Genomic DNA, 108,311 nt, shown 5'->3' with positions numbered 1-108,311 from the left:
CACGGCCTTTCCGGCGCCCTTTGCCACCGCCTTTCTCGGTGGCGCGAGCGGCAGCGCCACACTGCGCGTGGCACCGGTGCTGATCGGCAAGAGCCAGTCCGACGGCGGCTCCGACGTGCTGGTGGTGATGGGCGGCACGGCGGCGGCGGGCGACGTGCCGCGGCTCATCCTGTCGAGCGGCAAGTCGAGCAACATCCTGCGCCTGGACAGCACCACGGGCCTGGCCGAGGGCGACCTCGGGCTGGTGAGCGCCAACGGCACCACCGACTGCCTGATGCAGCAGGTGCACGCCAGCACGGCCTTTGCCGACAGCGCCGGCAACGACGCGCTGCCGCTGGGCGGCACGTACTACACCGCATCGGGTTCGACGACCGGCCTGGCCACGCTGGCGGCCAGCGGCACCGCCTACTTCACGCCGCTGGGCAACGTCGACGCGGGCGGCACGAACACGCAGTTCCAGCTGTTCGGCGTGGGCAGCAACAACACGCTCTACGGCTACGACCTGCTGATGCGCAACGGCACCGACGCGTCGCAGGCCATTGCCGACGGCGTGGCCGAGATGCATGCGCTGTACGGCCTGGACACCAACGCCGACGGCGTGCTCGACACCTGGGTGGACCCGGGCGCCACCGGCTACGACATCGCCACCATGATGGCCACGCCGGCCACCGCGCGCCAGGTGGTGGCGGTGCGCATCGCGCTGGTGCTGCGCAGCGCCAACCCGGAAAAGGAAAACGCGAACGGCGAGCTGCCCTCGCCCGCCTCGCTCACGCTGTTCGGCGACCTTGCCGCCTCCCTGCAGCAGAAGATCGGCTTCAGCGCCAGCGAGCAGCACTTTCGCCACCGCGTGGTCGAGACCACGGTCCCCCTTCGCAACGTACTGCTGCTGCCCACCTCATGACATCCACCCTGACCCGCGCACCGCGCCAGCGCGGCGTCGTGCTGCTGTTCTGCCTCATCGTGCTGGTCATCCTGCTGCTCGGCGGCGTGGCGGTCGTGCGCTCCATGCAGACCTCGCTGGCGGGCGCCGGCAACCTCGCGTTCCGGCGCGACCTGGCCAGCCAGGGCGAGCAGGCCGCCGCCAACGTGCTGGCGGCCTTCAGGAGCGGCACCCTGAAGACCGCCGCGCTCTCCGCGGCCAGCGTGCCCGCGGCCAACTACAGCGCGGTCGAGCTGGTCGCCGACACGCAGGGCATTCCGCTGGTGCTGCTGGCCAGCGGCAGCACCCCCAGCGGCACCGACTTCACCGGCACCACCTTCAGCCCCGCGGCGGCCGACCTGCCGGGCGGCTCGTCGGACATCGCCATCCGCTACGTCATCGACCGGCTGTGCCGCGCCGCCGGCACCGCGACCACCGCCACCTGCGTCTATGCGCCGTCGAGCAACACCGTCACCGGCGGCAGCAGCCAGCTGCCGGCCAGCCAGCGGCCGACCTCGAGCATCTCGCCGGTGTACCGCCTGAGCGTGCGCGTCACCGGCGCGCGCTCGACGCAGGTGTTTCTCCAGACTTCCTTCACCCGGCCCGAGTAACCCCGATGACGCGCTGCCCCCGTGCCTGTTCCCCTGCCCTCGCCCTCGTCCCTGCCCTCGCCGCCGCGCTGCTGGGCGCGCAACCCTCGCACGCCGTGACGCTGGCCGACCAGCCCGTGTTCGCCAGCGCCGACGTGCCGGGCAACCTGGCGCTCACCCTGTCGGTCGAATACCCCACCGCCATCAGCGTGGCCAACCTCGGCAACTACGCCGACGCCTCGACCTACCTGGGCTACTTCGATCCGCTGAAGTGCTACACGTACACGCTGAACACCACCACGCCGGCCAGCAGCTACTTCCAGCCGGCGGGGCTGGCCACGGGCACCAACCTGCACGGCTGCGCGGGCAAGTGGAGCGGCAACTTCATGAACTGGGCGACGATGCAGACCATCGACCCGTTCCGCTGGGCGCTCACGGGCGGCTACCGCAACATCGACACCGAGAGCCAGACCGTCCTGGAGAAGGCCTGGGGCTCCAGCCAGGGCTCGCAGAGCAACTTTCCTCTGCGCGGCACCGGCCAGGCCACCTCCACCGGCCACAACTTCGCGAGCTCGCTGATCTCGTCGGTCACGCCGCTGGGCTGGAGCGGCTTCAACACCAGCATCTGGAAGCGCGGCAACACCATGGTGTTCAGCGGCACCGGCAGCAGCTACAGCAACACCGGCGTCGCGGGCACCGACTGGGTGAACGCCGCCACGTCGAACACCGCCTCGGCCACCTACCGCGTGTACGTGCGCGTGAAGGTCTGCGACGCGAGCACGGCGGCCGGCGGCGTGGAGTCCAACTGCGTGCTGTACCCCAACGGCCAGTACAAGCCCGAGGGGCTGATGCAGGGCTACGCCAACAAGATCCGCTACGGTGCCTTCTCGTACCTGAACGGCGACGGCGCCACCGTGCAGGGCGCGGTGCTGCGCGCGCCCATGGGCTTCGTCGGGCCGACCTACCCCACGCCGCTGTCGAGCGCCGTCACCACCAACGCCAAGGCCGAGTGGAGCGCGGCCACCGGCGTCATGGTGACCAACCCCGACAGCGCCACCGCCAGCGCCACCACCGCCACCAGCGGCATCACCATCGGCAACAGCGGGGTGATGAACTACCTCAACAAGTTCGGCACCGCCTCCTCGTCGTACATGACGGACGACAACGTCAGCGAGCTCTACTACGCGGCGCTGCGCTACTTCCAGAACCTGGGCAACGTGTCGACCTGGACCAGCTACATCACGCCGGTCACCACCTCGTCGTCCACCACGCGCACCACGCTGCTCGACGGCTTTCCGGCGGTCACCGCCTGGAGCGACCCGATCGCCTACGCCTGCCAGAAGAACTTCATATTGGGCATCGGCGACACCAACACCCACTACGACTACAACGTGGGCGGCGGCTACCTCACCGGCACGCGCGCCAAGCCGACGGCCGTGAGCAGCGACACGCTGAACAACGCGCGCACCTACACCAACAACCTGCTCACGCTCGAAGGCCTGAGCGCCAAGGCCGACGCGTGGTGGAACAGCTCGTACGCCACCTACTACATCGCCGGCCTGGCCTACGGCGCGCACACCAACGACATGCGCGCCGACCTGAGCGGCACGCAGACGGTGTCCACCTACTGGATGGACGTGATGGAGTACCAGACCGCGGCCGACAAGAATCCTTACTGGCTCGCGGCCAAGTACGGCGGCTTCACCGTTCCGTCGGGCTACAACCCGGGCCAGACCGCCACCGCGCTCACGCAGGGCTGGTGGAACAGCAGCGGCGAAACCATCGCGATGGGAAGCGCCACCGAATACCGGCCCGACAACTACTTCCTGGCCGGCAACGCGAGCCAGATGGTCACCGGCCTCACCAAGGCCTTCTCGTCCATCGCCTCCGCCGTGAGCGCGTACACCACCTCGCTGGCGCTGTCGTCGGCGCAGGTGGCCGATTCGGGCAGCGCCTCTTACGCCGCGCAGTACGCGTCCAAGACCTGGAGCGGCGTGCTGACCGCCAGCAACGTGACCATCGGCAGCGACCTGAGCACCACCTCGAGCGTGGCGTGGACCTCCACCGCCAAGCTCGCCACGCAGCTGGCCGGCACCGGCTGGAACACGGCGCGCCGCGTCGCCACCTGGAACGGCAGCGCCGGCCAGCCCTTTCGCTACGCGAACCTCACCGCCGGCCAGAAGGCCGCGCTGGTCACCTCCTACCGCGGAAGCGACGCGTCGGACTACCTCAACTACCTGCGCGGCGACCCGAGCCAGGAAGCCGGCTCCACCACCAGCGGCAGCAGCCAGGCGTACCGCGCGCGCAGCGTGCTGCTGGGCGACATCGTGGGCTCCAGGGTGACGCCGGTGGCCGCGCCCAGCCTCACCTATTCCGATTCGATCAACCCCGGCTACGCCGCCTTCAAGAGCACCTGGGCGGGCCGGCCCACCGTGGTCTACGTGGGCGCGAACGACGGCATGCTGCATGCCTTCAACGGGTCGCTCACGGGCAGCGACGCGGGCACCGAAATCTTCGCCTACGTGCCCAGCGCGCTGTTCCAGGGGCCGGGCGGCACGCCCAACACCTCGGCCTCCGACGGCCTCACCGCGCTGGGCAACCCGGGCTACAGCCACCGCTACTACGTCGACGCCACGCCGCTGGCCTTCGATGTCGATTTCAACCACGCGGGCGGCTCGCTCACCACCAGTTCGGCCGCCACCTCCGACTGGCGCAGCGTGCTGATCGGCGGGCTCGGCAAGGGCGGCAAGAGCTACTACGCCATCGACGTCACCAACCCGGCGGGCATGACCTCCGAGTCGGTGGTGGCCGCCAAGGTGCTGTGGGAGTTCACCGACGCGACCATGGGCTACAGCTACGGCGCGCCCACGGTGGTCAAGACCGCCAGGTACGGCTGGGTGGCGGCGCTGACCTCGGGCTACAACAACAGCGACGGCTACGGCTACGTCTACCTCGTCAACCCCAAGACCGGCGCGCTGCTCGAGAAGCTCAAGACCGGCGCCGCCGCGCCGGGCCTCGCGCATGCCGCGGCCTACGTGCGCGACTTCACCGACGGCACGGCCGACAGCCTCTACGCCGGCGACCTCAACGGCCAGGTCTGGCGCTTCGACCTCACCGGCACGGCGGCTTACGCGGCGCCGTTGCTGCTGGCCAACCTCACCGACGCCAGCGGCAACGCGCAGCCGGTGACCACGCAGCCGCTGGTCGAGGTGCATCCGACTACGAAGAAGCGCCATGTGCTGCTGGGCACCGGCCGGCTGCTGTCCTCGAGCGACGTCAGCTCCACGGCGGCGCAGGACTTCTACGCGCTGACCGACGGCACATCGTCGGCCTTCAACACCGCCGCGTCGCTGCCCGCGGGCGTGCGCTTTCCGCTGGCACGCGCCAACCTCACCGCGCTGACCGACCTGACCAGCACCACGGCCCTGGGCAGCGGCTCGATGGGCTGGTACGTCGACCTCGGCACCGACAGCAGCAGCGGCGTCGCCTGGCGCATGGTCACCGCCCCGACGACCACCGGCGGCGTGGTGGCCTTCGCCTCCACCCTCACCACCACCGACGCCTGCAGCCCGTCGGGCACCAGCCGGGCCTACGCCCTCAACTTCGGCACCGGGCAGTCGGCGCTGCAGAACAGCGCGGCCTACATCGCCGAGTCGTATGCGGTGACCGACCTGCGCTTCATCAGCAGCAGCAGCGGCGGCACCACGCTGTCGGTGGGCTCCAGCACCGGCACGGTGGACAACCTGAAGGTGTCGCTGTCTTCGAGCCTGAGCCTGCGCCTGCTGAACTGGCGCGAGGTGCCGGTGGTCGAATAGCGGGCTGCACGCCTACATTCCTGCCAGATCGGGGCACAGACTCGCGGGCATGGCCGATGCATTGCACATCCTGATCGTTCGCGAGGCGCTCGCGCCGGGCGATTCGTGGCCCGCCCCGGACGCCGCATGGGCCGTGGCGTTCGCGGAGCGGGGCTTCGTCGTGCACACCGCGGGCGATGCCGTCGAAGCCCGCTTCATGGCGCGCCGGCACGGCTGCGCGCTGATCGTGCTCGACCTCGCCATGAGCGCGGTCCCCGAAGCCGTGGCGCACCTGCGGGCCCGAACCCCCGTGCCGCTGCTCGTGCTGGCAGGGCGCGGCAGCCTCCAGAACCGTCTGGCGGAACTGGCGATGGGCGTCGATGCCTACCTTGCCAAGCCGTTCGCCCTTGCGGACCTGCTGGCGAAGGTGCGGGCGCTCACCGCGCCAGGCCGTTTGCAGGCCGCCGACCGCGCCCTCGAGCAGGCCCGCGCGCACCTGCAGTCGCACGCCGACACAACCGCCCCCTTGCGGCTGGACGACCTGGTGCTCGACCGGCGCAACGGCAGCTGTGCACGCAGCGACATCGACCTTGGGCTGACCACCACCGAGTTCGCCCTGTTGTCCGCCTTGCTGCGCCAGCAGGGCCGGGTGCAGACGCGCGAACAGCTGCTGGCCCAGGTCTGGGCACGGCACGAAGACAGGTCGGCCACCGTCGTCGAAGCCTCGATCTGCCGCCTTCGCTGCAAGCTCGACGACCCCTTCGAGGCGAAGCTGCTGCACACGGTGCGCGGCGCGGGCTACGTGCTGGAGCGCCGCGCCCGCGCCTGATCGAGCGCTCAGCGCATCGCGTTGCGGTCGCTGATCATCTTCGGGCTGATGAAGATCAGCATCTCGGTCTTGTTGTTCACGCGGCTGCGCGTGCGAAACAGCGCGCCCACCACCGGCAGTTCGCCCAGCACCGGCACGCGCGACTCCGAGGTGGTGTCCGTCAGCTCGAACACCCCGCCGATGACCACCGTGCCGCCGTTCTCCACCAGCACCTCGGTCTGGATGTGCTTGGTGTTGATGGCGTAGCCCGCCGTGGTCGACTGCCCCACCGTGTCCTTGTTGACCTCCAGCGACAGGATGATGTTGCCCTCGGGCGTGATCTGCGGCGTCACTTCCAGCTTCAGGTTCGCCTTGCGGAACGAGATCGACGTGGCGCCGCTGGACGTGGCCACCTGGTAGGGCAGCTCGGTGCCCTGCTCGATCAGCGCCTTGGTCTGGTCGGCCGTGACCACGCGCGGGCTCGATACCACCTTGCCCTTGCCGTCGGCCTCCAGCGCGGAGATCTCGAGGTTGAGCATCTTCGTCAGGCTGGAGTTGAACAGCGACAGCGCGAAGGTGCCCACCGCATCGCCCGTGGTGCTGGTGGCCGGCAGGTTGACGAAGCTGGTGCTCGAGTAGGTGTTGCTGCTGGTGACGGTGGTGGTGCCGCCGGTGGTGCTGGAGCTGACCGAGGGCGTCACCCCGACCGACGAGTTGCTGTTGACGGAGCCGCCGCCCAGCTTGACGCCGATCGACTTGCTGAAGGTGTCGCTGGCCTCGACGAAGCGCGCCTCGATCAGCACCTGGCGCACCGGCACGTCGAGCTTCTGGATGAGCTCTGCCACCTGCGCGAGCCGCGAAGGAATGTCGGTCACGAACAGCTGGTTGGTGCGCGCCTCGACCAGCACGCTGCCGCGCGCGCTGAGCATGCGCGTGGCAGCGCCCGAACCGCTGCCGCCGCCCGCGCCGCCGCTCCCCGTGAGCCCCTGCCCCACCGCGGCGGCCTTCGCATAGTTGAGCTGGAAGGACTGCGTGCGCAGCTGCTCCAGCCCCTGCAGCGCGGCCTGCGCCTCGTACTTGGTCTTCTCCTTGGCGTTGAGCTCGTCCTCCGGCGCGATGCGCAGCACGCTGCCGCTCTTGCGCATGCCCAGGTTCTTCGCCTCCAGGATGATCTCCAGCGCCTGGTCCCAGGGCACGTCCTTCAGCCGCAGGGTGAGCGTGCCGCTGACCGAGTCGGAGGTGACGATGTTGAAGTTGGTGAAGTCGGCAATCACCTGCAGCAGCGAGCGGATCTCGATGTTCTGGAAGTTCAGCGACAGCTTCTCGCCGTTGTAGCCCGTGCCCTGCGTGAGCTTGTTCGGGCTGTCCTTGCGCGGGCGCACCTCCACCACGAACTGGCTGTTGCTCTGGTAGGCGCTGTGCTCCCATTCGCCGCGCGGCTCGATCACCATGCGCACGCGGTCGCCGGACTGCTGCAGCGCCACCGTCTGCACGGGCGTGCCGAAGTCGGCCACGTCGAGCCGGCGGTTCAGGCCCTCGGGCAAAGAGGACTTGGTGAACTCCACCACCAGCCCCTTGCCCTGCTGGCGGATGTCCACACCCACCTGGTCGTTGGGCAGCGTGACGATCACGCGGCCGGCGCCGTCGGCGCCCAGGCGAAAGTCGACGTCGCGCAGCGCCAGCATGTCGCGGCTGCGGTTCTCCGCGAACTCGAACGGCACGGAGGCCGCCAGCGCGATGCCCGCGGCCGGCTGAAGCGACACCAGCAGCGACTTGCCGCGCACTTCGGTCCTGTAGGCGGTGGCCTGTTTCAGGTTCAAGACGAGGCGCGTGCGCTCGCCCGCCTGCACCACGTTGACGGAACGCAGGTTGCCCTGGTTCAGGTCGATGGCCGCGCGGCCCAGGCTGCTGCCCATGCCGGGAAAGTCGAGCGCGATGCGCGCGGGCGACTGGACGGCGAAGCCGGCGGGCGCGGCGGCCAGCGGCTCGGAGAAATCGATGCGCAGCACCTCGGTGCCGGCCTGCACGGAACCGGTGACCGATTCGATGCGGTTCTGTGTCTGAACTTGCGATTGCACTTGCGCCTGCACCGCTGCGAGCGGTCCGGCGGCGGCAAGCAAAAGCACGCACGCGCGCAACCAGCGCGCGAACGCGAATGTCTGTTTTTTCATGGGACCTGCCTTGGAAACTGCGTCTTCACCTCCTCGCTGCCGGGGCTCCCTCGTGAGCGCAGCGCAAGCCCCCGCCGCCGCGCACCGCGCAACGCAGGGACCTGGCGGCAGCGCGGCCCCTCAGCCGCGCTGCCGCACCACGTCGTCAGAACGCGTGGCGAATGCCGAAGTCGTAGCCGGTCGAAGAACGCGGCACGCCCGAGAAGCCCACGCCCGCGCTGCCGTAGCCCGTGGTGCTCGCCGAGACCAGGCTGCCCGTGTAGTTGGCGTCGTTGCGGTTGCTCACGCGCGCCACCGTCGCGTACAGCGCCGTGCGCTTGGACAGGTTGTGCACGTAGCCGATGGCCAGCTTCTGCGCGCGCGGGTCTTCGCCCGTGATGCCGGCCGCGCCCTCGTTGTAGCGAACCACCGAGTACGACGCGCGGATCAGGCCCGCGCCCACCGGCACCGTGGCGCCGATCAGGTAGCCGTTGTAGCTGTCGTGCGTGTTGCTGAGCGCCGTGTCGAACTTGTTCTTCACGTTCGACAGCTCGCCGAACAGCTTCACCGGGCCGAAGTCGTACGACGCGCCCAGGTTCACCGTCTGCACCTTGCGCTCCAGCGTGGTGGTGTCCACCGCCACGCTCTGGCCCACGCCCAGCGCCACGTCCAGCGGGCCGTTGGCATAGCCGAAGCGCCCGCCCACGTAGCGCCCGGCGCTGCTGCTCGTGGCCGCCGTGGTCGACGTTGCGCTGGTGCTGGTGTTCTCGTTGAAGCTGTACTGCAGCTGGCCGTAGAAGCCGCCCAGGTTCGGCGGCAGGAAGTAGCCCACCGAGTTGCTCGCACGCACGTAGTTGGCGTTGTTGATGGTGGTGTTGCCGCTGACGGTGCTGATCACGTTGGTGCCCGAGCCGTTGGTGCCGAACGGGTCGAACACGGTGTCGTTCCAGAACGTGGGCGTGTAGTCGCGGCCCAGGCGCACTTCGCCGAAGCCACCCGACAGGCTCACGGTGGAGCGCCGCGCGAAGGTGCTGATGCCGGTGGCGCCGTCGTCGTTGGTGATGGGCGCTTCGAGCCAGAAGCTCGCAGCCAGGCCGCCGCCCAGGTCTTCGGTGCCGCGAAAGCCGATGCGGCTGGAGTTGTAGCCGGAGTTGCTCAGGCTGGTCTTGCTTTGCTTGACCGAGGCGCCCGTGAGCGGGTCGCGCGCGGTGGCCGACTGGTAGGTCACCGCGGCGTCGACGACACCGAACAGCGTGACGGACGATTGGGCAGAGGCCAGGCCACAGACGGCCAGGGCAGCGAATGCCGTGAGGGTTTTCTTCATTCAGGTTTCTCCAGTTTCAGGTCTGATGCGGCCGCTCGGTATCGACCGGCTGTACGCATGGTTTCGTTCAATTCCGGAGGAATTTGGTAGATGGGTTTTCTGCGGCGTGGAGTGTTGTGCGCGCGCGTCACGGCGTGGCGTGCGCGTGCACCGCACTCATTTCGCGGCCCTTCAAATTTCTCCCAATTCGCCTGAAAAGATCCACGCATGACGAAGCTGGAAACTCACAGGTGAAGCGCTCTGGAACCCTGATGGCCGCGGTGTGCGGTGCATTGGCGATTGCATGCGCCAGCACGAGCATCGCGATGGTTCACGCCACCTCGGTGCGGGCGGCGGGCATGTTCGCCGACCACGCCGTGCGCACGACAACGCAAGCCGCGGCGCAGCCCTGGTGGAGCGGCTTCGAAGACGCGGCGCTCGACCGGTTGATGGCCGCGTCGCACGGCGCCGCCGAATCGGGTGTGGCCGCGGCCTACATCGCGCTCAAGGTCAAGACGCTCGAACTCGTGTACCTGGAGAACACGCGCGCCGCCGTCGTGCGGCAGTCCGTGCTCCTGCGGGGCGCCGCATTGCCGCAGGACGACTTCGCGAAACAGCTCGCGGCGCGGCAGGCCGGCGCGGACACGACCATCGGCAAGCTGAAGACGCAACGCACGAGCTACATCGCCTACCTGGCGGCGCAGTGCCACATGTCTGAAGCCGCGCTGGCCGAACTGCTCGCCGACGCGCTGCAGGACAAGTCGCTGCCCCGCTTCGCGGCCGAGGTGCCGCGCAAGCTGCCGATGGCAGTGCTGGCCAACCGCAACGACATTCACCTGGCCGCCGCGCTCTACGAAGAAGACCCCGGTGCGATGCCCGCAGGAACGATCGACGCGGCCGACGAAGCGCAGGACATCGACGTGCCCGGCAAGCCGCTCTACGCCCGCGCGGTGATGCAGGCGCGCGACCAGGTCGCCGGTGCGTTGCAGCACCTGCAGATGCAGAGCGACATCGCGAACACCGCGTACGCGCGCGTCGCGCAGGCCAGGGCCGATTTCGACGCGTCGAAGGCGCGTCGCGACCGCGGCGAAATTTCCGAGGTGCAGCTCATGGAGGACTTCCAGGGCCTGCTGCTCGACCTGCATGTGCTGGCCGCCGCCAACGGCGAGCTGGCCATGGCGTGGGTGGTGTTCATGGGAAGCATCGGCAACGACACGTCGATCGATGCCATGACGCGCCCGCAGGCCACGCAAATGCCGTTTCTGCACAAAGTCTCCCGAAAGTTGCGCAATCCTTGAAGTTCGAAGGAGCCCTCCATGACCACTGCCTTGCATAAAGCCCCCGCCCGCACCGTGCTCACGCTGCCCGGCCACCCGCACGTCCACCCGAAGCCGAACGCCGCCGCGCCCGCGCGCCGCGTGCATTCGCTGGACGGCGAACAGGCCGACACCACCGCGACCACGCTGGGCATCCAGCAGCTTGCCGGTGCGTTCCAGCCCGCGTTCGGGCACATGCACGTGCTGCGGGACCTTGTCATTCCCATGTACGAAGGCAGCGCCGTGCCCACCGCGCGCTTCGACGTGGCGCTGGTGTGCGAGGCCGGCGTGTACCTGTTCGAGGTGAAGGGCTGGCGCAATGCGGTGGTGTACCGTAAGACCTCGGGCCAGGCGCTGCCGCGCTGGTTCCTGCGCCAGCACGATCATTCGCTGGCGCGCGAGGTGAAAGACCCCGCCTGGCAGTGCGGTCGCAAGACCACGCACCTGCGCAGCCTGCTGCCGCCCGACTTGCGCGTGCAGTACTTCGTGCTGCTCCCGTTCGAGGGCGTCGAGCTTCAGGGCGTGATGCCGACCGTGGTGATCACGCCGCAAGACCTGCCCTACATCGCGCGCGTGGCGCGCAACAACGGCCGCGCCGAGCAGGGCTACGCGCTGCTGGACGACGCCGCCATCGACCGCACGCAGCAGCTGTTGTCCGGGCTGCAGGGCGAGCTGACGCTCGACGACCACATGCGCAACAGCCGCGAGAAAAGCGCGGCCGGCGCGCGCGTGCAGGTCCGCCCCGCGCATCCCGGCGTGCTGAAGCTGCAATGACCCGATGAGCCGGATCCTGTGGGTGGAGGAGGGGTACGAAGCCGCCTCGGTGCTGCATGAAGAACTGCACCAGGCCGGTCATGAAATCGAGCACATCGAGGACGGTGCGGTCGCGCTGCATCGCATGCTGACCGCGCCGCCCGCGCTCACCCTGCTCGACGTGGCGCTGCCGCACGTCAGCGGCCTGCAGATCCTGGAGAAGGTGCGCGCGCGCAGCGACCATCCGGTCATCATGCTGACGTCGCGCACCAGCGAGGCCGACCGGTTGCGCGGCTTCGAGCTGGGCGCGGACGACTACGTGTGCAAGCCCTTCTCCGCGAAGGAGGTGGCGGTGCGCATCCACGTGGTGCTGCGCCGCTATGCGCAGCGCCTGCGCGTGGCGCGACCGCAAGTGCCGATCACCTTCGGGGCGGTGCGCGGCTGCGCGATCCTGGACGGGCACTACCTGCCGCTGACGCGCCGCGAGTCGCTGCTGCTGCGCGCGCTGTCGCAGGAACCCGGGCGCGTGCTCACGCGCTCCAAGCTGCTGGAGGCGGCGTTTCCCGAAGCGCTCGACGTGAACGAGCGCGTGGTCGACACGCACATCAAGAACCTGCGCAAGAAGCTCGCCACGGTGTCGGCGGCGCACGACTGGATCCGCTCGGTCTACGGCGTGGGCTTTGCCTGGGACGCGCAGGCCCGGCAGGACGCCTGAGCGCGTGACGACACGATGCTGGCGCGGCTGGCCGCTGCCGTCGATGGCGCTTTCGCTGATGCTCTTGCTGAATGCGCGGGCGACCCTGGCACAGGAAGCCTGGGTGGAGGCCCCGCTCGTGCTGCGGCGCGTGCCGCAACTGCCCGAGGCCATCGCCCCAGCCGAGCGCGGCGCGCGGCCCAGCCTGGTCGACGGCGACCGGCTCTCGGGACGGCCCGACCTCGAGGTGGTGGTCGAGGGCGACGCGTCGCTTCGGCGCGGTGACACGCACATCACGGCCGACCGGCTCGAATACCAGCCGCCGGGCGACCTCGCCACGGCCACCGGCAACGTGCACCTGAACCAGGCCGGCAACGTGTACGAAGGGCCCGCGCTGCAGCTGAAGGTGGAGAACTTCGAGGGCTTCTTCGACCACGTGCGCTACACGCTGCTGGACACCGGCGCGCACGGCGAGGCCGAGCGCATCGACTTCGTCGATGCCAAGGTGTCGGTGGCGCGGCACGTCACCTACACCACCTGCCTGCGCGAGAACTACGCGGGCTGGGCGCCCGCGTGGATGCTGAGCGCCGTGACCATGACCACCGACAGCGACACCAACCTGGCCACCGCCACCGACGCGCAGATCCGCTTCCTGGGCATGACCACGCCGTCGATTCCCTCGGTGAGCTTTCCGCTGAACAACGCACGCCAGAGCGGCCTGCTGCCGCCGGTGATCGGCTTCGACACCACCAACGGCTTCGAGTACCTGCAGCCGTACTACTGGAACATCGCGCCGAACCGCGACGCCACGCTGTACCCGGAGGTCATGAGCAACCGCGGCGTGAACCTGGGCACCGAGTTCCGCTATCTCGAGAAGGGCTACAGCGGCCAGATTCGCGTGGACGAGATGCCCGGCGACCGCCTGCGCGATCGCAACCGCTGGGGCCTGTGGGCGCAGCACAGCCAGCAGATCGACCCCAAGCCCTTCGGGCTCGATTCGCTGACCACCGCGTTCAACATCAACCGCGTGAGCGACGACGACTACTGGCGCGACTTCTCGCACACGCCCACGCTGACCTCGCGCCAGCTCACGAACGAGGCCGACCTCAACTGGACCAAGGGCGACTGGAGCGGCCAGGCGCGCACCCTGTCCTACCAGACGCTGCAGTACGCGGCCTCGCCGATCACGCCGTCGTACAACCGCGTACCGCAGGTCACGGCCAACTACAACACCTACGACTGGCACGGCCTGGACGTGTCGGGCACGCTGGACTACACGCGCTTCGAGGTCGACCCGACCTACGCGCCCACGCTCAACGGCGTGAAGCAGCCGAACGGCGAGCGCGTGGTGGGCAACCTGCAGGTGAGCCGGCCGTGGGTCACGCCGGGCGGCTTCATCATTCCGAAGCTGCTGCTGCACACGGCCTCCTACCAGCTCGACTCGGCGCTGGCCAGCGGGGCGAGCGCCATCACCAGCGTGGTGCCGACCGTGAGCCTGGACAGCGGCCTGGTGTTCGAGCGCGACGCGAGCCTGTTCGGCCACGCCTGGCGCCAGACGCTGGAGCCGCGCGCCTTCTACGTGCGCACGCCCTACCGCGACCAGAGCCAGCTGCCGGTGTACGACACGGCCGCCAACGACGTGAGCTTTGCCACGCTCTACACGGAGAACGCGTTCTCGGGCAACGACCGCGTGTCGGACACCCACACGCTGACCACGGGCGTGACCACGCGGCTGATCGACCCCGTGACGGGCGCGGAGTCGGCGCGCTTCGGCATTGCGCAGCGCTTTCGCTTCGCCGACCAGAACGTGACGCTGCCGGGCGGCACGGCGGTGACGGACCGCGCGGGCGACTTCATCTTCGGCGGGCAGGTGCACTGGAACGCGAAGTGGAGCGTGGACGGCCTGGCGCAATACAACATGGACACGGGCAAGACGACGCGCGACGCGCTGACGCTGCGCTACATGCCCGCGCAGTACCACACGCTGACGGCCGCCTTCCGCTACCAGGCGGACAGCACGGCCACGGCGAACGACGGCACGAAGACGGTGGACTTCAACTGGCAGTGGCCGCTGAGCGAGCTCACGCGCGGGCTCGTCGGCGGCAAGTCGGCCGCCGAGCCGGGGCGCTGGTATGCGGTGGGGCGGCTGAGCTACAGCCTGCACGACCGCGCGCTGTCCGACAGCCTGGTCGGCGCGGAGTACAACGCCTGCTGCTGGGTGGGCCGCATCGTGCTGGAGCGGCTGGTGTCGGGGCGCGCGACGCCGGACACGCGGTTGATGTTCCAGCTCCAGTTCAACGGCTTCGGCAACATCGGCTCGAACCCGACGAGCACGCTGTTGCAGAACATCCAGGGCTACCAGCCGTTGAACCAGCCCACGCAGGCGCCGAGCCGGTTCACCAGCTACGACTGAGCCGCACGAGCGCGCGTCAGGGCAGCAGTTCGAACTTCAGCTCGGCCAGCGGCATGACTTTTTCTTCGCGCACCATCTTGTATTCGGTGTTCGGGCCCAGCCACTTGGCCCAGATGCGGTCGAGCTCGCCCGACTTCTCCAGCGCGTAGAGCGCGCCGTTCACCTTGGCCAGCAGCGCGGGCTCGTCCTTCTTCATGCCGATGCCGATGGGCTGCAGCACCATCGGGTCCTTGATCATCTTGAGCGCCACGCCGTCGGTCTTCGACTGGTTGACCAGCTTGGTGATGGTCATGGTGTTGGCCACCATGCCGACCGACTTGTTCTGCTGCACCGCCATGAAGGCCGAACCGGTGTCCTGGAAGGTCACGGGCTCGGAACCGTTCATCTTGATGGACATTTCCGAAGTCGAGCCCTTGGTCGAGCTCAGGCGCTTGCCCTTGAAGTCGGCCTTGGCCGTGCCGGGGTCGGAGGCCTTCACGGCCAGCATTTCCTTGGCCACGTAGTACGGGTCGCTGAACTGGATCTGCTCGCCGCGGCTCTTGGTGTAGGCCAGGTTGGCGATGGTCACGTCGACGCGGCCCAGCTTCACCTCGGGCACTCGCGCCTCCACCGACAGCGGCGTGACCTTGGCGGTGAGGCCGAGTTCCTTGGCGACGGCGTTGCACAGCTCGACGTCGTGGCCCACCATCTCGCGCGTCTTGGGGTCGGGGGCGGCGAAGGGCGGCACGTCGGCGAAGGTGCCGCACTTGAGCTCCTTGCGCTGGGCGATGTCGCTCCACTGGTCGGCATGCGCCAGCAGGGACGCCGCGCCGAGACAGGCGCCGAGGGTGACGAGGCGGAAGACGGACTTGTTCGACATGGGGAGCTCCTGGGAGATTGCGAAAAGATGAACGGCGAAAGACCGGTAGGGGACTCAGTGCGCGCGCAGGTCCGACAGGAAGCGCTGCGCGCGCGGATGCTGCGGACTGCCGAAGAAGGTGGCGGGGTCGGCCTTCTCCAGGATGCGGCCCGCGTCCATGAACCACACGCGGTCGGCGACCTCGCGGGCGAAGTTCATCTCGTGGGTGACGCACATCATGGTCATGCCGTCGTGGGCCAGCCCGCGCATCACCGACAGCACCTCGCCCACCATCTCGGGGTCGAGCGCGCTGGTGGGCTCGTCGAACAGCATGGCCGGCGGCTCCATGGCGAGCGCGCGGGCGATGGCCACGCGCTGCTGCTGGCCGCCCGACAGCTGCGCGGGGTAGGCACCGGCCTTGTTCGACAAGCCCACGCGTTCGAGCAGCTGGCCGGCCTTGGCCTTGGCGTCGGCGCGCTTCACGCCGAGCACGCGCATGGGCGACAGCATGATGTTCTCCAGCACCGACAGGTGCGGGAACAGGTTGAAGCTCTGGAACACGAAGCCGATGCGGCTGCGCAGCCGGTTCAGCGCCTTGCTGCTCATGGGCGCGTGGATGTCGTGGCCGTCGAACAGCAGCTGGCCCGACTTCACCTCTTCCAGCCGGTTCACGGTGCGGATCAGCGTGGACTTGCCCGAGCCCGAAGGCCCGCACACCACCACCACCTCGCCCTTCTTCACCTCGGCGTTGATGTCGGCCAGCGCCTGGTAGTCGCCGTACCACTTGTTGATGTCGGAGAACAGGATCATGGGGTCGTCCTTGGGCGTCATGGCAATGTCGCCACGGTGGGTGCGGAGGCGGCCGTTGCGGCGCCGCCATCGACAGTCTTCGCCGGCGCGGCGCCGAGCCGCTTGTGCGCGATGCGCCGCTCCAGCCACAGCGCCAGCTGCGTGAGGCTGAAGCACACGACGTAGTACGTCAGCGCCAGGATGAAGAACACCTGGAACGGCTTGGTCAGCAGCTGGTTGTTGATCTGGTTGGCCGCGAAGGTGAGCTCCTGCACGTTGATCACGTAGCCCAGCGTGGTCTCCTTGATGGTGGAGATGAACTGGCTCAGCATGCTCGGCAGCATGTTGTAGAGCGCCTGCGGCAGGATGACGAACCACATGGTGCCCAGGTGGCTGTGGCCCAGCGCGCGCGCCGCCTCGCCCTGGCCCTTGGGCAGCGACAGGATGCCGGCGCGCACCACCTCCGACAGGTAGGCGCCCTCGTAGATCACCAGCGTGCACAGCATGGTGGTGAAGCCCGACACCTCGCGCCCGATGAGGATGGGCACCAGAAAGTACACCCACAGGATGACCATCAGCAGCGGCACCCCGCGCACCACGAACACCAGCACGGTGGCAGGCCAGCGCAGCAGCCGCCAGGGCGACAGGCGCGCGAGCGCCAGCAGCACCGACAGCGGAAAGGCCAGCACGATGCCCAGCACCGAGAGGATGAGCGTGGCGACGATGCCGCCGAGCGGGCCGCTCGGGTACTGGCCGACCAGCAGCAGCAGCCAGTTGTCGCGAAGAATTTCGTAGACGCTGTACATCGTGCGCTCCGCTTACCTGGCACCGACGATGCGGTAGCGCCGCGCCAGCCAGCCGCCCACGGCCATGATGAGCAGCGAGCACACCAGGTACAGCACGGTGGCCACGCTGTAGGCCTCGAAGGTGCGAAAGCTCTGGCTCTCGATTTCCTTCACCGCGTGCGTGAGTTCGGCCACGCCGATGGCCATGGCCAGGCTGCTGTTCTTGAAGAGCGACACGCTGTGGTTCACCAGCGCCGGCACCGCGTTGCGGATGGCCTGCGGCAGCATCACGTGGCGCATGGCGCCGATGTAGCCGTGCCCCAGCGCGCGCGCGGCCTCGGCCTGCCCCGAGGGAATGGCGCGCAGGCCCGAGCGCATGTCTTCGCTGAAGTAGGCGGCCTGGCACAGGCCGAGCGCGACGATCGACAGAATGGTCTCGGCGTTGTGCACCGACAGCCAGCCCTGCAGCGCGTCGGGCAGCAGGCTGAAGATGCCGAAGTACCAGAACATGAGCTGCACCAGCGTGGGCACGTTGCGGTGGTAGGACACATAGCCCGCCACCGCGCGCTCGGCGATGCGGTTGGTGGTGAGCCGCACCACCAGCAGCACCATGGCCATGGCCATGGCCAGCAGCCACGAGCCGGCCGCGATCTTCAGCGTCTGCAGCAGGCCGTGCAGCAGCATGGCGCCGAACTCGGGCTTCAGCAGGATCGCCAGCAGGTCGAAGTCCTTCATGCGCTGTTCCTTTGCTGGGCGTGCGTGGCTGTCATGGCACCGGGGTGTCAGGCCTGCGGCGTGGTCGACGGAGTTTCAGGCCGCGTGGTCGACAGCCCGCCCGGCACCTGCAGCGTGGGCGTGATTTCCATGTGGCCCACGTTCACCGCGATGGGCGCGGCAATGCAGAAGGCGATGGCGTCGGCGATGTCCTCGGCCTGCGGCAGTTCGAAGCCTTCGACGAAGCGCTTGTGCGTTTCTTCGGAGTCGCCGTGCACGTGCGCGAAGATGTCGGTGGCCACGCGGCCGGGGCAGATTTCGGTGACGCGTACGCGCTTGCCGAAGACGTCGATGCGCAGCTGGCGCGACAGCATGCTCACCGCCGCCTTGGTCGCGTGGTACGTGCTGTTGCCGCCGAAGTTGTAGGCCGCGGCAATGGAGCTGATGTTGACCACGTGGCCGCGGTCGCGCGCCACCATGCCGGGCACCACGAGCCGGCACAGGTGCAGCACGGCGCGAAGGTTCACGTCCACCAGCAGGTCGATGCCTTCGGCGTCGGCCTTGAGGATGGAGCCGGGGCGGTCGACGCCGGCGCTGTTGACGAGCACGTCGAACTCGACCTCTTGCGCCAGCCGCGTGACGGCGGCCAGGTCGCTCACGTCGATGGCGTGCGGAATGCAGCCGGTGCGCGCGGCCAGGTCGGCCAGCTTGTCGGCGCTGCGCGCGAGCGCGTGGACCTTCAGGCCTTCCTTGCTCAGGCGCTCGACGACGGCGGCGCCGATGCCCGAGGAGGCACCTGTCACCAGCGCGGTCTTGTAGTCGGAAAACGGCATCTTGGGTTCTTTCGTTAAGAGGCGGATGAGCGCCTGGAATTCACTGTATCGACGGCCCGTGCGCGGCGCCAAGACGGATTGACTGTGGAGCGATAAGCCGCCCTTATGTCGCCCGGCATATGTGCATATGACCCAAGGGTAAGCACCATGTTCGTGCCTGCCATGCGTGCTGTTGAGTACGCGGATCAGTTTGTCTGGCGGGAGATCGGCACGATGCGCCCCGCCTGCTCGACCACGCCACGCACGGCGCGCGCCAGCTCGACCGCGCCGGGGGTGTCGCCGTGCAGCAGGATCGAATGCACGCGCATCGGGATTTTCTTGCCGGTGTAGCTGGTGACGGTGCCGTCTTGCAGCAGCTGGCGCACGCGCGCCAGCACGGCGCCGCGGTCGTGGATGACGGCGTCGGGCAGCTTGCGCGGCACCAGCAGGCCGTCGTCGCCGCAGGCGCGGTCGGCCAGGAACACGGTGCGCACGCGCAGGCCGCAGCGTTCGGCCGCGCCTTCGATGGCGGCGCTGGCGGAGGTGCTGACGGTGAGCGAGGGGTCGAAGTCGGCCACGGCGCGCACCAGCGGCTCGGCCAGCGCGGCGTCGGCGGCGGCCATGTTGCCGAGCGCGCCGTGAAAGCTCATGTGCGTCATGCGGTGGCCGGCGGTGCGCGCCATGCCTTCCAGCGCGCTGAGCTGGTAGAGCACGCAGGCCACGAGCTCCCTGGTGTCGATCTGCATGGGGCGGCGCCCGAAGCCCATGAGGTCCGGAAAGCCCACGTGCGCTCCCACGTCGACGCCGCGCTGCCGGGCCATGCGCACGGTGCGGTCCATGATGACGGGGTCGCCGGCGTGGAAGCCGCAGGCGACGTTGGCGGAAGAAACGATGTCGAGCAGGGCTTCGTCCTCGCCCATGCGCCAGGGGCCGAAGCCTTCACCGAGGTCTGCGTTCAGGTCGATGTCCATGGGGAGTCCTTCTCTCTGTATCTCTTCAGTCAGAGGGGGTGCAGGTCGATGAGGGGCGTGCCGTAGCCGACCGCGATGCCGCTTTCCACATGGCGCGCGTCGACGATGCCGGCCTGCGGTGCGGTCACGGGCAGCAGCAGCGGGCCGATCTGGAGCAGGCCGATGACCTGGCCGGCTTCCACGCGCTGGCCGATGCGTGTCAAAGGAGCGGTCGCCAGCGGATGGCTGTGCAGGAACGCGCCGACCGAAGGGGCCTTGACCGATACGAGTTCGGCTTCGTCGTCTTCCTCTGGCAGCTCGACGATCTCGTCGCCTTGTCTGCCGAGACGCAGGGTTCCGTGGGGCGTGCGCAGTTCGAGCAGGCCGATGTCTGTGTTCGCCAGCCAGGCTGCCAGTTGGGTGACGCGTTGTGCCGTGTACTGCATGTCAGGCTTTCGGGGCAGTTCGTTCGGGACGGGTGAACAGGCCGCCGGGTGCTCCCCGATGAAGCGCCACCACACGCGCCACCTTGTCGAGCCAGCCGCGCACTTCGTCCAGCGCAGCCAACGCCTCGTCCCACGTGGTCTCGATGAAACGAACCCGGCTGCCGATGGGCGCCTGGCCGAGCCGCCACATGTCGGCCTCGATCACGGTGCCGAACTTGGGGTAGCCGCCCGAGGGCTGGGCGTCGCGCATCTGGACGATGGGCTGGCCGCTGTGGGGCACCTGGATGACGCCGGGCACGATGCCGTGCGAGCGCAACTCCATCGGCGCGATGGGGCGCAAGGCCTCGCCTTCGAGGCGGTAGCCGTAACGGTCGCTCTGGGGGGTGATCTTCCAGTCGGCGGACCAGAAGGCCTCGCGCGATTTGGGTTCGAAGGCCAGGTATTCGGCCGCGGGGAGCACACGCACTGCCGGCACGCCGTCGCGCTGCAGCGGCAATGCGAGGGCGGGAGGAACAAGGCCGAAGCCTGTGCGGCATGGCTGTGTGGCGCCCGCAGCGCGCAGCACATCGCCCCGCCTCAGAGCGCGCCCTTCGTGGCCGCCGAACGCGCCGCGCAACTGCGTGCTGCGCGAGCCCAGCACCTCGGGCACGTCGATGCCGCCGGCCACGCACAGCATCGCTCGGCTGCCGCGCTGCGCACCGCCCTGCGGCAAACCCAGCGTCAGCACCTGGCCGGCGCGGGCCTGGTGCACCCACCAGGGCAGGAGCGGCTGGTCGTCGAGCCGTGCAGCGCAGTCGGCGCCGGTGAGCGCGAAGGCGCAGTCTTCGGCGAAGCGCACCTTGAACGGGAACACCGGCACCTCGACGGCCGCCACGCTCAGTTCATTGCCCAGCAACAGGTTGCCGGCGGCCAACGCCAGGTTGTCCATGGCGCCCGAAGTGCCCACACCCCAGCGCAGGCTGCCGGTGCGGCCCAGGTCCTGCACGGTGGCGAGCGCCGCGGACGAAAGGATCTCGATCATCGGACGATGCCCTCCACGCGAAAGCGGATCATGTCGCCCGGCTGCAGCATAGCGGGCGGGTCTTGCGCCGGGTCGAAGAACACCATCGACGTGCTGCCGATGGTGTTCCAGCCGCTGGGGCCGGCCGAGGCCGACACGCCGGTCTGCGCGCCGCCGATGGACACCGCGCCGCCAGGAATGCTGAGCACCGGCACCTTGCGGCGCGGGGTGGCGATGCGCGGGTCCATGCCGCCCAGGTAGCAATAGCCGGGGTGGCTGCCCAGCGCATACACCGGGTACAGCGGCGCGCTGTGCAGCTCGACGATGGCCTCCACGCTCAGACCGGTGTGCGCCACCACGTCGGCCATGTGCGGGCCGCCCTCGCCGCCGTAGACCACGGGCAGCTCGACCACGCGGCCTTCGCGCTGCAAGGCGGTGGCGGCGGCCCAGGCGTCGTGCAGGCGCCCGCGCAGCGCATCGAGCTGGCGCGGCGGCCGGGTGAAGGTGAGCATCAGGTTGTTCATGCCCGGCACGGCTTCGCGCACCTCGGGCCAGGTCTCGGCCTCGTGGGCCAGCGCCCAGATGCGCTGCTGCGAGGGCAGGCTCATGGCGCCGGGCGCTTCGAACAGCAGCGCGGTGGTGCCGAGCAGGCTGGTGCACGGCGCGTCAGAAGGCGAGGAGGAAGATGCCTGTGCGCTCACGCCGCGCTCCTTTGCTGCAGCCAGCGTTCGAGGTGGTGGATGTCGACGCCGCCGGCGGCAAAGCCTTCGTCGCGCAGCAGCGCGCGGTGCAGCGGCACGTTGGTGGCAATGCCCTCCACATGCGTCTCGGCAAGCGCCAGGCGCATGCGCGCGAGCGCGTCGGCGCGGGTGTCGCCGTGCACGATGAGCTTGGCGATCATCGAGTCGTAGTACGGCGGCACGCGGTAGCCGGCGCCCGCGTGCGAGTCGACCCGCACGCCGAAGCCGCCGGGCACCTGCCAGCCGGTGATGCGCCCGGGCGCGGGCGCGAAGGTGTCGGGGTTCTCGGCGTTGATGCGGCACTCGATGGCGTGGCCCTGGCAGCGCACCTCGGCCTGCGCGATCTGCAGCCGCTCGCCGCGGGCCATGCGCAGCTGCTGCTGCACGATGTCGATGCCCGTGGTCATTTCGGTGACCGTGTGCTCGACCTGCAGGCGGGTGTTCATCTCGATGAAATAGAAGGCGCCGCGCTCGTACAGGAACTCGAAGGTGCCCACGCCGCAGTAGCCGATCTGCCGGCACGCGGCGGCGCAGCGCTCGCCCACCTCGGCCATCAGCGCCTCGTCGATGCCGGGCGCGGGCGCCTCCTCGATCACCTTCTGGTGGCGCCGCTGCAGCGAGCAGTCGCGGCTGCCCAGCCACACCGCGTGGCCGTGGCTGTCGGCCAGCACCTGCACCTCGACATGGCGCGGGTGCAGCAGAAACTTCTCGATGTAGACCTCGGCGTTGCCGAAGGCCTGGCGCGCCTCTTCGCGCGTGAGGGCCATGGCGTCGAGCAGCGCGGCCTCTTCGTGCACCACGCGCATGCCGCGCCCGCCGCCGCCGCCCGCGGCCTTCACGATCACCGGGTAGCCGATGTCGCGTGCCAGCGCCTGCACGGCGGCCGGGTCGCCGGGCAGCGGCTCGTCGGGGCCGGGCACGCAGGGCACGCCGGCCTTGCGCATCGCGCGCTTGGCCGAGACCTTGTCGCCCATGGTGCGGATGCACCGGGCGCTCGGGCCGATGAAGACCAGGCCGGCCTCCTCGATGCGCGCGGCGAAGCCCGCGTTCTCCGACAGGAAACCGTAGCCGGGGTGGATGGCCTGCGCGCCGCTCACCTCGGCGGCGAACAGGATGGCGGACTGGTTCAGGTAGCTCAGCCCCGGCGCGGCCGGCCCGATGCACAGCGCCTGGTCGGCCTGCGCGACGTACAGGGCGTCGCGGTCGGCCTCGGAGTGCACGACCACCGTGCGCAGGCCCAGGCCCCGGCAGGCGCGCTGGATGCGCAGGGCGATTTCGCCGCGGTTGGCAATGAGCACGGTATCGAACATGGCGCGTGCCTCCTCAGTTGAAGCGGAACAGGAGCTGGCCCGCTTCCACTTCCTGGCCCGAACGGGCGAGCACCTGCCGCACGGTGCCCGCGCGCTCGGCGCGAACCTCGTTGAACATCTTCATGGCCTCGACCACGCACAGCAGCTGGCCGGCTTCCACCGCCTGGCCCTGTTGTACGAAAGGCGGCTCGCCGGGGGCGGGCTGCAGGTGCACCACGCCGTGCAGCGGGGCGAGGCACTCGGTGCCGGCCGTGGCCGATGCCGTCGTTTCTTCCAGCGCATGTCGCGGCGCCTTGCGTGCGGCAGGCCGGCTTCGCGCGGCGGGCGCGGCGCCCGGCGCCGACAGCTTCACCAGCCGCAGCGTGCTGCCGTTTTCGCTGAACTCCAGTTCCGCCAGGTCCGATGCGGCCAAAGCGTCGATGAGCGTCTTGATCTGTTCCTGCTTCATGCCCGGGGCTGTGGTGGCCGACGCGTTCCGCGAACGCGTGACGGCATGCATGAAAGGTAACGGGCCGCGGCCACAAAGCCCAAGACGGAATGGCTGTGCCGGGATAAGGGTGGCTTATGACGGGCGCCCTGCCCTGCTCATGACAGTGCCGACAGCTCCGGCTCGGGCGTCGAAGCAACGGTGGCGGCCAGGTCGACCACCAGCTCGAGCAGGATGTCTTTCACGGCTTGCGCGGGCTCCGACAGCGGCAGGTGGTCGGACTGGCACAGCGCCAGCGGCGCCTCGATGACCGGGTCGACGATGGGGAATTGCCAGGCTCCGCAGCTCGCGACCACCTCGCGCGCCATCGACGCGGGCAGGATGGTGGCGCCCAGCCCGTCGGCAATGGCCGCGGTGAGCGTGAAGGCCGATTCGATCTCGGCCACCACCCGCGGCACCATGCCGGCGCGCACGAAGGCGGAATCCACCAGTTTGCGCACCACGTTGTACGGGCGCGGCAGAAAAAGCTCGATGTCGCGCAGGTCGACCAGCTTCACCGGCTGCGAGGGCGCGGGCATCGACGCCGGGCCGACCAGGTACAGCGGCTCCTTGAGCAGCGGCACGAACGCCAGGCCGTGGATGGCCTTGTCGCCGTACAGCACGGCCAGGTCCATGCGGCCGTTCATGATGAGCTCGCTCAGCGTGGTGCCGTAGTTCTCGTTCAGGTAGAGCAGGATGCCCGGGTGGCGCGCGCGCACGGTGCGCAAAAGCGGCAGCGACAGCGCCGAGGCGGCCGTGCCGGGTGCCAGCCCCACCGACACCTGGCCCGAGAGCCCCTCGCCGGCCGCTTCCATGTCGACACGGGCCTGCTCGCACTGGCGCAGGATGATCTGCGCATGGCGGTACAGCACCTTGCCGGCCTCGGTGGGCGTCACGCCGCGCTTGGTGCGCACCAGCAATTGCTGGCGCACCTCGCCCTCGAGCGTGGCCAGTTGCTGGCTCAGCGCGGGCTGGGCGATGAAAAGGACTTCGGCGGCCTGCGTGAGGCTGCCGATGTCCACGATCTTCACGAAATATTTGAGGCGTCGCAGGTTCACGCCTTGTCCCCAAGCAAAACCCAAGCCTAGCACCGCGCTTTGGCGGCGGGTATCGGGGATCGCCATAGTCATAAGCTGCGCCTATACGACCAGTGCAATCTCGTCTTGGCCTCGCGGGGTCGATGTGCGTACCGTTCGGTGCATGCCATCCCCAACCCAGGAAGCCGCGTGACCACCTCCCGCATTGCCGCCCGCGTGCGGCGCATCAAGCCCTCGCCCAGCACCTCGGCCGCCGACCGCGCCAACGAACTGCGCCGCCAAGGCAAGTCGATCGTGAACCTCGTCGTGGGCGAGCCCGACTTCGACACGCCGCCCCACATCCGCCAGGCCGCGGCCGCCGCCATCGAGCGCGGCGCCACGCGCTACACGCTGATGGCCGGCACGGTGGAGTTGCGCGAGGCCATCGCGGCCAAGCTGGAGCGGGAGAACGGCCTGCGCTACGCGATGAACGAGATCATCGCCACCAGCGGCGCCAAGAGCGCGATCTACAACGCGTTCGCGATCACGCTGGAGCCGGGCGACGAGGTGATCATTCCCGCGCCCTATTGGGTGTCGTACCCCGACATGGTGCTGGCCTGCGAAGGCACGCCCGTCACCGTGGCCTGCCCCGAGGCCGCCGGCTTCAAGCTGACGCCCGCGCAGCTGGAGGCCGCCATCACGCCGCGCACGCGCTGGCTGCTGATCAACTCGCCGAGCAACCCGACGGGCGCGAGCTACACCGCCGCCGAGTACCGCGCGCTGGCCGAGGTGCTGGAGCGCCACCCGCACGTGATGGTGATGACCGACGACATCTACGAGCACATCCGCTTCGACGGCGAGCCCACGCCGCACATCCTGGCGGTGGCGCCCGCGCTGCGCGAGCGCACGCTGGTGGTGAACGGTGTCTCCAAGACCTATGCGATGACGGGCTGGCGCATCGGCTACGCGGCCGGGCCGGCGGACCTCGTCAAGGCGCTGGACACGCTGCTGTCGCAGTCCACCGGCAACTGCTGCTCGGTGAGCCAGGCAGCTGCCGCAGCGGCGCTGAACGGCGACCAGGGCTTCGTGGCCGAGAGCGTGGTGGTCTACAAGCAGCGGCGCGACCGCACGCTGGCACTCGTCAACGACATTCCCGGCCTGAGCTGCGCCACGCCGCCCGGTGCCTTCTACCTGTACATCAACTGCGGCGGCCTGATCGGCAAGACCACGCCCGAGGGCAAGCGCCTGGACGCGGACGGCGACGTGGTGATGTACCTGCTCGAGAGCGAAGGCGTGGCCGTGGTCGCGGGCACCGCGTACGGGCTGTCGCCGTACTTCCGGCTTTCCATTGCCACGTCGATCGAGACGCTGGAAGAAGGCTGCACGCGCATCGCGCGGGCCGTGGCCGCGCTGCGCTGACGCGCGCCGGACTCCGTCACCCCAAAAAGAACACAAGGACAACGCCATGCCCTACAAGGCCATTCTGAAGAACCCGTCGGCACCGCAAGCAGACCCCGCCCACATCGCCGCGCTGCACGACATTGCGGTGGCCGCGCTCAGCGACAACATGCACCGCAACATCGGCAGCGTGGGCCTGCAGCCCTACCACCGCCCCGGCCCCAAGACCATGGCGGGCACGGCCGTGACCGTGAAGACGCGGGGCGGCGACAACTTCACGATGATGCGGGCCTTCGAGTTCTGCCGGCCCGGCGACGTGCTGGTGATCGACGCGGGCGGCGACGTGACCAACGCGGTCATCGGCGGCATCCTGTCGTTCTATGCCGCGACCATCGGCACCGTGGGCGTGGTGCTCGACGGCGCCATTCGCGACGTGGCCGAGATCCGCGAGCGAGACTACCCGGTGTACGCGCGCGGCGTGAACCACCGCGGCCCGTACAAGGACGGCCCGGGCGAGATCAACGTGCCGGTGTCGGTGGGTGGCATGGTGGTGAACCCGGGCGACATCGTGGTGGGCGACCAGGACGGGCTGATGGCGTTTGCGCCCGCCGATGCCGATTGGCTGATCGAGAAGGCACGCGCGCACCTGGAGACCGAGGCGCGCACGATACAGGCCATGAAGGAAGGCCGCTGGGACCGCTCGTTCCTGGATGCGCTAGAAGCGCGCTGCGCGAACTAGCACTCCCCCGGGCGTCGCGCACTTCGTGTCGCTGCGCCTTCGCTCACCAGCGCCCACAGCGCTTCCGCCACCGGCGCCATGAGCGCCTGCTGGCGGTACAGGCGAATGTCCACCGGCACGCGCCAGCCGCCCGCGCCGGCGTCGACCAGCGTGCCGCTGCGCAGGTCGTCCGCCACCAGGCTCATCGGCAGCCACGCGAGGCCGCGGCCTTCGAGCGCCATGGTGCGCAGCAGCGCGGCATGGTGCGCCGTGAACACGACCGGGAGCGAGGCGGCGAAGTCCTTGCCCAATTCGCTGTCCTGCATGGCACGCATGATCCGGCCGAGCCCCGAGGCCTCGCTGTAGGCCAGCACGGCGGGCGCCTTGCCAGAGCCCAGCGCATGCAGCGGCGCACCGTTCACATCGGCGGCGGACACCGGCACCAGCACGTCTTCGCTCAATCGCTGCACGGGGTACTGCGCCTCGTCGAGCCGGCCCGGCGCGCCCGCGTGGCCGTGGCACAGCACGAACTGCACGCGGCGCTGCAGCATCAGGTCTTCGCAGGCGAACGAGCTGTCGGAGATGGTCTGGATCGGCCCCATGCTCAAGCGCGCTTCCACGCCGGAGAGCCAGCGCGGAAAGAAGGTGAGCGACAGCACGTGCGTGGCCGCGAAGCTCAGGCTGGCCGCGTCGAGGTCGTGCGCCGCGCGGGCCTTGATGCGCGCGGCTTCCAGGCCGGCCAGCACGTCCTGAGCAGCGGCTGGAAGCGCTTGCCCGCCGCCGTGAGCGCGGTGGGGTGGGCGCTGCGGTCGAACAGGTCGACGCCCACCCACTCTTCCAGCGAACGAATGTGGCGGCTGAACGCGGGCTGGGCGATGGAGCGCGCCTGCGCGGCGCGCGAGAAATTGCCGCTGTCGGCCAGGGCCAGGAAATCTTCCAGCCATTCGAGGTCGAGGGGTCGGTTGCCGGGGCCCATGCGCTGCGCGGTTGAATAGTTGTATGCGATTCGAGTATTGGACGGCTCGCCGCCCGCCGGAAAAAGATGCACCCCTCGGCGCACTTCTCGGCGCACCTCGAACCACAACGGAGACACAGCATGCCATCCATCGCGAATTATCGCGGGATCATTCCCGCCATTTCCTGCCCCTTCACCGCCGACCACCGCATCGACGAGCCGGCCCTGCGCAAGCTGGCGTCGTGGCTCGCCGGCCATGAGGGCGTGGTGGCCGTCATGACCAACGGCCACACCGGCGAGGTGTTCTCGCTGACGCCGTCGGAGCGCGCCGAGGTGACGCGCATCGTGGCCGACGAACTGCGCGGGCGCATGCCGGTGATTTCGTCGATCGTGTGCGAAGGCCTGGCCGAAGCCGCCGAGCATGCGCGCGCCGCGCAGGCCGCGGGCGCGGCGGCGCTCGACGTGATGCCGCCGCACCACTGGCTGCGCTTCGGCTTCACGCCCGGCCATGCGCTGCAGTACTTCGAGGCGATCCACCGCGCCGCGCCCGAACTCGACCTGGTCTGCCACGTGTACCCGGCCTGGACGCGCGCCTCGTACTCGTCGCAACTGCTGGCCGAGCTGGCCCGCCTGCCCTACCTGCAGGCCTTCAAGGTCGGCCAGCGCGACATGAACAAGTACGCCCGCGACATCCAGGCGATCCGCGAGGCCGACGCGTCCAAGGCCATCCTGACCTGCCACGACGAGTACCTGCTGGCCTCCATGGTGCAGGGCGTGGACGGTGCGCTGGTCGGCTTCGCGACCTTCATTCCGCAACTGATCATCGACCTGTGGAACGCGGTGAAGGCCGGCGACCTGAAGAAGGCCATGGCGGTGCAGGCGCTCATCACGCCGCTGAAGGACGCGGTGTACGGCGGCGGCGAGCCGACCGGCGAGGCGCATGCGCGCATGAAGGGCGGCATGTTCCTGGCCGGCGTGCTCGACAACGCCACCGTGCGCCCGCCGACCGAAGCGCCGAACGCGCGCGAGATGGACGCGCTGCGCGCCGCCGTCGAACACGCCGGCCTGTCGAAGCGCTGAGCGCGCCGCGCCCGGCAACGGGCTCCGCGCACCGAAGAAAAACCACCAGGAGACAAGAGACATGCAACGCAACCATTTCCTGCGGGCCACGCTGGCCGCCCTCGCGCTGGCCGCGGCGTCCAGCGGCTTCGCCCAGACCTGGCCCACCCGCGCGGTGCGCATGGTGATTCCGTTTCCGCCGGGCGGCACGCTGGACACCATCGGCCGCCTGCTGGCGCAGAAACTGGGCGAGCAGACCGGCCAGACCTTCATCGTGGAGAACCGGGCCGGCGGCAACGGCATCATCGGCGCCGACGTGGTGTCCAAGGCGCCGGCGGACGGCTACACGCTGCTGTTCAACGCCTCGACCTTCACCACCGCGCCGATGACCATGAAGGCCGTGCCCTACGACGTGGTGAAGGACTTCGCGCCGGTGGCGCTGGTGGCCAAGGCCCCGCTGTCGGTGGCCGTGAACAAGAACCTGCCGGTGACCGACGTGAAGTCGCTCATCGCCTATGCCAAGGCGCACCCGGGCAAGATGACCTTCGCGGTCGGCTCCATCGGATCGGCGGGCCACCTGTCGACCGAGCTGCTCAAGCGCGCGGGCGGCGGGCTCGACTACCTGATCGTGCCGTACAAGGGCACGGCGCCGGCGTTCCAGGACCTGATAGGCGGGCAGATCGACGGCTTCATCGACCCCATCCTCGGTTCGCTGCAGTACCACAAGAGCGGCATGGTGAAGGTGATTGCCGTGACCTCGGCCGCGCGCGCCACCAGCCTGCCGAACGTGCCCACGGTGGGCGAGAGCATTCCGGGCTACGAGTTCTACAGCTGGTACGGCCTGTGGGGGCCGGCGAAGTTGCCGAGCGCCGTCACGCAGCGGCTGAACGCCGAGGTCAACAAGGCGCTGGGCACCGACATGCGCGAGACGCTCAATGCGCAAGGCCTGCTGCTCACGCCCGGCAGCGTGGACGACTTCGTCAAGTTCCAGGCCGAGGACATGGCACGCTCGAAGAAGATCATCGTGGAGGGCAACATCCATGTCGAATGAGCCCACCCCGCATGCCGTGGTCACGGGCAGCAGCGGCGGCATCGGACGGGCCATCGCGTCGCGGCTGCTCGAAGAAGGCTGGCGCGTGAGCGGGCTCGACCTGGCGGCGCCCACGCTGTCCCACGCGGGCTTCGCGCATGTGGCGGTGGACCTGTGCGATGCCGATGCCATCGCGCGCACGGCGGCCGCACTGCAAGACGCCGATGCGCTGGTGCACGCGGCCGGCGTGCTGCGCGTGGGCCTGCTGGGCGCGCTCGACCATGCGGGCGGCGAGCTGATGTGGCGCCTGCATGTCGACGCGGCCACCCGGCTGGCCGACGCGCTCGTGCCCGCGATGGCCGCGCGCGGCCACGGCCGCGTGGTGTTCGTCGGCAGCCGCGTCGCGCAGGGCCTGCCCGGTCGCGGCCAGTACGCCGCCACCAAGGCGGCGCTGATCGCGCTCGCGCGCAGCTGGGCGGCGGAAGTCGCGGCGCAGGGCGTGACCGTCAACGTGGTATCGCCCGGCGCCACGCAGACCTCGATGCTGCAGGACCCGGCCCGCGCGGGCAGCGCGCCGCGCCTGCCGCCCATCGGCCGGCTGATCCAGCCGGAAGAAATTGCCGCGCTGGTGGGCTTTCTGCTCTCGCCGCCGGCCGCCGCCATCACAGGGCAGGACGTCGCCATCTGCGGCGGCTCGTCGCTGCACCGCTGAACGCGTTCTTTTCCTTTTTTTCATCCACCCGAAACCGACCATGAAAATCGTCAACATCCTCGAGTCCACGCGCCCCATCAAGTCGGACATCCGAAACGCCTACATCGACTTCTCGAAGATGACGCTGAGCCTGGTGGCCGTGGTCACCGACGTGATTCGCGACGGCAAGCCGGTCATCGGCTACGGTTTCAACTCCAACGGGCGCTACGGCCAAGGCGGGCTGATCCGCGAGCGCTTTTTGCCGCGCCTGCTGGAGGCCGAGCCCGCGTCGCTGCTCGACGAGACCGGCGAGAACCTGGACCCGCACAAGATCTGGGCCCGCATGATGATCAACGAGAAGCCCGGCGGCCACGGCGAGCGCTCGGTGGCGGTGGGCACCATCGACATGGCCGTGTGGGACGCCACCGCCAAGATCGCGGGCCAGCCGCTGTACCAGTTGCTGGCCGAGCGCTACGGCACCGGCACGCCCGACCCGCGCGTGTTCGTCTACGCGGCGGGCGGCTACTACCACCCCGGCAAGGGCGTGGAAGGCCTGCAGCGCGAGATGACCAGCTACCTGGAGCGCGGCTACTCGGTGGTGAAGATGAAGATCGGCGGCGCCACGCTGGCCGAAGACTGCGCGCGCATCGAGTCGGTGCTGAAGATCCTCGGGCCCGGCCGGCAGCTGGCGGTGGACGCCAACGGCCGCTTCGACCTGGAGACCGCCGTCGACTACGGCCGCGCGCTGTCGCAGTACCCGCTGTTCTGGTACGAGGAAGCCGGCGACCCGCTCGACTACGAACTGCAGGCGAAGTTGGGCGAGGTGTACGCCGGCCCGATGGCCACGGGCGAGAACCTGTTCTCGATGCAGGACGCGCGCAACCTCATTCGCCACGGCGGCATGCGGCCCGACCGCGACTGGCTGCAGTTCGACTGCGCGCTGAGCTACGGGCTGGTGGAGTACCTGCGCACGCTCGACATGCTGAAGACGCATGGCTGGTCGCCCTCGCGCTGCATTCCGCACGGCGGCCACCAGATGTCGCTGGCCATCGCGGCCGGCCTGGGCCTGGGCGGCAACGAGAGCTACCCCGACCTGTTCCAGCCTTACGGCGGCTTCCCCGACGGCGTGAAGGTGCAGAACGGCTACGTCACGCTGCCGCCGCTGCCGGGCATCGGCTTCGAGGGCAAGGCCGATCTCATTGCCGAGATGCGGGCACTGGCCGCCTGAATCGGCGCGGCGTCAGGGCTGGAAACCCGAGCGGCGTACGACGGGCTCCCATTGCTGGCGATACGTTTTCAGCATCTGCGCGGTCTCGGCCGCCGTGCTGACCACGGACGTGATGTACAGCGCGTCGGCCGCCTTCTGCAGGCCCGGGTCTTTCATGACGTCGTGGATCGCACCGGCCAGCAGCTGCACCTTGGCAGGCGTCATCGTGCTGGGCGCGAAGAAGGTGTTCCAGCCGTCGGCGTCGATCTTCATGCCGGCCTCGCGGAAGGTCGGGATGTTGGGCGCGAAGCTCGCGCGCTTCTTGCCCGACACGGCCAGGATGCGCACCTTGCCTGCCACGTGCTGCGCATAGAGCGAGTCGAGCGTGTCGATGGCAATCGGCAGGCTGCCCCCGATCAGGTCGGCCGACAGCGGCGCCGAGCCGCCGTAGCCCTTGATCTGCGGCTGCACGCTCAGCGCGTCGCCCACCATCAGGCCGAAGAAGTGAGGCAGGCTGCCGGTGGCCGGCACGCCGAAAACGGCTTCTTCGGGGTGTGCCCACAGCCGGCCCACCAGGAACATCGCGCGGTCGAGCTGCAGCTTGTTGCCCACCGCCAGCGCGAAGTCGTAGCTGCTGACCTGCGAGACGGGCACGAAGTCCTTGTCGGGGTCGTAGCCGGCGTCCTTGAACACCAGCGGCGCCACCACCATCACGGCGGGGTTGCCGAGCATCAGCACGTTCTGCCCCGCGGGCGTGCGCTTCACTTCCTTGGCCGCGAGCCGCCCGCCTTCGCCGGGACGGTTTTCCACGGTGACCTTCACGCCGAGCCTGGGCGTCAGCCGCTCGGCGATCAGGCGCGCGATGCGGTCGGTGCTGCCGCCGGCCGCATAGCCGACCACCAGGGTCAGCGGGCCGTCCAGCGCGGGCGCCTGCGCGTGGGCGGTGTGCGCGGCGGGAGCGCAAGCGGCCAGGGCCACGCCCCATGCCATGAGTTGTCGCCTGGAAAAGAATGCGGGCATGAAGTGTCCTGCGGGCAGTTGTCGGTGTCGGGGATGGGCACGCGCGCAACGTCTTCACAGCGAGAATCACCCGCCACGTTGTGTTGCTGTTCGTGCAAATTTGTTACCGAGTTATACGGAAGCACAAACAGTTGATCTAATCCATCACCTGTTCGCCGAGGCGGGCGGACCACACTCTTGCCGCCCGTTAACCCATCCGTATGCAAGCTTTCCCCGACGCAGACGCCTTGCGCGCGCCCCGCTCCCTGGACGACCTGCTGCTGTACCGCCTGGCGCGTGCCATGCGCGCGGGCAGCGGCATGGCCACGCGGCTGGTCGAGGGCGGTTTCGGCATCACGCGGCGCGAGTGGGGAATGATCGCCACGCTCGCGCAGGAAGGCGAGATGACCTCGTCCGTGCTGGCCGCGAACCTGCACCTGGACCGCGTGCGCACGTCGCGCGGACTGCGCAGCCTGGTCGAGAAGAAGCTGGTCGAACGACGGCAGGATTCGGAAGACAGGCGCGAGGTGCATGTGCGCCTGAGCGCGTCGGGCCAGCAGCTTTTCGGCCAGCTGTTTCCGCGCATCGCGGGGCTGAACACCGGCCTGCTGGAAGGCATCGCGCCCGCCGACCTCGATGTCTTTCTGCGTTGCCTGCGGCACCTGGAACAGCGCGGCAGCGAACTGGTGGCACAGGGCGCCGTCGCGGAAAAGGCCGACCGGCGCTCGGGCGGCACGCGGCACCGGTGGCCGGAGCGCGGCTGAGGCCTGGGCCTGGCCCGGCCCCGCAGCGTCTTTTTTTGCCTTGTCAGGCTTCGACGTTGAGCGTGCCGCCGATGGGCACGCCGTTGGCGTTGGTGCGGAACGCGCTGTTGCTGTTGCTGCTGCTCGATCCCGTTTCGTTCTTCACGGCGTCGATCTGCTGCTCCGCGCTTTTCTGCATCGCCGCCGCCTGAATCGCCTTCAGCTGCGCCTGCAGCATGGCGAGCTGGGTGTTGAGCGACTCCAGCTGCTGCTGAACCGCCTTGCGCGCATCGCCTTCGGGCGTTTCGACCAAGGTCTTCTGCGTGGCGGTGATCTGCTTTTGCGTAGCGACGATCTGGCGCTGGATCTTCGCGACTTCGGCGGCGGTGCCGCTCCCTGTTCCGGCTGTGCTCGAAGCACCGATGGCGGTCAGCATGGACGTCCTCTGTTGTTGTGTGGATGAAGGACTATCGGCAGGTTCGGGGGGAAATGTAGGGGCGCACAAGCATCGGTTGGGTCGACGAGAGGCGTTGCGTGGTCGGGGCAACCCGTTTCTGCAGATTCGGCAAGACCGAGCCCGAGGTGTGCCTGAAACTGAAACGGACCCCGAAGGGTCCGTTTTCTAGAGAAAAGCCAGCGACGTTACTTGGGTGAGTAGGTCATCTTGGTCACGACCATTGGCGCCTTCGGGTCGAGTCCCTTGAGGAATTGGCCTCGATAAGGGCCTTCGGCCGCCACCCAGAACTCATTGGCGAATTCTTTTGTAAGCACCGAACCGCCAATTGTCATCTTCAGCGAAAGCTTGCACGTATCGAATGTGCCCATCGCGGTTTCCAGTTTTTCACGGCCGATGTAGGTGAGTTCGGCATTCGCTTGCAGGGAAGTCGTCGCGCCACTTCGACCGTTGAGAACCTCTTTTTTCGATACAGAAGTTTGTTGCTTCACGACCTGACCGGATTTGATGTCGACCGGAAACGAGAACGGCGGCTCATAGGTCTGGGTCACGTAAGAAGCATTTCCCGAAGGAAATACGGAAGGGAACGCGGCCGCAACTTTCGGATCGATCGTATTTTTGTAGGTTGCCGACTTTCCGTAGAGCAGGATGTTGCCGTTCGCAAAGTCCTTGTATTCTTTCTTGACAGTGCTTTGCCGATACTGCGCCGAATCGACAGTTTCCGAAGCCACGTTGAAGGCAACCGGATTGGCGCCGGCAAACGCCTCGCGGCCCTCGGTGACGGTCTTGCGGTGGAAGGAGGCCGTCGCGGGATCCGCTCCTGGCTTCACTGCGTCGAATTCCAGAAGCGTGCCTTCGCGGAAATCGGCCTCGTTGAAGCACGGCGCCGAACTGTCTACCACCGCAGGGGCCGGCTGTTCGGGTGCGGGTGAAACCGGCAATGTGGCAAATCCTTCCGGACCTCCTCCGCCACCGCCACATGCGGAAATGAATGCAGCCGCGGCTGCAATGGCAACCAGTCGCGCGCGCGGCATGTTGCTGGTATTTTCTCGGTTCAATTTCTTCTCCCTTTTTAGTGAGTTCCAATTTTGAGGGAGGCTTTCCGCTGGTTGCCGACAGCGACGTTTGGTCTGAGTGAATCAGCATTGCCCAAGCGAGAAAAAGTCACAAACTTTCTCGCTTAATCTCATGAATGGCATTCATGAGAAATGAAAATTTTCAAGTTGCCGAAAGACAGCAAAGGCGCGGTCGAATTCGAAGAGGGAGACGATCCGGTCGTCAGCAAAAGTTGGTATTTATTGGCATCTCTCGCGCTGTGCGAAACAGGCTGAGCGGTCACTGCAGGCTCGATCAACCCCAGATCAGGGCCTCGCGAGGCACGAACTCACACCCCCTGCCTACAATCGACCCCTTCTGCGGCTCGCCGTGACACCCGCAACTCACAAAGGCACCGCATGCAAGACCACTATCTCGCCTTGGGTGTCAGCAGCAGCGCGAGTGCGGCGGACATCAAGAAGGCCTACCGCCAACAAGCCGCCCGGCTCCACCCGGACCGCAACCCTGCGCCGGACGCCGCCACACGTTTCCGTGCTGCCCAGGAGGCCTACGACATCCTTGGCGACAGCGCCAAGCGGGAGACCTACGACAACAACCGCAAGCGCAACCTGCTGGACGATCCACTGCAAACCGCGCGCGGCATCTGGGCAGACTATTTCCACCGGCTCATCTAGGTCTCGATGCACGTATCCCCCTTCTTCCACAACCTGAATTCCGCGTACCTGGCTGAACTCGACGACATGCGCCACGACTCCGAGGGGCATTTCGTGCTGGAGCGGCGGCTGGCCGAGCGGCGCAGCGAGCTCGCGTTCCTGGTTCACATGCTGGAGGTCGCGCCCGAGATGGTGGCAGTCGTGCTGCACAAGGCTTTCCACTTCACGTCCATCCCGGCCATGGACCAGTTGCTCGCTTGCGAGCCCGGAGACCTGGCGGCCTGGGAGAGCCTGCGGAAGACCATCGAGATCGCACCGTGGGCCAGGCCGACCGTGCAGCTGCTGCGTGAGCAGGCCGCCGGCGACCGCTTCCTGAGCGTGGCTGCCGCGCTGGAGTACATGGCGGGCAGCCCCCGGCACGCGCCCGCCCATGCAGGCGACGAAGACGACAGCGAAAAAGACGCGACCAACGCCGACGACGACACGAACGACCGCCAGCCCCTGTCGGCCGACGACCTGGACGACGCCGACGGCCAGACCCGCGAGGACGCTCGCGCCGACTGGATGGCCGACCAGGGTTTCGACCGCAAAGACTGAGCAGACCGGCACGCAAGACATCCACCGCAATGAACCACCTCGCCCTGATCACGAAGACCCGCAGCCTGATTGCCGCAGGCGACATTGCCGGCGCCGAGTCCGCCCTCACCGAACTGGCGGACACCGAGGGCGACAGCGCGCTGATGGTGGTGCTCGACCAGCTGGCGCCCAAGGACATCCTCGCGGTGATGCGCGAGTACGACCCGTCCCGGGAGTCGGTCGTGAGCCTGCTGGTCACCCCCGCACAGTTCGCGCATGCCATCGTGATCGAGAAGCGCTACAAGGACCTCACCCACACGCACCTGCGCGGCATGGTGAACGCCATCGTCTTCCGGGAGGACGCGGACCCGGTGGCGTTCCTGACCGCTGTGGGCGATCTGGAGGGCGGCAGCGAAGCCATGGCGAACTACTTCGCCCAGAAATGGGCGCGCATCGAATCCTTCGCCCGCAGCGGGACCTTCGACACCGCGGAGGAAGACGGCGAGATGCTCTCCGAGACCGAGCTGCTGGCGTCAGCGTATGCCACCCCCCAGGTCTCGCTGGACGAGGTGGCCGACCAGGACTGGATGGAGCTGGCCTGGCGCATGCGCCACGAGTGCCCCGACCTCTTCACCGAGACCTTGCTGGTCCTGCGTGCGCAGGCACGCGCCCATGACCTCGGCGTGGGGGACGACGAAGAGACCGTTGAAGCAGAAGACACGCGCGTGGAGACCAGCGACACCGATCGGGGCCGCAGCACACCGGCGGCACGCGACGACGAGGAAGAGTCGGCGATCTGACGGCGCCAGCCACAGCGACTGAATGCACGATGCCCGCGATGCCCACGCCCCACCACACCGCCCCAGACAGCACCCCCCAGGCCATCGCGCTGTTCGACGGGCGGCCCTTTTTTGAGAAGGCCCTGCAGCATGGCGTGCGCCACGGCATCATCGGGCCCGCGAAGCTGGCCGCCATGTGCCAGGAAGCGCCCAAGGGCATGGTGCAGATCGCGCGTTATTTCGGCACCGAGTACCTGCTTCCTGACCTGGAGCGCGCCAGGGACAGGCTGATCAACCTGGTGAGCCTGTACCTGGAGCACTCGACTGGGGGCGACCTGGACCAGGCCGCCGAGTCCCTGCGGGACCACAGTCTGCTGTCGCGCTCCAAGGGCGGTTCGGACATGCTCAAGGCGCTGATCGCCATGCCCAAGAGCAGCCATTTCGGCATGCAGGCGCATGGGGTCTTCGAGACCAAGCACATCCCGTTGCTCGCCAAGTGGTCGCTGCGCAGCCTGCACGAGTACCGCGCCGAGTGCACCGCCCGCAGCCACGCGACCACCCTGGTGGAAGCTGCCGTGTGGATGGCGGCCCAGCTGGGTATGGATGCCGATGACCTGGAGGATGCCGGCAGAGATGCGGAAGCGGTGGTCCGCACGGCGCTGCTGGTGCGCGCATGCCGACGCAACACCATGCCGGACTGGGCCGCATTCCAGAAGATGGTGGTGGGTCTGCGCAAGAAACATGCACCACGAGCCGGTGACCTGGCGACGCCGGTCCCCATGAGCTTGCCCAGAGATCTGCCGGCAGCCTACCTGGAGGTGGTGCAGTCGGTGCAGGCCTCTGTCATGCAGGACATGCCAAGAATCCTGGATGCCACGCTCGACGTGTACAAACTCTTCGACCAGACGCCGGCCTTCCTGGGCCGCTATTTCTGGTTCGAAGACACCCTGGCCGACCTGGACCATCTCGAGCGCGGCAACAGCGTCTTGTGGGAGAAGGCCACCGAGGGCCACACCGACGACAGTTCGCTGCTGACACTGTTCCTGCGCATCGCCACGCACGGCAAACACACCACGCTACTCACCAGGAAGACCGCAGCCAGCCTGGTCAAGAAGATCCGGACATCGGGCCTCGATACCGATCTGCCCCGGCAGTTCGTGCTGCAGCACGCCCCCGTTCAGTTGCAGGGCGACTACCTGCACCTGTGGAATGCCTTCATCGAAGAGGCCGAGCCCCTCCTGCGCAGCGACCGGGTGCAAGCCACCGAGGATGCGCTGGCGCTGCTGCACCAAGAGTGCAATATCGCCGGGTAGGCCGAAAGCGACGTCGCCGGTGGAAGGTAACCAGCTTGGGGCCGAGCCGCGGCGCGTGCCGAGCACGAGAAGTGTGCGCAGGGCCTAGGGAAGGTCTTGTGCGGGGGCCTCCCGGATTGCGGGAACTCGTGTGCAGGCGGATATGCCTGCTGGCCCTGATGGTTTTCGCTGACGGGATTCCCATCTGAACATCGAGCTTGGCGCTCTTGTTCCCTGTCGGAGTGTTCCCGTCCTGGTCGCGCATCGCTGCGTTACACTTTGAGACATTCAAAACCAACACAACGGCGCATCCGCGTGGGCGCCCTCCGTGCTGCTGAAACCGACACCCATGCAACCCCGAAAAATCCTTGGCCTCGTGGCCTGCGCACTGCTCACGCTGAACCTCGCTGCCTGTGGTGGCGGTAGCGACCGGGCTGCGAGCGCGCCCGTCCTCCCTGCCGCGCCGAACTCGCAGGACTCGCCCGTCACCTACAAAATCGGTGGCACCGTGGCCTATGGGCAGCCCGTCGGCGGGCAGGTCGTCCAGGTCAGGGATTCAACAGGCACGGTCTGCGCCTCTGCGACGACCGCCGCCGATGGCAGCTACGCCGCGGACACCACGCGCTGCGCCCCAGGGTCTGCCGCTGTCTCCCTGCAGAACTACACGACGCCTGCAGGCGCACCGCTCGTTGCGGTCGCGGTTCCGCCGCAGGGTTTCACGGTCATCAGCGGCGTTGTCAACATCGATCCGTTGACCACGCTGATCTCGTACGCGGCCGCCGGCCTCGTCACCGACGCAGCGGTGCTCGTCGGCAATGCGCAGGTGTTGGCGCTGCTGCCGAAGGTCACTCCGGCGCAGTACCAGCAAGCGAGAACGTCGGTGCTGATCGCACCGTTGCTGCAACGGCTACAGAGTGACCATGGGGTCGACACGTCCACCTTCGATCCAGGCACGACGCCGTTCGTGGCGGACGGCCGAGGCATCGACGGCTTCTTCGATGCCTACCCGCTGACCGCCACGCCGACGAGCGTCCAGTTGCAGGCGCCCGGATCGATCGGCCCGCTGGTTCGGGTGATGCTCCCCGTCACGCCGGGCAGCGGTGCCGTCGTGACCTCGACCACGGCGTACAACATCGGCGGCACGACCACCGGACTGACGGCGGGCGATTCGCTCGTCTTGCTGCTCAACGGCGCCAACGCCTTCACGGTCGTCGCCAATGGCAACTTCACGTTTCCGACGCCTGTGGCCAGCACCTATGCGGTCACGGTGGGCACGCAGCCCGTCGGCAAGACCTGCACGGTGTCCAACGGTTCGGGCGCAGGCATCGCTGCCAGCGTCTCGAACATCGCCGTCACCTGTTCCGCGCTGACCTACAAGGTCGGCGGTTCGGTCTTCGGGCTGACCGGCACGCTCACGCTGCTGAACAACGGCACCGACGCGAAGACCGTCAACGCCAATGGCGCCTTCGTCTTCGCCGCGCCAGTCGCGTGGCACGGCGGCAGCAACGTCACGGTCGGCACCCAACCGGCTGGCCAGACCTGTACCGTGACGAACGGCCTGCAACTCAATGTCGCGGCCGATGTCTCCAACATCAACATTCTTTGCGCGACCCATACCTACACCATCGGCGGCACGGTCAATGGATTGAGCGGCACGCTCACGCTGCAGAACAACGGTGCCGATTCGCTCGTGCTCACTGCCGACGGCGCATTCGCCTTCGCGACACCGGTCGCGTCGTCGAGCGGCTACAGCGTCACGGTGAGTGCACAGCCCGCGGGCCAGACCTGCACGGTCGGCAGCGGCTCGGGTGCGAATGTCGCGGCCAACGTCACCAATGTCGTCATCACCTGCGCGACCACGCCGCAACCCGTGTTCATCTACGTGCCGGACTATGGCAACAACCGGGTGCTGGGCTACCGCCTCGACACCAACACCGGCGCCTTCCAGACGATTTCCGGCGGTCCCTTCGCTGCCGGCACCGACCCTCGCTGGGTGTCGACCGCGACCACGCCGGGCGGCACCTTCCTGTACGCCACCAACCAGGCGACCAACGATGTCTCCGGGTATCGCGTCGACATGTCCACCGGCGCGCTCACGCCGCTTTCGGGCAGCCCTTTCGCGACGGGCGCACAGCCTGGGGCGATCACCATCCATCCGGCCGGTACCTTCGCCTATGTGGCCAACCAGCAGGGAGGCAGCGTGTCGGGCTATGCGATCGATCAGGCCAACGGCGCGCTCACGCCCATGACCGGAAGCCCGTTCGCTGCGGGCACGATTCCGATCCGCATCGCCCTGAATCCGGCGGGCACCTTCGCGTATGTCGCGAACCAGAACGGAGGCAACGTCTCCGGCTACCGCATCGATCCAACCTCAGGCGCGCTCACTCCGCTTGCGGGCAGCCCGTTCGCGAATACCGGCAGCCCTCGTTCTGTCACGGTCCACCCGGGCGGTGCCTTCGCCTACGTGGCGAACGACGAAGCCAGCATCTCCGGATTCAACATCGATCCGGGCACCGGCGCGCTCACGCCCATGGCCGGCAGCCCCTTTGCCGGCGCCGACCCGACCTTCGGGTGGCGTGCGATCGCGGTCAATCCGGCGGGCACCTATGCCTATGCGAGTGCGGGCGAGAACGGCCCGCTGCTGGTGTTCGGCATCGACCCGGGCACCGGCGTGCTCACCAGCTTGCCAGGCAACACCTTCCAAGCCAATACCGGCGATGGTCCCCTGTACACGACCTTCGACGCGACCGGCGACTTGGCGTATGTCGGCAACTTCATCACGATCACGCTCGCGCTGACGCGCGTCAATCCGCTCACGGGCGCGCTGACGCCTTTGTTCGACAGTCCGTACAACATCGGAGCACGGCCTTACAACTTGGCGGTGGTAAAGCCCTAATTCGACGGCGCAGCTGCGGTCTGCCGACACCCGGCCCAGGGCCGAGTTCGGCTCTGATTCACGCCGCTCGCGTCGGGCATCACGGCAGTTCGTCGATAAACGCATTGACGGAGCCGCCGTCACGCTGCGTCATGAGTTCTGTTGCCCCCGGCGGTGCGGGTCAATTGATGGGACGTGTTGCGGCTTGCTATGGCTGCTCAGGGGCTGCAGCGTTAGGCACGCCCAAATGAAAAACACGCCGTGAGGCGCGTCCCGGCATCTTGAAAATGCTTGTCCTGGCGGAGAGTGTGAGATTCGAACTCACGGACGCTTTCACGTCGGCAGTTTTCAAGACTGCTGGTTTAAACCACTCACCCAACTCTCCGGAGCCGACGATTCTAAGCCGCCGGCGCAAGCCTCAATCGCCCTCGGGCAGGAAGATCGTCTGCAGGTCGCTCAGGAAGTCGAGCCCGCGCTCGGTCGGCCACACGCGGAACAGGTCGCGCGCCAGCAGTCCCTTGCGCTCGGCTTCTTCCAGCCCGCGCTGGATCGACGTCATCGCCAGTCCCGTGCGTTCGCTGAACTGTGGCAGCGTAAAGCCCTGCTTCAAGCGCAGCGCATTGAGCATGAATTCGAACGGCAGGTCGGCCAGCGCCACTTCGTCGCTCTGCGACACCGCGGCGCCCGCGAGCGCGTTCTGCATGTACAGGCGCGGCTCGCGGTAGCGCACCTGCCGCACGATGCGGTGCGCAAAGCTCAGCTTGCTGTGCGCGCCGGCGCCAATGCCCAGGTAGTCGCCGAACTGCCAGTAGTTGAGGTTGTGCTGGCACGCATGGCCGTCGCGGGCATAGGCCGACACCTCGTAGCGCGACATGCCCTGCGCACCGGTGCGCTCGGTGATGCGGTCGAGCATGGCGTAGGCGATGTCGTCCTCGGGCAGGGTCGGCGGGAACTTGGCGAACCAGGTGTTCGGCTCGATGGTCAGGTGGTAGATCGAAAGGTGAGGCGGCGCCAGGGCCAGGGCCTGGGTCAGGTCGGCGTCCAGGTCTTCCATGGTCTGGCCCGGCAGCGCGTACATCAGGTCGAGGTTGAAGGTGTCGAACGCCTGCGCGGCCTCTTCCAGCGCGGCGATGGCCTGCGCGCGGTCGTGCACGCGGCCCAGGGCCTTCAGGTGCGCGTCGTTGAAGCTCTGCACGCCGACCGACAGGCGCGTGACGCCCGCGGCGCGGTACGCACGGAAGCGGTCGCGCTCGAAGGTGCCGGGGTTGGCCTCCAGCGTGATCTCGCAGTCGGGCGCGAGCTTCAGGCGCGCGCGCACGTCGCTCAGCAGGCGGTCGATGGCCTGCGGCGAGAACAGGCTGGGCGTGCCGCCGCCGATGAAGATGGTGTGCACGGTGCGGCCCCAGATGAGCGGCAGCGCCGCGTCGAGGTCGGCGACCAGCGCGTCGATGTAGGCCGCTTCAGGAAGCCCGTCGATGTCGGCCTCGGTGGTGGCGCGCCATTCGTGCGAGTTGAAATCGCAGTACGGGCACTTGCGCAGGCACCACGGCAGGTGGATGTACAGCGACAGCGGCGGTAGCGCGGCCAGCTGCAGCGGGCCGGGCCGCATCCAGTGCAGCACGTCGTTGGCCTGGGGCGCGCCCGGGGGCTGCGCCGGCTGGATCGGGAAGACGGTGGCCATCGGCGCCTCAGAGCCAGCGCTCGCGCATCAACGCCAGCATGGCCTGCGCGGCGCGGCCGCGGTGGCTGTTGGCGTTCTTCACCTCGGGCGAGAGCTGGGCAAAGGTCTTGCCGAAGCTCGGCAGGTGCATGACGGGGTCGAAGCCGAAGCCGTTGTCGCCCACGGGCGCCAGCGCGATCTCGCCGACCACGCGGCCGACGGCGATGAGCGGCTCGGGGTCGTCGTGGCTGCGCAGCGCGACCAGCGTGCTCACGAGCGCGGCGCGGCGGTCGACCACGCCGTCGAGCTGCTCGAGCAGCGCCTTCACGTTGTTGGCATCGCCCTTGCCGTAGCCGAACCGCGTGGCGTAGTGGGCCGTGTCCACGCCCGGCAGTCCGCCGAAGGCGTCGACGCACAGGCCCGCGTCGTCGGCCATGGCCGGCAGTCCGGTGGCGGCGCTGGCGTGGCGCGCCTTGGTCAGCGCGTTCTCCACGAAGGTGCGAAAGGGTTCTTCAGCCTCGCCCACGCCCAGCGCCGACTGCGGCACCAGGGTGACGGACAGCTCGGCAAATAGCTGCTGGAGTTCGGCGAGCTTGCCCGCGTTGTTGGAAGCCAGAACCAGTTTCATAAGTCAAAAGAGGCTGTAACGCACGTCCGACGTACGTCAGTAGCTATTAATCCGATAGCAGCGCCTGCTGTTGCAGGGCGACCAATTCGCCGATGCCCTTTTCGGCCAGGCCGAGCAGGAGGTTCATTTCGTCGCGCGTGAAGGCCGCGCCTTCGGCGGTGCCCTGCACTTCGACGAAGTGGCCGGCACCGGTCATGACGACGTTCATGTCGGTGTCGCAGGTCGAGTCTTCGGTGTATTCGAGGTCGAGCAGCGGCGTGCCGTCGACGATGCCCACCGAGATGGCAGCCACGTGGCCCTTGATGGGCGAGGCCTTCAGGCTGCCGGCGGCCAGCAGCTTGTTGACGGCGTCCTGCGCGGCCACGAAGGCGCCGGTGATGGCCGCGGTGCGCGTGCCGCCGTCGGCCTGCAGCACGTCGCAGTCGAGGTGGATGGTGCGTTCACCGAGGGCGGCCAGGTCGAACACGGCGCGCATCGAGCGGCCGATGAGGCGCTGGATTTCCTGCGTGCGGCCGGTCTGCTTGCCCTTGGCCGCCTCGCGGGCGCTGCGGGTGTGCGTGGCGCGCGGGAGCATGCCGTATTCGGCGGTGACCCAGCCTTCGCCGCTGCCCTTCTTGTGCGGCGGCACGCGCTCTTCGACCGAGGCGGTGCACAGCACGCGGGTCTGGCCGAACTCGATAAGCACCGAGCCTTCGGCATGGATGGTGAAGCCGCGGGTGATGCGCACCGGGCGCAGCTGGTCGGCGGCACGGCCGCCGCTTCGTGTGAAAGCAGTCATTGTTTGAAACCGGAAAAGAAAAAGGGGAAAAGCCGCGCGCGTCCGCGTGTTCAGGTCTTGCGTGCGGCGGAGCGGCGAATGGCTTCGTTGATCTCGGCGATGGAGCGCTCGATGGCGTCTTCGTCGAGGTCGTCGATTTCTGCGTCGGAAGGCATGCCGGCCTGGATGGTCGAGGCGAACACGCCGTCCTCGATGGTCTCGGTGGACACACCGCTGCGGTCGTCGCCGGCGGCGGTGTCGGGCATTTCCCATTCGAGCGCGATGAGCGTGACGTTGTCGCTGTGGGCGCCGCCCTTGCGCAGCGCCATTTCGGCGAGGTCGGGCGCGGCATCGGACACCGGCTTGCCCGAGGACAGCGTGTGCACGATGAGCGCATCGTCCAGCACGCCCCACACGCCGTCGGAGCACAGCATGATGCGGTCGCCGCGCTGCAGCGGCAGCGGCGGCGAAATGTCGAACAGCGGCGTGGTCGGCGAGCCCAGGCAGGTCAGCAGCAGGTTGCGGTTGACGGGCGAGTCGGCGCCGTGCGGCTTGGGGCGCTCGGCGTGCGAGTGGTCGCGCGTGCGCATCAGCAGGCGGCCGTCGCGCACGACGTACAGGCGCGAGTCGCCGCAGTGCATCCAGGTGGCGGTGGCGTTCTGCAGCACGGCGGCGACCACGGTGGTGCGCGGCGTGTCGAGCATGGCCTTGTGGCTGGCGTACCGCATGATCTGCTGGTGCGCGGCCATGGCCGATTCGGCGAGGAACGCCTTCACGTCCTTCACGGTCGGGCGCGCCTCGCGCTGGTAGAGCGCGGCAATGGTCTGCAGCGCGAGCTGCGCCGCCACTTCGCCTTCCGGGTGGCCGCCCATGCCGTCGGCCAGCACGAACAGACCCGACTCCCGCGTGTAGCAATAGCCCATGCGGTCTTCGTTCTTGACACGGCCGCCCTTGCGGCTGACCTGGAAGACGGAAAATTTCATGATGTCATGCGGGGCGCGTGGTGGGCGCGACAGCCTTGGGCAGGCTCTTCTTGTCGAAGGAGCGGATGTTGTCGATCGACAGGCGCACTTTCTCGCCCACCGTGAGCTTGGTGTAGCGGCGCTCGCCTTCGCGGCTGAGTTCCTTCTGCAGCGCAAAGACGGACTGCGGGCGCGACAGCGGGTCGAGCGACATGCACCACTCGACCACCTCGATCAGGTTGTCGGAGTACACGCCGCGCAGGCGAGACAACGACAGGCTGAGCCGGTCTTTCTCGATGCGCCGCGGCGCGTCGTTGGGCGGGTAGCCCTGCATGCAGGCGTAGATGCAGGCGCCGATGGCGTAGATGTCGGTCCACGGGCCCATCGAGGAATCGCGCCGGTACATCTCGGGAGCCGCGAAGCCGGGCGTGTACATCGGGCGGATGAAGATGCCTTCCTTGCTGAGCACCTCGCGCGCGGCGCCGAAGTCGATCAGCACGGCGCGGTCGTCGTCGGTGACGAAGATGTTGGCCGGCTTGATGTCCAGGTGCAGCATCTTGTATTGATGGACGATGCGCAGGCCGCGCAGGATCTCGTCGAACAGCGAGCGGATGGTCGACTCGCGGAACACCTTCTGCTTTTTCAGGTCGCGCGCCGTGACCACGAAGTCCTGCAGGGTCGCGCCCTCCAGGTAGTTCATGACCATGTAGACGGTCTCGTTCTCGCGAAAGAAATTGAGCACGCTGACCACCGAGGCATGCGAGATCTGGGCGAGCGAGCGGCCTTCTTCGAAAAAGCTCTTCAGGCCGAGCCGGTAGAGCGAGAGCTTCTCGGGCGGCACCTGCGGGTTCAGTTCACCGGGCCCGCGGGTGGCCAGCGACGACGGCAGGTATTCCTTGATGGCCACCTGCTGGCCGTTGGGGTCGACAGCGAGGTAGACAACGCCGAAACCGCCCGCTGAAAGCCGGCGAATCACGCGATATCCGCCAATGACCGTATCGGGTGACAGGGGGGTAGGCTTGACCTTTGACATAATCCGGGAGTTTCGCCCGAAGGCGATGGTGCGGCAAGCGAACGCCGTGCCGACGCCTCGGTGCATGCAAGCAAAAACCACAGTGAGGCGCAATGCCAGTTTACAGCATGACCGGCTACGCCAGCGGCCAAAACGGGTCCGCAGGCAGCCACTCCGAAGCCGAGGCACGGCCTCCCGCCGCGGGTCGGCTCGGGGTAGAAATCCGCTCGGTCAACAGCCGCTTTCTCGATCTCACCTTCAAGTTGCCGGAGGAGCTGCGCCAGCATGAAACCGCGCTGCGCGAGCTGCTCACGGGCAAGCTCAAGCGCGGCAAGGTCGAGGTACGCGCCGCCATCGAGAACACGGCCCAGGCCGGTGTCGTCGAGCCCTCCGTGAAGCTGCTCCAGCGGCTCAACGGGGTGCAGGACACCGTCAAGGCCTGGTTGCCCGGCGCCCGCGAGCTGAGCGTGGCCGACGTGCTGCGCCTGGCCGGCGGCGACAGCGCCGCCCGCGGCGACTGGGGCCCCGACCTGCTCGAGGTGACCGGCAAGGCCCTCGACGGCCTGATGTCGGCCCGCCAGCGCGAAGGCGCGCGGCTCGCCAAGATGCTCGACGCCCACCTGGGCCAGTTGCGCGCCCTGGTGCTGCAGGCCGGCCCGCTGGTGCCGCAACTGGTCGAACAGCAGCGCACCCGCTTCCTGGAGCGCTGGCAGGAAGCCATGGGCCTGACGGCCGGCACCGGAGGAACCCTGCCCGAGGCCGCCCAGGACCGCGCGCTGACCGAGGCCACCGCCTTCGCGATCCGCATCGACGTGGCCGAAGAGCTCACCCGGCTGAACTCGCACCTCGACGAGATCGAGCGGCTGCTCAAGAAGGGCGGCGAGATCGGCAAGCGCCTGGACTTCCTGATCCAGGAGCTGCACCGCGAGGCCAATACCCTGGGCTCGAAGTCGGCCGCGCTGGAACTCACGCGCATCGGCGTGGACATGAAGGTGCTGATCGAGCAGATGCGCGAACAGGTGCAGAACATCGAATGACGAGCGAAAGAATGGACTACCCCGGCAATATCTTCGTGGTCGCGGCGCCCAGCGGCGCCGGCAAGTCGAGCCTGGTCAAGGCGCTCATGGAGCTCGATTCGGCCGTCCAGCCCTCGGTTTCCCACACGACCCGGTCGCCACGCGGCCAGGAAAAGCACGGCCGCGAGTACTTCTTTGCCTCGCCGTCGGAGTTCGACGCGATGATCGTGGCGGACGGTTTCGTGGAATGGGCCCATGTGCACGGTCACAAGTACGGCACGTCGAAGAAAGCCATCGAGGAGCGGATCGCCCAGGGGGCGGACGTCATCCTCGAAATCGACTTCCAGGGTGCGCTGCAGATCCGCAAGACCTTTTCCAACGCGGTGATGATCTTCATCCTGCCGCCCAGCTGGGAAGAACTGCGTTCGCGGCTCGAGCGGCGCGGCGAAGACAGCGCCTCGGTGATCGAGCTGCGCCTGAAAAACGCCGCCGAAGAGATGGCGCGGGCGGGGGAATTCGACTTCGTTATAATCAACGAGTTATTTGAGCGCGCGCTCTTCGATCTCAAGGCGATCGTCCACGCTCAGCGGCTTCGGTACTCCGCACAGCGCCGTGCGCGCGCCGACACATTCGCCGCACTGAACATCCCCTGATATCCGAGCCCTCGCTCACCGACAGAAAGATTCTCATCATGGCCCGCATCACCGTCGAAGATTGTCTCGTCCACATCCCGAACCGCTTTCAGCTCGTTCTGGCCGCGACCTACCGCGCGCGCATGCTGAGCCAGGGCCACGCACCCAAGATCGAGAGCAAGAACAAGCCCGCCGTGACCGCCCTGCGCGAAATCGCCGAAGGCAAGATCGGCCTCGAAATGCTCAAGAAGGTGCCGGGCTGATCTGACGCAGCCCTGCAACGAAAAGGCACCGCGAAGCGGTGCTTTTTTTATGCCCGGACGCGTCCATACAGTGGTCACGCTAAAGTGATAGACATGAGCGCGGTTGCCAAACATCAGTCCCAAGCCCCCAAGGGCCCGCCGAAGCCGAGCCCGGCGGCGCTGAATGCGGCGGCCGCAAGCTTTGCCGCATTGACGGCACGCCTCGACTACCTGAGCCCCGAGGACACCGAGCTGGTGCGGCGCGCATACCGCTTTGCCGACGAGGCCCACCTCGGCCAACTGCGCAACAGCGGCGAGCCGTACATCACCCACCCGATCGCCGTGGCGGCGCAATGCGCTGAATGGAAGCTCGACGCGCAGGCTCTGATGGCCGCCCTGCTCCATGACGCCATCGAAGATTGCGGCGTCACCAAGCCTGAACTCATCGAACGCTTCGGCGCCCCGGTTGCAGAGCTGGTCGACGGGCTGACCAAGCTCGACAAGCTGCAGTTCAACACGCGCGAGGAAAACCAGGCCGAGTCTTTCCGCAAGATGCTGCTGGCCATGGCGCGCGATGTGCGCGTCATTTTGGTCAAGCTGGCGGACCGCACGCACAACATGCGCACGCTGGCCGACGCGCCGCGTGAAAAGTGGGCGCGCATCTCGCGCGAAACGCTCGAAATCTATGCGCCCATCGCGCACCGCCTCGGGCTGAACCAGACCTACCGCGAACTGCAGGAGCTGTCGTTCCGGCACATGAAGCCCTGGCGCTACGCCACGCTGTCCAAGGCCGTGGCCAAGGCACGCGGTCGCCGCCGCGACCTGATCCAGAAGGTGCAGCGCGAGGTCGAGACCGCCTTCGCGTCCGCCGGCATGACGCTGAGGATCGCGGGGCGCGAAAAAACGCTGTATTCGATCTACCGCAAGATGGAAGAAAAACACCTGAGCTTCGCCCAGGTGACCGACATCTACGGCTTTCGCCTGATCGTGCCGAACGTGATCGCCTGCTATACCGGCCTGGGCATCCTGCACCAGATGTACAAGCCGCTGCCGGGCAAGTTCAAGGACCACATCGCGATCGCCAAGCTCAACGGCTACCAGTCGCTGCACACCACGCTGGTGGGCCCGGCCGGCGTGAGCGTCGAGTTCCAGCTGCGAACCGAGGCGATGCACGTGGTGGCCGAATCCGGCGTGGCGGCGCACTGGCTGTACAAGGCGGCCGAACCCAATGCGGCCAGCAACGACCGGCTGGGCACCAAGTGGCTGCAGTCGCTGCTCGACATCCAGGACGAAACGCGCGACGCCGCGGAGTTCTGGGACCACGTCAAGGTCGACCTGTTTCCGGATGCGGTCTACGTGTTCACGCCGAAGAGCCAGATCATGGCGCTGCCCCGCGGTGCCACGGTGGTCGACTTCGCGTACGCCATTCACAGCAACATCGGCGACCACACGTCGGCTGCGCGCATCAACGGCGACCAGGTGCCGCTGCGCACCGAGCTCAAGAACGGCGACGTGGTCGAAGTGATCACGGCGCCGGTGTCGACGCCCAATCCGGCCTGGCTCGGGTTCGTGCGAACCGGTCGGGCGCGCTCCAAGATCCGTCATTACCTGAAGACCCTGGCACACACCGAGTCCGAAGGCCTGGGTGAAAAGCTGCTGGCCCAGGCGCTGCGCGCTGAAGGGTTGAGCAAGCTGCCGGAGAACGACGACGAACACCAGCCACTGTGGGAAAAGCTGCTGCGCTTCACCGGCAACCGCACCCGCTCCGAACTGCTGACCGACATCGGCCTTGGCAAACGCATCGCCAGCATCGTCGCGAAGCGGCTGGTCTCCATGCTCTCCGAACTGGGCGAGCGGCCCGACGCCCTGCTGCTGAGCCGCGAGCGCTTCATCTCGCACGAGACCGTGTCCCAGGGCGCTGTCACGCTCGACGGCAGCGAGAACTCATCGGTGCGTTTCGCGCTGTGCTGCCGTCCCATTCCCGGAGACCAGATCGTCGGCTACCTCGGGCATGGCGAAGGCCTGGTGGTGCACACCGACGACTGCGGCGTCGGCCAGCGGCTGCGCCACAAGGACAGCGAACGCTTCTTCGCAGTCGAGTGGGCGGACGAGCCCACGCGCCCCTTCGAAACCGGCGTGGTCATCACCGTGCGCAACGACAAGGGTGTGCTGGCGCGGGTCGCGGCCACGCTGGCCGATGCGGAAGCCGACATCACGCACGTGGAAATGGCCGACGAGACACCGCAGGATTCGACCGACCTGCGTTTCGTGATTGCCGTGCGCGACCGCGCGCACCTGGACGCCGTGCTGCGCTCAGCGCGCCGGACCGCGTCGGTGCTGACGGCGTCCCGGACTGTTCCCGCGCCCTGAGACCTGCGGTTTCTAGGCCGCGGCCGGGCGTGGCGCGGGATAACTCACTGAAAGAATTTCGATCTCGTGCGCGCCGCCCGGCGTGACGAGCTTGACCACATCGCCCTCGCGCGACTTGAGCAGCACCCGCGCGATCGGGGAAATCCAGCTGACCTGAGCGTTCGCGCTCTCCGCCTCGTCGATCCCGAGGATGGTGACACTGCGTTCCTCGCCCGTCTCGTCCACATAGCGGACCGTGGCACCGAAGAAGACCTGATCACGGCCATGGTGCACCGACGGATCGGTGATCTCGGCGACCTCGAGGCGCTTGGTGAGAAAGCGGACGCGGCGGTCGATTTCGCGCAGGCGCTTCTTCCCGTAGAGATAGTCGCCGTTCTCGGAACGGTCGCCGTTCTTGGCGGCCCAGTGCACCGTCTCGACGATTTTCGGGCGCTCCTCGTCCATCAGGTGCAGCAGTTCGTCGCGCAGTCGCGCGTAGCCGTGGGGGGTGATGTAGTTCTTGCTGCCCGCGGGCAGCGGCGGCAAAACGCCACCGGCGCCGTCATCGTCTCCGTCGGAATCCGTTTCCTTGGTGAATGCCTTGCTCAACGCAAAATCCTCCAAAAAGAAAAAAGCCCGGAAGACGAATCTTCCGGGCTTTTCATGTAGTGGTGCGGCTGGCAGGAATTGAACCCACGACCCCTTGGTTCGTAGCCAAGTACTCTATCCAACTGAGCTACAGCCGCACAGCTTGCAATTATAGCCCGCTTTTCTCGACCTTTTTGACTCTGCTTAGCCGGATACACGCAGGCTTCACAAAAGAAAAATGCCCGGGAGACGAATCTTCCGGGCATTTTCAGAGTTGGTGCGGCTGGCAGGAATTGAACCCACGACCCCTTGGTTCGTAGCCAAGTACTCTATCCAACTGAGCTACAGCCGCTAAGCCTTCGATTATATCCCGTTTCGTAGAGCATTCCCGCAGCGAAGCGGAAACGTTGCCAAAACCTGATGCAAAAAGAGGCGGTGGTAGGCCGTGATGGGCTTGAACCATCGACCAACGGATTATGAGTCCGCTGCTCTAACCAGCTGAGCTAACGGCCCACGCGGCCCGATTCTATTCGCGGCGCGCGGCCTACTTGCGATGGCTCAACGCGTTGGTCACCAGGCGCGACGTGATGTCGACGATCTGGATCATGCGTTCATAAGGCATGCGCGTCGGCCCGATCACGCCCAGCGTGCCTACGACCTGCCCGTCGACCTCGTAATTGGCGCTCACGATGGACAGCTCTTCGAACGGCACCACCTGGCTTTCGCCGCCGATGAAGATGCGCACGCCTTCGGCCTTGCTCGACACGTCGAGCAGCCGCATGAGCTGGGCCTTCTGCTCGAAAAGCTCGAAAGCGCGGCGCAGCTGGCCCATGTCGCTGGAGAAGTCGCTCACCGCGAGCAGGTTGCGCTCGCCGGAAATCACGACGTCGTCTTCCTGCGCTTCGGTCAGCACTTCGGAGCTGACCTGCACCGCCGCCTGCATCAAGGCGGCAATCTCGCCGCGCAGCGTTTCGATCTCGGACTGAAGCTTGTCGCGCACCTGCTCGATGGTCAGGCCCGCATAGTGCGCATTGATGTAATTCGAGGCTTCGACCAGTTGCGACTGCGAATAGTCGGCCTCCGGGAAGATCACCCGGTTCTGCACGTCGCCGTCGGGCGAGACGATGATCACCAGCAGCCGCTTTTCGGAAAGGCGCAGAAACTCGATCTGCTTGAACACCGAGGCACGCCGCGGCGCCATCACCACGCCCACGAACTGCGACATGTTCGACAGCAGGTTGGCTGCGTTGGCAATCACCTTCTGTGGCTGGTCGGGCGCGAGGCTCGGCGCGGTCATGTGCTCGCGCTGGGCAGTCAGCATGGTGTCGACGAACAGGCGGTAGCCGCGGTGCGTCGGGATGCGGCCCGACGAGGTGTGCGGGCTGGCAATCAGCCCCAACCCCTCGAGGTCGGACATGACGTTGCGGATGGTCGCGGGCGACAGGTCCAGCCCCGCCGAACGCGACAGCGTGCGTGACCCGACGGGTTGCCCGTCGGCAATGTAGCGCTCGACGAGCGTCTTGAGCAGCAACTTGGCACGGTCGTCCAGCATTGCAAGATTTTAGTGTTGTAATTTGTGAGATATGACCTCTCGCTTCCGTTACGTCGCCCTGATCGGCAAATACCAGGCTTCCGGCGCCCGAGCGCAGGCGGACGCCCGCGACGGGGTGATGGAAGACATTGGCACGTTCCTGGAATCGCAGGGCTGCACGGTTTTCGTCGAACGCTCGACCTGCGAAGAGGAAGATCAAGACGAAGGCGCCCCGACGCATCCGCGCTACGAAGCCCTGTCGGTCGAGGAAATCGGCCAGCGCTGCGACCTCGGCCTGGTGGTCGGCGGCGACGGCACCATGCTCGGCATCGGCCGGCAGCTCGCGAGCTACGGCATTCCTTTGATCGGCATCAACCGGGGGCGCCTCGGCTTCATCACCGACATTCCGCTGGACAACTACCAGGCCACGCTGATTCCCATGCTGGCCGGCGAATACGAGGAAGACCACCGCAGCCTGATCCACGCGCGCGTCATGCGCGACGGCGTCTCGGTGTTCGACGCGCTCGCCATGAACGACGTGGTGGTCAACCGCGGCGCCACCTCCGGCATGGTCGAGTTGCGCGTGTCCGTCGGGCGGCACTTCGTGGCCAACCAGCGCGCCGACGGGCTGATCATCGCGACGCCCACGGGCTCGACGGCCTATGCGCTGTCGGCCGGCGGCCCGCTGCTGCATCCGGCGGTGCCGGGCTGGGTGCTGGTGCCCATTGCGCCGCACACGCTGTCGAACCGCCCCGTGCTGCTGCCCGATGCAGACGAGATCGTGATCGAGCTGGTCGGCGGGCGCGACGCCAGTGCCAATTTCGACATGCAGTCGCTGGCCTCGCTCGCCATCGGCGACCGCGTGGTGGTGCGCCGCTCCGACTTCCGCGTGCGCTTCCTGCATCCGCGCGGCTGGAGCTATTTCGATACCTTGCGCAAGAAACTTCACTGGAACGAAGGGGGCTCCTGACATGGCGCTGCGACGCATCGCACTGCGCGACTTCGTGATCGTGCGATCACTCGAACTCGACCTGTCTGGCGGCTTCACGGTCTTGACCGGTGAAACCGGTGCGGGCAAATCCATCCTGATCGACGCACTGCAACTGGCGCTGGGCAACCGCGCCGACGCCGGTGCGGTGCGCGAAGGTGCCGAGCGGCTCGACGTGAGCGCGGAGTTCGACGCCGACCCGGCCATGGACACATGGCTCGACAAAGGCGGCTTCGAAGCCGGCGACGCCCTGCTGCTGCGCCGTACCGTCGATCTGCAAGGCCGCAGCCGCGGCTGGATCAACGGCAGTCCGGCCACGGCCACGCAACTTCGCGAGCTTGGCGACCACCTGCTCGACATCCACGGCCAGCACGCCTGGCAGAGCCTGACACGGCCCGAGGCCGTGCGTGGCCTGCTCGATGCCTATGCGGGCGTGCGTACCGACGCGCTCGACGCCGCATGGCACGGCTGGCGGCAGGCGCTTTCGTCGCTCCAGCACGCGCGCTCGGCGCAAGACTCGCTGCAGCGCGAACGCGAGCGGCTTCAGTGGCAGATTTCCGAAGTCGCCAAGCTCGCGCCCGGCGCCGACGAATGGGAAGAGCTGTCGACCAACCACTCGCGCATCTCCAACGCGCAGGCCTTGATCGATGCGGCCCAGGGTGCCAGCCAGGCGCTGGAAGACGACGACCACGGCGCGCTCGCCGCGCTCACGCGCGCGGCGACTCTGCTGCAGAACTGCGAACACATCGAGCCCGAGTTCCGCAACCTGGGCGAAGTGCTGGCCTCCTGCGTGGCACAGGCCTCCGACGCGGCGCATTCGCTGCACGGCTACCTGCGCGACGCCGAAGCGGACCCCCGCGGCCTGGCCGAACTGGACGAGCGCATGGGCCTGTGGATGTCGCTCGCGCGCCGGTACAAGCGCACGCCCGCCGACCTGCCGGCGCTGCTGGCCGGCTGGCAGGCCGAGCTGCAGGCGCTCGACGCACAAAGCGATCTCGAAGGCCTGGAGCGCGCCGAAGAGGCCGCGCAGCAGGTCTACATGAAGGAAGCCAAGGCCCTCGGCAAGTCGCGCAAGCAGGCTGCGCCGCGCCTCGCGCAGGCCGTGACGCAGGCCATGCAGGGCCTGGGCATGCAGGGCGGACGTTTCGAGGTCGAGCTGCAGCCGCTGGCGCAGCCGGGCCGCGCCGGCCTTGAAGAAGTGACGTTCCTCGTGGCCGGCCACACCGGCAGCACGCCGCGCGCCATCGGCAAGGTGGCCTCAGGCGGCGAACTGTCGCGCATCGCGCTGGCCATCGCCGTGACGACCAGCCAGCTCGGCGCCGCACAGACGCTGATCTTCGACGAGGTCGACGCGGGCGTCGGCGGCGCTGTCGCCGAGACGGTCGGCCGGCTCATGAAGCAGCTCGGCCGCGACCGCCAGGTGCTCGCCGTGACCCACCTGCCGCAGGTGGCCGCCTGCGCCGACCACCACCTCGTGGTCGCCAAGCGCCAGACGGCGGCCGCCGGCAAGGAGGGCCCGCGCACCGAGAGCGGCGTGTCGCGCCTCGACGACGACAACCGCGCCAGGGAAATCGCCCGCATGCTGGGCGGCGAGAAGGTCTCGCAGACCTCGCTGGCCCACGCCCGCGAGATGCTGGGCCACAAGACCTCCGTGACCGCGCCATGAACCTCGATCTCGTGCTCATCACGGGCATGTCGGGTTCCGGCAAGTCGGTGGCCCTGCATGCCATGGAAGACGCCGGCTACTACTGCGTCGACAACCTGCCGCCCGAGCTGCTGACACCCTTCATTGCCCTGCAACACGAGCAGGAAACCCCGCGCGTGGCCATTGCCATGGACGTGCGCAGCGGGGTGTCGCTGCCGATCGTTCCGCAACAGCTCGAAGCGCTGCGGCGCGACGGCGGCATTTCGCTGCGCTCGCTGTTTCTCGACGCGACCACCGACGCCCTGCTGCGCCGCTATTCGGAAACCCGCCGCCGCCACCCCCTGTCGCGCCAGGAAGGCCGCACCGACGTGCCCGAACAGCATCGCGTGCTGATGCAGGCCATCGAACTCGAGCGTGAACTGCTGGCCGACCTGCGCGACGGCGCCGACGTGATCGACACCAGCCTGATCCGGCCGGCACAGCTGCAGAGCTACATCAAGTCGTTGATCTCCGCGCCGCAGAACGCGTTGACGCTGGTCTTCGAGTCGTTCGCCTTCAAGCGCGGCGTGCCGCTGGATGCCGACTACGTGTTCGATGTGCGCATGCTGCCCAACCCGCACTACGTGCCCGCATTGCGGCCGCTCACCGGCCGCGACGAGCCGGTGATCGAGTGGCTGCGCGAGCACGACGACGTGGCGCGCATGTACGACGACATCGAGCAGTTCCTGTCTCACTGGATCGATGCGCTGGCGCGCGACCATCGCAGCTACGTCACGGTGGCGATCGGCTGCACCGGCGGGCAGCACCGCTCGGTGTTCCTGGTCGAGCAGCTGGCGCGGTCTTTCGGCGCGCGTTGGGGTGCGCTGAAGCGCCACCGCGAACTCGACGCGACCTGAGGGTCGCCAGCCTCTAGGGACTCAGGGACTCTTGGTCTCGCTGCTCTCCAGCAGCTTGCGCATCGGCGCCGGCAGCCCCAGCCGGCTCCATTCCTCTGCCGCGATCCAGCGTGCGCCTTCGCCTTGCGGCTGGGCGCCCTGCAGTTGCACGGGGTGCAGATGCAGGTCCTTGTGGGTCAGCACGTGCACGAAAGCCGGCAGCTCTTGCACATCGCGCTGCGCGGCGGCAGGCAATGCGGCGAGCAGTTCGTCGCGGCTGTCGAACACGGGCAGGCAATAAAGCCCGGCCCAGATGCCCTTGGCCGGGCGCTTTTCCAGCCAGACGCGGCCCTGACCATCGCGCGCGAGCAGCACCCAGAGCGACTGGGCGCTGCGCTTGAGCTTGCGGGTCTTCACTGGATAGCGCTCGGGCTCGCCTTCGCGCAAGGCCACGCAGCACTTGTCGACCGGGCAGATCATGCAGCTGGGCTTGCGCGGCAGGCACACGGTCGCGCCCAGGTCCATCACCCCTTGCGTGTAATGCGCGATGGCTTCGCGCTGTTCGGCAGGCGGCAGCAATTGCGTCGCCAAGTCCCACAGCGCGCGCTCCTGCGCAGCCGAAGACATGTCGCCCGCAAAGCCGAGCACGCGCGTCAGCACGCGCTTCACGTTGCCGTCGAGAATCGCCACGCGCTCGCCGAAGCAGAAAGCGGCAATCGCTGCGGAGGTCGAACGGCCGATGCCGGGCAAAGTGACGAGCTCGGCCGCCGTGTGCGGAAACTCCCCGCCGAAGCGCGCGACCACGTCCTGCGCGCAGCGGTGCATGTTGCGCGCACGGCTGTAGTAGCCCAGGCCGCTCCACAGGCCGAACACCTCGTCTTCCGTGCCCGCGGCCAGTGCCTTCACATCAGGAAACCGTTCGAGAAAACGCGCGAAGTAGCCCAGCACCGTCGTGACCTGCGTCTGCTGGAGCATCACCTCCGACAGCCACACGCGGTAAGGGTCGCGGGTGTTCTGCCACGGCAGCTGGCTGCGCCCGTGCGTGCGCTGCCAGCGCACGATCTGTGCAGCGAAATCGGGCGGCAATGGCGAAGAGGCAACCGCCTCGGCGGCGGAACGTTCAGGCCGCACGCAATTCGCCGACCGTGGCCATGGGCGGCGGCTTTCCCGGCTGCGCGATCAGTGACGTGAACTCGCTCAGCCGGACATGCAGCTCGGCCAGGTCGCGCTCCTGCGCCGCCAGCTCGACCAGGCGCTCGTCCAGGTTGCCGGCCGCGCTCTGGATGCGCTCGATGGCCTCGATGCGCTTGCTGAAATTGCGCCGGCGCTCCTTCAGCTGCGCATCGATCTGCGCACTCGCGCCCTTGCTCCAGCGCTCGACTTCGGTCATCGCGGCTTCGTTGACGAGCCGCAGGCGGCTGGCCAGCGCGCGTACCAGCTTGTCGCAGAAATCGGCCTGCGCCAGCTTCAGCAGGTTGCCCACGCCCAGGTAGTGGATGTGGCTGCGTTCGATCTGGCTGAGCTCCTGCTCGAAGCCCGTGAGATCGGGCTCTGCCGGCGCCTGCAGCGTGAAGCCCTGCTCGGCGTTGAGCTGGCGGAAGGTGGCGTGCAGCATCGACTGGATCTCGGCCGTGGTCGCCTGCACTTCGCGCAGGTTGTTGCGCAGCGAGTCGAAAGTCTCGGCGTACACCTTGCGCACGTTGAACTTGACGCCCGGGCGCTTGAGCGCAGCCGACAGCCGCACCATGTCGGCCTTGAGCGCGGTGCGCCCGAGCACGGCGTACACCTCGCGCAAAAGCTTGCCCTGCACCGAACGCAGCGCCAGGATGCGCGTGTTGCTGCCCTCGAACTCGGCGTGTTCCTGGTCGATGCGCGCGCGCATGTGGCGGATCACCGAGACGTTCTTGCCGCGCAAGCCCTGCAGTTCGAGCGCCTGCTCGGACAGGTCGCGCTGGCGCACCTTCAGGATGCGTTCGGCTTCGGCACGCAGCGCGGTCATGCCGGCATCGACCGCGAGCCGCAGCATGGTCTCGCGCTTGCCGAGCACGCCTTCGCCCAGCAGCGATTCGAGCGCCGGGAGGCGGCTGGCCTGCAGCAGTTGCGCATCGTTCTGGATCTTGGCCTGCAGCCCCTTTTGCGCCGACACCGGCAGCACCTGCGCCAGAGGCACTTCGAGCAACCGGGCCGCGCCTTCGCGCTGGCGCTCGATCTGCTGTTCGATGTGCGCGGGCGTGCTCAGCGTGTCCCACATCGTGTCGATCTTGTTGAGCACAACGAAGCGCGTGTCGCTGCCTTCGTCCTCGGTGATCAGGTGTTCGCGCCAGATCGAAAGGTCGGAGCGCGTCACGCCGGTTTCGGCGCCCAGGATGAACACCACGGCATGCGCCTGCGGAATCAGGCTCACCGTGAGTTCGGGTTCGGCGCCGATGGCGTTCAGGCCCGGGGTGTCGAGAATCACGAGCCCCTGTTCCAGCAACGGGTGCGGCATGTTCAGCACCGCGTGGCGCCAGCGCGGGATTTCGACGCGGCCTTCGGCGTCCTGCACCGGGTTGTCGTCGGGTGTGTCGTCGTTCCAGAAACCCAGCGCGCGCGCTTCCTCCTTGCCGACCCAGCGCACCTCGGCCACCTTGCCCATGGCCTGCGCAAGCTGCTCTGCGTTGCCGACGTCGATCGCAATCTCGGTCCAGCGCGCGGGCTTCTCGCGCCAGTGGGCGAGCGAATGCGGCTCCATGCGGGTCTCGATCGGCAGCAGGCGCAGCTTGGGCGCCAGCGCGGGGTCGTAGCCCAGTTCGGTCGGGCACATCGTGGTGCGGCCCGCGCTCGCCGGCATGATGCGGCGCCCGTAGCCGGCAAAGAAGATGGCGTTGATCAGCTCCGACTTGCCGCGCGAGAACTCGGCGACGAAAGCGACCATGACCTTGCTGGTGCGGATCTGCGATTCAAGCCCGCGCAAGCGCTCGGCCACCGACTGGTCGAGCAGCTCGTTCTCGGTCAGCCAGCGGGACAGCCACTGCAGCCGGCGGGCAAAATTGCTTCGCCACGCGCCGTGCTGATCGAGTTGTTGGTTGAAAGAGCGGCTCAAGGGGGAATGTGTAAGAAAGAGCTTACAAATATAGCATCGGCAGGCGTGCAACAACCGTTTCCTGGATATTCCGTTGGCGGTGTTGGCGGCGTCCCACGCTCATTTCTGGCACTGGGGACAGTAAAAGGTCGAGCGCTGCCCCTGGCGCAGCAAACGAATAGGCGTTGCGCAGACCCGACAGGGCTCGCCAGCGCGGCCGTAGACGGTCGCTTCGAGCTGGAAATAGCCGTTCTTGCCGTCCACGTTCGAGAAGTCGCGCAGCGTGCTGCCGCCCTTCTCCACCGCCCGCGCCAGGATCTCGCGCACGGCCGCATGCAACTTCGCCGCGCGCGGACGGCTGATGCGCGCAGCCGAGAGCGTCGGCCGGATGCCCGCCTGAAACAGCGCCTCCGACGCATAGATGTTGCCCACCCCCACCACCACATCGCCCGCCAGCAGCACCTGCTTGACGGCGCTCTTGCGCTTCTTGAGCCCCGCGTGGAAGGCATCGAGGTCGAAGGCATCGCCCAGCGGCTCCATGCCCAGTCCGCCGAGCAGCTTGATGGCCCAGGGGGCGTCTTCATGGTCGACATAGACCACGGCGCCGAAGCGGCGCGGATCGTTCAGCCGCAGCGTGCCGCGGTCGGTCACCAGGTCGAAATGGTCGTGCGTGCCAGGCGCGGGCAATGCCATGTCGAAACGCAGGCTGCCCGACATGCCCAAGTGCAGCAGCAGGATGCCGCGATCCAGGTCGATCAGCAGGTACTTGCCGCGGCGGCGCACCTGCAGCACATGGCGCCCGACCAGCGCCTCGGGCAACACCATCAGGGCCCACCGCAGCGGCTTGCCGATGCGCACCGCGTCGATGCGCGCGCCGGCAATGCGGTCGGCAAAACCGCGCCGGGTGACTTCGACTTCGGGTAATTCGGGCATGAAAAGTAAATCTCCGGCAAACGCGAGCGGCAGCGAAGCCCCCGCGCGGCGCTCGTTCAAAAGCCTGGATTATTATGGTCAGATGAATCTTTCGCCCCGCCGACACCGCCTTGCGGCGGCCGCGTCTCTCGCCTTGCTGGCTTGTGCCGTTCACGCACAGACATCCGATCCCGCAGCCCCCACCAGCCCCGCGCCGGTCATCGAGCGGTCCGCACCGCCGAAGCCGGCGGCCAGGCCGCGGGTGGTCGCTGCCAAGCCGGCGAGCGAGCCCGAAGCACAGCCCTCGGCGCTCACCGCCGACCTGTTCTACGAAATCCTGATGGGCGAGCTGACCACCCGCACGGGCGACCCCGGCTCTGGTTACGCACTTGTGCTCGATGCCGCACGCAGGCTGCGCGACGGCAAGCTCTTCCAGCGCGCGGTCGAGATCGCCCTGCAATCGCGCTCCGGCGACGCGGCCCTTGCCGCGGCGCGCGCCTGGCAGGAAACCCTGCCGACCTCGCGCGATGCCCGGCGCATCGAATTGCAGATCCTGATTGCGCTGAACCGCATCGGCGAAACGGTCGAGCCGCTGCGCGCCGAGGTGGCAGCCACCTCGCAGATCGAACGCCCGCTGCTGATGGCCGTGATCACGCGCAACTACTCGCGTGCCTCGGACAAGAAGCTGGCCGCCTCGGTGGTCGAGCAGGCGTTGGTCGACGAACTCAAGAGCCCCACCACCGGCGGCCTGGCATGGGCCACCGTCGGACGGCTGCGCCTCAATGCCGGTGATGTGTCCGGCGCCCTGGACGCCGCGCGCAAGGGCCAGGACATCGACCCCGCCTCCGACGCACCGGCCGCGCTGGCGCTCGAATTGATCGACCCCGGCCAGCCGCTGGCCGAGCCGATCGTCACGCGCTTCCTGAGCAACAACCCCAAGGCCTCGCCCGACCTGCGCGTGGCGTACGCACGGGTGCTGGTCGAGAACCGCCGCTTCAACGACGCCGCCACGCAACTGCAGGCCGTCACCACGTCGCGACCCGACCTTGCGGAGCCCTGGCTGCTGCTCGGCAGCCTGCAGATGCAGGCCAAGCAGGACGCGGCGGCCGAAGCCTCGATCAAGCGCTTCATCGAACTCTCGGGCAGCCAGGCCAACAAGGACACGGACGCCGCCGACCGCAAACGCGGCGTGGCGCAGGCGTACTTCGCGCTGTCGCAGCTGGCGGAACGGCGCAAGGACTATGCAGCCGCCGAGCGCTGGCTCTCGCGCGTGGACGGCACCGAGGAAGTGGTGGCCGCGCAGACCCGTCGCGCTTCCCTGCTGGCACGCCAGGGCAAGCTGCCGCAGGCGCGCGAAGTCATTCGCGCCCTGCCCGAGCGCACTGCGGAAGACAAGAAACAGAAATTTCTCGCCGAAGTGCAATTGCTGCGCGACGCGAAGCAGTACCAGGCGGCCTACGACATGCTGGCACAGGCCTCAGTGGCCGCGCCGGACGACAGCGACCTCGTCTATGACCAGGCCATGGTGGCCGAGAAGCTCAACCGCCTGGACGACATGGAGCGCCTGCTGCGAAGGCTGATAGAGCTGAAGCCCGAAAGCCAGAACGCGTACAACGCGCTCGGCTATTCGTTCGCCGATCGCAAGATCCGCCTCGACGAAGCGCGCACGCTTATCAGAAAGGCCGTGCAGCTTGCGCCGGACGATCCGTTCATTGCCGACAGCCTGGGCTGGGTCGAGTTCCGGCTCGGCAACACCGACGAGGCCATCCGCATCCTGGAGGCCGCCTACAAGACGCGGCCCGATCCCGAGATTGGCGCGCATTTCGGCGAAGTGCTGTGGGCCATCGGCCAGAAAGACCGCGCGGTCACGATCTGGAAGGAAGCGCTGCTGAGCGACGCCGAAAACGAGACCCTGCAGGAAACGCTGAAGCGCCTGCGGGTCAAGCCGTAGCATGGTGCGTACTGCGGCACCGTCGAGCGAACAGGTCGACCACGGCCGCCGCGCTCTTCTGGCAGCAGGCGGCGCGGCCCTTCTCGTGATGGCGGGCTGCGCCCAGCTGTCAGGCGGCTCGTCGACGCCGAAGGCGTCGGACAGCTGGAGCGGGCGCATGTCGCTGCGCATCGAGAGCGAGCCGGTGCAGACCTTTGCCGCACTGTTCGAGCTTCGCGGATCTGCTGAAACTGGCGACCTCACGCTCACGACCCCCATCGGCAGCACGCTCGCTCAACTGCACTGGACACCCGGCGAAGCCCTGTTGAAGGACGGCAGCCACACGCGGCGCTTCGACTCGGTCGATGCACTGATCGAGGCGGCCACCGGCGCCGCCATTCCTGTCGGTGCGCTGTTCGGCTGGCTCGCCGGGCGCAACGACCCCGTGCCCGGCTGGAAGCCCGACCTGGCGCAGCTCGGCAACGGCCGCCTGCAGGCCTTGCGCGAATCGCCGGGCCCGCGCGCGGACCTGCGCATCGTTTTCGAACGGTCATGAAGGCGATCTACGACCTTCCCGCGCCGGCCAAACTCAACCTCTTCCTCCACATCACCGGCCAGCGCGACGACGGCTACCACCTGCTGCAGTCGGTGTTCATGCTGATCGACTGGTGCGACACGCTCCATGTCGAGCTGCGGCATGACGGACAGTTGAGCCGCGAAGACCTCACGACGGCGCTGCCCGCGGACGACCTGGTCCTGCGCGCGGCGCGCGCGCTGCAAGCCCATGCCACACCGGGGCAAGGCGCGCACATCGGCGTGGCCAAGCAAGTGCCGGCGCAGGCGGGCATGGGCGGCGGCTCTTCGGATGCGGCCACCTGCCTGCTCGCGCTCAATCGCCTGTGGGGGTTGAACTTGCCGCTGTCGCGGCTCGCGCACATCGGGCTGAAGCTGGGCGCCGATGTGCCGTTCTTTCTCGGCGGACGCAACGCGTGGGTCGAAGGCGTCGGAGAGCAACTGACACCGGTTACACTCCCGTCCGCTCGTTTCGCGGTGGCCAAACCGCCCGAGGGACTCGATACCCGATTAATTTTTTCAGCAACAGATCTTGAACGCGCTTCTCCTGTTGCTATAATCACAGGCTTTGCTGCAGAGAGCGAATCGCTCGAAGCGACAAACCTGGAAAGCTCGGTTTTGAGCGACTCGGTTTTCGATTTCGGCCACAACGATCTGCAGCCGGTTGCCCAAAGACTTTGCCCCGCGGTCACCGATGCCATCGAATGGCTCGGAACCCAAGGATTGAAGGCACGGATGACCGGCTCCGGAAGTTCGGTGTTCGCGAAATTGCCGCAAGCGCTGCAGAGAGCGGAACTGCTGCAAGCCCCCAAAGGCTGGCAGGTTCGTGAATGCAGCAACCTGGAAGTTCATCCGCTGTACGGATGGGCAACCTGAAGATAGTCGACCCGTTCATTCGGTTCGACGCGACATATATCGGTTGGTGGTGAAAACCGTCGACCCGTGTAGGGGAGTCGCCAAGCTGGTTAAGGCACTGGATTTTGATTCCAGCATGCAAAGGTTCGAATCCTTTCTCCCCTGCCAAATCTTCAAAGACTGCGGCCCGACGGCCGCAGTCTTCATTTGCAGCCCACCCGCTGCAATAATCGGCGGCTCACCGGCCGCCACGCATCACCAACCTTTTGGCGGCTTCCTCAGCCAATTCGCACAGCCGGGACGCGCTCATGCAGGCTAATCACCCTGACTTCATGGTTTTCACCGGCAACGCCAATCCAGGCCTTGCCGCAGAAATCGCGCACAACCTCGGCACCTCGCTGGGCGCCGCACGCGTCGGTCGCTTCTCGGACGGTGAAGTCACCGTCGAGATCAACCAGAACGTACGGGCACGCGATGTGTTCGTGGTGCAGTCGACCTGCGCGCCGACCAACGAAAACCTGATGGAACTGCTGATCATGGTCGACGCGCTCAAGCGCGCTTCGGCCGAACGCATCAGCGCCGTGATTCCCTACTTCGGCTATGCCCGCCAGGACCGCCGCCCGCGTTCGAGCCGCGTGCCGATCTCGGCCAAGGTGGTGGCCAACCTGCTGGAAACCGTCGGTGTGGAGCGCGTGCTCACGATGGACCTTCACGCCGACCAGATCCAGGGCTTCTTCGACATCCCGGTCGACAACATCTACGCCTCGCCGGTGCTGCTGGGCGACCTGCGCGCAAAGAACTACGAAGACCTGATCGTGGTCTCGCCCGACGTCGGCGGCGTGGTTCGCGCCCGTGCGCTGGCCAAGCAACTGAACTGCGACCTCGCGATCATCGACAAGCGCCGTCCGAAGGCCAACGTCAGCGAAGTCATGAACGTGATCGGCGAGATCGACGGGCGCAACTGCGTGATCATGGACGACATGATCGACACGGCCGGCACGCTGGTCAAAGCGGCCGAGGTGCTGAAAGAGCGCGGCGCCAAGAGCGTCTACGCCTACTGCACGCACCCGATCTTCTCGGGTCCGGCCATCGAGCGCATCACGCAGGGCTCGGCCCTCGACGAAGTCGTCGTGACCAACACCATTCCACTTTCCGACGCGGCCCTGGCCTGCGGAAAGGTTCGCCAGCTCTCCGTGGCACCGCTGATCGCCGAAACGATCCAGCGCATTGCCAAGGGCGAGTCGGTGATGAGTTTGTTCTCGGACCAGGACAACCTGTTCTGATCTGAGCAAAAAGCGGGCGCCTCTCCGTTTGCGGACAGGCGCCCTTGTTGAACCGGAGTCGCACTGGTCGCGGTGGACTCCCACAGGAGCTAACTATGAAATTCGTCGCTTTTGAGCGCGCCAAGCAGGGCACGGGTGCGAGCCGCCGTCTCCGCACCTCGGGCAAGACCCCCGGCATCGTCTACGGTGGTGACACCCAGCCGCAACTGATCGAAATCGATCACAACGCGCTGTGGCACGCCCTGAAGAAGGAAGCCTTCCATGCGACCGTGCTCGAAATGGAAATGGGCGGCAACGTCAGCAAGGTTCTGCTGCGCGACGTGCAATACCACCCGTTCCGCCAGCTGGTGCAACACATCGACTTCCAGCGCGTCGATGCCAAGACCCGCATGACCCTGAAGGTGCCCCTGCACTTCAAGGGCGAGGAAGAGTCCGATGCCGTCAAGATCGAGCAAAACCTGGTCAACCACGTCACGACCGAACTGGAAGTGAACTGCCTGCCGTCCGAACTGCCCGAGTTCATCGAAGTCGACCTGTCGGGTCTGAAGAAGAACGGCACCGTCACGCTGAAGGACATCAAGCTGCCCCGCGGCGTGAAGTGGGTCAGCCACGGCAAGGTCAACCCGGTGCTGGCTTCGGCCGTCGCGCCTGCGGCTGAAGAAGTCGACGCTCCCGCCGAAGGCGCAGCAGCTGCCGACGCAGCTCCCGCACCGGCCGGCAAGGGTGGCAAGGCTGCTCCGGCTGCCAAGACCCCCGCGGCCAAGGCGCCTGCCAAGAAGTAATTCACTTCCAAGCGTCCGCTGCTTCAGAAGGCCCGCCCCGTGCGGGCCTTTTTGCTTTTTTGCCCGTCCCGTGCGGGCCTTTTCGCTTTTTTGCCCGTCCCGCGCGGGCCTTTTGCTTTTCTGCGAACCGGATAATCCACGACCATGATCAAGCTGTTCGTCGGCCTCGGAAACCCGGGCCCTGAGTACGAAGCCACGCGGCACAACGCGGGCTTCTGGTGGATCGACGCCCTCGCGCGCGACTGGAAACTCAACCTCGTGCCCGAGCGCAGTTACCACGGCTTCGCCGCGCGCACCACCATCGCAGGCCAGAGCATCTGGCTGCTGGAGCCCCAGACCTTCATGAACCTGTCGGGCAAGTCGGTCGGCGCCCTGGCGCGCTTCTTCAAGATCGCGCCCGAGGAGATCCTGGTCGTGCACGACGAGCTCGACGTGGTCCCCGGCCAGGCCAAGCTGAAATTCGGCGGCAGCCATGCCGGCCACAACGGCCTGCGCGACATCCACGCGCAGCTCGGCACCGGAGACTACTGGCGGCTGCGCCTGGGCATCGGACACCCCGGCGTGAAGTCGGAGGTCGTCAACTGGGTGCTGAAGAAACCGCTCAAGGAACAACGCGAAGCGATCGAGGACGCCATCGTCCGCACCCTGCACGCGGTTCCCGCGCTGGTCGCGGGCGAGATGGAGAAAGCGACCTTGCTCATTCACACGAGCAAACCGCCCCGGCCCAAACCGCCGCGGCGGGAGCCCGGCGACGGGGGCACGCCTGCCGCCACCTAGCCGGCCACCGGAGTGCAGGAAGGGAGAGAAATAAAAATGAGCCAGAAGAGCAAAAGAAGAACGACAGGGCGGCATGCGGCAGTCGCTCTGTTTTTGATAGCGACATGCGCATGTTCGATGGGCGTAAATGCCCAAAATGCCGCGCAAACCTGGCGATGCGGCAGCACCTATTCCGACCGCCCCTGCGAAGGCGGCAGGCCGGTGAAGGTGGAAGACCCCCGCAGCGATCAGGACCGCAGGGCGGCAGACACGGGTGCACGCAACGCACAGGCCCAGGCCGACCACCTGGAGCGCACGCGGCTGTCGCAGGAAAAGGCCGCTTACGACCGCGACCAGCGGGCTGCCCGTGAAGCAAGAAGCGCGAGCCTGGCCGAAAGGCGGCTCGCCATGTCCGAGCAAAGGGAGCGGGACCGTGCGCGCAAGGCGCTCGGCGAGCCGAACAAGTCGAGCATGAGCTTCAAGGGCCCGCCCGGCGACAAGCATGCCGGCGACGCCCCGAAGAAAAAGAAGAAGCGCAAGTCCGCCGACTGAACGCGGGCTAGACGCCGGCTGAAGCTGCCGTCACCTTGATCGCCGTGAGGCGCTGGTACTTCTGCATCAGCGTCTCGCGGCTTTCCACATGCGCGGGGTTCAGCGGAATGCAGGCCACCGGGCAGATCTGCACGCATTGCGGCTCGTCGAAGTGGCCGACGCATTCGGTGCACTTGTGCGGATCGATCTCGTAATAGTCGGCGCCCACGTAGATGGCGTCGTTCGGGCACTCGGGCTCGCAGACATCGCAGTTGATGCATTCGTCGGTGATCATGAGGGCCATGCCCCGATTATCGGCGGGCCGATCCCGGCAATTGACGGTGAATGACAAAGGCCACATTCACGGCACATTTGTTGCAGGAGTCAGTTATGCTGCGCCCCGCCCCATGAGCCTGTTTCTAATAAAGCGCCTTGCCACGCTGATCGGCACCTTGATCGGCGCCTCGGTCATTGTTTTTCTCGTCCTCGAGATCCTGCCCGGCAACGCCGCGCAGATGCTCATGGGCCCCGATGCAGCACCCGAAGCCGTGGCGGCCCTTGCCACCAAGCTGGGTCTGGACCAACCCGCGTGGACGCGCTACTGGCACTGGATCGCCGGCCTGCTCACCGGCAACCTCGGCGACAGCTACGCCTACAGCTCCCCGGTGCTCGACCTCATCCTCGAACGCCTGGCGCTCACCGTTCCGCTCGCGCTGCTGGCGATGGCGTTCACCGTGGTCATTGCGCTGCTCGTGGGCGTGACCGCCGCCGCAAGGCACAACAAGCTGGGCGACGTCGGACTGATGGGCATGGCCCAGGTCGGCATCGCCATCCCGAACTTCTGGTTCGCGATTCTTCTGATCCTCGTGTTCTCGGTGCAGCTGCAGTGGTTCTCCGCGGGCGGCTTCGAGGGCTGGGGCGAAGGCTTCTTCGCGGGGCTGAAGTCGCTGTTGCTGCCAGCGCTCTCGCTGGCCGTGGTGCAGGCCGCGATCCTCGCGCGCATCACGCGCTCGGCGGTGCTCGAGGTGATGCGCGAAGACTTCGTGCGCACCGCGCGCGCCAAGGGCGTGTCGCAGCGCATGGTGCTGTGGACCCACGTGCTGCGCAACGCGATGATCCCCGTCATCACCGTCATGGGCATGCAGTTCTCCGAGCTGCTCGCGGGCACCATCGTGGTGGAGAACGTGTTCTACCTTCCCGGTCTTGGCCGTCTCATCTTCCAGGCCATCAGCAACCGCGACCTGATCGTGGTGCGCAACTGCGTGATGCTGCTCGCAGCCATGGTGGTCATCGTGAATTTCGTGGTCGACGTGCTGTACGCCGTGATCGACCCGCGCATCAAGGCCAGCGACATATGAGCAGCATCACAGCTCCGAGCGCCGCCGCGCTCAAGGTGCCGGGCTTCTGGCGCCGTGCGCTGCAGCACCGCAGCTTCGTCATCGGCGGCGTGCTCGCCGCCCTGCTGCTGCTTGCCGCGCTCGTCTCCTTCGTGTGGACGCCGTGGTCGCCCTATGCGATGGACATGCCCAACAAGATGCAGGCGCCCTCGGCGTCGCACTGGCTGGGCACCGATGCATTCGGTCGCGACGTCGCTTCGCTGCTGCTGGTGGGCGCACGCGCATCCATCCTCGTGGGTGTGATCGCGGTCGGCATCGGCCTCGTGATCGGCACGGCCCTGGGCCTGCTGGCGGCCGCGAAACGCGGCTGGATCGAAGAAGCCATCATGCGGCTCACCGACTTCACGCTCGCGTTCCCCGCCATCCTCTCCGCGATCATGATGACGGCCGTGTTCGGCGCGGGCATCGTCAACGCGATCATCGCGATCGGCATCTACAACATCCCGACCTTCGCACGCATCACGCGCGCATCGGCCAACGCGATCTGGTCGCGCGAATACGTGGCCGCGGCGCGTGCCTGCGGCAAGGGGCCGTTCGCCATCACCATGCAGCACGTGCTGCCGAACATCTCGGCCGTGCTGATCGTGCAGATCACCATCCGCTTCGCCATCGCCATCCTGGCCGAAGCCGCGCTCTCGTACCTGGGCCTGGGCACGCAGCCGCCGCAGCCTTCGTGGGGCCGCATGCTCAGCGAGGCGCAGACCATGATGTTCCAGTCGCCCCTGCTCGCGGTGTTCCCGGGCCTGGCCATCGCCTTTGCCGTGCTCGGGCTGAACCTGCTGGGCGACGGCCTGCGCGACCTGCTGGACCCACGCCTGGCCCGCGCAAGGTAACCCGAGGCAAGCCGGATGCCCCTTCTCCAAGTCAAGGACCTGCACATCGAACTGCAGACACAACGCGGCCCCGCCGAGGCCGTGCGCGGCATTTCGTTCTCGCTCGAGCGCGGCGAAACGCTGGGCATCGTCGGCGAGTCGGGCTGCGGCAAGTCGATCACCGTGATGTCGCTCATGGGCCTGCTGCCCTCGAGCGCGAAGGTCACGGGCAGCATCCGCTTCGACGACACCGAACTGGTCGGCCGCGACGAAAAAGCCATGTGCCAGATCCGCGGCAACCGCATCGGCATGATCTTCCAGGAGCCGATGACGGCGCTGAACCCGGTGCACACCATCGCGCGCCAGGTCGGCGAGCCGCTGCGGCTGCACCGCGGTCTCTCGAAAGCCGACACGCGCAAGGAAGTGCTCGCACTGCTCGAACGCGTGGGCATCCCCGACGCGGCTACGCGGCTCGATGCGTATCCGCACCAGTTCTCCGGCGGCCAGCGCCAGCGCATCGGCATCGCGATGGCGCTGGCCTGCGGTCCCGACCTGCTGATTGCCGACGAACCGACCACCGCGCTCGACGTCACCATCCAGAAGCAGATCCTCGAGCTCATCCAGAGCCTGGTCGCAGAGCGCGGCATGGCGCTGATTTTGATCTCGCACGACCTCGGCGTGATCGCGCAGACGGTCTCGAAGATGCTCGTGATGTACGGCGGCAGCGTGGTCGAGAGCGGCCCGACCGAGACCGTGTTCGCGCGCCGCGCGCACCCCTACACGCAGGGCCTGTTCGCCGCGCGTCCCGCCATCGGCGCGCCGCGCGGCCTGCGTTTGGCCACCATCAAGGGCAGCGTGCCCGAGCTGGTCGACCTGCCGCCGGGCTGCCCGTTCGCGGGCCGCTGCAGCTACACCGTGGACGCCTGCCAGACCACCCGGCCGCCGGCGACGATGCTGCCGAACGACCATGCGGTGCGCTGCATACGGCTTGAAGAAATCGCCGTGCAGGGAGCGATCGCACCGTGAGCGCACCCACCCCCACTTCACCGCTGCTGCAGGTCACCGACCTCGTGCGCCACTACGCGCTGCCGCGCGAGAAGCTCTTCGGCCCGCCGCCGACCGTGAAGGCGCTCAACGGCGTGAGCTTCAAGGTCGAGGCCGGCCGCAGCGTGGGCATCGTCGGCGAATCGGGTTCGGGCAAGTCGACCATCGCGCGGCTGGTGATGGCGCTGGACACGCCCACCTCGGGCACCGTCTCGCTCGAAGGCCGCAACCTGCACACGCTGTCGAAAGACGCGCTGCGCACCGCGCGCCGCGACTTCCAGATGGTGTTCCAGGACCCTTACGGTTCGCTCGACCCGCGCCAGACCGTGGCGCGCATCGTGGCCGAGCCGCTCGAGGCGCTGGCCGAGACCCGCCGCGCCGAGCAGCGCGAGCGCGCCTCGGAAGCGCTTGCCGCCGTGGGTTTGCGCACCACCGACATGGACAAGTACCCGCACGAGTTCTCGGGCGGCCAGCGCCAGCGCATCGCCATCGCGCGTGCGCTCATCACGCGGCCCAAGCTCATCGTGGCCGACGAGCCGGTGAGCGCGCTTGACGTGTCGGTGCAGGCGCAGGTACTCAACCTGATGCAAGACCTGCAGCAGCAGTTCGGCGTCAGTTACCTGCTCATCAGCCACGACCTTGCGGTGGTCAACCACCTGTGCGACGACGTGTGCGTGGTGTGGAAGGGCAAGATCGTCGAGCAGGGCCCGCCCGCCGAGCTGTTCCACCATGCGCAGCACGAGTACACGCGCACGCTGCTCGACGCCGTGCCGCGCACGCCCACCGGCGGCACGCTGCTGGCCGGTTGACACCGAAGCGTCGCCAGCCGTCCTTAGGATGAGTGGGTCATAAGCATCTGGTTGCGCCCGCGCCCCGGTCTCGCGGATGATGCTTGCCCCTTGTTCGGAGGACATCGCTTCATGCTCAAAAGACGCACCCTGCTCGCCACCGGCGCCGCAGCCCTCACACCGCTGGTCCTGCCGACCCCGGTCTTCGCGCAGCGAAAAAAAGATGCGCTGGTGATCGGCCTCACGCTGGAGCCGACGGGTCTGGACCCCACGGCCAAGGCCGGCGCCGAGATCGCCGAGGTGGTGCTCTACACCATCTTCGAGACGCTCACCAAGATCAACTCCGACGGCAGCGTCACGCCGCTGCTGGCCGAGAGCTGGGACATCTCGCCCGACCTGAAGACCTACACCTTCAAGCTCAGGCACGGCGTGAAGTTCCAGAACGGCGAGCCGTTCAACGCGCAGACCGTCAAGTTCTCGTTCGACCGTGCAGCCGCCGCCAACAGCACCAACAAGGACAAGCGCACCTTCACCAACATCGCGACGCAGGTGCTCGACGAGCACACCGTGGTGCTGATCAACAAGGAGATCGAGCCCGACCTGCTGTTCCTGCTGGGCCAGGCCTCGGCCATCCTGGTGGAGCCCAAGACGGTGGAGACCAACGCCACGAAGCCGGTCGGCACCGGTCCCTACCGGCTGGACAGCTGGTCCAAGGGTTCGGGCATCGTGCTGGCCAAGTGGGAGGGCTTTCGCAATGCGGCGGCGGTGCAGATCCGCAAGGCGAGCTTTCGCTTCATCTCGGAACCCGCCGCGCAGACCACCGCGCTGCTGTCGAACGACGTCGACCTGTTCCCGCACGCCTCGGTGTCGCGCAGCCTGCCGCAGTTCCAGAACGACAAGCGCTTTCAGATCGTGTTCAACGTGTCGCGCGGCAAGACCATCCTGGCCATCAACAACAAGCGCAAGCCGCTGGACGACGTGCGCGTGCGCCGCGCCATTGCGGCGGCCATCGACCGCAAGGCCGTGATCGAAGCGGCTGTGGACGGCCGCGGCATTCCCATCGGCAGCCACTATGTGCCGGGCGCGCCGGGCTACGTGGACACCACCGGCATCAACCCCTTCGACATCGAGAAGGCGAAGAAGCTGCTGGCCGAGGCCGGCGTGAAGACACCGCTCGAACTCGATCTGGTGCTGCCGCCCCCGCCCTATGCACGCCAGGGCGGCGAGCTCATCGCCGCGCAGCTGGCCAAGATCGGCATCGTCGCGAAGATCCAGAACGTCGAATGGGCGCAGTGGATCAGCGGCACCTACGGCAACAAGAACTACGACCTCTCGCTGATCCTGCACGTCGAGCCCTTCGACCTGGTGAACTACACCAAGCCCGAGTACTACTGGGGCTACCAGTCGGCAAAATTCAACGAGCTGTTCGACAAGGCGCGCAACAGCGCGCGCCCTGCCGACCGGCTGCGCTACCTCGGCGACGCGCAGCGGCTGCTCGCGGAGGACTCGGCCAACGTGTTCCTGTTTCAGCCGCAGTTCATCACCGTGGCGTCGCGCAACCTGCGCGGGCTGTGGAAGGACGCGCCGATCTTCGTGAACGACATCGCGGCCCTGTCGTGGGCTTGAAGTAAACGCCCACAGAGCCGCGCCCTACGGGAACGTCCCGAGGAAAAACCGCCCTGCGGGCCGCGCGGCGGCATGCCCGCTGCGAGAGAATGACCGGCTGCGCACGTGGCATCTTTCGTGCTGCGTGTCATGTCTTTCGCCACGCCGCGCCTCCCTTCGGGGCACGGCGCGCGCCGAAGCAGTCCTTCGACCTGGCCCTGTTTTTTCGGAGATCACACGTATGTTGAACCGCCGCACCCTTCTCACCACCGCTGGCGCCACCGTTGCGCTGGCCACCCCGCTTGCCGGCATGGCGCAGGGCAGGAAGGACGCCATCGTGATCGGCATGGCGCTCGAACCGCCGGGCCTGGACCCGACCTCGGGCGCCGCCGCAGCCATCGCCGAGGTAGTGCAGTACAACATCCTGGAGACGCTCACCAAGATCAACGCCGACGGCAGCGTCACGCCGCTGCTGGCCGACAGCTGGGAAGTCTCGCCCGACCTGAAGACCTACACCTTCAAGCTCAAGCGTGGCGTGAAGTTCCAGAACGGCGAGCCGTTCAACGCCGCCGCCGTCAAGTTCTCGTTCGACCGCGCCGGCGGCGAGAAGAGCACCAACAAGGACAAGCGCACCTTCGCCAACCTGTCCACGCAGGCAGTGGACGACTACACGGTGGTCGTCATCAACAAGGAGATCGACCCCGACCTGCCCTTCGTGCTGGGCCAGGCCACGGCCGTCATCGTCGAGCCCAAGAGCGCCGACACCAACGCCAACAAGCCCGTGGGTACCGGCCCCTACAAGCTGGACGCCTGGGCCAAGGGCTCGTCGCTCACGCTGAGCAAGTGGGAAGGCTTTCGCAGCCCCTCCACCGCGAAGATCAACAAGGTCACCTTCCGCTTCATCTCCGACACGGCCGCGCAGGCTGCCGCGCTGCTGTCGGGCGACGTGGACGTGTTCGCGCGCATCGGCACGCGCGTGGTGCCGCAGTTCAAGATGAACCCGCAGTTCCAGGTGATCCTGGCGGGTTCGCGCGCCAAGACCATCCTGTCGATCAACAACAGGAAGAAGCCGCTGGACGACGTGCGCGTGCGCCGCGCCATCCTGGCGGCCATCGACCGCAAGACGGTCATCGAAGGCGCGGCCGACGGCTTCGGCGTGCCCATCGGCAGCCACTACGTGCCGGGCGCGGCGGGCTATGTAGACACCACCGGCGTCAACCCCTTCGACATCGAGAAGGCCAAGAAGCTGCTGGCCGAGGCCGGCGTGAAGACGCCGCTCGAACTGAAGATGACCCTGCCGCCGCCGCCTTATGCACGCCAGGGCGGCGAGGTGATCGTGGCCCAGCTGGCCAAGATCGGCATCGTGGTGAAGGTGCAGAACGTCGAGTGGGCGCAGTGGCTCAGCGGCACCTACGGCAACAAGGACTACGACCTGTCGATCGTGTCCCACGTGGAGCCCTTCGACCTCGGCAACTACGCCAAGTCGGACTACTACTGGGGCTACCAGTCGAAGACCTTCGACACGCTGTTCGACAAGATCAAGAACACCGGCAGCACGGCCGAGCGCAACAAGCTGCTGGGCGACGCGCAGAAGCTGCTGGCCACCGACGCGGCCAACGGCTTCCTGTACCAGCCGCAGTTCCCGACCATCGCGAAGAAGAACGTGAAGGGCCTGTGGAAGGACAACCCGATCTTCGTGAACGACCTCTCGGCGCTGTCCTGGGGTTGAGCGACCTGCAGGGCGCGCGGCGTCCTGCTTGGAGGCGCCGATGTTCAGGGCGCGCTCACGCCGACGGGGACTTTCGCGCAGGCGAGTACCCGATGGCCTGTGCACTCGCCCTGAACAACAGCGCCAACAAGAACCCTCCACAAAAACTCAGGTAGCCGCGTACCGCCCCGGCTTGTGGTTGATCCACAAGAACAGCCCCATCACCACCGCAGCCACGACCGACCAGCCCACGCGCTCCGGTGGAATCACGAACAGCGCGAACAGCACCACCGTGCAGTCGATGCCGATCTGCACCTTGCCGGCCGGCCAACCGCGCTTTTCCTGCAGGTACAGCGTCAACACCGTCGCACCGCCCAGGCTGGCGCGGTGACGGGCCAGGAACAGGCAGCCCGTGCCCAGCAGCAACCCGCCCAGCACCGCCGCAAACGCCGGGTGCAACGAATGGATCGACAGGTAGCGCGGCGCCCAGTCGGTCATCACCGAGAGCAACGCGATCGCCGAGAAGGTCTTCACCGTGAAAGCCCGGCCCATGTGACGCCAGGCGAACCAGTAGAACGGCAGGTTGACCAGGAAGAACAGCTTGCCGAAGCTCACGCCGGTGGCGTAGTGCAAGAGAAACGCGACGCCGGCCGTGCCGCCTGTGAGCAGGCCGGCCTGGCCGAACAGCATCATGGCGATGGCGACGAACAGCGTGCCCGAAAAGATGGCCTGCGCGTCGTCGAAACGGGAATGGCGCAGCCAGGCGGGCGTGGAAGTAGGAGGTGGCGCATCCATGGCAAGGGTGACGCAAATCCCGCGCCACCTTGCCCTGACGCGGGCCGGCTCACACCAGGTGCGTGGCCAGCATCTCCCGGGCCCGGGTCACGAACGCCGTTTCACCCCGCCGCCCCGGCAGCAGCTCGAAGGCCACGCGCGGCAACGCCGGCAGACCGTGGGGCGTGGCCAACCGCGCCACCCCGTCGCTGATAGCCGACTCGTTCAGGCAGGCCACGCCCAGGCCCGCGGCCAGCGCTGACTGCAACCCCGCCACGCCCGACGCCACGTGCGCGAGCGCATAGGGCACGCGCCGGCGCCGCAGCAACGCGACCGTGAACTGGTGCAGCGAACAGGTGTCCGGCAACGCCAGCAGCCGCAACGGCTCACCGCGCACGAGCCGCATGCCCGCCGCGCCGAGCCACGCGAGCGACTCGCGCCGAATCGCCGACGCCCGGGGCTGCGCGGCCGAAACCCCGGCGATGTTCATCGCGAGGCCCACGTCGAACTCCCCGCGCGCATAGGCCGCGCGCAGTGCGTCGCTCTTCAGGATGGCCACGTTCAGCCGGACCTGCGGATAGCTCTCGCCGAGCCGGCCCAGCAGGTGCGTGAGGTCGCCGGGGCGAAAGTAGTCGGTCACGGCCAGCCGCAGTTCGCCCTGCAGCGCCTCGCCGTGCAGGTCGCGAAACGCCTCGTCGCTCATCGCCAGGATGCGCCGGGCATGGCCCAGCAGCCGCAGCCCTGCCTCGGTCGGTGAGACGCCCGCCTTGCCGCGCGTGAGCAGCGACTGCCCCGCACGCGCTTCCAGCTTGCGGATCTGCTCGCTCACCGACGACTGCGACAGGAAGACGCGCGGCGCGGCGGCCGTGAGGCTGCCCGCGTCGACCACCGCCGCGAGCGTGCGCAACTGTTCCAGATCGAAACCCTGCATGGCCCATCCATTCGTTTATCCGATGGAACTCATCATATCTTCCCGCTTTTCCGATTGACGCGCAGTTTTCACAATCACCTCATCGACCATTCGTTCACACAGGAGTCCACCATGCCCCACATCGTCGTCCACCTCTCCGGCCAACCCGACGCCGCCCTCACCCGCAAGACAGTCGACACGGTCGCAGAGCTCACGCAGAGCGTGCTCGGCAAGCAGCTGCCGGTGATCGCCATCACCGTGCAGTACATCGCCGCCGACGCCTGGTTCATCGGCGCCCAGCCGCTGGCCGCGCTCGGCAAGTCGGCCTTCCACCTGGACATCAGCATCACCGACGAGACCAACACCAAGGCCGAGAAGGCGCGCTACCTGCGCGAGGTGCATGCGGCCATGGCGAAGATCCGGCCCGACCTGCACGATGTGTCGTACATCCACGTGATCGACTCGCGCGGCGCGGCCTACGGCTACGGCGGCAAGACGCAGGAGTACCGCCACCAGCAGGCCGGGGTTTGAAGGCTTTGCGAGGGCATGGCACGATGCCGCCATGCCCTCCGGAAATCCGCCAGTCGCCGACAGCCTCGGCAACCCCCTCACCCTCGACGATGCCGCCAGCCTGCCGCTGGTCGACGACTTCGTCATGGGCTTCATCTCGACCGAGGCGCGCGCCGCCCGCCTGATCGCGCTGGCCGAGACCGACGCGAGCCCCATCGTGCAGGCCTATTGCGCCACGCTGCACCTGTTCGCCGAATCGCGCGAGGCCGTCGCCAATGCGCGGCCCTTCCTGGCGAAGGCGCGGGCCGGCGCGCAACGCGCCACGCCGCGCGAGCAACGCTACATCGCGGCCATCGAGGCCTGGGCCGACGGCGACATCGCCCGCGCCATCGCGCTGCACGCCGAGCAGGCGCGCGAGCATCCGCGCGACCTGGTGTCGGTCAAGCTGGGCCAGTACCACTGCTTCAACACCGGCGACTGCCCGGGCATGCTGCGGCTCGCGCTCGCCGTGCTTCCCCATGCGGCCGACGTGCCCTACGTGCACGGCATGGCAGCCTTCGGCTACGAGCAGTGCCACCTGATGCGCGAGGCCGAGGCCAGCGCGCGCCGCGCCATCGCGCTGTGCCGCAAGGAGCCGTGGGCGCACCATGCGCTGGCGCACGTGATGCTCACCGAAGGCCGGCTCGCCGAGGGGCTGGCGTTCATGCAGGGCGTGAGCGACACCTGGAGCGGCCTGAACTCCTTCATGGTCACGCACAACTGGTGGCACGTGGCGCTGTTCCTGATCGACCTGGGCCGCGATGCAGAGGCGCTGGCGGTGTACGACGGGCACGCCTGGGGCGTGGTGAAGGACTACTCGCAGGACCAGATCGGCGCGGTCTCGCTGCTCGCGCGACTGGAACTCGCGGGCATCGACGTGGGCACGCGCTGGAGCGACGTGGCGCTCTACCTGCTGCAGCGCCAGGCCGACCATGTGCTGCCCTTTCTCGACCTGCAGTACCTCTACGGCCTTGCACGCGCCGGCCGGGCCGAGGCGGACGTGCTGTTGCGCAACATCGAGGCCTTCGCGCCGCATGCGCCGCCGTCGACCCGCGCCGCGTGGCAGCGCGTGTGCGTGCCGGCCGCGCACGGTCTGGTGGCGCATGCGCGCGGCGATTTCGCGGGCGCTGTCGAAGGGCTGGGCGTGGCACTGCCGCGCATGATCGAGATCGGCGGCAGCCATGCACAGCGCGATCTGTTCGAGCAGGTGTACCTCGACGCGCTGGTGCGCAGTGGCACCGAGGCTTCGCTGACCGGTGCGCAGGGCGTCCTGCAGCAGCAGCTCAACGGCCAGCCGGAGTCGCTGCGGCTGCGAAGGCAGACGGCCGCGGTCTACGAAAAGCTGGGGCTGGGCGCGCTGCCGGGAAGCTGAGCGCCTCAGTGCGCGCCGGGCGCGCCGGGCGCGCCGGGTGCGCGTCAGTCCTTGGTCTTCAGGTGCCGCGTCTGGTCGTAGGTCGGCTGCGGCGGCAGGTCGGCCAGGTGCCGCGTGTCGGCCCAGTCGACGATCTCGATGGCCTCCGGCTTGGCCGGGTCGGCGATGCGGATGCGGTTGAAGCCCGCATTCGGAATGTCGCTGGTGCGCGGCCCGCTCAGGCTCAGGCCGCGGGCGGTGCGCCACACCATGTCGAGCACGCCGCCGTGCGTGACCACGATCAGGTGGCTGCCGCGGTGCGCGGCGGCGACGGTGCCCAGCGCCGCGATGATGCGCGTGTGGAATTCGCGCGCCGTCTCGCCTTCGGGCATGGCGTGGTCTTCACGGAACTCCAGCCACTCTTCCCAGGCGCGCGGGTGCAGGCTCTGGATCTCGTCGGAGCGCATGCCCTCGACCACGCCGAAGAACTGCTCGCGCAAGCCCGCCGAAGTGACCACCGGCAGCGACAGCTGCTGCGCGGCAGGCGCGGCCGTCTGCTGCGCGCGCATGAGGTCGCTGCTGACGATGTGCTGCACCGTCTCGCCGGCCAGCCGCAGGCCGAGGCGGCGGGCCTGCTCGTGCCCGATGTCGTTGAGCGGAACATCGGCATGCCCCTGGAAGCGCAGCTCGCGGTTCCAGGCGGTCTCGCCGTGGCGGATCAGGATCAGGTCGGTGGTGGCGTCGGGTTTGGGCGTTGGCATTGCCACCCATTTTCCACCGTGCGGGCGGCGCTCAGGCGGCCGCGGCCGCCAGCTGTTGCATGGCCACCACCGCATCGACCGCCTGCAGGGCGCCCAGGCGCATCGGCGAGGGCGTGAGCAGCGACAGCACCCAGGCGATGACGAAGCCCCCGACGATGGCGCAGACCACCACCACGGCGGTGTACGCAATGGCCTTGTCCGGCGGGCACTTCATGAGCACCGGCAGCCCGGTGTAGAGCAGGTACACGCCATACAGCGCCGCCAGCGCACCGATGACCGACAGCGCGGGAATCAGGCTGAAGATGCCGCCCACGAAGGCTGCGGTGCTCGCATACGCAGACAGCTTGAGCGCGCCGATCTGGCTCCTGGTGCCCTCGAAGGTGGGCGCCATGGCATCGATGATGAGTGCGAGCACGAACACCATCGCCAGCGACAGCACGTAGCCCACGATCATGTTCGCCAGCCCCGCGACGATCGGCACGCGAAAGCTCATGCCGAAGGCGCCGATGCCGACGAGCGACAGGCCGATGAAGCTCGCCACCGCCGGAATCAGCGCGAGGATCATCACGTAGTTCTTGTAGATCGAGGCGGCATCGGCCGGCTCCTCGTCGATGGCAGGCCAGGTGGTCTTGGGCCTGAGCAGGATGGACTGGACGCGGTCAACCAGGTTCATTTGTCTTTTCCTCGGCATGGATGGCGAAGTATGTCGGGTCAGGGCCCCAACGGCTGCTGGCCAGGAAGCCTATGCCATGACCCATGTCGTGACGCAGCTGACCGCATTCGCGCAGAATCCGCCCCATGCCCCACCTTGTTCTCCTGCCCGGTCTTGCCTGCGACGCGCGCATCTGGGACGCCCAGCTGCCCGCCCTTCCCGCCGCCTTCAACGCCCGCGTGAGCGACGCCCAGCTCCACAACGACAGCATCGAGGGCATGGCCGCGGCCGTGCTGCGCGACAACGACGGCCCGCTGGTGCTGTGCGGCGCCTCGATGGGCGGCATGGTCGCCATGGAGGCGGCCCGCCAGGCACCCGACCGCATCGCCGGGCTCGCGCTGCTCGGCACCAGCGCGCGGCCCGAGACACCTGACATGTTCACGCTGCGCGCAGGCGCCATCGAATACTTCGAGCGTGGCGAGGTGCGCGACGTGATCGAGCCGAATGTCTACTTCGCCTTCCACCCCACGCAGGCCGCCGACCCGGCGATGGTGCAGCGCTACCTGGACATCGTGCTCGGGGCGGGTGCGGAACAGCTCATTCGCCAGAACCGCGCGGTGATGCGCCGGCCCGACGCGCGCCAGCACCTGGATTCGGTGCGCGCGCCCGTGCTGCTGATGTGCGGCAACGAAGACCGCCTGGCGCCGCCCGAATGCACGCGCGAGATGGCGGCGTTGCTGCCTGATTCGGAGATCGTGTGGATCGCCGACTGCGGGCACATGCTGACGATGGAAAAGCCCGGGCAGGTCAACGAAGCGCTGAACGCGTGGCTGGCCAGACGGTTTCCGGAAGTCTGAGGAGGCTCGCTTGCAGCGGCGCGCTCAGGCCATCGCGCGCACGGCGATGCCTTCCTGCTGCAGCCGCTCGCGGATGCGGCGCGCAAAGGCCAGCGCATGGGCGCCGTCGCCGTGCAGGCACACGGTCTGCGCGTTCATGGGCACGGTGCTGCCGTCGATGGCCGTCACGCGGTGGTCGCGCACCATCGACAGCGTTTGCGCAATGGATTGCTCCTCGCTGTCGATCAGCGCGCCGGGCTGGCTGCGCGGCACCAGGCTGCCGTCGGGCATGTAGCCGCGGTCGGCAAAGACTTCTTCGACCGGCGTGAGGCCGGTGCGGCGGGCCGCGTCGATCATGTGGCTGCCGGCCAGGCCGAAGAACTTGAGCGAAGGGTCGAAGCGGCGCACCGCCTCGCACAGGGCCTCGGCCAGCTCGGGCTCCTTCACGGCCTGGTTGTAGAGCTGGCCGTGCGCCTTCACGTGCGCGAGCGTGCCGCCCTCGGCCTTCACGATGGCCGCCAGTGCGCCCACCTGGTAGAGCACGTTGGCCACGATCTCGTCGGGCGGCAGGTGCATGGTGCTGCGCCCGAAGTTCTCGCGGTCCGGAAAGCTCGGGTGCGCGCCGATGGCCACGCCGTTCTGCAGGGCCCAGCGCACGCATTGCTGCATGGTCCTGGCGTCACCCGCGTGCCAGCCGCACGCGATGTTGGCGGAGCTCACGAGCGCGAGCAGGGCTTCGTCGCTGCCGGCGCCTTCGCCGAGGTCGGCATTGAGGTCGATGTGCATGGGGAAGGTCCTTTTCCGGAAAGTCTATGCCGCGCGGGGCCAGCCTGCAGCGGCCAGGCCTTGCGCCACCTGCGCCAGGTAGCGTTGCTGCTCGGCCCAGGCCGCGAGCGCCTGGGCCTGGTCGACCTGCACCAGACGCAGCTTGCCGTTGAGCGGCGCCTGCGCGAGCTTCCACAGATCGGCGCGGATGACCACGCCGATGCGCGGGTAGCCGCCCGTGGTCTGCGCGTCGCCCATCAGGATGATCGGCTGGCCCGATGGCGGCACTTGGACCGTGCCGGGAATCACGCCCGACGACAGCATGTCGCCGCCGCGCTTGCGCTTGAGTTCGGCGCCCGCGAGCCGGCTGCCCATGCGGTTGCTCTGCGGCGTGATGCGCCAGCGCTCGCCCCGCAGCTGCTCGCGCGCGGCCAGCGTGAACTGCTCGAACTCGGGGCCGGGCAGCATGCGCAGCGCAATGGCGCCGTCGGCCTCTTCGGCGCCCCAGTCAAGGCCGCGCAGGCCGAAGGCGCGGCGTGCGCGTTGGGCGGCGTCCAGGCGCGAGGCGCCCAGCGCCAGCCGGTCGCCCTTGCGCAGCGCACGGCCTTCGTGACCGCCGAAGCCGGCCTTGAGGTCGGTGCTGCGCGAGCCGAGGACCTGCGGCACGTCGATGCCGCCCGCCACCGCGAGCCAGCTGCGCAGGCCGGTCTTCTTCACGCCCGCCGCGTTGGCGCCCGCAAGCTTCAGGGTCTGGCCGGCCGCGACCGGCACGCTCCAGCAGGACCGCAGCGGCACGCCGTCGAGGCTGGCGCTGAAGTCGTCGCCGGTGAGCGCGATGCGGGTGTCGGTGTCGAACTGCAGCTCGCACCCGCCCATGGTGAGTTCGAGCCCGGCCGCGCCGTCGGCATTGCCCACCAGCCGGTTGGCCAGCGTGAGCGAGAGCACGTCGAGCGCGCCGCCCGGGCAGATGCCAAGCTGGCGATGGCCGTGCCGGCCCAGGTCTTGCACCGAGGCGAGCAGGCCGGGTTTGCGGATGACGATCATGTCTGCACGCTTTCCACGACGAAGCGCACGCGGTCGCCAGGGCGCAGCAAGGTGGGTGGTTCGGCCTTGGGGTCGAACAGTTCGAGCGAGGTTCGCCCGATCAGTTGCCAGCCGCCCGGCGACACCAGCGGATAGATGCCGGTCTGCTCGCCGCCGATGCCGACCGAGCGCGCAGGCACCGCGGTGCGCGGCTCGGCGCGGCGCGGTGTGGCGAGCTCGGGCGGCAAGCCGCCCATGAAGGCGAAGCCCGGCAAAAAGCCGAGCAGGTAGACGATGTACTCGCCGCCGGCGTGGCGGCGCACCACCTCGGCCGGCGTGAGCCCGGTGTGGGCCGCGACCTCGGCCAGGTCGGGCCCGTGCTCGCCGCCGTAGGCCACCGGAATTTCCACCAGCCGCCCCTCGATGGCGCCCGGCGCCAGCCTGGGCCAGGCTTCGAGCACCTGCGCGGTGAGGGTGTCGAGGTCGACCGCGGTGGGGTCGAAGGTGAGCGTGAGGTTGTTCATGCCCGGCAGCGTCTCGCCGACGCCGGGCCATTGCCTGGCCCGCTCGGCCAGCGCCCAGATGCGCTGCTGCTGCGCCAGCGTGGCGGGCGCGGGCAGCTCGCACAACAGCGCTGCATCGCCCAGCAGATGCAGCCGGGGCGGCGGGGTGCCGCTCATCGCGGCTTATTCACGACCGAGGCTGCGGACTTTTGCAGCCAGCTTCTGCTCCACGTTGGGAGAGACGAACTTGTGGACTTCGCCGCCGAGCATGGCGATCTCGCGCACGAAGGTGCTCGAGATGAACTGGTACTTGTCGCTGGGCGTGAGGAACACGGTCTCGACGTCGGGCATCAGGGAGCGGTTCATGCCCGCGAGCTGGAACTCGTAGTCGAAGTCGGTCACCGCGCGCAGGCCGCGCACCATGGCCTTGCCGCCGCGCGCGACGACGAAGTCGCGCAGCAGGCCCGAGAAGCTCTCGACGGTGACCTGGTCGCTGTAGGGCGTCACGGCCTCGCGGGCCATGTCCATGCGTTCGGAGAGCGTGAAGAGCGCCTTCTTGTGGTGGCCCGCCGCTACGGCGACGATCACCTTGGAGAAGAGCTGGGTTGCGCGCCGCACCACGTCCTCGTGGCCGAGGGTGATGGGGTCGAAAGTGCCGGGGTAAACCGCGATCACGTTGCTGGCCATGGTTGCTTCTTCCTCATGCTGCCGGTGCGGCTTGTTCGGCGGATTATGCAGTCGGCTGCGCCACGGGACGCAGCAGATGGGCATGAACGGCGCCGGCCTTCAGGTAGCGAAAGCCGACGAGCCCGAAGGCGGCGAGTTCCTCGTCGCTCCAGCGGCGCGGCGCCTCCAGGTACACCGAGCCCCCGGGGCGCAGCGCGCGCGCAGCGGCACGCAGGGACGGCTCGTAGAGCGCAACACTTTCGAAAGGCGGGTCGAGGAACACGGCGTCCAGGCTGCCGGCGGCGACGCGCTCGAGCGCGGTAAGGCCGTTGCCGCGCTCGACGCGCACGGCCTCGGCCGACAGCTTGGTCTTGGCGGCCAGCAACTGCGCGACCAGCGCGGCGTCCTGCTCGCAAAGTAATACGTGGGTCGCGCCGCGCGAGGCGGCTTCCAGGCCCAGCGCGCCGGTGCCGGCGAAGGCATCGACGCACTGCCAGCCCGGCAGCGCGCCGCCGCCGACGCCGGCCAGGCTCGCGAGCCAGTTGAAGAGGGTTTCGCGCACGCGGTCGGGCGTTGGGCGCAGACCGGGCTTGTCGGCCACGGCCAGGCGGGTGCGCTTCCATTCGCCGCCGATGATGCGCACTTCGCTGGGCCGGGTGGGGCGCTTGGGCTTGGGGGGCGCCGAGGGCGCGGACTTGCGGGGGGCTGGGGCGGCTTTCTTGGGCATGCGGCGAGCTTAACGCCGCCGCCGCCGCGGGTTTCACAGCCCGGGGAAGGCACGCCGCGCCAGCAGCGCGGCCAGCACGAGCATGGTGCCGCCGACGAGCGCGTCGAGCATCTGCCAGGCGCGCGGCCGCGCGAACACCGGCGCGAGCAGCCGCGCACCGAAGCCCAGCGAGGTGAACCACAGCACGCTCGCCACCGACGACCCCGCCACGAACCACAGCTTCAGCAGGCCCGGGTACTGCGCGCCCGCGCTGCCCACCAGCAGCACGGTGTCGAGATAGACATGCGGGTTCAGCAGCGTGAAGCCGGCCGCCTGCGCGACCACGGCCGCGCGCGACACCGAGACGCCCTGCGCGGTGGCCTGCAGGGCGGCGGGCCGCCGCGAACGCCACAACGCCTTCAGCCCGTAGGCGCCGAGAAAGGCCGCGCCCAGCACCGCGAGCACCGTGGCCAGCATCGGCCGCCCGTTCAGCGCCTGCGCCATGCCGGCCACGCCGGCGCCGATCAGCACCGCGTCGCTGGCCGCGCAGAACAGCACCACCGCGCCCACGTGCTCCCGGCGCAAGCCCTGGCGCAGCACATAGGCGTTCTGCGCGCCGATGGCGACGATGAGAACCAGGCTCATGAAGAGCCCGTTGGCGAAGGCGGTGGAGACATGGACGGCTTGCATGTACCGAGGATGCCGCCGGCACGCACTTGATTCAAACTAAACTTTCTAACGCCGATTCAGTTTTACTTCATCACCCATGCTCGACTACGCCGCCCTCAACGCCCTTGCCGCCGTCGTGCGCGAAGGCAGCTTCGAACGCGCGGCGCGCGCGCTGCACGTCACCCCCTCCGCGGTGTCGCAGCGCATCCGGCAGCTCGAGGAGCGCACCGGCGGCGCGCTGCTGGTGCGCGGCCAGCCCTGCGTGGCGACGCAGGCGGGGCTGCAGCTGTGCCGGCACGTGGAGCGCGTGGGCATGCTGGAGCACGAACTGCGCGACGCCCTGCCCGCCCTGGGCATGGGCAGCGGCGCAGCGCAGGAGCGCGTCACGGTGCGCGTGGCCGTCAACGCAGACAGCCTCGCGACCTGGTTCATCGCGGCCGCCGCCGCGTTCGCCGAGCAGGCCCCGTCCGCCCTGCTCGACCTCACGGTCGACGACCAGGACCACACGGCCGAACGGCTGCGCAGCGGCGCGGTGCTCGCGGCCGTGACGGCGCTGGCGCAACCGGTGGCGGGCTGCAACAGCGAGGCCTTGGGCACGATGCACTACGTGGCGGCGGCCAGCCCGGCGTTCGTGCGCGCGCATTTCGCCAAGGGCGTGGGCGCGCGCACGCTCGCAACGGCGCCGAGCCTGGTGTTCGACCGAAAAGACCGCCTGCAGGCGCGCTGGGTACGGCGCATCTGTCATCGCAATGTCGAGACGCCGCGCCACTGGATTCCATCGCCCAACGCCTTCGTCGAGGCGGCGTGCGCGGGCATGGGCTGGGGGATGCACCCGGCCAGCATGGTGGCCGATGCGATGCGCAATGGAACGCTGGTGGAACTGGTGCCCGGCTCCACGCTGCCGGTGCCGCTCTACTGGCAGCAGGCGCGCGCGGCGCCGCGCCTGCTCGGGCAACTGGGCGCCGCGGTGCGCGCGGCCGCCGGCCAGGGCGCGCACGCCCTGGCGTGACCCTGAAAGATCAGGGCTGTGCCTTGGCGGCGGTCTTGTCGGTCCTGGCGTCCTTGCCGCCCACCACCACCGTCACCATGCGATCGGGCTGCAGCTTGCGCTGGAACCCCGCCTTGATCTCGGCCGCCGTGACCGCGTTCATGCGCGCGGTCCAGGTGTCGAGGTAGTCCAGCGGCAGGTCGTTCCAGGCGATGTTGGCCACGTTGCCGATCAGCTTGCGGTTGCTGTCCAGCAGCAGCGGAAAGCCGCCGATCACGTTGTCCTTCGCGGCCTTCAGCTCGCTCGCCGTCGGGCCTTCGGCCACGAACTTCGCCAGTACTTCGCGCGACATCTTCACCGCGTCTTCGGCCTGGTCGGGCCGGGTCTGGAAGCCGATGCGGAACGCGCCCGCCTCGAGCCCCGGCGCAAAGCCGCTGTAGATGCTGTAGGTCAGGCCGCGCTTTTCGCGCACTTCGTTCGTCAGGCGCGACACGAAGCCGCCGCCGCCCAGCACGTAGTTGCCCAGCGTGAGCGCGAAGTGGTCCGGGTCCTTGCGCGGGTAGCCGGGCTGGCCGATGAAGACATGCGCCTGCGCCGAGTCGAACGCGATGCGCTCGTCCTTCGGCGCGGTGAGCGCAGCCACGGGCGTCACGGCCGGCAGCGGTGCGCATTCCTGCGTGGCCGGCAGGCGCGACAGCAGCGCCGTCGCCAGCGTCTCGGCCTCGGCGCGCGTGACGGCGCCCACGATGCTGAGCTTGGCCCGGCACGGCACGATGAGCTGCGCGTAGCGCTGGCGCATGGCGGCGGTGTCGATGCGCGCCAGCGTTTCTTCGGTCACCTCTTGGCCGTAGGGATGCACGCCGTACACGGCTTGCGCGAAGGCGCGGCCGGCGATGGTCGCGGGCTTGGTGTTGGCCTCCTTGATGGCGGCGTTGATGCGCTCGCGCTCGCGCTGCCACACGTCGTCGGGGAAGGCCGGCTCCCCGATCTCGCGCGAGGCCAGCACGACGGCCTTGTTCAGCAGCGCCGGGTCGGACAGCGAGCGCAGCGAATAGCTGGCGCGGTCGGTGCCGGCGCTCACATCGAAGCTCGCGCCCAGGTCGGCCCAGGCCTCGCCCAGGGCGTTCTGGTCGAGCGCGGGCTCGCCGTTGCGGCCGGCGCGCACGCCCTTCTCGACCATGGCCGAGGTGGTGCTCGCCAAGCCGGCCTGCGCCGCGGGGTCGCGGCGGCTGCCGGCGTCGAAGTCGACCTGCACGTCGACGATCGGCAGCGCGTTGGTCGCCACCAGATAGATCTGGGCGCCGTTGGCCAGCGTCCAGTGCTGGATGGGCAGCGCGGCCTGCGCGCTGCTCATGCCGAAAAGTACGGTTGCGCCCGTCAGCGTTGCGTACTGCGCTATCTTTTTGAGAGTAAACATGAGATTTGTACCTTTCAGCGCAGCTCGCCTGCGGGCGCCGCGAAGCCGCGGCCGCGCTTGGCCTCGGGCGGCAGGGGACGCAGCGTGGCGACCGTGAGCTGGTCGTCGCCGAAGTATTTGGCGGCCACGGCCTGCACCTGGGCCGGGGTCACGGCCTGCAGCCGGGCGACGATGCGCTCGCTGGCGTCCAGCGGCAGCCCCTGCACCCAGTTGCTGCCGAGTTCGCGCGCCTGCGCCATCACCGAGTCGCGCTTGTAGGTTTCGCTGGCCACCCACTGGGTCTTGACGCGGGCCAGCTCGGCTTCGCCAACGCCTTCCTTGGCGATGCGCGCCACCTGGGCGCGCAAGGCGGCCTCGACCACCTCGGCGCTCTTGCCGGCGGCTGGCACGCCGTCGAGCACGAAGAGCTGCGGGCCGCGGCCGACGAAGCCCGAATAGGCGCCGGCCGAGTCGGCGACGCGGTCGGGGCCCTGCGTGAGCGCGCGGTCGAGCCGCGCGCCCGAATAGCCGTCGAGCACGGCGGACAGCACCACCAGCGCCCAGGCGTCGCTGTTGGCGTCGTCGATGCCGGCCAGCTGCGGCGCGCGGAAGGCCAGCGACACGTAGGCCTGCTCGGCCGGGGCCTTGAACTCGATGCGGCGGATGCCGCGCTGCACCGGCTCGACGCGCGGCTTGCGCGCGGGCACGGCACGCGCGGGAATGCGGCCGTAGTACCTGTCGGCCATGGCGCGCACCTGCGCCACGTCGACATCGCCGGCCACCACCAGCACGGCGTTGGCGGGCACGTACCAGCGCCTGTGGAAGTCGCGCACGTCCTCGGGCGTCATGGCGTCCAGGTCGCTCATCCAGCCGACCACGGGGCGGTGGTACGGCGAGGCAATGAAGGTGGCGGCGTTCTGCTGCTCGCCGAGCAGCGCGCGCGGCTGGTCTTCGGTGCGCAGGCGGCGCTCTTCCTTGACCACCTCGATCTCGCGCTTGAACTCGTCGTCGGGCCACTGGTTGTTGGCGAAGCGGTCGGACTCGAGCTTCATCACCTGTTCGAGGCTGCCGACCGGAATCTGCTGGTAGTAGCCGGTGTAGTCGCGTGTGGTGAAGGCGTTTTCCTGGCCGCCCAGGGCCGCCACGCGGCGCGAGAACTCGCCGGGCTTGATGTCCTTGGTGCCCTTGAACATCATGTGTTCGAGCGCATGTGCCACACCGGACGTGCCGTCGACCTCGTCCATCGAGCCGACGCGCACCCAGACCATCTGTACCGCGGTCGGCGAGCGCCGGTCGGGCTGCACGATCAGCGTCATGCCGTTGGCCAGGGTGAATTGCTGGGGGCCGGGCGCCGCGGCTGCGGCGGCGGAAGGCGGCTTGGAAACCGGATTGGATTGGGCCTGCGCAGGCATGGCCCACGGCGCGAAGAGCGCCATCGCCAGCACCGCACCAGACGCAGCACGGCGTGGCGGGAGGTGTTTCATAGAATGGGTCGGATTGTAAAAAGCTCCTGATGTTCAGTTTCTTCAAGAAAAAACCGCCCGCCGAAACCCCCGACACGCCCGCGCCCACCGCGCCGGCCACGCCCGCACCTGCGCCTGCCCTGGAGGCCGCGCCAGCGCCGGCCCGCTCGGTGTTCTCGCCGTCGAGCTGGTTCGGCGCGAAGCCGACAGCGGAAGAAACGCCTGCCGCGCCGCCTGTTGCACCCGCACCGCCGCCACCGCCGCCCTCCACCCCGCCGCCTGCATCGGCCCCTGTGCCGGCGCCTGCACCGTCGTCTTTTGCACCTGCGCCAGCGCCCGTCGCTGTTCCGGTGGCAGCGCCGCCGGTGGTGGTGGCACCGGCAGCGCCCCCCGTGTTCGTTGCGCCTCCGTCTCCGGCACCTGCCCAGATTCCAGCACCAGCCCCGCCGCCGGCCCCAGCTCCGGCCCGCGTCCCCGTCCCCGCACCCGTCGTCACCACCGAGCGCAAGGGCTGGTTCGACAAGCTCAAGACCGGCCTGCGCAAGACCGGCAGCGGCATCCAGGCCGTGTTCGTCAATGCGCAGATCGACGACGCGCTCTATGAAGAACTCGAATCCGCGTTGCTGATGGCCGACACCGGCGTCAAGGCCACCGAGTTCCTGCTCGAAGACCTGCGCGGGCGCGTCAAGCGGCAAATGGCCACCAATGCGTCGCAGGTCAAGGTGCTGCTGGCCGAAGCCGTGGCCGACCTGCTCAGGCCGCTCGAGAAGCCGCTGGTCATCGGCCAGTTCACGCCCACCGTGATCATGGTGGCCGGCGTCAACGGCGCGGGCAAGACCACTTCCATCGGCAAGCTCACCAAGCACCTGGCCAACGAAGGCGCCTCGGTGCTGCTGGCCGCGGCCGACACCTTCCGCGCGGCGGCGCGCGAGCAGTTGCTGGTCTGGGCCGACCGCAACACGGTCGAGATCGTGAGCAACGAGGGCGGCGACCCCTCGGCCGTGAGCTTCGACGCGGTGAACGCCGGCAAGGCGCGCGGCAAGGACGTGGTGCTGGTCGACACGGCCGGCCGCCTGCCCACGCAGATTCACCTGATGGACGAGCTGAAGAAGATCAAGCGCGTGGTCACCAAGGCGGACGCCACGGCGCCGCACGAGGTGCTGCTGGTGATCGACGGCAACACCGGCCAGAACGCGCTCGCGCAGGTCAAGGCCTTCGACGAGACGCTGGGCCTCACCGGCCTGATCGTGACCAAGCTCGACGGCACGGCCAAGGGCGGCGTGCTGTGCGCCATTGCGCGCGAGCGGCCGATTCCGGTGTACTTCATCGGCGTGGGCGAGAAGCTGGAAGACCTGGAGACTTTCAGCGCGCGCGAGTTCGCGCAGGCCTTGCTGGGCTGATATCGGGCGCCCCTCCCGAAGGATCCGCCCTATAAAAAAACGGCCCCGCTCGCGCTGGGGCCGTTTTTTTTCTTCTTTTTTCTCTCCCTGCCCCGCCCTACGCTCCTGGCGCCGGGTCGAGCCGGCGCAACCTCGAAGTTAAAGCGAGCGTCGAAGGCTCGCCAGTGCCGAAAGTCATTGCGTGCGTTCAGGCGCAGGGCGTGAAGTCGGCCATCGCCCGCAGCAGCGATTCGGCGGCCACCGGTTTGAACAGCACCGGCACGCGGGACTCGCGCACGCGCTGCAGCCGGTCCGGCGATGTTTCGCCGGTGATCAGCAGCAGCGGCGTGGGTGTGCCCGCCATGGCGCCGCGCGCCGCGCCCTGGCTGAGGCGCAGTCCCGCGTCGAGCCCGTCGGCGCCGTCGGCCAGCCGGTAGTCGCACAGCAGCAGCTCGAAGGGGCGACCCTGCGCCGCGGCCTGCCGCAGCGCTTGGGCCGCGGCCTCCTCGTCGGCCACGGCGTGCGCGTCGACGGCGTGGGAACGCAGCAGGCCCACCATGGCCTCGCGAATTTCCAGTTCGTCGTCCAGCAGCAGCACACGCGCGGGCAGCGCTGGCATCGGGCTCCTGCGCAACGCCGAGGGCGCTGCCGCAACGGCGCTCAAGGCTCCGGGCGGTGCGACCGCGACCGGCACTGCCACGCGAAAGAAGGTGCCGCGTCCGGGCCGCGAGTGCATCTGCACCGGATGGCCGAGCAGGCGCGACAGCCGCTGCACGATCGACAGCCCGATGCCCAGCCCCCGAGAGCGGTCGCGGCCCGGATTGTCGATCTGATAGAACTCCTCGAAGATCCGGCCCGACTGCTCGGTCGCAATGCCGATGCCGCTGTCGCGCACCTCGATCCACACCGCGTCGCCGCGCTCGCGCGCCGTGACGGTCACGCCGCCGCGCGCGGTGTACTTCAGCGCGTTGTCCATCAGGTTGGACAGCATGCGGTGCAGCAGCTGAGGGTCGCTGTGCACCCACAGCCCGCTGGCGCGCACGCGCAGCTGCAACTGCTTGTGCTCGGCGCGCGCGGCGAAGGTGTGGTTGAGCGGCAGGAACAGCGCGTCGAGCTGCACGGGCTGCAGCGCCGGGGTGATCACGCCGGCGTCGAGGCGCGAGACGTCGAGCATGGTGTCGAGCGAAGTGCCCAGCGCATTCACCGCGCGCATCAGGCGCTCGGCGTTGCGGCCCTCGGGGCGGTCGCGCAGCTCGTTTTCCAGCGCGGCGCCGAACAGCGCAATGGCGTGCAGCGGCTGGCGCAGGTCGTGGCTGGCGGTGCCGAGGAAGCGGGTTTTTTCCTCGCTGGCGCGCTCGGTGGCGGCGATCTGCTCGCCCAGGCGCGCGGCCAGCGCCTCGTTCTCGAAGCGCAGCATGAGCGATTCTGTGAGCAGCTTGTGCTGCCCGACGCCCGCATGCAGCGTCAGCAGCAGGTAGGCCGCTCCGGCCGCCGCCAGGAACAGGTGCAGGCCGTCGCCCTGCCAGGCCAGCGCGGTGATCATGCCCATCGACATCGGCATCGTGTAGCCGAACAGCGCCGGCTTCAGCGGCCACAGCGACTGGGCCGCGCGCGCGCAGCTGCCCACGATCACGGCCAGCAGCAGCGAGGTCATGGGCAGGTTGTCGTGCGGCACGATGAGCCAGGGCACCACCGCCGTGACCATGCTCACCAGCGTGACCATGCGCGATATCTTGCGTGCCCAGTAGGCGCTTTCGTGCGCGGGCCGCTCGGGCGTCCAGCGCGGCGTGAGCAGCACGTACAGGTCCGCCGCCAGCAGCGTGCCCGCCCAGAACAGCAGGCTCGGGTCTTTCAGCTGCGAATAGATGATGGCGCCGAACACGCCCACGAACGCCATGTGCGTCAGCGTCGAGGCGATGTAGGTGCTGTAGACCGAGGCGATGTTCTCGCGCAGCACCCGCTGCGCGAGCGTGTGGCCGGCGAGCGGATCGCTGGGCGCCTGGGTCGGCAGGTTCAATTCAATGCAGCGTGCTGATCAACTGGGCGCGCGAGCGCATGCCGAACAGCAGCAGGATGGTCGAGACATGGTTCTTCACGGTGCCTTCGCTCAGGTTCGCGAGCTGCGCGATTTCTTTGTTGGCCTTGCCTTCGAGCACCCATTGCAGCACCTGCATCTGGCGCGGCGTGAGCTCTTGCCAGGCGCTGGCATGGGCGAACTCGGCGTAGCCGGCGAGCGACCTGGGCACCGTCGGCGGCGGCAGTTCGGCCGCACCGGGGTCCAGCAGGCCGCAGGCACGGATGAAGCTCACCACTTCCTTCAGGTCGGCCGACTTCGGCAGGAAGGCGGCGGCCCCCAACGCGAGCACACCCTGCGCCAGCGCGCTGTTGCCGGTGCCCGAGAGCACCACGATGCGCGCGGACGGAAAGCGCCGGCGGAACTCGGCCAGGCCGCTCAGGCCATGGGTGTCGGGCAGCGCCAGGTCGAGCAGCACCAGCCCGATGGACGCCTGGTGGGTTTCGTACAGCGCCAGCGCGTCGGCGGCGTTGCCGGCCTCGAACACCTCGATGGCCGCGCCCGACGAGGCGGCCTGCGCCTGCACCAGCGCGCAGACGCCCAGGCGGAGCAGGTCGTGGTCGTCCACGACGAGGATCGCCGTGGGAACGCTGGCGGGCGCGCCGGCCTGCGCGGCGGGTGACAGGGGTGCGGGTGCAGAGTCGATGGGTGACACGCGCCGATCTTAGCGGCGTAACCTTTTGGTGACAGTGCATAAAGTCATGGGATCGCCCGTGGCTGTAGTGCTTAATGCTACTTTTTTGATAGCAACTTCACATCGCTTGTACGCTTGCCATCGGGCTTTTCTGTCGGCACCATGGACGCCTCGCCGCATCGCACGGCGCCCAAGGAGACTTCGAATGACCCCCACCGCCGTCGCACCACTGGCCCCTGCCGACCGCAAGGTCGACCGGCTGCTCGCCCACTATGAAGAGAGCCACCGCAACCCGACCAACGAGCTGATCCACTTCGTGGCCATTCCGGCCATCATGCTCAGCATCGTCGGGCTGCTGTTCGCGATCCACCCCTGGGTGGCCTACGGCTTCGTGGCGGCCAGCCTCGTCTACTACGCACTGTTGCGCGCGCCCGCCTTCCTGCTGACCATGCTGCTGCTGACCGCGCTGGCGCTGGCGCTGGTGCATGCGATGGGCGGACTTGTATTGCCGGTTTCAGCCGCTATCTTTGTGGTGGCCTGGGTCTTCCAGTTCGTGGGCCACAAGATTGAAGGCAAGAAGCCTTCGTTCTTCGAAGACATCCAGTATTTGTGGGTCGGCCCGCTGTTCGTGCTGTCCAGACTTTTCCTAAAGCTGGGGCTACGCTGGTAGCCCTGGGCTATTCCCGCGATAGGAATTCAAGGGAACCCCGGGCTTAGCACTCCCTCTAACCGAGTGCTAATATGGCCAATACAAAGGAGTTTCCCTGATGACAACGCTGTCTGGAGTCTCTACCAACCAGCTGGCCGTCGCCAACCCATGGTCGATGGTTCCGCCGCTGGGCAACCTGGATGCCTACATTTCGGCCGCCAACCGCCTGCCGCTGCTCACGCTCGAAGAAGAGCAGGGCTTCGCACGCAAGTTGCGCGACCAGAACGACCTCGAATCCGCCGGCGCGCTCGTGCTGTCGCACCTGCGCCTCGTGGTTTCCATTTCTCGCCAATACCTGGGCTACGGTCTGCCGCACGGCGACCTGATCCAGGAAGGCAACGTGGGCCTGATGAAGGCCGTGAAGCGTTTCGACCCCGACCAGGGCGTGCGGCTCGTGAGCTACGCCATGCACTGGATCAAGGCCGAGATCCACGAGTACATCCTGAAGAACTGGCGCATGGTCAAGGTCGCGACGACCAAGGCCCAGCGCAAGCTGTTCTTCAACCTGCGCTCGATGAAGCAAAGCTTCAAGGCCGACTCGGCCGCGGCCGACAACGGCACGCACCGCGAAACTCTGAGCCCCGACGAGGTGTCGCAAATGGCGACCCGGCTCAACGTCAAGCCCGAAGAAGTGCTCGAGATGGAAACCCGCCTGTCGGGCGGTGACGTCATGCTCGATCCGGGCCCGACCGACGACGGCGACGAGGGCTTCGGCCCCATCGCCTACCTGGCCGACGCCACGCAGGAACCGACCGCGCTGCTCGAATCGCAGCAGCGCGACCGCCTGTCGAGCGACGGCATCGCCACGGCGCTCGAGGCGCTGGACGACCGCAGCCGCCGCATCGTGGAAGAGCGCTGGCTCAAGGTGAACGACGACGGCTCGGGCGGCATGACGCTGCACGACCTGGCCGCCGTGTACGGCGTGAGCGCCGAGCGCATCCGCCAGATCGAGGTCGCCGCGATGAAGAAGATGAAGAAGGCGCTCGCGGACTACGCGTAAGCGGTTCGCCTCTTCGAACAAAGCCCGGCAGCGCCGGGCTTTTTCATTTGGAGAGCGCGCGCAGCACCTCGGGCGGAATCAGTGCGATGCGGAAGGCGCCCTTGCGCCCTTTCAGATGCGCGACCGAGCCGGCCACGGGCACGGGCGCAGTGCCGTCCATCTCAGGAAGCCAGCAGCGTCTTCAGGTCCGCCACCATCGGCGCCACACCCGCGCCGTAGCGCGCATAGAGCCGCAGGCGGCCCTGCGTGTCGTAGACGTAGCTCGCGGCCGAGTGGTCCATCGAGTAGCTCGTCGGCGTCTTGCCGTCGACCTTCTTGTAATAGACCTTGAAGTCCTTGGCGACGGCGGCCAGCTCATCCGTCGTGGGAATCAACGCGACGAAGCCGGGGTCGAATGCGCCCATGTAGGCCTTCAGCACCTCGGGCGTGTCGCGCGCCGGGTCGACGGTGAGGAACAGCACCTGCAGCTTGTCGCCGTCCTTGCCGAGCTGCTGCTTGACCTGCGCCATCTCGGTCATCGTGGTCGGGCAGACGTCGGGGCACTGCGCGTAGCCGAAGAACAGCACGACCACCTTGCCCTTGAAGTCGGCCATGGTGCGGACCTTGCCGTCGGCGTCCTTCAGCGAGAAGTCGCGTGCGTAGTCCGCGCCGGTGATGTCCACGGCATTGAAGTTCTGCTTCGTCTCGCGGCTGCAGGCCGAAAGCCCCAGGCCCAGCGCCGCGCTCGCGCCCACCCAGCCGGCGGCGGTGGCGATCGACTTGAGGGCTTGGCGCTTGTTCATGGGGAAGGTATTCAACGAAGGTAGTGGTCGACGAGCAGGGCCAGGAACAGCACGCTCAGGTGAATCAGCGAAAAGCGGAAGGTCTTGCGCGCCAGCGCGTCCGAGTAGTTGCGCCACAGCGCGAACGCGTAGCCGGTGAAGCCGATGCTCACCGCCACCGCGACCGCCAGGTACAGCCAGCCGCTCATGCCGTAGATGAACGGCATCAGGCAGGCCGCGAAAAGAATGAAGGTGTACAGCAGCACCTGCAGCCGCGTGAACTCGTTGCCGTGCGTGACCGGCAGCATCGGCAGGCCGGCCTTGCGGTAGTCCTCGACGCGGTAGAGCGCCAGCGCCCAGAAGTGCGGCGGGGTCCACAGGAAGATGATGAGGAAAAGAATGAGCGCCTCGGGCCCCACGTCGCCCGTCATCGCGGCCCAGCCCAGCACCGGCGGCATGGCGCCCGACGCACCGCCGATCACGATGTTCTGCGGCGTCAGCGGCTTGAGGATCACGGTGTAGACCACCGCGTAGCCGACGAAAGTGGCGAAGGTCAGCCACATGGTCAGCGGATTCACGGTGAACCACAGAACCGCCGAGCCCGCGGCGCACAACAGCGCAGAGAAGGCCAGCGCCTGCATGTCGCTGAGCTGGCCGCGCGCCGTGGGGCGCCAGGCGGTGCGTTTCATCTTCGCGTCGATGCCCTTCTCGACCAGACAGTTGAACGCCGCCGCCGCGCCCGCCACCAGCCAGATGCCGATGCAGGCGAGCACGCCGCGCTGCACGTCGGCCCAGCTCGGCAGGCCGGGCACGGCCAGCACCATGCCGATCAGCGCGCAGAACACGATCAGCTGCACCACGCGCGGCTTGGTCAGCGCGTAGAACTGGCGCAGCACATTCGCGGCGCTGGTGTGCTGAACGGGAATCGGGGTGCTCACGCGGTGGCTTTCTTCGGGTTGGGGGTCGCGCGTGCATTGTCGTCGGCGCGCATGGCCGAGGTGGATGCGCTGGATACGCTGGACAGGGCATGGCGGCGGCTTTCGCACAGCGCCCAGGTCAGCACCACGGCGAGCGCCGCGGCACCGCCGGTGTGCAACACGGCCGCAGCCAGCGGCCAGCCGAGCAGCACGTTGCCCAGGCCGGTCGCCAGCTGCAACAGCGCCAGCCCGGCAAGCCAGTGCGCCTGCGGGCGCAGCGTGTCGATGCGGCGCAGGCGCCATGCCAGCACGCCGAGCGCGACGAACACCGCATAGGCCATCAGCCGGTGCGCGTAATGAATGGCGGTGAGCGCGGAAAAGTCGAGCGGCTGGCCCTCGCCGGTCACGCCCAGGTGGCGCCAGATCTCGAAGCCCTGCGCGAAGTTCATCGCCGGCCACCAGCTGTCCTGGCAGGTCGGGAACTGCGTGCACGCCAGCACCGCGTAGTTGGTGCTGACCCAGCCGCCGAGCGCAATCTGCAGCACCAGCAGCACGGTGGTCACGACGAGGCCATTGCGCAGCGCCGGCGACACAGGCGTCGGCAGCCGTTGCGCGGCGGCCTGGCGGTAGTGCACGGCCTGGATGCACAGCAAGGCCAGCAGCACGACGGCGCCCAGCAGGTGCAGCGTGACGATGGCGGGGAACAGCTTCCACGTCACCGTGAGCGCGCCGAACGCGCCCTGCAGGCAGACCCAGACCAGGGTGAAGGCTGGCCACCAGGCGCTGAGCGTGGCGTGGTGGTGATCGCCCTCCTTCGACGAAGACGGCGGCGGCGCGCGACGCTGGCGGCGGCGCACGATCCACGTGGCCCCCGCGAGCGTGAGGATCAACACGCCGACGCCCGTCGCCAAATAGCGGTGAACCATCTCGACCCAGGCCTTCCCGTGCGTGACGGGGCCGGTCGGCTGGGCCGCTTGCGCCATCGCGATTTCATGGCGCGCGCCGGCCGGGCTGGCATTGCCGTAGCAGCCGGGCCAGTCGGGACAGCCCAGGCCCGAATCGGTGAGCCGTGTGAAGGCGCCGAACATCGTCAGGTCGAAGGTGAGGAACAGCGTGAGCACGGTCAGCGCATGCAGCCGCCGCGCCGGGCCGGCGCCGGCATTGCGGCGCCACACCCACACCAGCGGGCCGAGCGCGATCAGCACGCCGGCGGCCATGAGCCAGGCGATGGGCGTCAGATCGTAGAGCGAGCTCGTGTCCATGGCAGCTCAGCGTCCGGGCTCGTCCCACGAGGCCGAGGCGCGCAGCAGGCGGTCGATGTCGCGCTTGGCGCGGCCGGCGCCGACGGCGTCCATGCGGGCGGGAAAACGCATCATCCAGTTGCCCATCGGGTCGACCACGTAGAGGTGCTCGGCCAGGGTGTGGCCCGACACGGGCGCCAGCCATCTGGCGATCTGGTCGGCCGGCACGCGCAGCACGGTGGCGCCGTGCAGCCCGTTGTCCAGCCGTTCGGGCACGGGCGCGGCGTCGCTCACGAGCCAGACGCGGTCCATGCGGTCTTTTTCGCGGCCCAGGCTTTCGCGCAACTGGCGCTGCAGGTACAGCTGCTGCTCGCACAGCGCATTGCAGGCGGCGTCGGCCACGGCCACCAGCAACCATTGGCCCTTGAGCGTGGCGAAATCGACCGGTGCGCCGTTGCGGTCGGTGGCCGTGAGCTTCGGCAGCTCGTGCTGCGGATCGATCAGCTCGCCGTACACGCTGCGGCCTTCAGGCCGGATCACGTAGTACGTGAAGTACGAGGCAATGACCGGCGCCGCGCACATCAGCATCACGGCGATCATCTTCCAGCGCCCGACGCTTGTGCGCCGGCCCTCGGCCCCGTCGAGCGCCTGGTTGGGCGACGGCATCGAATGCACCGTCAGGCCCAGCGGCTCGTCAGAAGCGGCCATTGCGTGCGCGGCGCCTTGAGCGGAGGAAGGGTGTGATGAATTGGAACCAGGCATAGAGGATGACGACGAGGGCCGACAGGCCGAACCACTGGAATGCGTAACCGTAGTGCCTCTCCAGGCCCAGCGCCGGGGCCGGCCAGTCGCGCTGCAGGCCCTCGGAGGCCGCGCCGGTCTGCTGCAGCGACACATCGGTGCGCAACGGCTGCTTGGTCTCGGCGCGGAAGGCCTCCAGGTCGAGATTTTGCCGGATGGGCGAATACCCTTCGACGGCCGGTGTCGGGGCCGGGGCCAGTGCCGGCGCTGCGGCAGCCGAAGCCGCGGCAGCCGGTGCGGACGCAGCAGGCGCCGGCGCGGAGGTGCCCAGCTCCAGCAGGTGGCTCGGCGGCGGCGCGATCAGGCCCGTGACCTCGACGATGCCCGCGGGCGTCTCGACCGCGCCCAGTTGCGTGCGATCGACGAAATTGCGCTGGATCCAGCCGCGCTGCACCATCACCGTCTGCTCGGTGCCCTCCAGCGCAAAGGGTGTCAGCACGTAGAAGCCCGGGGTGCCGTGCATCTGCCGGTTGTCCAGGTACACCGTCTGCGGCGTCAGCCACAGGCCGCGCAGGCGCACCGGGCGGTGCAGTGCGCCGGTCGCCTGGTCCATGGCCAGGAACTCGGCCTGGGTGAGCGGCGGTTTCAGCTTCTGGGCGTCGATGTCGGCCTGCAACGCTTCTTTCTGGGCCGCGCGCGACAGCTGCCAACGGCCGGCCGATACGGTGGCAGCCACAGACAGCACGGCAGCGATGGTGATGAGCCAGAAACGCCCTGGGCGGCGGCGTTCTTCGGAATGGAGGGGTTCAGGAGTCACTGGAGAGGACGCAGCGTGCGGCCGATAATGCGGGTCATGAAATATTTCATCGCCCTGGTGTTCGTGGGCATCTTCGCGAGCCTCGCGTTCGCCCTGTACTTCATGTTGAAGGACGGGCGCGACGGGCGCGCCAAGAGCGGCGGCATGGCGCGCGCCCTCACCTTTCGGATCGGCCTGTCGGTGTTTTTGTTCCTCTGCATGCTGCTTGCCTGGAAACTCGGCTACATCCAGCCCACCGGACTCCCGCTCGGCAAGTAGATGGTGCTCGTTCCACGAGAACCATGAAAAAGGCGCCTTACGGCGCCTTTTTTGTGGAATGCCGCGAGGTTCGCTCAAAGCCAGTAAACCAGCATGTAGAGGCCCAGCCAGACCACGTCCACGAAGTGCCAGTACCAGGCCGCGCCCTCGAAGCCGAAGTGGCGCTCCGGCGTGAAGTGGCCCTTTTGCAGGCGCAGCGTGATGAACAGCAGCATCAGCATGCCGATGAACACGTGCAGGCCGTGGAAGCCGGTCAGCATGAAGAAGGTCGAGCCGTAGGTGCCCGAGCTGAGCTTGAGGTTCAGTTCAGTGTACAGGTGGTGGTATTCATAGCCCTGCACGCCCAGGAAGACGATGCCCAGCAACACGGTGAGCCACATGAAGCGGATCGTCTGTGCGCGGTGGCCGGCACGCAGCGCGTGGTGGGCAATGGTGAGTGTCACGCCCGAGCTGAGCAGCAGCGCGGTGTTGATCGTGGGCAGCCAGAACGGACCCACGGTCTGGAACGGCTCGACGATGCCGGCCGGCGAACCGGTGACGCCGGCGGCAACGCTGGGCCACACGGCCTTGAAGTCGGGCCACAGGATCGCGTTGTCCAGGCTGCCGAGCGCCGGCAGCGAGTGGGTGCGAGCCCACCACAGCGCGGTGAAGAACGCGCCGAAGAACATCACTTCCGAGAAGATGAACCAGCTCATGCTCCAGCGGAACGAGAGGTCGATCTTGTGGCCGTACTGGCCGCTCTCGCTTTCGCCGATGGCCGTGCGGAACCACACGAACAGCGTGCCAAGCCACACCACCATGCCGACCAGCAGGGACCATGCGCCCCACTCATGGCCGTTGATCCATTGCGCGGCGCCCAGAATCACGAAAAACAGCCCGATCGCGGCCGAGACCGGGTAAGCCGAAGGTCCGGGCACGAAGTAGTAGGGCGTGGTGCCGTGGGTGGTTGAACTCATATCAGCTCCTGGCTTTCTTTCTTCTCGGGATTCAATGGATTCTGCGCGTTGCGGGTTTCTTGCTTGTTCGTCAGCCGGCGGCCACATGGCGCACCAGCAGCACTAACCCGAGCACGAAGACGATCACGGCCACGAACGCCACCGCGATGATGTGCAGCGGGTTCAGCTTGCCCAGGTCTTCCTGGTAGGCGCTGTTCTTGCGAACGCCGAAGAACGACCAGCCCACCGCCTTCACCGTGTCCCACAGCGAAGCCTTCGGCCGGGGCCGGTGCGGGACGGACGGATCGGTCACGAACGCGGCTCATCGGCGGTGTTCGAAACGGCGGCCACCGGGGCCGCGGGTGTCTTGCCGCCCACCTCGAAGAAGGTGTACGACAGCGTGATGGTCTTCACGTCCTTGGAAATCTTGGGGTCGATCACGAACGCGACCGGCCATTGCTTCTTCTCGCCTGGTTCGAGCGTGTACTGGTTGAAGCAGAAGCACTCGAGCTTGTTGAAATACGGCGCGGCCTGCTGCGGCGCATAGCTCGGAATGGCCTGCGCGGCCATGCGGCGGTTCTGCACGTTCTGAAACTCGTACATCACCGTGTTGAGCTGGCCCGGGTGCACCTGCAGGGTCCGCTCTGCGGGCTTGAAGTCCCACAGGCCGCCGCGCACGTTGGAGTCGAACTCCACGGTGATGGTGCGGGTCATGTCGACCTGCGTGTTGTCGGGCACGCGCACGTTCTTGCCGCCGCTCGCGCCGCCCGGCACCTCGAGCTCCGAGAGCGCGAGGATGTTGATGCCGGTCATCTCGCAGATCGCGCGGTACATCGGCACCAGCGCATACCCGAAGGCGAACATGCCGCAGGCCACCACGGCCAGCTTGCCGACCATGCGGACGTTGGCACGCCGGATGCGTTGACCGAGGCTCATGCGTGTGCTCCCGCTCGTTGCGTGTGAATGGCGGCTCAGCGTCCGCTGAACCAGACCATGCGGACGATGAATCCGACGAAGAACACCACGGCGATGGAAGCCAGCGTGAGCCCCATGCGGCGGTTGTTGCGTTTCTGCTCGGGTGTCATCGCGTGTTCAATGGGTCGGTCAGCCGATCACCTTGCTGGCGGTCGCGTCGAGCTTGGGCGGGGTTTCGAAGGTGTGGAAGGGCGCCGGCGACGGCACTTCCCATTCGAGCCCCTCGGCGCCTTCCCACGGCTTTTGTGCCGCTTTCTCGCCCTTGCCGCGCATGGTGGGCAGCACGACGAACAGGAAGAAGTAGACCTGCGCAAAACCGAAGAAGAACGCACCGACCGACGCCACGGCGTTGAAGTCGGCGAACTGCATCGGATAGTCGGCATACCGGCGCGGCATGCCCGCCAGGCCCAGGAAGTGCATCGGGAAGAACGTGACGTTGAACGAGATCAGCGACCACCAGAAGTGCACCTTGCCGCGCGTTTCGTTGTACATCACGCCGGTCCACTTGGGCACCCAGTAGTAGAAGCCCGAGAACATCGCGAACAGCGAGCCGGCCACCAGCACGTAGTGGAAGTGGGCCACCACGTAGTACGTATCTTGCAGCTGCGTGTCGATGGGTGCGACCGCCAGGATCAGGCCGGTGAAGCCGCCCATCGTGAACACGAAGATGAAGCCGACCGCGAACAGCATGGGCGTCTCGAAGGTCATCGAGCCCTGCCACATCGTCGCGATCCAGTTGAAGATCTTCACGGCCGTGGGCACCGCGATCAGCATGGTCGCGTACATGAAGAACAGCTGGCCGGTGAGCGGCATGCCGGTCGTGAACATGTGGTGCGCCCACACGATGAACGACAGGATGGCGATGGACGAGGTGGCGTACACCATCGAGGCATAGCCGAACAGGCGCTTGCGGGCGAAGGCCGGCACCACCTGGCTGATGATGCCGAAGGCCGGCAAGATCATGATGTAGACCTCGGGGTGGCCGAAGAACCAGAAGATGTGCTGGTACATCACCGGGTCGCCGCCGCCGGCGGGGTTGAAGAAGCTGGTACCGAAATGGCGGTCGGTCAGCGTCATGGTGATGGCGCCGGCGAGCACGGGCATCACGGCAATCAGCAGGTAGGCGGTGATGAGCCAGGTCCAGCAGAACATCGGCATCTTCATCAGCGTCATGCCGGGGGCGCGCATGTTGAGGATGGTCACGATGATGTTGATCGAGCCCATGATCGAAGACGCGCCCATGATGTGCATCGCGAAGATGCCCGCGTCCATCGAGGGGCCCATCTGCAGCGTCAGCGGCGCGTAGAGCGTCCAGCCCGCGGCGGGTGCGCCACCGGGCATGAAGAACGAACCCACCAGCATCAGCGCCGCGGGAATCAGCAGCCAGAAGCTGAAGTTGTTCATGCGCGCGAACGCCATGTCGGAGGCGCCCACCTGCAGCGGGATCATCCAGTTCGCGAAGCCCACGAAGGCCGGCATGATGGCGCCGAACACCATGATCAGGCCGTGCATGGTGGTGAACTGGTTGAACAGCTCGGGGTTCACCAGTTGCAGGCCGGGCTGGAACAGCTCGGCGCGGATCAGCAGCGCCAGCACGCCGCCCACCATCAGCATCGTGAAGCTGAACAGCAGGTAGAGCGTGCCGATGTCCTTGTGGTTGGTCGCGAACACCCAGCGGCGCCAGCCGGTGGGCGCGTGGTGTTCGTGATGCTCGTCGTGTGCGTGCTCGCCGTGGGGGGCGTGACCGTGGGGGTCGAGGACTGCGCTCATGTCGTTGTTCCTTGCAATTTCTTCTTCGCGGGGCGCTGCCGTGTCACTTGCCGCGCAGGGCCAGCACTTCGGCCGGCTGCACCAGCTGGCCCGACTTGTTCGACCAGCTGTTCTTGGTGAACGTGGCCACGGCCGCGAGGTCGGTGTCGCTCAGCTGTTTCCACGACGGCATGGCGCCGTTGTTCTGGCCGTTGAGCAGCACCATCAGTTGCACCTTGTGATCGGCGTCCAGCACCTTCACGTCGCCGTCGAGCGCCTTGATCGGGCCCGCGCCCTTGCCGTTGGCCTGGTGGCAGGCCGCGCAGTTGGCGGCGTAGACCTTTTCACCGCGCACGAGCATGTCGGGCAGCGTCCAGACCTTGGTCGGGTCGTCGAGCTTGGCGGCGGCTTCCTTGCGCTTGGTGGACACCCAGGTCGTGTAGTCGGCGGCCGAGACCACCTTCACGTGGATGGGCATGTAGGCGTGTTCCTTGCCGCACAGTTCCTGGCACTGGCCGTAGTAGTCGCCGATGGTCTCGGCGCGGAACCAGGTGTCGCGCACGAAGCCGGGAATCGCGTCCTGCTTCAAGCCCAGCTGCGGCACGGCGAAGGCGTGGATCACGTCGTTCGCGGTGGTGATGATGCGGACCTTCTTGTTGACCGGCACCACCAGCGGGTTGTCGACCTTGAGCAGGTAGTCGTCGGGCATCACGCCCTTGGCGCCGGCGTCGGACATGGCGCGCTGCGAGCTGTCGAGCGTGGAGATGAAGGCCAGGCCCTCGCCTTCGCCGTTCAGGTAGTCGTAGCCCCACTTCCATTGGTAGCCGGTGGTCTTGATCGTGAGGTCGGCGTTGGTGGTGTCCTTCTGGGCCACCAGCACCTTGGTGGCCGGCAGCGCCATCACGATCACGATGAGGAAGGGAACGATGGTCCAGATGACCTCGACCACCACCGACTCATGGAAATTGGCCGCCTTGTGGCCGACCGACTTGCGGTGCTTCCAGATGGAATAGAACATGACCGCGAACACGGCGACGAAGATGACCGTGCACAGGATCATCATGATCGTGTGCAGGAAATGCTGTTCCTGCGCGATCTTGGTCACACCGACCGGAAGATTCAGCTGGCGCACCGAAGGGCCGCCGGGCAGATCGTTGACTGCGTGCGCCGCGCTGCTGAAAGCCGCGCCGGCCGCCAGCAACAGATTCGCCGGCCTGTACTTGTTGCGCCAAATGCTCTTCATCGTGTTCACGTTTCTTCAATTTTTTCGACAAACCCAACCGTGCGGCACTGCGCGAGCCCCCTCAGGCGCCGCGCAACGCCATGCGAATCTCGCGGGCCAAAGCGGCACGCAACTCCGGGCGTACATAGCGCCCCACCCTGACCGATCGACCCTGCCCCGAGACCTCGATCAGCGAGCGATCGCCGGTCTGCGGTTCGATCCGCACCTGGTGCGGAAGAAATTCCGTGCGCTCGTAGTGCCCGCCGTTCTCGAGCTCGACGACGAGGCGTCCTTCCTGCAGCGCGATCTTCTCGCCGTCGGTCGCGTGCCGTGCGTAGACCATGAACGCAAACCCGACAGCGGCCAGTTCGAGCCAGGCAAAAGGCAGCACCAGCGGCGCACCGTGCAGCCAGAACAGGGTGCCGATGCCGAGCGATACCACGCACAGCGAGGCATAGAGCCAGCCCAGCTGGCTCGGCGTCACCGAGCAGTTCCGCTTCAGGAACCAGTGGATGTTCTGGCCTGAAACGGTGGCAAATCGAAACACGGAATTCGACACGGGCGAGTTCAGCAAATCGGTGCGTCGACGGCCGCCAAACCCCTCGTACAAACAGGATTCGACACCCCTCGTTCACGGGACAGTACCCGCGAGTTCCACGCAACGGCGGATTGTAGCGGGTAGATACCTGCGCCCGAGAGGCGTGTGGGACGCCTACGGGTCACTACCAGTAGGCAAAAAACGCTCTGTGCGACAGGCGTTTTTGCTGCGCGATCCGCAGGCGATCAGGCGCCGGGACGACCCCGTTGCAGCATCGAGCGCATCTCGCGCAGCGACACCGCGCTTTCGGCCGCCAGCGACACGCGCGGCGCCGGCTTGAACGCGTGGCCGTAGATGACTTCGAAGGTCAGCGCGATGCGCCCGGCCCCCTCGCTTCCATCTTCGGCCGGCGCGAGTTCAGGCAGCGCCTTCTTCAGCGACGCGTGCCAGGCCTTGCCGCGCAGCCCCGCGAAGCGAGCCGGGTGCAGGTTGCGGCCGAGCCCGCGCAGCTCGGCCAGCGCCGCCTCGGGGGTGGCCCAGGTCAGCACGATGCGCTCCATGTCCATCACCGGCTCGGCGAAGCCGGCGTGCACCAGCATGTCGCCCCAGTCGTGCATGTCGGTGAACTCGTGGCCCGCGGCCGGCCAGCCCAGGCGGGCATGCAGCGCGCGCAGTTCGCGCACCGTGTCGGGGCCCAGGCAGGAGAACATCAGGAAGCCGTCGGTCGCCACCAGCTTGTGCCAGTGGGAGATCAGCGCCTCGGGGTCGGCCGCCATGTGCAGCGACATGTTGGCCCAGAGCAGGTCGACGCCTTCTTCGGGCGTGGCGTCGAAGCGCGCCTTGCCGCCCTGCCAGCGGCGCGCGCTCCACCACGGGGCGCTCAACGCCTGGCCGGTCACGGCGGCCAGCGCGGGCTCCGGCTCGATGACGAACGACGCAGCGTCCTTGTAGCGGCGGGCGACCAGCTCGTGGGCTTCGAGACCGCCGCGCAGCGGCGCCCAGTCGGCCCAGGTGCGGGGCTGGGCCTTGATCCATTGCAGCCGGTCTTCCATGCGGCGGCCGATTTCCTCGTGCAGCCAGGGAGAGCCTTCGGCAGGCGCGAGCCGGCGCCATCGGGCGGCCGCCGCGGCATCGATGGTCGGCGGTCGTCTTGTGGGGTCGGTGGCCATGGGGCCGTGAGTATATTGAGACATGCTCAGCCATCGGGCCCTGTGGCCTTTATTGCCTTCACGGCCTTTCACCTCCCTGCTTGCCCGGCTGCCCAGCCAGTGCGCGGTCTGCCGCGCCTGGCCTTCCCGACCGGTCTGCGACGCCTGCGTGGCCCGCTTCGCCCCGCCCGCCGCGCGGTGCGGCGGCTGTGCCTTGCCGGTGCCCGAAGGCGTGAGCCGCTGCGGCGATTGCGTGAAGCACCCGCCGCCGCTGGACGCCTGCCTCGCCGCCTGCACCTACGCGTGGCCGTGGCCCGACGCCATCGCAGGCTTCAAGTTCCGCGGCGACGCCGGCTGGGCCGGGCCGTTCGCCACCCTGCTGCGCAGCGCGCCGTGGGTCGAGCCGGCGCTGGAACGGTGCGACATCGTCCTGCCGATGCCGCTGGCGCCCGCCCGGCTGCGCGAACGCGGCTTCAACCAGGCGCACGAACTCGCCCGGCGGCTGTCGCCCGCCAAGGCCGACCCCGCCTTGTTGCTGCGCACCCGCGACACCCCCGCCCAAAGCGGCCTGCCGCGCGCCGAGCGCCTGCTCAACCTGAGGGGCGCCTTTGCGGTCGAACCGCTGCGCGCGGACAAACTGCGGGGCAAGCGCATCGTGCTGGTCGACGACGTGATGACCAGCGGTGCCTCGCTGTTCGCCGCGGCCGAGGCACTGCGGCTGGCCGGCGCGGCGCACATCACGGCCGTGGTGCTGGCCCGCACCGACCCGCCGCGCTGAACAGCCGGCGCGGCCCGCCGACAATCGGCGCATGTTCCATATCGTTCTGGTCCACCCCGAGATTCCGCCGAACACCGGCAACGTCATCCGCCTGGCGGCCAACACCGGCTGCACGCTGCACCTCGTCGAGCCGCTGGGCTTTTCGATGGACGACCGCCTGCTGCGCCGCGCCGGGCTCGACTACCACGAGTACGCCGAAGTGAAGCGTCATGCCGACTGGCCCGCCCTGCTCACCGGCGAGCAGCCCGCGCCCGAGCGCATGTTCGCCCTCACCACGCGCGGCACACGCGCCGTGCACGACGTGCGCTTCCAGCCCGGCGACTGGCTGGTGTTCGGCTCCGAAACCAGCGGCCTGCCGCCCGCGGTACGCGACGGTTTCGCCGAGCCGCAGAAGCTGCGCCTGCCGATGCGGGAAGGCCAGCGCAGCCTGAATCTCTCAAACGCGGTGGCGGTCACCGTGTTCGAAGCCTGGCGGCAAAACGGCTTCGGCTGACAAATGGACACAAGCTCGCCGTTGCATGAGGCGGCACAAGCGCATCCGATCGGCGAGGCGGGCCGTATGGAAAGACATGCCGGCCGCAAAGCGAACCGGCATTCGGTCCCTTCAACGCTTTGCCACAGGAGTCTCCCCATGAACGCCAAGTCGATTGCCTTCGCCGCCTTCGCCACGCTCGCCCTCGCCAGCGGCGCCCAGGCCTTCCAGGGTGAACAGAACCCGCTGCCGCCCCAGCCCTTCCAGTCGACGTTGTCGCGCGCCCAGGTGCAGGCCGACGCGCGCCAGCCCTTCAAGGTCAGCAACGGCGGCACCGGGGCGCTGCAGGCCCGCGACGGCAGCACCGACCGCGGCAGCGTGCGCCAGAGCGCATTGAGCATCACGCGCCAGGGCGCGGCCACCTACGGTGAAGTGACCGACCGCCGGATGTAAGGGAAGAAAGCCGCTTCCCCTGCGCTTCAGCGGTAGCGGCGCGCCACCGACTCGGCCACGCAGGCCGGCTTGGCGGCGCCTTCGAGCTCGATCGTGGTTTCCCAGGTCATCTGGAAACCGTCGTCGGCGATCGGCTCCGAGCTCAGCAGCTTCATGCGTGCGCGCAGCCGCTTGCCCACCGGCACCGGCGACATGAAGCGCACCCGGTTCATGCCGTAGTTCACGCCCATGCGCGACTCGACCACCTCGATCGCCACCTCGAAGAACTTCGGCAGCAGCGACAGCGTCAGGAAGCCGTGGGCAATCGGCCCGCCGAAGGGGCCGGCCTTGGCCCGCTCCACGTCGACGTGGATCCACTGGTGGTCGCCCGTTGCTTCGGCGAACTGGTTCACCTGCTCCTGCGTGATGGTGATCCAGTCGCTCACGGCGACTTCCTGGCCGACGCAAGCGGAGAGGTCCTGAAGGGTCTGGAAGGTCTTTTTTGTCATGCGGGGCATTCTGGCGCGTGGCCCGTTCGACCGGCTGTCGGGCTCGCGACAACCGGGCTCAGGGAAAACCGCGGGGCATCTTCAGGCGTCGAGCCAGTTGCAAACGGGCTGCCACTGGTCCAGGTCGCGCTGCACGCGGCCGGGCGCAATGTCGAACACCGTGAGCCCGCGGGCCGCGAGCTGCACGTAGTTCTGCGTGTCGCGCAGCTCGCCGATCACCGGCACGCCCAGCCCCGCGATGAATTCGTGCAGCCGGTCGGCCGCCAGCGTGCGCGCGTTCACGCGCATGCCGACCAGGCCGATCTTCGTCTTGTCGGCGCGGCGGCTCTCCAGCAGCCGGTCGAGAAAATCTCGCGTGGCGTAGATGTCGAAGATGCTGGGCTGCAGCGGCACGATCACGCGGTCGGCCAGCGCCAGCACCTCCTTGAAGCGCCAGCCGTGCAGGCCGGCCGGCGTGTCGAGCACCGCGTGCGTGGTGCCGCGCGGCGGCCGCACCACGGTGCTGTCGCCCGCGGCTTCCCAGGTGGCGATGGGCCGGGCCTGCGGCGGGCGCAGCCCCAGCCAGAGCCGCGAAGACTGCTGTCGGTCCACGTCGCCCAGCATCACGGCGTGGCCGCGGCTTGCGAAGTAGCCCGCCACGTTCGTTGCGATCGTCGACTTGCCTACGCCACCCTTGGGGTTGGCGACCAGAACCACCGGCATAGCGCTCTCCTCCAGAACTGGGAACGGGCTCCATGGTAGTGGCTGGGCCCCTTTTTGCCCGGCAGGGCCGCCGCGACTGCGCTATGTTCGCGGGATGCCTACAACAACATCCATGGGAAACCCTGCCGGGGAAAGCAGCGGCGTCTACGTGCTCGCCGCCCACCCGCACTGGCGCGACTCCCGCGTCAACCGCCGCATGCTGGCCGCCGCCCGTGCCGTGCCGGGTGTCGACGTGAACGACCTCTACGGCAGCTACCCCGACTTCGCCATCGACGTCGAGGCCGAGCAGGCGCGC

The 108,311-nt window shown here is 67.9% G+C and carries 110 protein-coding genes, 5 tRNA genes and 1 pseudogene (2 of these 116 only partly in view); 54 read left to right on the top strand and 62 right to left on the bottom strand.

Annotated elements, in window-relative coordinates:
* The 4 genes in view from ACSFA5_RS28830 to ACSFA5_RS28815 are tightly spaced (at most 49 nt apart) and all read left to right on the top strand, a layout consistent with a single transcriptional unit that may run on beyond the window.
* Nucleotides 1-901, top strand: partial view of a PilW family protein gene (locus tag ACSFA5_RS28830; protein WP_435447463.1) — the 3' portion only. Its footprint begins 290 nt before the window's first position; the window shows 901 of its 1,191 coding nt (coding positions 291-1,191); its start codon lies beyond the left edge, outside the window; its stop codon occupies nucleotides 899-901.
* The gene (locus ACSFA5_RS28825) at nucleotides 898-1,530 is read left to right on the top strand and encodes a hypothetical protein (RefSeq protein ID WP_435447462.1); all 633 of its coding nucleotides are present in this window, start codon (nucleotides 898-900) and stop codon (nucleotides 1,528-1,530) included. Before ACSFA5_RS28830 ends, ACSFA5_RS28825 begins: the two co-directional genes overlap by 4 nt.
* A gap of 5 nt (nucleotides 1,531-1,535) precedes the next feature.
* Nucleotides 1,536-5,324, top strand: coding sequence for a pilus assembly protein (locus ACSFA5_RS28820; RefSeq protein WP_435447461.1), 3,789 nt, complete (start codon nucleotides 1,536-1,538; stop codon nucleotides 5,322-5,324).
* Between the two features lie 49 nt (nucleotides 5,325-5,373).
* On the top strand, nucleotides 5,374-6,132 hold the full coding sequence (locus ACSFA5_RS28815; protein WP_435447460.1) for a winged helix-turn-helix domain-containing protein: 759 nt from the start codon (nucleotides 5,374-5,376) through the stop codon (nucleotides 6,130-6,132).
* 8 nt (nucleotides 6,133-6,140) lie between these two features.
* Here ACSFA5_RS28815 and ACSFA5_RS28810 read toward each other — a convergent pair whose 3' ends face one another.
* Complete coding sequence (locus tag ACSFA5_RS28810; protein ID WP_435447459.1) at nucleotides 6,141-8,282, bottom strand: type IV pilus secretin PilQ; 2,142 nt, start codon at nucleotides 8,280-8,282, stop codon at nucleotides 6,141-6,143.
* A 145-nt stretch (nucleotides 8,283-8,427) separates the two neighbouring features.
* Entirely contained in the window at nucleotides 8,428-9,585 is a 1,158-nt protein-coding gene (locus tag ACSFA5_RS28805; RefSeq protein ID WP_435447458.1) for a porin, read from the bottom strand.
* Between the two features lie 230 nt (nucleotides 9,586-9,815).
* On the opposite strand from ACSFA5_RS28805, the gene ACSFA5_RS28800 reads away from it, so the two are divergent.
* The 4 genes from ACSFA5_RS28800 to ACSFA5_RS28785 are packed head-to-tail and all read left to right on the top strand — an operon-like array spanning nucleotide 9,816 to nucleotide 14,740.
* A complete protein-coding gene (locus ACSFA5_RS28800; protein ID WP_435447457.1) occupies nucleotides 9,816-10,862 on the top strand; it encodes a hypothetical protein in 1,047 nt (348 codons plus the stop codon).
* 18 nt (nucleotides 10,863-10,880) lie between these two features.
* A complete protein-coding gene (locus ACSFA5_RS28795) occupies nucleotides 10,881-11,654 on the top strand; it encodes a nuclease-related domain-containing protein (protein ID WP_435447456.1) in 774 nt (257 codons plus the stop codon).
* A 4-nt stretch (nucleotides 11,655-11,658) separates the two neighbouring features.
* Nucleotides 11,659-12,348 (top strand): response regulator, encoded by a 690-nt coding sequence (locus ACSFA5_RS28790; protein WP_435447455.1) that lies wholly within the window; start codon nucleotides 11,659-11,661, stop codon nucleotides 12,346-12,348.
* Between the two features lie 43 nt (nucleotides 12,349-12,391).
* The gene (locus ACSFA5_RS28785; RefSeq protein ID WP_435447586.1) at nucleotides 12,392-14,740 is read left to right on the top strand and encodes an LPS-assembly protein LptD; all 2,349 of its coding nucleotides are present in this window, start codon (nucleotides 12,392-12,394) and stop codon (nucleotides 14,738-14,740) included.
* Between the two features lie 16 nt (nucleotides 14,741-14,756).
* Here ACSFA5_RS28785 and ACSFA5_RS28780 read toward each other — a convergent pair whose 3' ends face one another.
* The 12 genes from ACSFA5_RS28780 to nac form a co-directional block, all read right to left on the bottom strand.
* The gene (locus tag ACSFA5_RS28780) at nucleotides 14,757-15,599 is read right to left on the bottom strand and encodes an ABC transporter substrate-binding protein (RefSeq protein WP_435447454.1); all 843 of its coding nucleotides are present in this window, start codon (nucleotides 15,597-15,599) and stop codon (nucleotides 14,757-14,759) included.
* A gap of 54 nt (nucleotides 15,600-15,653) precedes the next feature.
* A complete protein-coding gene (locus tag ACSFA5_RS28775) occupies nucleotides 15,654-16,388 on the bottom strand; it encodes an amino acid ABC transporter ATP-binding protein (protein ID WP_435437154.1) in 735 nt (244 codons plus the stop codon).
* 17 nt (nucleotides 16,389-16,405) lie between these two features.
* On the bottom strand, nucleotides 16,406-17,173 hold the full coding sequence (locus ACSFA5_RS28770; RefSeq protein WP_435447453.1) for an amino acid ABC transporter permease: 768 nt from the start codon (nucleotides 17,171-17,173) through the stop codon (nucleotides 16,406-16,408).
* Nucleotides 17,174-17,185: 12 nt separating this feature from the next.
* Nucleotides 17,186-17,887: an amino acid ABC transporter permease gene (locus ACSFA5_RS28765; RefSeq protein WP_435447452.1), complete on the bottom strand. Its 702-nt coding sequence runs from the start codon at nucleotides 17,885-17,887 to the stop codon at nucleotides 17,186-17,188.
* A gap of 47 nt (nucleotides 17,888-17,934) precedes the next feature.
* Nucleotides 17,935-18,699 (bottom strand): SDR family oxidoreductase, encoded by a 765-nt coding sequence (locus tag ACSFA5_RS28760; RefSeq protein ID WP_435447451.1) that lies wholly within the window; start codon nucleotides 18,697-18,699, stop codon nucleotides 17,935-17,937.
* Between the two features lie 185 nt (nucleotides 18,700-18,884).
* Entirely contained in the window at nucleotides 18,885-19,649 is a 765-nt protein-coding gene (locus tag ACSFA5_RS28755) for a LamB/YcsF family protein (RefSeq protein ID WP_435447450.1), read from the bottom strand.
* 29 nt (nucleotides 19,650-19,678) lie between these two features.
* Nucleotides 19,679-20,074, bottom strand: coding sequence for an acetyl-CoA carboxylase biotin carboxyl carrier protein (locus ACSFA5_RS28750; RefSeq protein ID WP_435447449.1), 396 nt, complete (start codon nucleotides 20,072-20,074; stop codon nucleotides 19,679-19,681).
* A 1-nt stretch (nucleotide 20,075) separates the two neighbouring features.
* On the bottom strand, nucleotides 20,076-21,095 hold the full coding sequence (locus ACSFA5_RS28745) for a 5-oxoprolinase subunit C family protein (protein WP_435447448.1): 1,020 nt from the start codon (nucleotides 21,093-21,095) through the stop codon (nucleotides 20,076-20,078).
* The gene (gene pxpB, locus ACSFA5_RS28740) at nucleotides 21,092-21,775 is read right to left on the bottom strand and encodes a 5-oxoprolinase subunit PxpB (RefSeq protein WP_435447447.1); all 684 of its coding nucleotides are present in this window, start codon (nucleotides 21,773-21,775) and stop codon (nucleotides 21,092-21,094) included. The genes ACSFA5_RS28745 and pxpB (ACSFA5_RS28740) overlap by 4 nt, the downstream gene beginning before the upstream one ends.
* Nucleotides 21,772-23,124, bottom strand: coding sequence for an acetyl-CoA carboxylase biotin carboxylase subunit (gene accC, locus ACSFA5_RS28735; RefSeq protein WP_435447446.1), 1,353 nt, complete (start codon nucleotides 23,122-23,124; stop codon nucleotides 21,772-21,774). The genes pxpB (ACSFA5_RS28740) and accC overlap by 4 nt, the downstream gene beginning before the upstream one ends.
* 13 nt (nucleotides 23,125-23,137) lie before the next feature.
* Nucleotides 23,138-23,572, bottom strand: a complete 435-nt coding sequence (locus tag ACSFA5_RS28730) for an acetyl-CoA carboxylase biotin carboxyl carrier protein (RefSeq protein ID WP_435447445.1) — start codon at nucleotides 23,570-23,572, stop codon at nucleotides 23,138-23,140.
* Nucleotides 23,573-23,709: 137 nt separating this feature from the next.
* The gene (nac, locus tag ACSFA5_RS28725; RefSeq protein WP_435447444.1) at nucleotides 23,710-24,648 is read right to left on the bottom strand and encodes a nitrogen assimilation transcriptional regulator NAC; all 939 of its coding nucleotides are present in this window, start codon (nucleotides 24,646-24,648) and stop codon (nucleotides 23,710-23,712) included.
* 168 nt (nucleotides 24,649-24,816) lie between these two features.
* On the opposite strand from nac, the gene ACSFA5_RS28720 reads away from it, so the two are divergent.
* Both ACSFA5_RS28720 and ACSFA5_RS28715 read left to right on the top strand, forming a co-directional pair.
* Nucleotides 24,817-26,025, top strand: a complete 1,209-nt coding sequence (locus tag ACSFA5_RS28720) for an aspartate transaminase (protein WP_435447443.1) — start codon at nucleotides 24,817-24,819, stop codon at nucleotides 26,023-26,025.
* Nucleotides 26,026-26,071: 46 nt separating this feature from the next.
* Nucleotides 26,072-26,743, top strand: a complete 672-nt coding sequence (locus ACSFA5_RS28715; RefSeq protein ID WP_435447442.1) for an RraA family protein — start codon at nucleotides 26,072-26,074, stop codon at nucleotides 26,741-26,743.
* Here ACSFA5_RS28715 and ACSFA5_RS28710 read toward each other — a convergent pair.
* A pseudogene (locus ACSFA5_RS28710) lies at nucleotides 26,740-27,698 on the bottom strand (LysR family transcriptional regulator). The gene ACSFA5_RS28715 and the pseudogene ACSFA5_RS28710 sit on opposite strands and share 4 nt — an antisense overlap.
* Before the next feature lie 120 nt (nucleotides 27,699-27,818).
* Between ACSFA5_RS28710 and ACSFA5_RS28705 the strand changes: the two are divergent.
* The 4 genes from ACSFA5_RS28705 (at nucleotide 27,819) to ACSFA5_RS28690 (ending at nucleotide 31,685) form a co-directional block, all read left to right on the top strand.
* Nucleotides 27,819-28,757, top strand: coding sequence for a dihydrodipicolinate synthase family protein (locus tag ACSFA5_RS28705; protein WP_435447441.1), 939 nt, complete (start codon nucleotides 27,819-27,821; stop codon nucleotides 28,755-28,757).
* A gap of 61 nt (nucleotides 28,758-28,818) precedes the next feature.
* On the top strand, nucleotides 28,819-29,787 hold the full coding sequence (locus ACSFA5_RS28700) for a Bug family tripartite tricarboxylate transporter substrate binding protein (protein ID WP_435447440.1): 969 nt from the start codon (nucleotides 28,819-28,821) through the stop codon (nucleotides 29,785-29,787).
* Nucleotides 29,777-30,478: an SDR family NAD(P)-dependent oxidoreductase gene (locus ACSFA5_RS28695; protein ID WP_435447439.1), complete on the top strand. Its 702-nt coding sequence runs from the start codon at nucleotides 29,777-29,779 to the stop codon at nucleotides 30,476-30,478. The genes ACSFA5_RS28700 and ACSFA5_RS28695 overlap by 11 nt, the downstream gene beginning before the upstream one ends.
* Nucleotides 30,479-30,518: 40 nt before the next feature.
* On the top strand, nucleotides 30,519-31,685 hold the full coding sequence (locus ACSFA5_RS28690) for a mandelate racemase/muconate lactonizing enzyme family protein (protein ID WP_435447438.1): 1,167 nt from the start codon (nucleotides 30,519-30,521) through the stop codon (nucleotides 31,683-31,685).
* A gap of 12 nt (nucleotides 31,686-31,697) precedes the next feature.
* Here ACSFA5_RS28690 and ACSFA5_RS28685 read toward each other — a convergent pair whose 3' ends face one another.
* Entirely contained in the window at nucleotides 31,698-32,684 is a 987-nt protein-coding gene (locus ACSFA5_RS28685) for a tripartite tricarboxylate transporter substrate-binding protein (protein WP_435447437.1), read from the bottom strand.
* A 200-nt stretch (nucleotides 32,685-32,884) separates the two neighbouring features.
* Between ACSFA5_RS28685 and ACSFA5_RS28680 the strand changes: the two genes are divergently transcribed.
* On the top strand, nucleotides 32,885-33,427 hold the full coding sequence (locus ACSFA5_RS28680) for a MarR family winged helix-turn-helix transcriptional regulator (RefSeq protein ID WP_435447436.1): 543 nt from the start codon (nucleotides 32,885-32,887) through the stop codon (nucleotides 33,425-33,427).
* Between the two features lie 43 nt (nucleotides 33,428-33,470).
* Here the strand turns inward: ACSFA5_RS28680 and ACSFA5_RS28675 are convergent, their stop codons facing one another.
* The gene (locus tag ACSFA5_RS28675) at nucleotides 33,471-33,842 is read right to left on the bottom strand and encodes a FlxA-like family protein (protein ID WP_435447435.1); all 372 of its coding nucleotides are present in this window, start codon (nucleotides 33,840-33,842) and stop codon (nucleotides 33,471-33,473) included.
* Nucleotides 33,843-34,048: 206 nt separating this feature from the next.
* On the bottom strand, nucleotides 34,049-34,918 hold the full coding sequence (locus ACSFA5_RS28670) for a DUF3108 domain-containing protein (RefSeq protein WP_435447434.1): 870 nt from the start codon (nucleotides 34,916-34,918) through the stop codon (nucleotides 34,049-34,051).
* Between the two features lie 150 nt (nucleotides 34,919-35,068).
* Here ACSFA5_RS28670 and ACSFA5_RS28665 point away from each other — a divergent pair, with 150 nt between their 5' ends.
* The 6 genes from ACSFA5_RS28665 to ACSFA5_RS28640 all read left to right on the top strand — a co-directional run bounded on the left by ACSFA5_RS28665 (nucleotide 35,069) and on the right by ACSFA5_RS28640 (nucleotide 41,112).
* Nucleotides 35,069-35,191, top strand: coding sequence for a hypothetical protein (locus ACSFA5_RS28665; protein ID WP_435447433.1), 123 nt, complete (start codon nucleotides 35,069-35,071; stop codon nucleotides 35,189-35,191).
* Nucleotides 35,192-35,314: 123 nt separating this feature from the next.
* Nucleotides 35,315-35,590 carry a DnaJ domain-containing protein gene (locus tag ACSFA5_RS28660; protein ID WP_435447432.1) on the top strand — a complete coding sequence of 92 codons (276 nt, stop codon included), beginning with the start codon at nucleotides 35,315-35,317 and terminating at the stop codon, nucleotides 35,588-35,590.
* Nucleotides 35,591-35,596: 6 nt separating this feature from the next.
* Complete coding sequence (locus ACSFA5_RS28655; RefSeq protein WP_435447431.1) at nucleotides 35,597-36,166, top strand: hypothetical protein; 570 nt, start codon at nucleotides 35,597-35,599, stop codon at nucleotides 36,164-36,166.
* A 29-nt stretch (nucleotides 36,167-36,195) separates the two neighbouring features.
* Nucleotides 36,196-36,945, top strand: coding sequence for a hypothetical protein (locus tag ACSFA5_RS28650; protein ID WP_435447430.1), 750 nt, complete (start codon nucleotides 36,196-36,198; stop codon nucleotides 36,943-36,945).
* 38 nt (nucleotides 36,946-36,983) lie between these two features.
* Nucleotides 36,984-38,237, top strand: coding sequence for a hypothetical protein (locus ACSFA5_RS28645; protein ID WP_435447429.1), 1,254 nt, complete (start codon nucleotides 36,984-36,986; stop codon nucleotides 38,235-38,237).
* A 328-nt stretch (nucleotides 38,238-38,565) separates the two neighbouring features.
* Nucleotides 38,566-41,112, top strand: a complete 2,547-nt coding sequence (locus ACSFA5_RS28640) for a lactonase family protein (protein WP_435447428.1) — start codon at nucleotides 38,566-38,568, stop codon at nucleotides 41,110-41,112.
* A gap of 276 nt (nucleotides 41,113-41,388) precedes the next feature.
* Here the strand turns inward: ACSFA5_RS28640 and ACSFA5_RS28635 are convergent.
* From ACSFA5_RS28635 to ACSFA5_RS28610, 6 genes are all read right to left on the bottom strand, one after another.
* Nucleotides 41,389-41,476, bottom strand: a tRNA-Ser gene (locus ACSFA5_RS28635).
* A 33-nt stretch (nucleotides 41,477-41,509) separates the two neighbouring features.
* On the bottom strand, nucleotides 41,510-42,772 hold the full coding sequence (hemW, locus tag ACSFA5_RS28630) for a radical SAM family heme chaperone HemW (RefSeq protein WP_435447427.1): 1,263 nt from the start codon (nucleotides 42,770-42,772) through the stop codon (nucleotides 41,510-41,512).
* Nucleotides 42,773-42,779: 7 nt separating this feature from the next.
* The gene (locus tag ACSFA5_RS28625; protein ID WP_435447426.1) at nucleotides 42,780-43,379 is read right to left on the bottom strand and encodes a non-canonical purine NTP pyrophosphatase; all 600 of its coding nucleotides are present in this window, start codon (nucleotides 43,377-43,379) and stop codon (nucleotides 42,780-42,782) included.
* Between the two features lie 46 nt (nucleotides 43,380-43,425).
* Nucleotides 43,426-44,157, bottom strand: coding sequence for a ribonuclease PH (gene rph, locus ACSFA5_RS28620; protein WP_435447425.1), 732 nt, complete (start codon nucleotides 44,155-44,157; stop codon nucleotides 43,426-43,428).
* A gap of 50 nt (nucleotides 44,158-44,207) precedes the next feature.
* Nucleotides 44,208-45,119 carry a PP2C family protein-serine/threonine phosphatase gene (locus tag ACSFA5_RS28615; RefSeq protein ID WP_435447424.1) on the bottom strand — a complete coding sequence of 304 codons (912 nt, stop codon included), beginning with the start codon at nucleotides 45,117-45,119 and terminating at the stop codon, nucleotides 44,208-44,210.
* 4 nt (nucleotides 45,120-45,123) lie between these two features.
* On the bottom strand, nucleotides 45,124-46,131 hold the full coding sequence (locus ACSFA5_RS28610) for a serine/threonine protein kinase (protein WP_435447423.1): 1,008 nt from the start codon (nucleotides 46,129-46,131) through the stop codon (nucleotides 45,124-45,126).
* A gap of 92 nt (nucleotides 46,132-46,223) precedes the next feature.
* Here ACSFA5_RS28610 and ACSFA5_RS28605 point away from each other — a divergent pair, with 92 nt between their 5' ends.
* From ACSFA5_RS28605 to ACSFA5_RS28590, 4 genes are all read left to right on the top strand, one after another.
* Nucleotides 46,224-47,147 carry a YicC/YloC family endoribonuclease gene (locus ACSFA5_RS28605; protein ID WP_435447422.1) on the top strand — a complete coding sequence of 308 codons (924 nt, stop codon included), beginning with the start codon at nucleotides 46,224-46,226 and terminating at the stop codon, nucleotides 47,145-47,147.
* A gap of 11 nt (nucleotides 47,148-47,158) precedes the next feature.
* Nucleotides 47,159-47,779, top strand: a complete 621-nt coding sequence (gene gmk, locus ACSFA5_RS28600; RefSeq protein ID WP_435437078.1) for a guanylate kinase — start codon at nucleotides 47,159-47,161, stop codon at nucleotides 47,777-47,779.
* A gap of 38 nt (nucleotides 47,780-47,817) precedes the next feature.
* Nucleotides 47,818-48,021 (top strand): DNA-directed RNA polymerase subunit omega, encoded by a 204-nt coding sequence (gene rpoZ / locus ACSFA5_RS28595; protein WP_019656435.1) that lies wholly within the window; start codon nucleotides 47,818-47,820, stop codon nucleotides 48,019-48,021.
* Between the two features lie 93 nt (nucleotides 48,022-48,114).
* On the top strand, nucleotides 48,115-50,370 hold the full coding sequence (locus tag ACSFA5_RS28590) for a RelA/SpoT family protein (RefSeq protein ID WP_435447421.1): 2,256 nt from the start codon (nucleotides 48,115-48,117) through the stop codon (nucleotides 50,368-50,370).
* Nucleotides 50,371-50,382: 12 nt separating this feature from the next.
* Here the strand turns inward: ACSFA5_RS28590 and greB are convergent, their stop codons facing one another.
* The 5 genes from greB to hrcA all read right to left on the bottom strand — a co-directional run bounded on the left by greB (nucleotide 50,383) and on the right by hrcA (nucleotide 52,489).
* On the bottom strand, nucleotides 50,383-50,958 hold the full coding sequence (gene greB / locus ACSFA5_RS28585; protein ID WP_435447420.1) for a transcription elongation factor GreB: 576 nt from the start codon (nucleotides 50,956-50,958) through the stop codon (nucleotides 50,383-50,385).
* A 60-nt stretch (nucleotides 50,959-51,018) separates the two neighbouring features.
* Nucleotides 51,019-51,095, bottom strand: a tRNA-Arg gene (locus ACSFA5_RS28580).
* Between the two features lie 117 nt (nucleotides 51,096-51,212).
* A tRNA-Arg gene (locus ACSFA5_RS28575) sits at nucleotides 51,213-51,289 on the bottom strand.
* 84 nt (nucleotides 51,290-51,373) lie between these two features.
* Nucleotides 51,374-51,450, bottom strand: a tRNA-Ile gene (locus tag ACSFA5_RS28570).
* 31 nt (nucleotides 51,451-51,481) lie between these two features.
* Nucleotides 51,482-52,489, bottom strand: a complete 1,008-nt coding sequence (gene hrcA / locus ACSFA5_RS28565) for a heat-inducible transcriptional repressor HrcA (RefSeq protein ID WP_435447419.1) — start codon at nucleotides 52,487-52,489, stop codon at nucleotides 51,482-51,484.
* 31 nt (nucleotides 52,490-52,520) lie between these two features.
* On the opposite strand from hrcA, the gene ACSFA5_RS28560 reads away from it, so the two are divergent.
* From ACSFA5_RS28560 to rapZ, 3 genes are read left to right on the top strand one after another with little or no spacing between them, the layout of a single operon-like run.
* Nucleotides 52,521-53,438, top strand: coding sequence for an NAD kinase (locus tag ACSFA5_RS28560; protein ID WP_435447418.1), 918 nt, complete (start codon nucleotides 52,521-52,523; stop codon nucleotides 53,436-53,438).
* A gap of 1 nt (nucleotide 53,439) precedes the next feature.
* The gene (gene recN / locus ACSFA5_RS28555; protein ID WP_435447417.1) at nucleotides 53,440-55,122 is read left to right on the top strand and encodes a DNA repair protein RecN; all 1,683 of its coding nucleotides are present in this window, start codon (nucleotides 53,440-53,442) and stop codon (nucleotides 55,120-55,122) included.
* A complete protein-coding gene (rapZ, locus tag ACSFA5_RS28550; protein WP_435447416.1) occupies nucleotides 55,119-55,997 on the top strand; it encodes an RNase adapter RapZ in 879 nt (292 codons plus the stop codon). The genes recN and rapZ overlap by 4 nt, the downstream gene beginning before the upstream one ends.
* A 21-nt stretch (nucleotides 55,998-56,018) precedes the next feature.
* Here the strand turns inward: rapZ and mutY are convergent, their stop codons facing one another.
* The 3 genes from mutY to mutM all read right to left on the bottom strand — a co-directional run bounded on the left by mutY (nucleotide 56,019) and on the right by mutM (nucleotide 59,970).
* Complete coding sequence (gene mutY / locus ACSFA5_RS28545; RefSeq protein ID WP_435447415.1) at nucleotides 56,019-57,062, bottom strand: A/G-specific adenine glycosylase; 1,044 nt, start codon at nucleotides 57,060-57,062, stop codon at nucleotides 56,019-56,021.
* A gap of 34 nt (nucleotides 57,063-57,096) precedes the next feature.
* Nucleotides 57,097-59,058, bottom strand: coding sequence for a dynamin family protein (locus tag ACSFA5_RS28540; RefSeq protein WP_435447414.1), 1,962 nt, complete (start codon nucleotides 59,056-59,058; stop codon nucleotides 57,097-57,099).
* 99 nt (nucleotides 59,059-59,157) lie between these two features.
* The gene (gene mutM, locus ACSFA5_RS28535; protein ID WP_435447413.1) at nucleotides 59,158-59,970 is read right to left on the bottom strand and encodes a bifunctional DNA-formamidopyrimidine glycosylase/DNA-(apurinic or apyrimidinic site) lyase; all 813 of its coding nucleotides are present in this window, start codon (nucleotides 59,968-59,970) and stop codon (nucleotides 59,158-59,160) included.
* A gap of 82 nt (nucleotides 59,971-60,052) precedes the next feature.
* On the opposite strand from mutM, the gene ACSFA5_RS28530 reads away from it, so the two are divergent.
* The 8 genes from ACSFA5_RS28530 to ACSFA5_RS28495 all read left to right on the top strand — a co-directional run bounded on the left by ACSFA5_RS28530 (nucleotide 60,053) and on the right by ACSFA5_RS28495 (nucleotide 66,680).
* The gene (locus tag ACSFA5_RS28530) at nucleotides 60,053-61,900 is read left to right on the top strand and encodes a tetratricopeptide repeat protein (protein ID WP_435447412.1); all 1,848 of its coding nucleotides are present in this window, start codon (nucleotides 60,053-60,055) and stop codon (nucleotides 61,898-61,900) included.
* A gap of 1 nt (nucleotide 61,901) precedes the next feature.
* Complete coding sequence (locus ACSFA5_RS28525) at nucleotides 61,902-62,435, top strand: lipoprotein insertase outer membrane protein LolB (RefSeq protein ID WP_435447411.1); 534 nt, start codon at nucleotides 61,902-61,904, stop codon at nucleotides 62,433-62,435.
* Nucleotides 62,432-63,328, top strand: coding sequence for a 4-(cytidine 5'-diphospho)-2-C-methyl-D-erythritol kinase (ispE, locus tag ACSFA5_RS28520; RefSeq protein WP_435447410.1), 897 nt, complete (start codon nucleotides 62,432-62,434; stop codon nucleotides 63,326-63,328). The genes ACSFA5_RS28525 and ispE overlap by 4 nt, the downstream gene beginning before the upstream one ends.
* Before the next feature lie 70 nt (nucleotides 63,329-63,398).
* Nucleotides 63,399-63,475 (top strand) — tRNA-Gln (locus ACSFA5_RS28515).
* A gap of 140 nt (nucleotides 63,476-63,615) precedes the next feature.
* Nucleotides 63,616-64,590, top strand: coding sequence for a ribose-phosphate pyrophosphokinase (locus ACSFA5_RS28510; RefSeq protein ID WP_435447409.1), 975 nt, complete (start codon nucleotides 63,616-63,618; stop codon nucleotides 64,588-64,590).
* Between the two features lie 95 nt (nucleotides 64,591-64,685).
* Complete coding sequence (locus ACSFA5_RS28505) at nucleotides 64,686-65,372, top strand: 50S ribosomal protein L25/general stress protein Ctc (protein ID WP_435447408.1); 687 nt, start codon at nucleotides 64,686-64,688, stop codon at nucleotides 65,370-65,372.
* Nucleotides 65,373-65,516: 144 nt separating this feature from the next.
* Nucleotides 65,517-66,149, top strand: coding sequence for an aminoacyl-tRNA hydrolase (pth, locus tag ACSFA5_RS28500; RefSeq protein ID WP_435447407.1), 633 nt, complete (start codon nucleotides 65,517-65,519; stop codon nucleotides 66,147-66,149).
* A 36-nt stretch (nucleotides 66,150-66,185) separates the two neighbouring features.
* Nucleotides 66,186-66,680, top strand: a complete 495-nt coding sequence (locus ACSFA5_RS28495; RefSeq protein ID WP_435447406.1) for a hypothetical protein — start codon at nucleotides 66,186-66,188, stop codon at nucleotides 66,678-66,680.
* Nucleotides 66,681-66,687: 7 nt separating this feature from the next.
* Here the strand turns inward: ACSFA5_RS28495 and ACSFA5_RS28490 are convergent, their stop codons facing one another.
* Nucleotides 66,688-66,963 carry a YfhL family 4Fe-4S dicluster ferredoxin gene (locus tag ACSFA5_RS28490; RefSeq protein WP_435447405.1) on the bottom strand — a complete coding sequence of 92 codons (276 nt, stop codon included), beginning with the start codon at nucleotides 66,961-66,963 and terminating at the stop codon, nucleotides 66,688-66,690.
* 103 nt (nucleotides 66,964-67,066) lie between these two features.
* Between ACSFA5_RS28490 and ACSFA5_RS28485 the strand changes: the two genes are divergently transcribed.
* The 6 genes from ACSFA5_RS28485 (at nucleotide 67,067) to ACSFA5_RS28460 (ending at nucleotide 74,034) form a co-directional block, all read left to right on the top strand.
* Nucleotides 67,067-68,017: an ABC transporter permease gene (locus ACSFA5_RS28485; RefSeq protein WP_435447404.1), complete on the top strand. Its 951-nt coding sequence runs from the start codon at nucleotides 67,067-67,069 to the stop codon at nucleotides 68,015-68,017.
* Nucleotides 68,014-68,889 carry an ABC transporter permease gene (locus ACSFA5_RS28480; protein WP_435447403.1) on the top strand — a complete coding sequence of 292 codons (876 nt, stop codon included), beginning with the start codon at nucleotides 68,014-68,016 and terminating at the stop codon, nucleotides 68,887-68,889. The genes ACSFA5_RS28485 and ACSFA5_RS28480 overlap by 4 nt, the downstream gene beginning before the upstream one ends.
* Before the next feature lie 15 nt (nucleotides 68,890-68,904).
* Nucleotides 68,905-69,894 (top strand): ABC transporter ATP-binding protein, encoded by a 990-nt coding sequence (locus ACSFA5_RS28475; RefSeq protein WP_435447402.1) that lies wholly within the window; start codon nucleotides 68,905-68,907, stop codon nucleotides 69,892-69,894.
* The gene (locus ACSFA5_RS28470; RefSeq protein ID WP_435447401.1) at nucleotides 69,891-70,721 is read left to right on the top strand and encodes an ATP-binding cassette domain-containing protein; all 831 of its coding nucleotides are present in this window, start codon (nucleotides 69,891-69,893) and stop codon (nucleotides 70,719-70,721) included. Before ACSFA5_RS28475 ends, ACSFA5_RS28470 begins: the two co-directional genes overlap by 4 nt.
* A 111-nt stretch (nucleotides 70,722-70,832) precedes the next feature.
* Nucleotides 70,833-72,326: an ABC transporter substrate-binding protein gene (locus ACSFA5_RS28465; RefSeq protein ID WP_435447400.1), complete on the top strand. Its 1,494-nt coding sequence runs from the start codon at nucleotides 70,833-70,835 to the stop codon at nucleotides 72,324-72,326.
* A 220-nt stretch (nucleotides 72,327-72,546) separates the two neighbouring features.
* Nucleotides 72,547-74,034, top strand: coding sequence for an ABC transporter substrate-binding protein (locus ACSFA5_RS28460; protein ID WP_435447399.1), 1,488 nt, complete (start codon nucleotides 72,547-72,549; stop codon nucleotides 74,032-74,034).
* 147 nt (nucleotides 74,035-74,181) lie between these two features.
* Here the strand turns inward: ACSFA5_RS28460 and ACSFA5_RS28455 are convergent, their stop codons facing one another.
* Together ACSFA5_RS28455 and ACSFA5_RS28450 are read right to left on the bottom strand one after the other, a co-directional pair.
* Complete coding sequence (locus tag ACSFA5_RS28455) at nucleotides 74,182-74,808, bottom strand: YitT family protein (protein ID WP_435447398.1); 627 nt, start codon at nucleotides 74,806-74,808, stop codon at nucleotides 74,182-74,184.
* Nucleotides 74,809-74,857: 49 nt separating this feature from the next.
* Entirely contained in the window at nucleotides 74,858-75,718 is an 861-nt protein-coding gene (locus ACSFA5_RS28450; protein WP_435447397.1) for a LysR family transcriptional regulator, read from the bottom strand.
* A 111-nt stretch (nucleotides 75,719-75,829) separates the two neighbouring features.
* On the opposite strand from ACSFA5_RS28450, the gene ACSFA5_RS28445 reads away from it, so the two are divergent.
* Together ACSFA5_RS28445 and ACSFA5_RS28440 are read left to right on the top strand one after the other, a co-directional pair.
* Nucleotides 75,830-76,228 (top strand): tautomerase family protein, encoded by a 399-nt coding sequence (locus ACSFA5_RS28445; protein WP_435447396.1) that lies wholly within the window; start codon nucleotides 75,830-75,832, stop codon nucleotides 76,226-76,228.
* 31 nt (nucleotides 76,229-76,259) lie between these two features.
* Nucleotides 76,260-77,618, top strand: a complete 1,359-nt coding sequence (locus ACSFA5_RS28440; RefSeq protein ID WP_435447395.1) for a tetratricopeptide repeat protein — start codon at nucleotides 76,260-76,262, stop codon at nucleotides 77,616-77,618.
* A gap of 44 nt (nucleotides 77,619-77,662) precedes the next feature.
* On the opposite strand, the gene ACSFA5_RS28435 is transcribed toward ACSFA5_RS28440, so the two are convergent.
* Together ACSFA5_RS28435 and ACSFA5_RS28430 are read right to left on the bottom strand one after the other, a co-directional pair.
* The gene (locus ACSFA5_RS28435; protein ID WP_435447394.1) at nucleotides 77,663-78,358 is read right to left on the bottom strand and encodes a histidine phosphatase family protein; all 696 of its coding nucleotides are present in this window, start codon (nucleotides 78,356-78,358) and stop codon (nucleotides 77,663-77,665) included.
* Between the two features lie 31 nt (nucleotides 78,359-78,389).
* Nucleotides 78,390-79,031, bottom strand: a complete 642-nt coding sequence (locus ACSFA5_RS28430) for a Yip1 family protein (RefSeq protein ID WP_435447393.1) — start codon at nucleotides 79,029-79,031, stop codon at nucleotides 78,390-78,392.
* A gap of 125 nt (nucleotides 79,032-79,156) precedes the next feature.
* Here ACSFA5_RS28430 and ACSFA5_RS28425 point away from each other — a divergent pair, with 125 nt between their 5' ends.
* Nucleotides 79,157-79,867 carry an alpha/beta fold hydrolase gene (locus ACSFA5_RS28425; RefSeq protein ID WP_435447392.1) on the top strand — a complete coding sequence of 237 codons (711 nt, stop codon included), beginning with the start codon at nucleotides 79,157-79,159 and terminating at the stop codon, nucleotides 79,865-79,867.
* 24 nt (nucleotides 79,868-79,891) lie between these two features.
* Here ACSFA5_RS28425 and pxpA read toward each other — a convergent pair whose 3' ends face one another.
* Genes pxpA through ACSFA5_RS28395 form a run of 6 tightly spaced genes read right to left on the bottom strand, consistent with a single transcriptional unit; the run spans nucleotide 79,892 to nucleotide 84,199 of the window.
* Entirely contained in the window at nucleotides 79,892-80,632 is a 741-nt protein-coding gene (pxpA, locus tag ACSFA5_RS28420) for a 5-oxoprolinase subunit PxpA (protein ID WP_435447391.1), read from the bottom strand.
* A gap of 24 nt (nucleotides 80,633-80,656) precedes the next feature.
* Nucleotides 80,657-81,655 carry a 5-oxoprolinase subunit C family protein gene (locus tag ACSFA5_RS28415; RefSeq protein ID WP_435447390.1) on the bottom strand — a complete coding sequence of 333 codons (999 nt, stop codon included), beginning with the start codon at nucleotides 81,653-81,655 and terminating at the stop codon, nucleotides 80,657-80,659.
* Nucleotides 81,652-82,314 (bottom strand): 5-oxoprolinase subunit PxpB, encoded by a 663-nt coding sequence (gene pxpB / locus ACSFA5_RS28410; RefSeq protein ID WP_435447389.1) that lies wholly within the window; start codon nucleotides 82,312-82,314, stop codon nucleotides 81,652-81,654. The genes ACSFA5_RS28415 and pxpB (ACSFA5_RS28410) overlap by 4 nt, the downstream gene beginning before the upstream one ends.
* 6 nt (nucleotides 82,315-82,320) lie before the next feature.
* The gene (coaD, locus tag ACSFA5_RS28405; RefSeq protein WP_435437023.1) at nucleotides 82,321-82,824 is read right to left on the bottom strand and encodes a pantetheine-phosphate adenylyltransferase; all 504 of its coding nucleotides are present in this window, start codon (nucleotides 82,822-82,824) and stop codon (nucleotides 82,321-82,323) included.
* 43 nt (nucleotides 82,825-82,867) lie between these two features.
* On the bottom strand, nucleotides 82,868-83,530 hold the full coding sequence (locus ACSFA5_RS28400; protein ID WP_435447388.1) for an RsmD family RNA methyltransferase: 663 nt from the start codon (nucleotides 83,528-83,530) through the stop codon (nucleotides 82,868-82,870).
* A gap of 33 nt (nucleotides 83,531-83,563) precedes the next feature.
* Nucleotides 83,564-84,199 carry a LysE/ArgO family amino acid transporter gene (locus ACSFA5_RS28395; protein WP_435447387.1) on the bottom strand — a complete coding sequence of 212 codons (636 nt, stop codon included), beginning with the start codon at nucleotides 84,197-84,199 and terminating at the stop codon, nucleotides 83,564-83,566.
* 76 nt (nucleotides 84,200-84,275) lie between these two features.
* On the opposite strand from ACSFA5_RS28395, the gene ACSFA5_RS28390 reads away from it, so the two are divergent.
* Nucleotides 84,276-85,187, top strand: coding sequence for a LysR family transcriptional regulator ArgP (locus ACSFA5_RS28390; protein ID WP_435447386.1), 912 nt, complete (start codon nucleotides 84,276-84,278; stop codon nucleotides 85,185-85,187).
* A gap of 10 nt (nucleotides 85,188-85,197) precedes the next feature.
* On the opposite strand, the gene ACSFA5_RS28385 is transcribed toward ACSFA5_RS28390, so the two are convergent.
* Entirely contained in the window at nucleotides 85,198-86,583 is a 1,386-nt protein-coding gene (locus tag ACSFA5_RS28385) for a M16 family metallopeptidase (RefSeq protein WP_435447385.1), read from the bottom strand.
* A 14-nt stretch (nucleotides 86,584-86,597) separates the two neighbouring features.
* Nucleotides 86,598-88,046 carry a M16 family metallopeptidase gene (locus tag ACSFA5_RS28380; RefSeq protein ID WP_435447384.1) on the bottom strand — a complete coding sequence of 483 codons (1,449 nt, stop codon included), beginning with the start codon at nucleotides 88,044-88,046 and terminating at the stop codon, nucleotides 86,598-86,600.
* Nucleotides 88,047-88,075: 29 nt separating this feature from the next.
* Here ACSFA5_RS28380 and ftsY point away from each other — a divergent pair, with 29 nt between their 5' ends.
* Nucleotides 88,076-89,425: a signal recognition particle-docking protein FtsY gene (ftsY, locus tag ACSFA5_RS28375; RefSeq protein WP_435447383.1), complete on the top strand. Its 1,350-nt coding sequence runs from the start codon at nucleotides 88,076-88,078 to the stop codon at nucleotides 89,423-89,425.
* 187 nt (nucleotides 89,426-89,612) lie between these two features.
* Here the strand turns inward: ftsY and ACSFA5_RS28370 are convergent, their stop codons facing one another.
* Complete coding sequence (locus ACSFA5_RS28370) at nucleotides 89,613-91,421, bottom strand: ATP-binding response regulator (protein ID WP_435447382.1); 1,809 nt, start codon at nucleotides 91,419-91,421, stop codon at nucleotides 89,613-89,615.
* A 1-nt stretch (nucleotide 91,422) separates the two neighbouring features.
* Nucleotides 91,423-92,133 (bottom strand): response regulator transcription factor, encoded by a 711-nt coding sequence (locus tag ACSFA5_RS28365; RefSeq protein ID WP_435447381.1) that lies wholly within the window; start codon nucleotides 92,131-92,133, stop codon nucleotides 91,423-91,425.
* Between the two features lie 184 nt (nucleotides 92,134-92,317).
* Here ACSFA5_RS28365 and ACSFA5_RS28360 point away from each other — a divergent pair, with 184 nt between their 5' ends.
* Together ACSFA5_RS28360 and rpoH are read left to right on the top strand one after the other, a co-directional pair.
* A complete protein-coding gene (locus tag ACSFA5_RS28360; RefSeq protein WP_435447380.1) occupies nucleotides 92,318-92,782 on the top strand; it encodes an Mpo1 family 2-hydroxy fatty acid dioxygenase in 465 nt (154 codons plus the stop codon).
* Between the two features lie 97 nt (nucleotides 92,783-92,879).
* Nucleotides 92,880-93,821, top strand: coding sequence for an RNA polymerase sigma factor RpoH (rpoH, locus tag ACSFA5_RS28355; protein ID WP_435447379.1), 942 nt, complete (start codon nucleotides 92,880-92,882; stop codon nucleotides 93,819-93,821).
* A 161-nt stretch (nucleotides 93,822-93,982) separates the two neighbouring features.
* Here the strand turns inward: rpoH and ACSFA5_RS28350 are convergent, their stop codons facing one another.
* From ACSFA5_RS28350 to ACSFA5_RS28330, 5 genes are read right to left on the bottom strand one after another with little or no spacing between them, the layout of a single operon-like run.
* Complete coding sequence (locus tag ACSFA5_RS28350) at nucleotides 93,983-94,603, bottom strand: SCO family protein (RefSeq protein ID WP_435447378.1); 621 nt, start codon at nucleotides 94,601-94,603, stop codon at nucleotides 93,983-93,985.
* 11 nt (nucleotides 94,604-94,614) lie between these two features.
* Nucleotides 94,615-95,520, bottom strand: a complete 906-nt coding sequence (gene cyoE, locus ACSFA5_RS28345) for a heme o synthase (RefSeq protein WP_435447377.1) — start codon at nucleotides 95,518-95,520, stop codon at nucleotides 94,615-94,617.
* Nucleotides 95,517-96,761, bottom strand: a complete 1,245-nt coding sequence (locus ACSFA5_RS28340; protein WP_435447376.1) for a COX15/CtaA family protein — start codon at nucleotides 96,759-96,761, stop codon at nucleotides 95,517-95,519. The genes cyoE and ACSFA5_RS28340 overlap by 4 nt, the downstream gene beginning before the upstream one ends.
* Before the next feature lie 6 nt (nucleotides 96,762-96,767).
* Nucleotides 96,768-97,448 carry an SCO family protein gene (locus ACSFA5_RS28335; protein WP_435447375.1) on the bottom strand — a complete coding sequence of 227 codons (681 nt, stop codon included), beginning with the start codon at nucleotides 97,446-97,448 and terminating at the stop codon, nucleotides 96,768-96,770.
* Complete coding sequence (locus tag ACSFA5_RS28330) at nucleotides 97,435-98,298, bottom strand: SURF1 family protein (RefSeq protein WP_435447374.1); 864 nt, start codon at nucleotides 98,296-98,298, stop codon at nucleotides 97,435-97,437. Before ACSFA5_RS28330 ends, ACSFA5_RS28335 begins: the two co-directional genes overlap by 14 nt.
* Before the next feature lie 27 nt (nucleotides 98,299-98,325).
* Between ACSFA5_RS28330 and ACSFA5_RS28325 the strand changes: the two genes are divergently transcribed.
* Nucleotides 98,326-98,556 carry a twin transmembrane helix small protein gene (locus ACSFA5_RS28325; RefSeq protein ID WP_435447373.1) on the top strand — a complete coding sequence of 77 codons (231 nt, stop codon included), beginning with the start codon at nucleotides 98,326-98,328 and terminating at the stop codon, nucleotides 98,554-98,556.
* A 74-nt stretch (nucleotides 98,557-98,630) separates the two neighbouring features.
* Here the strand turns inward: ACSFA5_RS28325 and ACSFA5_RS28320 are convergent, their stop codons facing one another.
* The 8 genes from ACSFA5_RS28320 to ACSFA5_RS28285 all read right to left on the bottom strand — a co-directional run bounded on the left by ACSFA5_RS28320 (nucleotide 98,631) and on the right by ACSFA5_RS28285 (nucleotide 105,144).
* Nucleotides 98,631-99,512, bottom strand: a complete 882-nt coding sequence (locus tag ACSFA5_RS28320) for a cytochrome c oxidase subunit 3 (protein WP_435447372.1) — start codon at nucleotides 99,510-99,512, stop codon at nucleotides 98,631-98,633.
* A gap of 70 nt (nucleotides 99,513-99,582) precedes the next feature.
* The gene (locus ACSFA5_RS28315) at nucleotides 99,583-99,804 is read right to left on the bottom strand and encodes a DUF2970 domain-containing protein (RefSeq protein WP_435447371.1); all 222 of its coding nucleotides are present in this window, start codon (nucleotides 99,802-99,804) and stop codon (nucleotides 99,583-99,585) included.
* Nucleotides 99,801-100,427, bottom strand: a complete 627-nt coding sequence (locus ACSFA5_RS28310; RefSeq protein WP_435437003.1) for a cytochrome c oxidase assembly protein — start codon at nucleotides 100,425-100,427, stop codon at nucleotides 99,801-99,803. The genes ACSFA5_RS28315 and ACSFA5_RS28310 overlap by 4 nt, the downstream gene beginning before the upstream one ends.
* 35 nt (nucleotides 100,428-100,462) lie before the next feature.
* On the bottom strand, nucleotides 100,463-100,576 hold the full coding sequence (locus ACSFA5_RS28305) for a cytochrome oxidase small assembly protein (protein WP_286516058.1): 114 nt from the start codon (nucleotides 100,574-100,576) through the stop codon (nucleotides 100,463-100,465).
* Between the two features lie 19 nt (nucleotides 100,577-100,595).
* Nucleotides 100,596-102,236, bottom strand: coding sequence for a cytochrome c oxidase subunit I (ctaD, locus tag ACSFA5_RS28300; protein WP_435447370.1), 1,641 nt, complete (start codon nucleotides 102,234-102,236; stop codon nucleotides 100,596-100,598).
* Nucleotides 102,237-102,279: 43 nt separating this feature from the next.
* Nucleotides 102,280-103,458 carry a cytochrome c oxidase subunit II gene (gene coxB, locus ACSFA5_RS28295; protein ID WP_435447369.1) on the bottom strand — a complete coding sequence of 393 codons (1,179 nt, stop codon included), beginning with the start codon at nucleotides 103,456-103,458 and terminating at the stop codon, nucleotides 102,280-102,282.
* Nucleotides 103,459-103,519: 61 nt separating this feature from the next.
* Nucleotides 103,520-103,996 (bottom strand): DUF2244 domain-containing protein, encoded by a 477-nt coding sequence (locus tag ACSFA5_RS28290; RefSeq protein WP_435437000.1) that lies wholly within the window; start codon nucleotides 103,994-103,996, stop codon nucleotides 103,520-103,522.
* 224 nt (nucleotides 103,997-104,220) lie between these two features.
* On the bottom strand, nucleotides 104,221-105,144 hold the full coding sequence (locus tag ACSFA5_RS28285) for a biotin synthase (RefSeq protein WP_435447368.1): 924 nt from the start codon (nucleotides 105,142-105,144) through the stop codon (nucleotides 104,221-104,223).
* Between the two features lie 22 nt (nucleotides 105,145-105,166).
* Here ACSFA5_RS28285 and ACSFA5_RS28280 point away from each other — a divergent pair, with 22 nt between their 5' ends.
* From ACSFA5_RS28280 to ACSFA5_RS28270, 3 genes are all read left to right on the top strand, one after another.
* Nucleotides 105,167-105,901: a phosphoribosyltransferase family protein gene (locus ACSFA5_RS28280; RefSeq protein ID WP_435447367.1), complete on the top strand. Its 735-nt coding sequence runs from the start codon at nucleotides 105,167-105,169 to the stop codon at nucleotides 105,899-105,901.
* A 31-nt stretch (nucleotides 105,902-105,932) separates the two neighbouring features.
* Nucleotides 105,933-106,394, top strand: coding sequence for a tRNA (uridine(34)/cytosine(34)/5-carboxymethylaminomethyluridine(34)-2'-O)-methyltransferase TrmL (gene trmL, locus ACSFA5_RS28275; RefSeq protein WP_435447366.1), 462 nt, complete (start codon nucleotides 105,933-105,935; stop codon nucleotides 106,392-106,394).
* A gap of 138 nt (nucleotides 106,395-106,532) precedes the next feature.
* Nucleotides 106,533-106,826: a DUF4148 domain-containing protein gene (locus ACSFA5_RS28270; protein WP_435447365.1), complete on the top strand. Its 294-nt coding sequence runs from the start codon at nucleotides 106,533-106,535 to the stop codon at nucleotides 106,824-106,826.
* Nucleotides 106,827-106,852: 26 nt separating this feature from the next.
* On the opposite strand, the gene ACSFA5_RS28265 is transcribed toward ACSFA5_RS28270, so the two are convergent.
* On the bottom strand, nucleotides 106,853-107,323 hold the full coding sequence (locus tag ACSFA5_RS28265) for a MaoC family dehydratase (protein WP_435447364.1): 471 nt from the start codon (nucleotides 107,321-107,323) through the stop codon (nucleotides 106,853-106,855).
* 72 nt (nucleotides 107,324-107,395) lie between these two features.
* Entirely contained in the window at nucleotides 107,396-108,016 is a 621-nt protein-coding gene (locus tag ACSFA5_RS28260; protein ID WP_435447363.1) for a nucleotide-binding protein, read from the bottom strand.
* A 94-nt stretch (nucleotides 108,017-108,110) separates the two neighbouring features.
* On the opposite strand from ACSFA5_RS28260, the gene kefF reads away from it, so the two are divergent.
* A protein-coding gene (gene kefF, locus ACSFA5_RS28255; RefSeq protein WP_435447362.1) for a glutathione-regulated potassium-efflux system oxidoreductase KefF crosses the window boundary here: on the top strand, nucleotides 108,111-108,311 show its 5' end (the start). It continues 531 nt past the right edge of the window; only the first 201 of its 732 coding nucleotides appear in the window; the start codon lies at nucleotides 108,111-108,113; its stop codon lies beyond the right edge, outside the window.

The sequence above is a fragment of the Variovorax monticola genome (genome assembly GCF_051216855.1).
Lineage (GTDB): Bacteria > Pseudomonadota > Gammaproteobacteria > Burkholderiales > Burkholderiaceae_C > Variovorax.
Note: the sequence above shows the minus strand (reverse complement) of the source record. Positions and strands in the feature narration are given on the sequence as shown.

Excerpts from the sequence above, each read along its gene's own strand:
- ACSFA5_RS28825 (WP_435447462.1), top strand. The coding sequence starts at position 898 with ATGACATCCACCCTGACCCGCGCACCGCGCCAGCGCGGCGTCGTGCTG.
- ACSFA5_RS28820 (WP_435447461.1), top strand. The coding sequence starts at position 1,536 with ATGACGCGCTGCCCCCGTGCCTGTTCCCCTGCCCTCGCCCTCGTCCCT.
- ACSFA5_RS28815 (WP_435447460.1), top strand. The coding sequence starts at position 5,374 with ATGGCCGATGCATTGCACATCCTGATCGTTCGCGAGGCGCTCGCGCCG.
- ACSFA5_RS28810 (WP_435447459.1), bottom strand. The coding sequence starts at position 8,282 with ATGAAAAAACAGACATTCGCGTTCGCGCGCTGGTTGCGCGCGTGCGTG.
- ACSFA5_RS28805 (WP_435447458.1), bottom strand. The coding sequence starts at position 9,585 with ATGAAGAAAACCCTCACGGCATTCGCTGCCCTGGCCGTCTGTGGCCTG.
- ACSFA5_RS28795 (WP_435447456.1), top strand. The coding sequence starts at position 10,881 with ATGACCACTGCCTTGCATAAAGCCCCCGCCCGCACCGTGCTCACGCTG.
- ACSFA5_RS28790 (WP_435447455.1), top strand. The coding sequence starts at position 11,659 with ATGAGCCGGATCCTGTGGGTGGAGGAGGGGTACGAAGCCGCCTCGGTG.
- ACSFA5_RS28785 (WP_435447586.1), top strand. The coding sequence starts at position 12,392 with ATGGCGCTTTCGCTGATGCTCTTGCTGAATGCGCGGGCGACCCTGGCA.
- ACSFA5_RS28780 (WP_435447454.1), bottom strand. The coding sequence starts at position 15,599 with ATGTCGAACAAGTCCGTCTTCCGCCTCGTCACCCTCGGCGCCTGTCTC.
- ACSFA5_RS28775 (WP_435437154.1), bottom strand. The coding sequence starts at position 16,388 with ATGATCCTGTTCTCCGACATCAACAAGTGGTACGGCGACTACCAGGCG.
- ACSFA5_RS28770 (WP_435447453.1), bottom strand. The coding sequence starts at position 17,173 with ATGTACAGCGTCTACGAAATTCTTCGCGACAACTGGCTGCTGCTGCTG.
- ACSFA5_RS28765 (WP_435447452.1), bottom strand. The coding sequence starts at position 17,887 with ATGAAGGACTTCGACCTGCTGGCGATCCTGCTGAAGCCCGAGTTCGGC.
- ACSFA5_RS28760 (WP_435447451.1), bottom strand. The coding sequence starts at position 18,699 with ATGCCGTTTTCCGACTACAAGACCGCGCTGGTGACAGGTGCCTCCTCG.
- ACSFA5_RS28755 (WP_435447450.1), bottom strand. The coding sequence starts at position 19,649 with ATGGACATCGACCTGAACGCAGACCTCGGTGAAGGCTTCGGCCCCTGG.
- ACSFA5_RS28750 (WP_435447449.1), bottom strand. The coding sequence starts at position 20,074 with ATGCAGTACACGGCACAACGCGTCACCCAACTGGCAGCCTGGCTGGCG.
- ACSFA5_RS28745 (WP_435447448.1), bottom strand. The coding sequence starts at position 21,095 with ATGATCGAGATCCTTTCGTCCGCGGCGCTCGCCACCGTGCAGGACCTG.
- accC (WP_435447446.1), bottom strand. The coding sequence starts at position 23,124 with ATGTTCGATACCGTGCTCATTGCCAACCGCGGCGAAATCGCCCTGCGC.
- ACSFA5_RS28730 (WP_435447445.1), bottom strand. The coding sequence starts at position 23,572 with ATGAAGCAGGAACAGATCAAGACGCTCATCGACGCTTTGGCCGCATCG.
- ACSFA5_RS28715 (WP_435447442.1), top strand. The coding sequence starts at position 26,072 with ATGCCCTACAAGGCCATTCTGAAGAACCCGTCGGCACCGCAAGCAGAC.
- ACSFA5_RS28705 (WP_435447441.1), top strand. The coding sequence starts at position 27,819 with ATGCCATCCATCGCGAATTATCGCGGGATCATTCCCGCCATTTCCTGC.
- ACSFA5_RS28700 (WP_435447440.1), top strand. The coding sequence starts at position 28,819 with ATGCAACGCAACCATTTCCTGCGGGCCACGCTGGCCGCCCTCGCGCTG.
- ACSFA5_RS28695 (WP_435447439.1), top strand. The coding sequence starts at position 29,777 with ATGTCGAATGAGCCCACCCCGCATGCCGTGGTCACGGGCAGCAGCGGC.
- ACSFA5_RS28690 (WP_435447438.1), top strand. The coding sequence starts at position 30,519 with ATGAAAATCGTCAACATCCTCGAGTCCACGCGCCCCATCAAGTCGGAC.
- ACSFA5_RS28685 (WP_435447437.1), bottom strand. The coding sequence starts at position 32,684 with ATGCCCGCATTCTTTTCCAGGCGACAACTCATGGCATGGGGCGTGGCC.
- ACSFA5_RS28680 (WP_435447436.1), top strand. The coding sequence starts at position 32,885 with ATGCAAGCTTTCCCCGACGCAGACGCCTTGCGCGCGCCCCGCTCCCTG.
- ACSFA5_RS28675 (WP_435447435.1), bottom strand. The coding sequence starts at position 33,842 with ATGCTGACCGCCATCGGTGCTTCGAGCACAGCCGGAACAGGGAGCGGC.
- ACSFA5_RS28665 (WP_435447433.1), top strand. The coding sequence starts at position 35,069 with ATGAAAATTTTCAAGTTGCCGAAAGACAGCAAAGGCGCGGTCGAATTC.
- ACSFA5_RS28660 (WP_435447432.1), top strand. The coding sequence starts at position 35,315 with ATGCAAGACCACTATCTCGCCTTGGGTGTCAGCAGCAGCGCGAGTGCG.
- ACSFA5_RS28655 (WP_435447431.1), top strand. The coding sequence starts at position 35,597 with ATGCACGTATCCCCCTTCTTCCACAACCTGAATTCCGCGTACCTGGCT.
- ACSFA5_RS28650 (WP_435447430.1), top strand. The coding sequence starts at position 36,196 with ATGAACCACCTCGCCCTGATCACGAAGACCCGCAGCCTGATTGCCGCA.
- ACSFA5_RS28645 (WP_435447429.1), top strand. The coding sequence starts at position 36,984 with ATGCCCACGCCCCACCACACCGCCCCAGACAGCACCCCCCAGGCCATC.
- ACSFA5_RS28640 (WP_435447428.1), top strand. The coding sequence starts at position 38,566 with ATGCAACCCCGAAAAATCCTTGGCCTCGTGGCCTGCGCACTGCTCACG.
- hemW (WP_435447427.1), bottom strand. The coding sequence starts at position 42,772 with ATGGCCACCGTCTTCCCGATCCAGCCGGCGCAGCCCCCGGGCGCGCCC.
- ACSFA5_RS28625 (WP_435447426.1), bottom strand. The coding sequence starts at position 43,379 with ATGAAACTGGTTCTGGCTTCCAACAACGCGGGCAAGCTCGCCGAACTC.
- rph (WP_435447425.1), bottom strand. The coding sequence starts at position 44,157 with ATGACTGCTTTCACACGAAGCGGCGGCCGTGCCGCCGACCAGCTGCGC.
- ACSFA5_RS28615 (WP_435447424.1), bottom strand. The coding sequence starts at position 45,119 with ATGAAATTTTCCGTCTTCCAGGTCAGCCGCAAGGGCGGCCGTGTCAAG.
- ACSFA5_RS28610 (WP_435447423.1), bottom strand. The coding sequence starts at position 46,131 with ATGTCAAAGGTCAAGCCTACCCCCCTGTCACCCGATACGGTCATTGGC.
- ACSFA5_RS28605 (WP_435447422.1), top strand. The coding sequence starts at position 46,224 with ATGCCAGTTTACAGCATGACCGGCTACGCCAGCGGCCAAAACGGGTCC.
- gmk (WP_435437078.1), top strand. The coding sequence starts at position 47,159 with ATGGACTACCCCGGCAATATCTTCGTGGTCGCGGCGCCCAGCGGCGCC.
- rpoZ (WP_019656435.1), top strand. The coding sequence starts at position 47,818 with ATGGCCCGCATCACCGTCGAAGATTGTCTCGTCCACATCCCGAACCGC.
- ACSFA5_RS28590 (WP_435447421.1), top strand. The coding sequence starts at position 48,115 with ATGAGCGCGGTTGCCAAACATCAGTCCCAAGCCCCCAAGGGCCCGCCG.
- hrcA (WP_435447419.1), bottom strand. The coding sequence starts at position 52,489 with ATGCTGGACGACCGTGCCAAGTTGCTGCTCAAGACGCTCGTCGAGCGC.
- ACSFA5_RS28560 (WP_435447418.1), top strand. The coding sequence starts at position 52,521 with ATGACCTCTCGCTTCCGTTACGTCGCCCTGATCGGCAAATACCAGGCT.
- recN (WP_435447417.1), top strand. The coding sequence starts at position 53,440 with ATGGCGCTGCGACGCATCGCACTGCGCGACTTCGTGATCGTGCGATCA.
- rapZ (WP_435447416.1), top strand. The coding sequence starts at position 55,119 with ATGAACCTCGATCTCGTGCTCATCACGGGCATGTCGGGTTCCGGCAAG.
- mutM (WP_435447413.1), bottom strand. The coding sequence starts at position 59,970 with ATGCCCGAATTACCCGAAGTCGAAGTCACCCGGCGCGGTTTTGCCGAC.
- ACSFA5_RS28530 (WP_435447412.1), top strand. The coding sequence starts at position 60,053 with ATGAATCTTTCGCCCCGCCGACACCGCCTTGCGGCGGCCGCGTCTCTC.
- ACSFA5_RS28525 (WP_435447411.1), top strand. The coding sequence starts at position 61,902 with ATGGTGCGTACTGCGGCACCGTCGAGCGAACAGGTCGACCACGGCCGC.
- ispE (WP_435447410.1), top strand. The coding sequence starts at position 62,432 with ATGAAGGCGATCTACGACCTTCCCGCGCCGGCCAAACTCAACCTCTTC.
- ACSFA5_RS28510 (WP_435447409.1), top strand. The coding sequence starts at position 63,616 with ATGCAGGCTAATCACCCTGACTTCATGGTTTTCACCGGCAACGCCAAT.
- ACSFA5_RS28505 (WP_435447408.1), top strand. The coding sequence starts at position 64,686 with ATGAAATTCGTCGCTTTTGAGCGCGCCAAGCAGGGCACGGGTGCGAGC.
- pth (WP_435447407.1), top strand. The coding sequence starts at position 65,517 with ATGATCAAGCTGTTCGTCGGCCTCGGAAACCCGGGCCCTGAGTACGAA.
- ACSFA5_RS28495 (WP_435447406.1), top strand. The coding sequence starts at position 66,186 with ATGAGCCAGAAGAGCAAAAGAAGAACGACAGGGCGGCATGCGGCAGTC.
- ACSFA5_RS28490 (WP_435447405.1), bottom strand. The coding sequence starts at position 66,963 with ATGGCCCTCATGATCACCGACGAATGCATCAACTGCGATGTCTGCGAG.
- ACSFA5_RS28485 (WP_435447404.1), top strand. The coding sequence starts at position 67,067 with ATGAGCCTGTTTCTAATAAAGCGCCTTGCCACGCTGATCGGCACCTTG.
- ACSFA5_RS28480 (WP_435447403.1), top strand. The coding sequence starts at position 68,014 with ATGAGCAGCATCACAGCTCCGAGCGCCGCCGCGCTCAAGGTGCCGGGC.
- ACSFA5_RS28475 (WP_435447402.1), top strand. The coding sequence starts at position 68,905 with ATGCCCCTTCTCCAAGTCAAGGACCTGCACATCGAACTGCAGACACAA.
- ACSFA5_RS28465 (WP_435447400.1), top strand. The coding sequence starts at position 70,833 with ATGCTCAAAAGACGCACCCTGCTCGCCACCGGCGCCGCAGCCCTCACA.
- ACSFA5_RS28460 (WP_435447399.1), top strand. The coding sequence starts at position 72,547 with ATGTTGAACCGCCGCACCCTTCTCACCACCGCTGGCGCCACCGTTGCG.
- ACSFA5_RS28455 (WP_435447398.1), bottom strand. The coding sequence starts at position 74,808 with ATGGATGCGCCACCTCCTACTTCCACGCCCGCCTGGCTGCGCCATTCC.
- ACSFA5_RS28450 (WP_435447397.1), bottom strand. The coding sequence starts at position 75,718 with ATGCAGGGTTTCGATCTGGAACAGTTGCGCACGCTCGCGGCGGTGGTC.
- ACSFA5_RS28445 (WP_435447396.1), top strand. The coding sequence starts at position 75,830 with ATGCCCCACATCGTCGTCCACCTCTCCGGCCAACCCGACGCCGCCCTC.
- ACSFA5_RS28440 (WP_435447395.1), top strand. The coding sequence starts at position 76,260 with ATGCCCTCCGGAAATCCGCCAGTCGCCGACAGCCTCGGCAACCCCCTC.
- ACSFA5_RS28435 (WP_435447394.1), bottom strand. The coding sequence starts at position 78,358 with ATGCCAACGCCCAAACCCGACGCCACCACCGACCTGATCCTGATCCGC.
- ACSFA5_RS28430 (WP_435447393.1), bottom strand. The coding sequence starts at position 79,031 with ATGAACCTGGTTGACCGCGTCCAGTCCATCCTGCTCAGGCCCAAGACC.
- ACSFA5_RS28425 (WP_435447392.1), top strand. The coding sequence starts at position 79,157 with ATGCCCCACCTTGTTCTCCTGCCCGGTCTTGCCTGCGACGCGCGCATC.
- pxpA (WP_435447391.1), bottom strand. The coding sequence starts at position 80,632 with ATGCACATCGACCTCAATGCCGACCTCGGCGAAGGCGCCGGCAGCGAC.
- ACSFA5_RS28415 (WP_435447390.1), bottom strand. The coding sequence starts at position 81,655 with ATGATCGTCATCCGCAAACCCGGCCTGCTCGCCTCGGTGCAAGACCTG.
- pxpB (WP_435447389.1), bottom strand. The coding sequence starts at position 82,314 with ATGAGCGGCACCCCGCCGCCCCGGCTGCATCTGCTGGGCGATGCAGCG.
- coaD (WP_435437023.1), bottom strand. The coding sequence starts at position 82,824 with ATGGCCAGCAACGTGATCGCGGTTTACCCCGGCACTTTCGACCCCATC.
- ACSFA5_RS28400 (WP_435447388.1), bottom strand. The coding sequence starts at position 83,530 with ATGCCCAAGAAAGCCGCCCCAGCCCCCCGCAAGTCCGCGCCCTCGGCG.
- ACSFA5_RS28395 (WP_435447387.1), bottom strand. The coding sequence starts at position 84,199 with ATGCAAGCCGTCCATGTCTCCACCGCCTTCGCCAACGGGCTCTTCATG.
- ACSFA5_RS28390 (WP_435447386.1), top strand. The coding sequence starts at position 84,276 with ATGCTCGACTACGCCGCCCTCAACGCCCTTGCCGCCGTCGTGCGCGAA.
- ACSFA5_RS28385 (WP_435447385.1), bottom strand. The coding sequence starts at position 86,583 with ATGTTTACTCTCAAAAAGATAGCGCAGTACGCAACGCTGACGGGCGCA.
- ACSFA5_RS28380 (WP_435447384.1), bottom strand. The coding sequence starts at position 88,046 with ATGAAACACCTCCCGCCACGCCGTGCTGCGTCTGGTGCGGTGCTGGCG.
- ftsY (WP_435447383.1), top strand. The coding sequence starts at position 88,076 with ATGTTCAGTTTCTTCAAGAAAAAACCGCCCGCCGAAACCCCCGACACG.
- ACSFA5_RS28360 (WP_435447380.1), top strand. The coding sequence starts at position 92,318 with ATGACCCCCACCGCCGTCGCACCACTGGCCCCTGCCGACCGCAAGGTC.
- rpoH (WP_435447379.1), top strand. The coding sequence starts at position 92,880 with ATGACAACGCTGTCTGGAGTCTCTACCAACCAGCTGGCCGTCGCCAAC.
- ACSFA5_RS28350 (WP_435447378.1), bottom strand. The coding sequence starts at position 94,603 with ATGAACAAGCGCCAAGCCCTCAAGTCGATCGCCACCGCCGCCGGCTGG.
- ACSFA5_RS28340 (WP_435447376.1), bottom strand. The coding sequence starts at position 96,761 with ATGGACACGAGCTCGCTCTACGATCTGACGCCCATCGCCTGGCTCATG.
- ACSFA5_RS28335 (WP_435447375.1), bottom strand. The coding sequence starts at position 97,448 with ATGGCCGCTTCTGACGAGCCGCTGGGCCTGACGGTGCATTCGATGCCG.
- ACSFA5_RS28325 (WP_435447373.1), top strand. The coding sequence starts at position 98,326 with ATGCGGGTCATGAAATATTTCATCGCCCTGGTGTTCGTGGGCATCTTC.
- ACSFA5_RS28320 (WP_435447372.1), bottom strand. The coding sequence starts at position 99,512 with ATGAGTTCAACCACCCACGGCACCACGCCCTACTACTTCGTGCCCGGA.
- ACSFA5_RS28310 (WP_435437003.1), bottom strand. The coding sequence starts at position 100,427 with ATGAGCCTCGGTCAACGCATCCGGCGTGCCAACGTCCGCATGGTCGGC.
- ACSFA5_RS28305 (WP_286516058.1), bottom strand. The coding sequence starts at position 100,576 with ATGACACCCGAGCAGAAACGCAACAACCGCCGCATGGGGCTCACGCTG.
- ctaD (WP_435447370.1), bottom strand. The coding sequence starts at position 102,236 with ATGAGCGCAGTCCTCGACCCCCACGGTCACGCCCCCCACGGCGAGCAC.
- coxB (WP_435447369.1), bottom strand. The coding sequence starts at position 103,458 with ATGAAGAGCATTTGGCGCAACAAGTACAGGCCGGCGAATCTGTTGCTG.
- ACSFA5_RS28285 (WP_435447368.1), bottom strand. The coding sequence starts at position 105,144 with ATGGCCACCGACCCCACAAGACGACCGCCGACCATCGATGCCGCGGCG.
- ACSFA5_RS28280 (WP_435447367.1), top strand. The coding sequence starts at position 105,167 with ATGCTCAGCCATCGGGCCCTGTGGCCTTTATTGCCTTCACGGCCTTTC.
- trmL (WP_435447366.1), top strand. The coding sequence starts at position 105,933 with ATGTTCCATATCGTTCTGGTCCACCCCGAGATTCCGCCGAACACCGGC.
- ACSFA5_RS28270 (WP_435447365.1), top strand. The coding sequence starts at position 106,533 with ATGAACGCCAAGTCGATTGCCTTCGCCGCCTTCGCCACGCTCGCCCTC.
- ACSFA5_RS28265 (WP_435447364.1), bottom strand. The coding sequence starts at position 107,323 with ATGCCCCGCATGACAAAAAAGACCTTCCAGACCCTTCAGGACCTCTCC.
- ACSFA5_RS28260 (WP_435447363.1), bottom strand. The coding sequence starts at position 108,016 with ATGCCGGTGGTTCTGGTCGCCAACCCCAAGGGTGGCGTAGGCAAGTCG.